Source organism: Lysinibacillus sp. RS11, assembly GCF_042019215.1.
GTDB classification, from domain to species: domain Bacteria; phylum Bacillota; class Bacilli; order Bacillales_A; family Planococcaceae; genus Lysinibacillus; species Lysinibacillus xylanilyticus_A.
Genome location: NZ_CP168124.1, coordinates 1,556,606 through 1,671,948 on the forward strand (window position 1 = coordinate 1,556,606; position 115,343 = coordinate 1,671,948).

A 115,343-nucleotide genomic window follows, 5' to 3' on the forward strand; every position below is an offset into this window, starting at 1 on the left:
TGGTCCACTAATACTTCTGCAAATGTTATTCCAGCGGCAACAATTTTCTCAAATATCGGCGGCCCCAAAGTACCGTTTTGGGTTGGGGTTGTTATTGCGGGGATAATTGGTATTCTTGCACAGCCATGGAGTTTATTTGGTGTATTAGTAAATGCACTATTAATTATCGGAGGTATTTTAACAGCGATTGTCGGTATTTTATTTGCTGATTATTATTTAATCCGTAAACGTCGTGTGCATGTAAGAGAATTGTATGAATTAGAAGGTCAATTTAAGTATTGGAATGGCTTTAACTTAGCTGGTTTAATCGCTTGGATTATTGGTGGGGCAGTTGCCAATGTTTTCTCCACTTATTCTTCCTTAGTAGGGTTCTTTGTAGGAGCATTTGTATATTATGTATTAGCGAAGTATTGGTGGTTTAAAAAGTACCCTCAAGCTGAGCTAGAAGATCCAAGTGATGCAAAGTATTTAGGTATTACAGCTGGTCATAATTTAGACGAATTATTTGGGCAGCAACAAGTGCCCGTGCCAACTGAGAATGATATCATTGAGCAACCAGATCCGCTATTAGAAGTAAAAGGTGCCGATTAATGTAGACACCCTAAATCGAAAGGTGAGGTGATGGCATGTCAGAATACCAACAAAGCGCAGAAGAAATAAAAAAGATAGATCATCATTTGGATAGCGGCTTTAAAATCCAATATGTTTATGAAAATTTAAGTGGAATGTTTGTAGAATTTGCGCGTCAAGAAGAGGTTATGCTGTTGCAAATTTTAACAGCAGATGCACGCAAATACTTCTCTGCAAAGCTCCAAGAACAGACGTTATTGCAGTAACATAGTAAACTCTATCCCATTCATCCTTAGATGATGAGATAGAGTTTTTTTAACGTAATGAAAATAGAGAGCCGTTAGACCATTCAAAGTGGTGGATAGAACCGTCAAAGTGAAGGATAGAACCGTCAAAGTGGTGGATAGAAGTGCCGAAGCGACGGAAAGAAAAGCTGAAGTGACGGATGGAAGTGCCGAAGCGACGGAAAGAAAAGCTGAAGTGACGGATAGAAGTGCCGAAGCGACGGAAAGAAAAACTGAAGTGACGGATGGAAACCAGAGTGACGGAAAGAAGAGCTGAAGTGACGGATAGAAATGCGAGAGCGACGGAAAGAAGCGTCAAAGCGATGGATAGCCTCGCCAAAGTAGTGGATAGAACCGTCAAAGTGGCGGATAGAAGTGCCGAAGCGACGGAAAGAAAAGCTGAAGTGACGGATAGAAGTGCCGAAGCGACGGAAAGAAGAGCTGAAGTGACGGATGGAAACCAGAGCGACGGAAAGAAGAGCTGAAGTGACGGATAGAAGTGCCGAAGCGACGGAAAGAAGAGCTGAAGTGACGGATGGAAACCAGAGCGACGGAAAGAAAAGCTGAAGTGACGGATAGAAGTGCCGAAGCGACGGAAAGAAGAGCTGAAGTGACGGATGGAAACCAGAGCGACGGAAAGAAAAGCTGAAGTGACGGTTAGAAGTGCCGAAGCGACGGAAAGAAAAGCTGAAGCGACGGATGGAAACCAGAGCGACGGAAAGAAAAGCTGAAGTGACGGATAGAAGTGCCGAAGCGACGGATGGAAACCAGAGCGACGGAAAGAAAAGCTGAAGTGACGGATAGAAATGCGAGAGCGACGGAAAGAAGCGTCAAAGCGATGGATAGCCCTGCCAAAATGGTGGATAGACCCTTCAAAGTGACGGATAGCCCCGCCAAAGTCGTGGATAGAACCGTCAAAATGGTGGATAGAACAGTCAAAGTGGCGGATAGAAGTGCCGAAGCGACGGAAAGAAAAGCTGAAGTGGCGGATAGAAGTGCGGGAGCGACGGAAAGAAGCGTCAAAGCGATGGATAGCCCCGCCAAAGTCGTGGATAGAACCGTCAAAGTGGCAGATAGAAGTGCCGAAGCGACGGAAAGAAGAGCTGAAGTGACGGATGGAAACCAGAGCGACGGAAAGAAGAGCTGAAGTGACGGATGGAAATGCGAGAGCGACGGAAAGAAGCGTCAAAGCGATGGATAGCCTCGCCAAAATGGTGGATAGCCCTGCTAAAGTGGTGGATAGAACCGTCAAAGTGGCGGATAGAAGTGCCGAAGCGACGGATGGAAACCAGAGCGACGGAAAGAAAAGCTGAAGTGACGGATAGAAATGCGAGAGCGACGGAAAGAAGCGAAAGCGATGGATAGCCTCGCCAAAATGGATAGAACATTGCCTTCAAATGTGTTTTTCCTAAAAATACAATTGTATTTTTCAAAATAATTTATTATTATTAAAAAATAATTCATCGTAGAAAGAACTTCAGAGAAAGAGGCGTTATTTGAATGGCAAATAAAGAATTAAAAAGAGGTTTAGAGGCACGTCATATCCAGATGATTGCTCTTGGAGGTACAATTGGCGTGGGTCTATTTATGGGTTCAGCAAGTGCCATTCAGTGGACAGGGCCTTCTGTGCTCCTTGCATATGCAATTGCAGGTATTTTTATTTTTTTCATTATGCGAGCTATGGGAGAGATGCTCTATATGGAGCCTAGTACAGGTTCCTTTGCAACATTTGGCTATAAATATATTCATCCATTAGCTGGTTATTTAACGGCGTGGAGTAATTGGTTCCAGTGGGTTATTGTTGGGATGTCAGAAATTATTGCAGTAGGAACATATATGCAATATTGGTATCCAGATTTACCGGCATGGATTCCGGGTTTAATTGCAATGGTAATTTTAGGTGTTGCCAACTTTATTTCTGTTAAATCTTTTGGAGAATTTGAATTTTGGTTTGCCATGATTAAGATTGTCACGATTATATTAATGATTGTTGCTGGTTTTGGTCTCATTTTCTTTGGGATTGGTAATGATGGCATTGCAATCGGATTATCGAATCTATGGAATCATGGAGGCTTCTTTACAGGCGGTTGGTCGGGCTTCTTCTTCGCTTTATCTTTAGTCGTTGCTGCTTATCAAGGTGTTGAACTTATTGGGATTACAGCAGGGGAAGCGAAAAATCCTCAAAAAACGATTACTAACGCGATTCAAAGTATTATTTGGCGTATTTTAATATTTTATATTGGTGCAATCTTTGTCATTGTGACAGTTTATCCGTGGGATGAATTAGGTACGATTGGTAGCCCATTTGTTGCAACGTTTGCAAAGGTTGGAATTACTGCTGCGGCAGGGATTATTAATTTTGTTGTCATTACAGCTGCAATGTCAGGTTGTAATAGTGGTATTTATAGTGCGGGACGTATGCTATATACGCTTGCGATGAATGGACAAGCACCTCAATTTTTTGCGAAGCTTTCTAGTAATGGGATTCCGATATTTGGTACTGTAGGTGTGCTAGTTGGTTTGGTCATTGGGGTTATTTTAAGCTATATTGCACCAGAAAATTTATTTGTCTATGTATACAGTGCTAGTGTGTTACCAGGGATGATTCCGTGGTTTATTATTTTAATAAGTCAAATACGATTTAGAAAAATAAAAGGTGAACAACTGTCGAAACATCCATTCAAAATGCCACTTTCGCCACTTACAAACTATATAACAATTGCTTTTTTAGTAATGGTGCTTATTGGTATGTGGTTTAATGAGGATACAAGAGTTTCTCTTATTGTAGGAATTATTTTCTTAGCGATCGTTACAATGAGCTACTTTGTTTTTGGTATTGGAAAAAATCGTTATGAAAATAATAAAAACTAATAGCGGTTTAATAAGAGGAGCAAATACGAGCGCGATGTAAGAGAATATCCGTGGAAAAGATACATCGAAAAGGGACAATCCATTGAGAACTGGATTGTCCCTTTCTTTTACTGTTCTTTTCGCATAATAAAGCTTAAATGTCTACCAGCCTGTTTATCTTGACGGTAGGAAAAACCATCTGGGCTAAGGAATGTGCACGTTGAATCAATCAAAATCTGCTTAGAAGGAATACCTGCAAGCTCACATTGTTTTTTGACAGTTTGCTGATTATCGATATGATATTTATTCGTTTGTGCATTGAAATACATAAAGTCCTCAGCGTAGCCTAGGTTGTTGAATTTTTCATAAACATCAGCATCCACTTCAAATTTCTGCTGACTGAGTGCCATACCGATTTGTACATGAAAATCTTGTGGGTTACAATGCTCATGCTCCATTAAATGTTGGAAAAGCTTTAAGGTTACTTCTTTGACAGTCCCTTGCCAGCCTGAATGAACCACGCCAATAAGACCCTTCACTTCGTTATAAAAAATAACAGGTACGCAATCTGCTGTAAAACTACATAAAAATAAATTCGGCTCTAATGTGTAAAGGGCATCGGTATTAGCAATGGCAGTGTCCATTTGCTCAGCGCCACGTCCTTTATCAGACATCGTGACTTTATGGAAATTAGCACTATGTGTTTGTTGAGTACAAATAAAACGATTCAAGTCACAATGCAAAATAGCTGCCAATTTTTTTCGATTTTCTAGTACATCCGTTTCATTCACACATGTATGCAGAGCCATATTGTTTTGTTCTAGCTCGATGTTATCCTTTAAGGTAGTACCCGCGATCAATCGGTCGTTATCAAAATAAATCTTTGTTTTCATATCATCACCTCTTTTTACTATATATGATTGATTAATGAAAGTATAGGCGCTTACTCTTTTTAGAGCCTTGAATATTTACATACCCTTCTTTAGATCTTTTAGACATAAAAAATAGAATTCTTCACATATAGTATCGAAGAATCATTAATAGAGGGAAGGAGTATGTATAGATGACTCAAGAGAAATTCCTACTGATCTGTCAATTAGGCATGGGGCTATTTTGGATTATTACTTACATACTAATTATCAAACGAGGATTTCAGGATAAGAAATATGGCATGCCAATGGCCGCAATTTGTGCCAATATTTCTTGGGAGTTTATCTTTGCCTTTATGTATCCACAAAATGACCTGCAAAGGATCTTTACTTTCCTATGGTTTATGTTAGACGTCGTTATTATGATGCAATTTTTGCTTTATGGTTATAAAGAATATAAAAAAATAATTCCAAGAAAGTTATTTTACTCATCCTTTTTCATTACGCTCGCGGTAAGTTTTTTCATTATTTTAGCGATGATCCATGAATTCAATGATATAACAGGCAAATATGCTGCATTTTCACAAAATCTGATGATGTCAGGGCTGTTTATCGCATTATTTATCCAAAGAGGGAATTTGAGTGGCCAATCAATGGGTATAGCAATATGTAAAATGATTGGTACTATGTTTGCAGCAGTAGGCTTCTATATGTACTTTAGAACACCATTGATCACTATTATTTCGCTTGCCACCCTTATATATGATTGGATTTATATCGTATTAATCTATAGGTTCTATGTGAAATATGCTAAATAAGATTTTTCTTTTTACTTTATGATTTTATTAGCATTAAAAAGGCTCATCACCAAAAGTTGTGGATGACATTTGTTAAAACATATACTATGTAAATAAGTTGATTGGAGTGGAGGCTGGGTGACTCCTTGGGGATCAGCGTCACAGATGAGACCCTGAGGCCAACACGATGTTGGTCACGAAGGCATTGTCACAGGACGTGACGAACTTAGCCTTCGTTCCTTTAGCGAGTGAAGCGGCTCATCGGACGCCCCCAGGAAGCTCTGCTCTGCGCGAAAGCGAAGCGTCAGCGGCAAATGTTTTATCTGTGCGAAAGCGAAGCGACAGCAACAAAGCGCCCAGTCGGAACGGAAATCAACCACACGTTTTGGTGATGAACCATTAAAAACATGTATTGGTAATAATAACTATCATTCTGCTAGTGAAAACTATAGTAATATATCCCAGTTACAATAGTGTTGCAACTATATTACAAGATTAGAACTTAAGAATAGCGCTATATTGGTAATTGTTTAGTCTACTATATCTCTTGTCATACAACTGTAAAAATCCTTCCAAATATTTAGTGATGAATATTGCTCTAAAACTATTTACGATGTTTATAGAGCGAATCAGGAAGGAATGAATTATATGTTTAATAAAGTAAAAAAAGTAGCATTAGCTTCAGTATTATCAGCATCATTATTAGTGCCAGTAGCGGCGATGGCAGCCGATTCATATACAGTAGAAACTGGGGATACTCTATGGAAAATAGCCTCAAAAACACAAACAGGTGTACAAGAGCTAATTGATGCGAATCCGCAACTTGCCAATCCAAATCAAATTAATCCAGGAGAAAAAATTAATATTCCTTCAAATGAACAAGTAAGCGTAGAGCAAGAGGTTGTGAAACTTGTCAATGCTGAACGAGCGAAGGCAGGTCTTCCGGCATTAAAAGAAGATTGGGAGCTTTCACGAGTAGCAAAATATAAATCTCAAGACATGCATGATAAAAAATACTTTGATCACACAAGCCCAACTTACGGTACACCATTTACGATGATGAAAAACTTCGGTATTTCTTATAAATCAGCCGGCGAAAATATTGCAATGGGTCAACCTTCAGCAGAAGAAGTAGTGAAAGCATGGATGAACAGTTCAGGTCACAGAGCGAATATTCTGAACGAAAGCTATACACATATCGGTGTAGGATATGTGAAGGATGGCAATTACTGGACACAAATGTTTATTCAAAAATAAGAGCAATGAACTGTTCCAAAATCAGTTGAAACTGATGGGGCAGTTCTTTTTTATGCTAAAAATTCTAGTGAGGAATCGAAATTTTATCGGCAAGTGAGCTACCGATAATTATTACATTTCCTTTATAGGTAAGATAGGACATGATAGCTGTTCAATACAAACTCCGTCACTCAATTTTGTAAAGTGTTTTCATTTAATAAACAAATAAAAATGATAAAAAGAAACACACTATCAACAATACACGAATAAGATGTCTCTGTAGTATTACGATAGAGGTAGGTGTTTGATGTTGAAGAAAAAGTGGATGGCCATATTGTGTATGATCGGCACAATTGCACTAGTTGGCTGTCAGGGGAAAACGGATGATGAGAAAAAACTCGAACAACAAATTCAAGAGTCAGAGCGAGAAGTTGGGGAATTAAAAAAGCCTGTTAACTTTGAACAACAAACAGAGCCAGTAGTTGTTGAAATTGTGGACCCTTCTACCAAAGCGATCATACACACAATATCACCGAAAGAACTGGACTATGAGCGTGATGTACAATCATATACAAAACAAATTGAGCAATTAGCAAAAGAGTTAGCGAGAGGAAATGAACAAACAGCCGGCTATGATAAGCGTATGATCCTCGATAAACTGGATGATCAAGGAAAAGTAATGGAAGGGAGTCCATTAATTGTTTTAAAAGAAAGTGAATTAGTAGAGAGAATATTAGAAGCATCAGCGACCGGTGGTAAAGTGGAGTTGCCTCTTTATATTACCGAAAGCGGTTATTCTTTTGAAGATATTCCTTATTTAGAAGAAGTAGTTGTCGCATCTTATACAACTTACTTCGGTACCACTGATATAGGAAGAAATAAAAATATTGAACTTTCTGCGGAGGCCATCAATAATGTTATCGTTGGGAGTGGAGATAATTTCTCCTTTAATACAGTCGTTGGACCGAGGGACGAAGCGAATGGTTATCAGCCCGCACCAGAAATCATCAACAAAAAGGTTGTGATGGGTATTGGGGGAGGCATTTGTCAAACGTCTTCAACCTTGTTTAACGCGGTTGATCAAATACTAGTAAAATTTGTAGAACGTCATCACCATTCCTTAGATGTTGGGTATGTTCCAAAAGGAAGAGATGCTACGGTTTCCTATGGTGGATTAGATTTTAGATTCCAAAATACAAGTGACGTTCCATTTTTAATAAAAGCTAACTATAGTAAAAATTCCCTTACTGTTGAGATAAGAACAGCAGAAAAATATGTAGAAATCTTGAAAAAGTCATAGTGTTTTTTTCAAAGAAACTTATCAAGGTTTGCGCGAAGAAAATGAAGTGACAGCGGTATTTTAGGACACCTTAATTTCATTGCCACTTTAATTCTTTCAACAACAAGATGATCATAGCGATTCTTTAGTCGCTATGATCCTTTTAGTTTATATGATGTTTAAAATTTCCTGTGGTGTCGCCACTTTGTACTCGGGTTCCTCTTGTTGAACAACTTCAATAGCGTCATATCCCCAACCAACCCAAATAATAGGCACTCCTACTTTTTTGCAAGCTACAATGTCTCTTTGTTCATCACCAATATAGATAACTTCAGATGGTGTAATGCTTGAATCCTTTAAAAATTTCTTTATCACTTTATCCTTTCCAAAAATACGGTTTGAACAAAGAACATTTGATACACAATGAATGCCGTTCATTTTTAGGAATTCTAAAATGTTCTCCTGTGAATTGGAGGAAATGATAAGGATTTTATAGCCCCTTTGATCAATTTCCATAAGAACGTCTTTAATACCATCATAAAGGTGGACATCATTTAATGATTGACGATACAATCGATAAAATTGTGGTAAAATCATGGGCAATTTATACATGGGGAAGTCAAATAATTTACTACGTTCCGCTATTGACAATTTTTTCAGTGCTTCGATTTCCTTTAACTCTATTCCTTTAAATTTATATTTTAGTGCAAGCGTATTCCATGCTGATGCAAACACTGCTGTAGAATCAGCCAATGTTCCATCAAAATCAAAGATAATATATTTCATGTAAACTTTCTCCTTTATAATCTAGTTGTATAGACGCTTTTTTCTTAAAAATGTTACTAGGAATAGGAAAGCCTATTCTTAATATAATGACATGATTATACAGGATATGAAACAACGTATTGTAAATAACCCTTGATAAGCATTTTTTTCACTAATACTTAAAAATTTTTTCAGGTAAAGGAGAACAAAGCATTTTCTTTGCATGCATCTTAAAGCTAAGGGGGTTTAATAGCATCTGATTACGGAATTTTCTGATAATTATATTATGTAAAACGCCACGAATTTTTTAATATAATTTATCAGGCGTGTTGATTAGGAAAAAATAGGTTTATTATTGAGTGATTAAAGGATCTTTTTGTAGCTATTTTGCTAATATATTCTCATTTAAACTAGATTGTACTCTGGGCTACTCGAGTGCTTTTGCAGCCTTTGCTTTCGTCGCAGAGCTTAGCTTCAGCCTGGAGCGGAAATCTGCCTCTTTGTATTAATTTGAATGGATAAAATGATTAATCAACACACCTGATAACGTATGCTAATAGGAAAATACCTGTCATCCGTTAGTATTGAGACAGGTACAAACAAATACCCATCCCTTTCTCGCCAAAGCATCAAGAGGTGCAGCCTGTATTTTTTAAAGAATTATCTGGATAATATAATAAAATAGTGTTATCGTAAGAAATAGCTAAATAAAAAATCCTTCGGGGTAGGGTGAAATTCCCAATCGGCGGTGATGAAGTAATTCAAAGTCCGTGAGCGCAAGCTGATTTGGTGCAAATCCAAAACCGACAGTTATAGTCTGGATGGGAGAAGGGTAAAAGTATGAGCTTTTTAAATTCATTTGAATTTACAAGGTTTATTTGAGTATGCTTTTGTTAACTACTTCCCATCATTTAAGTTGGGAAGTTTTTTTATCTTCATTCAGTAGGTGTTTAGAACACGAATGAAGATAAAACCTCCGGACGCAATTACGCCAAGGCAAATTGATTTATTATTTAGCTAACGAATTGAATAGTAGTATGTTCTTCGGGGTAGGGTGAAATTCCCAATCGGCGGTGATGAAGTAATTCAAAGTCCGTGAGCGCAAGCTGATTTGGTGCAAATCCAAAACCGACAGTGATAGTCTGGATGGGAGAAGAACAGATGAGATGATAGCCTATGGAAAAATTTTGTATCCATTAGGTTTGTTTGTTGACGTCTTATTAATATGAACTCCCAAACCCCTTTAATGAAAGGGGTTTTTTGTTTGAATGAAAATTCTTTATTGCTGAGAGAAGGGACAACCGCTAAAGATTGGAACGCTGAAAGCATAGGAAGTAGGTGGAAAATTGTTTACAGGGATTGTTGAAGATATTGGTACAGTAAAAACTTTGCAAAGTAATCGACAAAGTATGAAAATTACCGTTATTTCATCGAAAATGGTGGAGGATGTAAAGCTCGGGGACAGTATAGCGGTTAATGGTGTTTGTTTAACGGTGATACATTTTAATGAACAGGAGCTAACGATGGATGTGATGCCTGAATCGGTGAAAGCAACAAATTTACAGCAGCTCGCTGTAGGAGATCCGGTAAATTTAGAGCGCGCCATGTCTGCTAATGGACGTTTCGGTGGACATTTTGTATCAGGACATGTAGATGGAGTAGGGAAAATATTGCGTAAGCGAGCATTAGCAAATGCAGTCTATATTGATTTTGAGTTGTCAGAGGAGTTAACGGGCTATTGTATTCCAAAGGGTTCCATCACGATTGACGGTACGAGCTTAACACTTTTTCAAGTCGAGAAGAATAGTGTCACAGTAGCACTGATACCGCACACTTACAAGGAAACAATTTTAGGTATGAAGAAAATTGGGGATCTCGTCAATATAGAAACCGATTTAGTTGGGAAATATATTTTGCATCAACTGAAGCGTGGACAGGAAATGCCGACCATTACGAGAGACTTCTTAGCACAAAACGGGTTTTAACTAACACTGAACAGGAGGTGGCGATATTGCTACATTCAATTGAAGAAGCAATAGAGGATTTAAAACAAGGTAAGATGATTGTTGTTGTAGATGATGAGGATCGAGAAAATGAAGGAGACTTACTGGCGCTTGCAGAGTTTATGACACCTGAAACGATTAACTTTATGGCGACCTATGGAAGAGGCCTTATTTGTACACCGATTTCACCGCAACTTGCACTGAAATTAGGCTTGCACCCAATGGTCCGTCATAACACAGATAATCATCAAACAGCATTTACGGTTAGCATAGATCATGTGAATACAACGACAGGAATCAGCGCCTTTGAACGAGCGATGACGATAGAAAAAATGATAGAACCACAAGCAAAGGCTGAAGATTTCCGTAGACCTGGCCATATATTTCCATTAATTGCAAAGGAAAATGGTGTCTTAGAGCGTAGAGGTCATACTGAAGCAACAATTGATTTAGCCAAACTTTGTAATAGTATACCTGTGGGCATTATTTGTGAAATTATGGGCGACGATGGTAGAATGCTACGCTTTAATGACCTCATCAAGTATGCAGCTCAACATCATTTAAAAATGATTTCAGTAGAAGCATTGGCAACCTATCGACGTCAACAAATAATTGAAGAAAACAAACTGACAATATAAAAGAGGAGAGAAGAAAAATGGGTAGAACATTTGAAGCACAATTAATTGGTACGGATTTAAAAATAGCAGTAGTAGTAGGACGTTTCAATGAATTTATTACAAGTAAATTATTGGACGGGGCGTTAGATGGTTTAAAGCGTCATGGTGTGGACGAAAACTCGATCGATGTAGCATGGGTTCCTGGTGCATTTGAAGTTCCTTTCATCGCAAAACAGTTAGCTGAAACAAAGACGTATGACGCAATTATTGGATTAGGTACGGTGATTCGTGGTTCAACAACACACTATGACTATGTATGTAATGAATCGGCAAAAGGTATTGCTAGTGTGTCATTATCTACAAATGTACCTGTTATTTTTGGCATTGTTACAACTGAAAATATCGAGCAAGCAATTGAACGTGCGGGCACTAAATCAGGTAATAAAGGCTATGATGCGGCAATGTCAGCTATCGAAATGGCAAACTTAAAAAAGATGATTAGATAAAGCATTTTGTTCAACATCCTGTATTCTTGAATATTTTTAATTAGTAAGGGAAAAATATGCATAAGTGTATTGATTAATGTACTAATTTGGAGCTGGCTCAGTAGGAGATGAGGAATATTTCGTCAATGAAACAGGAGTTAAATTTGAAATCTTTGAAGGCACTATTTCAACGCTCTGCTGATGTGGTATTCCAAGAATATATCTTTCAGCAACAAAAGGTACATTTAATAAAATGTGAAGCGATCATTAATGAGCGGTTACTACACACCGTTATTGTGCAACGAGTCCAATCACTATTTACTGCATCATCGGATGAAATGTTAGAAGAACATATACAAAATAATTTACACATTCCTCATCTTCAGAAAATATCAAGTAAAGATGATGCCATTACAAAAGTCTATAGAGGACATGTATTACTGTATTTTGAAGATATGAATTTGTTGTATTCAAGTAAGATTGCTAAAAAACCTAATCGGGACATTAAAGAAACAACCCTAGAATTAGTTGTCAAAGGTCCGAGAGATGATTTTATTGAGGATGTTTTTATTAATATTGCTTTATTACGAAAACGAATACCTACTAATTCATTAAGTGTTGAAACTTATGAACTTGGTAAACGTTCCAAAACAACCGTAGCTGTGCTTTATTTAGAAGATGTTGTAAATCAAAAGATGCTCGAGCAAATAAAATTACAGCTACAGCAAGTGGATACGGATATTGTATTTAGTGGAGATTTATTGATGGAAAGAATTGAGCGGAGTGCGAAAATTCTACCTAGACATGATTACACTGGACGCCCTGATTTTGCCTTACAAGCATTAAGTAGTGGGCGTATTCTCATTATCGTTGATGGTGTATCCTATGTCATTATTACTCCTGCTAATTCAATGTTACTATTTAAATCAGCTGAGGATAATGAACAGCCGATTATTGTAAGTTCTATGGAGCGTTCATTACGAAGAATAGCTATCTTTTTAAGTGTACTTTTACCAGGTTTTTGGCTTGCGCTAACGACTCATCATCAAGAGCAATTGCCATTGATTCTTTTAGCGACGGTTGTTGAATCAAGAACGGGGCTCCCATTTCCAACGATTCTTGAAATATTAATGATGCTTTTTATGTTTGAATTATTTCGAGAAGCAAATATACATCTACCCAATGTGATCGGTGGTTCAATAAGTGTTGTTGGGGGATTAATTATTGGAGATGCGGCAATTAAAGCAGGTGTTACGAGTCCTTCCATGATTGTAGTTATTGCTACTTCAAGTATTGCAGCTTTTACACTCGTCAATCAATCTATTGTATCCGCAATGAGTATTTTCAGGATAATTAGTATTGTAGCATCTGCTTTTTTAGGGTTATTTGGATTCTTTATTTCGATGTTCTTCATACTTCTTTATATGGCAAACTTACGAGTATTAGGTGTTGCATACTTAAGTATGGGAGCAGATTTAGATTGGCAGGATATTAAAAAGTCTTTATTTCGTTTATCTATAGACGGATACGGTAAGCGACCAACATTTTTAAAAGTACAGGATAAGTCAAGAACATCTAGCAAAGAAAAATAAATACTTACTTAAACAGAGATCAGGTATTATATGCCTGGTCTTTTCATTTTCCCAATAAGTAAGTGGGTGGTGAATGTCAGATGGTGGTAGCCAAAATCTTCTTGTAATGATAAACTAGGAACAAATATTCTCTTTCGGGAACCGAAGAATCCTTGTTTGTAAAAAAAGTGTAAAATAGTAATTATCTAAGTAATTGGAACGATGCTAATAAGCCGAAGTACAAATCCGCTTGTTTCACTCAATTAGCACGATAAATGAAAGTGATTGAAGTAGGTAACAATGCGTCCAAATCTTTCTGAAACGTCTTGCGAAATTTTTCAATGGGTACGAACCACTAAGGAAGTGGCTAAAAAAAACGAATCGAAACAACTATAAAAAATAAAATTTACTATAGTATAATAGTATTGTTGGTTTGAATTGTTGCAATAGTAAAAAGTATGACAACATGTCACCTTCAGCTAACAATTTTTGTGTTTAATGCGAAAGTCAGCTCAAACTAAATGATTACATCATTATATTTCTATAGATGAGGAAGTACCAGTTTGTATGAAAAACCGAAAAATAAAATTAATTTTAATATTATCAACGATCTTATTATTATTGTTTACTAGTTTGAATATCTATACGTCTTATTTAAAAATGAAGAAGACAGTGGAAGAATCGATAGCAAATCAAAGTTTGGAAGCGGCGATTTCTATTGCCTCTTCAATGGATGTCGAGGTGTACAAACAATTTTTAAATAACCCGCAAAAAAACGATTATTATTGGGAAATACGAAACTACTTAAATGATGCAAGAGAAAAAATTGGTGCATTATTTGTTTATACAGTGGAAATTGATAATCCAAAGTTTTCTACAGCAATGATTATGGGGTTACCTCCCGATTTGACGAACAGTTTCGATATTGGAGGAGTCTGTACGGTTCCTGAGTCGGAAGTACAAAAAGCTTATAGGGGAGAAACCTATGTAACGGAAGTAATACATGATGCTGTTCATGGTGCCTATGTGTCTGTTGGTGCACCGATAAATGATGGAGGGAATATTATTGGATACCTAGGTATCGATATAAGTGCAGATAAACTGAATGGCATTAAAGGGAAAGTGATAGAGGATAATCTTTTTACCTTGTTTTTTAATGGTGTTTTTATTCTAATCGTTATTGGTTCTTTTTTATTTTTACAAAGATGGTATCAAAAAGAAGTGGCGAAGGAAGTTGGAGCAACAGAAGATACATACCAAGCAGAAATTAAAGCTTTAATTACTTCGGTGTCTTCTATAAGGCATGATTTCACAAATCATATACAAGTATTACATGGACTTCTTCAATTAGATAAACCTGAGCAAGCAAAACAATATGTATCTTCTCTTTCTAAAGAGGTTCAAGCTATTGAGTCACTTAAATTAAATATTGATCATCCAGGCTTATCAATATTGTTGCAAACGAAAAAACTAACAGCACAAAATCATACTATTGATATGGATTTTACAATTTCGGACGATGAATTTAATAAAATTAAAACAACAGATTTAATTAAAATTTTGTCGAATTTAATTGATAATGCCATTGACGCGGCAATAGAATTACCAGAGGGTCAACGAAAAATAACAATTTACTGTAATGCAGATGAAACACAGTATGAGTTCAAAATTACAAATACTGGTCCTAATATTGAAAATGTCTCACAAATATTTAAGCAAGGATTTTCTACAAAGAAACCAGAAAATGAAAAAATTAGAGGGCAAGGCTTATTTATTGTGAATGAAATTGTCAATAAATACAACGGACAAATTTCTATCGACTCATCAAAACATTTAGAGACAACAGTAATCGTAAAAATTCCGATAAAGTAAATTTCTAAGAGGCTGGGACAAAAAGAAAAAAATGTTAGACCGAATGCATTCGGTCTAACATTTTTTTTGATTTAGGAAGGAACACTCTACTCATTGAAGGGAAAAAGTTATTACCTGTTTTCGCTATTTTTCAAAATAATCGAGTTCTGTCCAAGCCACTTTTTATCTTTATCGATCGAAGTCCGCTACCGGCGAAGTAAGGATTTATTGGCTAATTTAGCTGTTCTACCTGTGGAGTACTGGTTCACAATACGAAAAGCTGTTGCGACTTTCACTTTTACATTTTTTGAGCAATTCATTTCATATAGTACTAATAATCAGAATGGGATTATTGGGGGGAGATGAAGGATTTGGATGAAACAATCCTTGATTTATTGAAAAAAGGTGGATACATTTTGTATGCAAGGCATGGAGAAGCAACGGTCGGTGTAGATCAGCCATATTTAAGTTTTCAAGATTGTTTTACTCAAAGAAATTTGTCTGAAGTCGGGCGAAGGGGGGCAATCTACTTTGGACAAATGCTACGCTATTTCCGAATTCCGGTTAATTCACCAATTGTCGTAAGTCCTTTTTGTCGCACACTTGAAACGGCACAGCTCGCATTTCCTTATGCGTATGTAAGAATGGATCCCTTTTGGTATGAGATCTATAAATTGGGTAGTAAAATCCCTATCAATGAACAAACGAATATATTATCAAATTTGCAATCCGTGTTAGAAAGAAAGCCGCCACAAGGAATGAATCAAGTAATTATTGCCCATAGCTTTCCTGAAGGTGTTGGATTAGGGAAAATTTCAAACATGGGAATGGTTATTGTTAAGCCAAAAGGTCCTGGAAAGGGCTATGAAATAGTAAAAAAATTAAGTTTAGAAGATTTAGCGCATTTAGATCGTGGCTCAAGTTAAAGCTGAATGAGGTGAAAAAATTAACACAGTCTTACAGTGTATAGATAGAGGAAACTTTGAAAGCTTGGAGGAAATTTGTTAATTATGAGATTGGCGACTATCGAAAAGCGAGATATTACATCGAGCTTTCACAAATGAAAAGCGGGGAAGATGTAACGAAGCTGGATGAGTGTTATCACTAGGAGGTTGAATCGCCCAACTGAACTGTGCGTACGGTGGTGGGAAAGTCTTCTACTCGATTTTGTTTTTTGGCTAAAAGTTTTCACAAAAAAAGCCACTAATGTGACTTCATTTTATTATTTATTTACTTACTTCAATAGTATGAATAACATCTTCACCTTGCTCATCAAAATTAGAATTTGTAGGAGCACTCACACGAATTTCGATATTTTTCAAATCCTCAACCTTGGAATTTTTTAAAACATATACATTATAGCATTCATGTTTTACTTTCCCAAGATAGTTACCCTCTATATGTTCAGATAAAACCATATCAGGCTCTAATTGTTCTTTTATATTTGTAATGATTACGGCTTGCCCAAGATAAAAAATTCATATCTTCAGTAGATGTATTTCACCACTCATAGAAATAGTTAAAGCATCTACTTCTTCTCCTACAGCTACATCAAATAAATTAGCTGCTTCTTCAGTTTTGGGTTTAATTAATAGCTTCGATATTGTACAGTATTGGCCCAGATTGCCCACGGATGCCTAATTCTTTGTTAGTATAAGTATTAATGGCTTTTAAATTTGCATTTTCTTGTACGTCATCTTTTTCCGATGAATCATTAGTTTTATCTGTTGACACAGATTTTTGTGTTTCCTCTTTTGACTTTTCTTCTTTGCCGGCATCATCTTCACAACCAGCCAATCCTAAACTTAATACGAATGCTGCACTAAAAATTATTTTTTTTATTTTATGATTCCCCCTATATATTTCTATTTTGGGTAATATAAAGGGAAAAGTACATACGGAAAACAGCTAACTGTGATTTGTTCTGTTAAATTAGTACCTATCCTAAATGTTCAATGGCAATGCTACTGGCAAAGTAATAAACAAGGAGAAGCTAAAATTTGTTAAAACGAGAAAAATGAAATGATTGGAGAATGGCAACGTAGAAGATCGTCCACACTTTATCGTAAGCATCACAGTTAACTTTTTAGTAAGCGATTCAGCCCCAAGCAATTTGATGGTCAATGAGGCTAACAGTGGCGATGGAGTAGCTGCAGATGAAGAAAAAAATAGATTCCTACATGCAAAAAGAAATTTAAGCTATATAATTATTTTTTTTATAGTAAAATTATTATGGATAGTTGCTAAGTATTTGATAAAAAAGGATGAGTGTTATATGACGTTTGAAGAGATATTACCACGCTTAAAAGCAGGAGAAAAAGTAATTCGTGAAGGTTGGGGCGGCGCAGAATTATATGTGAAGCTCGTTGGGCAAAGCGAGCATGATGGTGAAACTTTAAATCCGTATTTTTTAATTAATGTACGTGGTGAGGGCTACACAATGTTTACACCGACAGTCTGTGATTTGTTAGCGGAAGATTGGATCATTGTCAATTAATCCAAAGAGAAGCCATCTCAAATGAGGTGGCTTCTTGTTTATTTTTTGAGGAGAGATGTTATGAAGTTTGAAGAATATAAGGGTAAGACGGTATTTGTAACGGGGGCTGCTTCAGGTATTGGACAGGCTCAAGCTAGTGCATTTTTAGAGAATGGAGCAAACGTATTCGGTTTTGATTTGGATGAGCAAGGGTTAATAACACTACATCAGCAATATCCTCATCATTTTGCATATAGAGTAGGTAGTGTATGTAATATGAACGATGTTGAGCAAGCATTTGAAGCCGTAGTTTCAATATTTAAGCAAGTAGATATTTTATTAAATACTGCAGGCATTTTAGATGGCTTTGCAAAGACGCTTGATACAGATGAAGCGCTTTGGGATAAAATCATGAATACGAATGTAAAGGGCACTTTTTTTGTGACGAATACGGTATTACCTCATATGGTAAAACGAAAATCAGGCATAATCGTCAATATGGCATCTATTGCAGGGCTTGTGGCTGGTGGTGGTGGAGCTGCTTACACAGCGTCTAAACATGCGATTGTTGGTTATACGAAGCAGTTAGATTTAGATTACTGTCGTGAGGGAATTCGTGCCAATGCCATCGCACCTGGAGCCATTCAAACACCAATGAACAAGGCTGACTTTGAAGGGGACGGAGAAATGGCGAAATGGGTAGCGAATGAAACGCCTGCAGGTCGCTGGGCCCAACCAAGTGAAGTGGCGAATCTCACACTTTATTTAGCTAGTCAATCGGCTGATTATATACATGGTGCAATTATACCGATTGATGGTGGCTGGCTTACAAAATAAGATTGTTCATTATTAAATTCTTCTGCTATAATACGCAAGTAAGCAAAAATTAGCTTGCACTACGGCACTTCAGATAGGGCGAAATGCTCTCTTCCTTTGGTCGTAGTTATGACTAAAATAGCGGATGTGCTATTTTACAAAGGAGAATAAAATTGAATACATCTATTGTAAAAGATTCAAGCCGTACTTCTGTAAGTGAACTTACAAAGACGGCACTTGTTGCAGCTTTATATGTGGCTGTAACTGTTTTATTGTCAGTTATTAGTTTTGGTGCAGTACAGCTACGTTTGTCAGAGATGTTCAACTATTTGGCATTGTACAACAAGCGATATGTAGTAGCCGTGACCTTAGGAGTAGTACTTGCAAATTTCATGTCACCAACATGGATGTTAGATGTACCTATTGGTGGTATTGGGACATTTCTTGTATTAATTCTTTGCCGAAGAGTAACGAAAAATATAACAAATGATATTGTGAAAATGGTTATAACTGCATTGATTTTTGCTGTATCAATGTTCACCGTTGCAGGACAATTAACAATCCTCTATGATTTTCCGTTTTGGGCAACTTGGTTTACGGTTGGGGTTGGGGAATTGCTGTCAATGACTGTTGGTGGTGTGACTATTTATTTATTAAATAAAAAAATCGATTTATCGAAATAATTTAAATACAAAAAAAGCAAGTCACCTTGTAATAAAAGGGGACTTGCTTTTTTACATTATTCAACTGTTACAGATAGTTCCTTCACAAGGAGGGATGAGGAGCCATACCCATTTGGCAGGAAGTAAAGCTCTGAGCTAGTTTCTTCGATATTGTTTAAGAAATCAAAGAAGTTTCCGGCAATTGTCATTTGTTTCACAGGCGAAGCAATTTTACCATCTTGAATATGGAATCCTTGTGCCGCGACAGAAAAATCGCCAGAAATTGTATTCGTACCAGAGTGAAGTCCAGATAATTTAGTAATAAGTACTCCTTCAGATACCGAGGCAATTAACGCCTCTTGTGATCGCTTACCTGGTGAAATATATAAATTTTGGGGTGCGATTGATAAAGTGCCCTTGTAAGAATCTTTATGCGCATGCCCACTCGTTTCGCAGCCTTCCTTCTTTGCCGTTTTTCTATTATGCAATAGTGTTTGCAGTATTCCATCTAAAATGATCGCCTGCTCTTTTGTTGCAACACCTTCACCATCAAAGCTTGCTCCAGACAAAGCTTCAGGGTGGAATGGGGCATTAAGCAATGTAAAAGTATCTGACGCCACTTTTTGTCCGACTTTCCCTTTTAATAAAGATTGGTCCTTTTGTGCATTTTCAGCTGACAGAATAGGCATAAAAATACTTAGTAAAGAGGCTGTAGCATCAGAGCGTAGGATGATTGGATATTTTCCAGATGGAATCGACTTTTCGCCTAGATTCGCAAGTGCTTCCTCAGCGGCTGCTTTTGCAATTTCATCTGCATTGAGAGAATGAAAATCACGTGTCATTTTTAAATAACTACCCGTTTTCAGTTCCTCGCCTTCTCTGACAACTGTAGACAGGAAGATTACTAAGCCGTTCTCCTTATGCGATAAGGATAGGTTTTTACTATTCGCTAATGAACGTTCAGTGCTATATTCTTGAAGGAAACAATAATCTAGCGTTACAATACGAGAATCATACGCACGAATTTTTTGTTCAATTAAACGAAGGAGTTCTATTTTTTCAGGAATTCCAATAGTCTCTAATTCCTCATTGTAAAATTCATAGGACGTGTATTCATTACTGCCTTCAAAAATATCTATGCACTCATCTTCATCTAGAACATCTGCATTTGCTTTTGCACTATCGATTAAAAAGGACATCGAATCATCGTCTAATTTTTCCGTATAGGCGTAACCCAATTTTCCGTTATACAGCCCACGTAGACATAGACCCCCATCCTCAGACGTTTCATAGCTATCAATTTGTCCTTCATAAAGCATACACTGAAAAGAGTTTTTTCGTTCAAAATATACTTCAGCTTCTTTAAAACCGGCCTTTATCGCCTTATCTAGAAGTTTTTCTTGATATTCTACAATGTTCATAAATTATTCCCCCTTCGTTCCTCCAACTGTTATTTCACTTACGCGAATCATTGGCTGGCCAACATTGACAGGAAGACTACCACTAATAGATCCACACATACCTGCACCGTGCGCAAGATTATTACCAACACGATCAACTAGCTGTAAAGTTCTTGCCCCGTTGCCTATAAGTGTTGCACCGCGTACAGGACGATCGATTTTTCCATCCTTAACTATATAAGCTTCCATAACCGCAAAGTTATAGTCACCAGTCGAAGGATTTACTTGCCCGCCGCCCATATATTTTGCATAAATACCATATTCGGTTGATGCAATAATTTCTTCAGGTTTAGAACTGCCTGGAGCGATATATGTGTTTGTCATTCGGGATGTTGGATTGAAGCGATAGGATTGGCGACGAGAAGAGCCGGTTGGTTCAGCATTCATACGGCGCGCATTAAATTTATCAATCAAGTAGCCTTTTAAAATACCATTTTCAATTAAGATGTTTTTTCGTGTTTTTTCCCCTTCATCATCAATGTTAAGGGAACCCCATTCGTTTGGAAGTGTGCCATCATCAATATATGTAACAATTTCAGGGGCAACTTTTTCACCAATACGATTTGCAAAAACGGAATTGTTTTTCGCGACAGCTGTTGCTTCAAGACCATGACCACATGCCTCGTGAAATATAACACCACCAAATTCATTATCAATGATGACTGGGAATTTACCGCTAGGACATTCATCGGCATGAAGCATAGTGACTGCAATCCGTGCAGCTTCGCCAGCATAGTGCTCCAGATTTAGATTTTCGATAAATTCAAAGCCTGCATGTGCACCAGGACCATAGAAGCCCGTTTGCATTTCTTTGCCCTCGGAGGCGGTTGCCTGTATGGCAAGTCGACTATGAATGCGCGTATCTTCTACAAACTTCCCTTCTGAGTTGGCGATTAAAACATGCTGCTCTTCGTCAAGATATCTTACTTTAACTTGATTGATGCGTTCATCATAATTTCTAGCAATGTCATTAGCCTGTCGCATGATTGTTGCTTTTCTAGCATGCTCCACACTGTTTGGTAGAATGATAATGTTATGAATTGGCGTAATGATGTCTTTTTTCAGTGGTTGGATCGTTCCTGTAGTACCTCCTTTAATGGCAAGTGCTGCTCGTTTTGCTGCTGCTAGTAAGCCTTCCTCTGAAAAATCATTTGTGTACGTATAGATGCTTTGAAGTCCAGAAAAAATGCGTATACCAATGCCGAAATCACGTCCTGAAATGCTTTGTTCAATTTTTCCACTTTGTAATGTTAATTCATTGACAAATTTATCCTCGATAAAAACTTCGGAAAAATCACCACCTGTAGAAAGTGCTGCTTCAAGTACATTTTCAATTACTGATTGTTTAATCATATTTTCCCCTCCTTTTCTTGATTATACTAAATGATGGAAAAATTCGAAAATAAGAAACATTCAATTTTTTCATAGATTCATGTATATTCCAAAGGAAACATTTTATGATTTGATGAAAGTGGTGTATGGATTACTGAGGTATTGGGACATTGCGGGTGGATGAAAAGGGTTAATCAACACACCTGAAAAATTATCATAAAAAAATGGAATCATAATTACCTTTTTAAACCAGACTAATTGGAAAACAAAGTAGAGGATGATGACATGCAACAACAGCAATATAATGCAGGGGATATTGTTTACATTTTTTATCGTGATCCCCAGATTGAAGATGTAGCAAATATCCAGGAAGCGAAAGTGGTGAACAATCCGGATCATCCAAATGAACTAGGACTATTTCTATTAGAGACGTATTATCCGATAACAAACGATATTCTAATTTATACAAGCGAAATGGATGCCGAGCAAGCTTATCATCAGTATTTTCATTGAAGGTGGAAGGAAGAGGATATTATGGAGCTCTTACAGCTAAATGCAAAAAATTTCCCTAAAAACAAAACATGAATTTTTCCTTAAAGGCACATCTTTTAGAAAGGTGTGTTTTCCTTTTTTAGGTGCTGTATAATCCCATACTCGCTGGTAACGCTAACAAAGATAGTCATGAGAGGGGAGAATACATTATGGATTCATTCCAAGTAAATTGTTGGTCGGAGCATGATGAACTTAAGGTTGTTATGCTTTGTGCACCTTCAAAATTAGATGTACCAGATTTAACAATAGCTGAAAATGTAGGATGGGATGCTACTGTCAATCATGTGAAAGCAATGGAGAATTTCATGGAATTTAAGACAGCCCTAGAAAATGAGGGTGTCCATGTTATTGATTATTCGAAGGAGCTAACAAATGAAGAGAATATAGTAAGTGAGCAGCTTATTAATCGCTACTTTGTGCGCGATCTTGCCTGTGTTATAGGAAATAGTATTTTCCTTGGAGAGGCAGGTAGTTCGTTAAGGCGTCCAGAGTATCCACATGCGCACTCATTATTAGAAAAGTGGTTTCCAGAAAAAAAATTAAAAGTTCAACAACCTTCTACTGCTTTAGAATGTGGGGATGTTCTCATTTTAAATAAGGATGCCGTGCTTATTAATATTGGAATGAGGACAACGTTAGAGGCTGTGGAGAGTATCAAGGATCGTATTTTCCAAGAAGGATTTTCGGAAATTGCACTCATTGATTTGCCGAGACGCTCCGATACACTTCATTTAGATATGAATTGTAATGTAACGAACGCTAATCTGCTCATAGCTAAAAACTTTATGCGTTATTTTCCTGTACACGTCTTCACAGCTCAAACTAGTCGTTTTGAAATGACAGAGCAATTTTTAAAGCACCATGGCTTTGACGTTTACTTTCTTGAAAAATATAATACAATCCCTGATATCAATTTTATTAATCTTAATCCCGAGACACTGTTGATTAGTAAGCAAGCAACGAAGCAACACTGGACGAGGCATCCATTATTGCAAAACAAGAATTTGATAGAAGTTGATATCACAGAGCTTGAAAAAGGCGGTGGTGGCATTCGTTGTATGACATTGCCATTGTTAAGAAAGTAAAGGAGGGTTGATCAAAATGACATCTAAAACAAGTAAAGGGAAGTTGTCTTGGTGGCAGCTTTCGCTTCTTGGTATAGGTTGTACACTTGGAACAGGTTTTTTTCTTGGGACAAGTATGGCCATTCATAAAAGTGGTCCTGCTGTTGTGATTCCTTTTTTGTTGGCAGCGATTGCTACGTACATTGTCTATGACGCTCTTGTTAAGATGTCAGTTGAAAATCCGGATAAGGGTTCGTTCCGTACTTATGCAAAGCAAGCTTTTGGCAAATGGGCAGGATTTAGTAATGGTTGGATTTACTTAATTTCTGAGATGCTTATTATGGGGAGTCAATTGATGGCACTTGGTATTTTTACAAAGCTTTGGTTTCCAACGCTTCCATTATGGGTGGCTGCTTCTATTTATGCTGCACTTGGATTGGCCGTTATTCTTACTGGTATGAAGGGCTTTGAAAACTTTCAAAATATTTTTGGTGCGTTAAAGGCAGCTGCGATTGTGATGTTTATTGTAGTGGCTGTTCTATTAATCATAAAAGGGATTAACAATGATTCAAATACATTTGATTCTTTGCATGCAAACTACGTAGAATTTTTCTCACAAGGTATTAAAGGGATTTGGCTTGGTTTGTTATATGCTTTTTATGCATTTGGTGGAATTGAGGTAATGGGTTTAATGGTCATTGATTTAAAAAATCCTCAAGAAGCACCGAAAGCTGGAAAAGTGATGCTTATTGTCATAACGATCATTTTCTTAATGGCTATTATGCTTGCCTTAATGCTAGTTTCTTGGAAGGATTTTAATATTGAGGAAAGTCCATTTATTACTGCCCTTCGTGATTATCACATTCCTTTTGTTGCAGATATTTTTAATGGCATTTTAATTATTGCCGGTTTTTCAACAATGGTAGCATCCTTATATGCGGTCGTAACGATTCTCATTACACTTGCAGAAGATCATGATGCCCCAGCTTCACTGGCTAAAAAGGGAAAAATGAAGGTTCCATTTCCTGCTTTGCTCTTTCTAGCCAGTGGTTTAATCATTACAATTGTTATTGGTTTCCTCATGCCAGAAAAGATTTTTGAATATTTGATGACAGCTGCAGGTCTCATGTTAATTTATAACTGGCTCTTTATATTAGTAACATATGCGAAGCTAATGGAGCTATCGAAGTGGGATCATGTAAAAAATGCTATCGGGATGTTGCTCATTGGTGTGACAGTGTCTGGAACGTTAGGGGAAAAAACTAGTAGACTCGGGTTTTTCGTGAGCCTGCTTTTTATCGTCATAATAGGAATTGCCACTTGGATTGTGATGAAAAGGCAAAAACATGATAAACATGTTTAATGTTCTTCGTTGTGTGATGAGGGCAGAGAATTTTGCATACGTAAAAAAGGACATTTCGAAGGACTACGGTGATCATCACTTAAAAAATATTGCTTCCATTCATAACTATCTTCGTGCCCATACCATTTCAAATCAGGATGAGCTGGAATGGCATCATATTCAGAAATGCGTTGACGAATTAGATTTTTTAATTTCCGACCAAATACAGTAGAGTCATTGATTTCATCAAATATCCAGCGGGGTTGAAATGCCATTAATAAAGTAGAAAAATAACGGCTCTTTCGCAATTTATGGGCTGGCGTTGCACAAGAGATAAAATAAGGTTGACCGTTAAAACAAAATTCCCATTCATGATGCGATGGGTCAGTTGGAATTTCCTCTGGCCAATCGCAATCATCAAATTTAGTTAAATTGTTTAAAACCAACCAAAACAAATTTCTATAATCTTCAATATCGACGTTTTCCAGCATATCGTCAGGGGTTTTAAAGAAAATGGCGAGGGTTGTATATTTTCCAAATATTTGCGAGCATTTTCCGTATTCCTTTAAGCATTGTGCTAACGTCTTTATCGATTGCTCTTCCCGTGGATCTCCGATAAAACTATAACGAAGATGGTTTGATAAAAAACCTGTTCTAGCTGGGATACAGGGAAAAGTATTGGCTTCATCTCCAACCGTGGCAGCGAAGTCTGTATATGCTGACTGTTGCCATAATGGAAGTGTTTTAAAATGTTCTTCTATCCACTTCTTGTCTACTACTTCCATTTGAGTCTCCTCCTTCTATACATCTTTATATTATTAAAAAAAGTGCAGATGAGTGACGATGTATGGGTAATAATGTTTTCTAAATAGCGAAAATAAGGCTCATCACCAGAATGTGTGGTTGATTGGAGTGAAGGCTAGGCGTTTGTAAGGAGTCGCCCAGCCTTTTCTAATTTTTGGTGATAAGCAAATTAATAGTTTCAATTTTATTGATAATAGAAAACATGATTAATGATATGATAAAGTTCTAATATTTCCGTTATTTAACATAGAAATTAAATTGAAGGTTGAAGAAAAATCAATGAAAGGATGTTAGGCATTTGAATTCATCTACTATAAAATTAACAAATCGCATGTTAAGGATCAAAAAAAATGCAGAAAAAGAAGCTTCCTCTTCACAACATAAAATGTTACTACCAATTCATTTTCTACTTGCTTGTTTAAAAGAAAAAGAGGGGGTCCTTGGCGAAATAGTATTAAAATGTACTATAGATGAAACTTCTTTAAGAAACTTGGCTAATGAGTTTGATCTAAAATCAGACAAGCCAGTTACAAGCCATCATTTATTTAATGTTCCGATAACAAAGGATGTTTTAACAGTATTGGAACAAGCAACTAGCTATATGCATAACTATAACCAGGTTTATTTAAATGAAGGTCACTTGCTGAAAGCATTAATACGGACGAATATGCTTGAGGAATTCGTATCAGAAGAAGATATGAAATTGATTTTAAAGCTTGGTACCACATCAAGAGATCTGGTTACTCATCTTAAAAATTACAATTTCCCAAAAGTGAATTCTACTAATATTCGTAAAGTCAATCGTGATGATAAGAACAAGCTAATCCAATTTGTAGAAAGTCATTTTTCACAAGAGTGGTCAGAAACAATTAATAGTGCATTTTTAAGTACTACACCTTCCATATATGTAGCTTTTGATGATCAGGGAGATCTTGTTGGATTTGCTGCATTTGACGTGTATCAAAATAAAAAATGTTATTTTGGCCCTATGGGTGTAGCGAAATCGAATCGAGTGAAAGGGATAGGATACGCTCTACTTCATCATTGTTTAAAAGATATGCATGATATTGGGTATGAATATGCAATCATTGGGGGAGCAGGTCCAATCGAGTTTTATGAGAAAGCTTGTCATGCTGTCGTCATTCCTGCTACCAACATTTAAAGGAGATACGTTATGAATATCGTTCAAGCAAACACTATTTCTCCAATTATTAGAAAGCTACTTTCTTTTGCAACGTCGGATGAAAAAGTTCTACAAGTGTATGAAAAATATATCCTTTTATCGAATAGGACATTATATAGCTTCGAAGTTGAGGGTGAAACAGTCGGTTGTATTGGGATAGAACAAATCAGTTTATCAAAATGTGAGATTAAGCATATTGCCGTCTTAGTAAATCAAAGAGGAAAAGGCATTGGCAGTCAAATGATTAATTTTGTGGCAAATGAGTACACATCTATCGTTGCTGAAACAGATCATGAGGCAGTAGATTTTTATCGACGCTATGGTTTTTTCATAACTAGCCTAGGGGAGAAATACCCGGGTGTGGAACGCTTTCAATGTCAATATACTAAACAGTGAAAGAACCTGCAATGCTTTTCCTAATGAAAGCATGCAGGTTCTTTTTATAGTTTTGGCTGAAAGACCTTTTTGTTAAGAATGTTTAAAGCATCTTGAATGTCCTCTAAATCTTTCTTCGATGCATGTTGTATTAGTTGTTGAAAGCGCTCTTCTATACAGGCAAATGCTTCTTTCATCATTTTTTCTCCATCTGCTGTAAGGCAAACATAATGCTTTCTTCGATCTTCGGTATCAATCATTTTTTCTACTAGCTTTCTTTCCTGTAATTTTCGTAATTCACGGCTTGTATTAGGTAATGACATATGCTGACAGTCACTAATTTCGGTAGGTGTGACTGGTTGGCTTACTTTTATATGTTCAAGAATTTTATATTGTACTGGGGTAATATTGTCGATTTTAACGTCTTGTGTTAATTCGTGTGTTACTTGGTGTACAGCTGCTGTAAATGCTACAAACTGATCGAATAATTCTTTTTTGTCCACACTTGTTCACCTCTTACTGACAAGATAACAAAAAACTTATCTTAAAACAATTATCATTTGACAACTAAAAATAGAAAGTTTATTATTTCGTTATCAAATGATAAGTAATGGAGGCTATATAATGAACACATTAATTATTTATACATATCCGAATCATAAAAGTTTGAATTATGCTTTTTTACAGGAGGTTATGAAGGGCTGTAATGACAATCCTTTCATAAAGGAGATTCAAGTATTAGATTTATACGAGGAGCAATTTGATCCGCTTTTAGTATTCCATGAACATAAACGCCGTCGTGATATGTTTCGTGATCCAAAGCTTGAGAAATATCGAGAACAAATAAGATGGGCTGATAAAATCGTTTTTGTTTATCCGATATGGTGGGGAAGGCCACCAGCAATGCTTCTAGGGTATATTGATCAATTGTTTGCGGCCAATTTTGCGTATAAAGATAAAAAGGGGCTATTTCCAGAGGGGCTTCTAAAAGGAAAATCAGTGGTGTGTATTTCCACAATGAAGGGGCCAACAAAATATCCTCTATTATGGCTGAATAATGCTCATAAAATAATAATGAAAAGGGCGTTATTTAGTTTTGTTGGCATTAAACAAGTGAAGTTTTTTGAATTTGGTAATATGGAAAGTAAAAAGGGGAGACAAGGTAAAAAACTTGAAAAAGTTTATCAGTATTTTAGAAAAGTAGCTTACTAGATTCTTTGTTTAATAGACCCGTGCCAGACGAAGAAAGAAGCTATTATTCGTTTGCACGAGTCTGATCTGTCTGCAATGGCAATGTGACAAAAAATGTTGTAAATTCAGCAAGCTTGCTTTCGACAGTGATTGTTCCGTTATGCATATCGATAATTTTTTTGACAATGGATAGCCCTAAGCCACTTCCACCATTAGCAGCTGTCCTCGATGGGTCAGCCTTATAAAATCGCTCAAATATATGTTTTTGCTGTTCTTCTGTTAGACCAATACCATTATCATGAACAGCAATAGTAATCGTATTGACTTGCTTCGTCATAGATATTGTAATGGTGCCAGTAGCGGGTGTGAATTTAATGCTGTTGCTAAGTAAATTCATCCATACTTGATTCAATAAGTCTTCATCAGCCATAGCCGAAATGTTTTCTAATTGAAGATCCATCTCTATATTTTTAGCTAACCAATTCGGTTCAAGTGCTAGCACTACATGGCGTAATTGCTTATCGAGTCGGTAGAACGTTGGCTCGAAGGGGGGATGTTGTGCTTCTAATGACGTAAGCTTTAGTAAGTTGTCACTAATTTTCGATAAACGATTACTTTCCATTTCAATAATTTCTAAATAATGCTGTCGCTTATCCTCTGGGAGATCCATGTTTTTCAATGCTTTCGCAAAACCATTAATAGATGTAAGAGGAGATTGGATTTCATGAGATACATTCGAGATAAATTCTTGTCTCATTCTTTCTAATTCGCCTAATTCGACCGCCATATGGTTGATACCATGTATTAATTGACCGAATTGATCTTCATTTGTTTTAAGGTCTAATTTTACAGTAAAGTCACCTTTAGCAAGTCGGCTTAATGCATCTACAACCGTATCCCAATAGTTTCGCTGTTTATTTAGTCCAATTAAAAAGAGAATAATAATAGTGCAAGTAAAGAGAACAAATACACCAACTACGGTCCATAACTGAAGCCAAAAACCTTGTGGATGTTTACCTAACCAATCATAAATCCATGAAGTAATATGGAATGAAATAAAAGCGAATATGATGTTAACGATAAGAAGGACCGTTAAAGATAATAAAAGCTTTAAAAAGTATTTTAGTCTTCTCATGAAACAAGTTCCAATCGATAACCTAAGCCACGAATTGTGCGAATAACAAATCCACTTGCTTCTTGTGGGAAACGTTGACGAAGCCTCTTAATGTGAACATCGACTGTACGTTCATCACCTTCATAGTCATATCCCCAAATTTCTTCAATGAGTTGTTCGCGTGAAAATGTTTTCCCAGCATAGCTTGCTAAGGCAAATAATAATTCAAATTCCTTTAAACGCAGTGTTAAAGATTTCCCATTATATACGACTTCATGTGTATTGCGATTTAACTTTACATTGCCAGCTTCCACGAGTTGAGATATGGAAATACGGTATCTTTTAAGTATTGATTTTACACGGACGATTAGCTCTGCTGGCTCAAAAGGTTTCACAAGATAATCATCTGTTCCAAGATTAAAGCCCTTTACCTTTTGTGAGGTTTCTCCCTTTGCGCTGAGCATCAGGATGGGGAGATCATCGTTAAATGAACGTATTTCTTCACATAATTCCCAGCCATCCATTTTTGGCATCATAATATCCAATATGATCATATCCACTTTATCAGAAGCTAATTTGGACAGTGCATCCACACCGTCCGTAGCCTCAATTATCTCTAAACCTTCATTTTGTAAAAATATTTTTATTAATTCTCGAATATGCGCATCATCATCTACAACTAAAAGTGTTGTCATGCTAACAAATCCCTTCGTTATTCCTCTTTAATACGTAATTGTTGCTTGGCAAACTCTCGATACATGTCATGAGTCTCAAATAGAGTATCATGTGTGCCACTGCCCGTTATATGTCCTTTTTCCACAAAAAGTATTTGATCTGCATCCACTACTGTTGAAAGGCGGTGGGCAATGACAAGCGTTGTTCTACCTTGCATTAAATTATCTAAAGCTTTTTGAACGTAGATTTCCGATGTACTATCCAGACTAGATGTTGCTTCATCTAGCATTAATATTTGAGGGTTGCGTAATAGTGCTCTGGCGATAGAGATTCGTTGTCGCTGACCACCAGAAAGTTTAATGCCCCGTTCTCCGACTTCCGTGTCAAATTGCTCTGGCAGTTCGTTGATAAACTGATCGGCATAGGCCATTTTTGCAACTCTTTCAAGTTCTTCTTCCGGCACCTCTCTGTCGATGCCGTAGCAAATATTTTCACGAATCGTACCAGATAACAGTGCACTCTCCTGTGCAACGTAGCCGATTTTGCTTCTCCAAGAATGTAGGGAGTAGGTGTCAATCGGGGTATCTCCAAGTGTAATGCTACCGCTAGTTGGCTGATAATACCTTTCTAACAGAGAAAATGTTGTTGTTTTTCCTCCGCCACTTGGTCCAACGATGGCCGTAACTTTACCTGGTTCAATTGTAAAATTAATATTCGATAAAATCGGTTCTTCTCTATAAGCAAAGTCAACATTTTTTACATAAATCGGCTGATCCACTTTTTTTAAGGTCATTCCTTCGAAAATATTCTCCTCTTCATGCTCAAGTAATGCACTGATTCGCTCTGTAGCACCCATCGCTTTTTGGAGCTGCGTAAAGAACATCGTTAATTGAGTCATCGGCATGATGATTTGGATTAAATATAAAATAAATGCCACCATGTCGCCAGCTGTAAGCTCTCCTGAAGAAACGCGTACGCCACCATATCCAATAATCGCCACAAGGACTGACATTAATACAAACGAAATAAGCGGAGAGATAAAGGCGTGGATTTTCGCTTCTTTTAAACCAAACGTAAAGAGGTTGGTAATACCTTTCTTGCCACGCTCGTATTCCAAACGCTCGGCATTAGAAGCCTTTACTAATCGAGTTTCAGGTAAAACTTGATTTAACACTGACGTAAATTTTGCCGTCTCATCTTGCATACCTTTGGAAATGACAAACATCCGTCTTCCTAACAGCATCAAAATAACCATAGCAAGCGGAACAGCAATGAGCATCACTAAAGTCATTTTCCAATCTAAGATTAATAGAATGATAACTGATCCTATAATGGAAATAACACCTGATAAACAGTTCGCAAGGTGTTCTGTAATAAGCTCCTTGACGACAGCTGTGTCATTCGTAACACGACTTAATGTTTCGCCTGAATCATTTTCATCATAATAGGGTATTGGTAAATGAAGTAACTTTCTCCAAAGCTGATCTCTTAAATTCGCGACAACATGATGTCCGACACGATTTAAATAATAAATGGAAAGCCCACTCGCTATGGCCTGCACGATAAAAGCAATACCTAACAAAATAATTTGCCAATAATCAAGGGACTCTACTGAAAAGCCATCTACTAATTTTTTGGTAAATAACGGAACGATAAATCCAACCCCGGTAGTCGCTAAACTCATCATTAATGAGATGATTAAAAGCCATATTGGCGGCTCAGCTTGTTTGACTAAGCGAACAAAGCGTCGCCAATCGTTCTGTTTTGTCCTATCTTTTGATGTTTCCTGCAACGTCAAAATCCTCCTTCATTTTCATCAACAATAAAATATGAATCTTTTATGTTTCTTACTATAGCACGTCTTTGTGAACTGAATATGAAATGAGGAGGTAATGAGGATAGGTGGCAGGAACATAAAAAACTCCACATCAGAAAAGCGCGAGAAATCAATGTTTTTAAAATTGATTTCTCGCGCTTTTAAAAGTTTCGACTAGCTAAGCCCTAGTCTCTTTTTAATAATTATACTCTTCGATCGCACCAGCTACAAATCCTAGTATTAAAAATAAGACCATTAATACTGCAGATACACCGACTGAAATCAGCGCCCATATTAAAGCAGATTTAGCGGCTTTAGGCTTACCATCTTTCCATACAAAGTACATAATAATCCCTAAGAGCGGTATACAACAAAAGGAAAGGATATTAATAGCTATATTTGGTTGATCCTCTTGGTATGTATTATGTACACGAACACCACATTTTGGACAAATTTCCGCTTGTTCCGCAATTTCTTCACTACAGTGTGGACAAAACATATTAAATTATACCTCCTAAAATTAAAAGAATTCCCATTTTCCTACTGCTTTTCCTTCATAGCATTTTTTCCCGATTAAATAAGCATCAATTAAAATAGGTAAACCAACAATTATGAATCCAATTATTAAATTATCAAAAATAAAAACACCAATCATGATAAATATAAATAAGCAAAGAAATCCCTTACCCACTTGATTATTAATGATTTGGCCTACACCGGGTAGTAGAAATGTAAGTAATGCAGGAGCTAGTGGATGAGTACCCTTTGGAGGTTTTCTTAAAAAATACCGCATGAAGTACACATATCTTGAAAAGGATTTATTTCATTCCCGCAATTATGGCAGTAATTAAGTACTTTGAAATTTCTAACGCCGCATTTATGGCAAATTTCTGCATGCTCTGATAGATTGGATGCACAATATGTACAAAACATTTTCAGTCTCCTTAGTTAAAAATTAATGAACCAATGCATTCCCCTTTTATATAGAGATAAATAGTTAGATTCCAAAATAAGAGAGGCGTATAAAAACATAAAAACAAAGCCTACTCCACTTAGAATTCCTGTTACTAATCGCCGATAGTTTGTACTAAGCCATTTATTAAATAATTGTCCCGTTCCGTCTATGATCAAAGGAATTGTTAAAATAAGAGCATAAAAAAGGTAAAACTATAAATAACGCCAATATCATGCCAATTACATATCCAATACATATTCCTGTGCAACGAGCGCAAATCGGAAATTGAACACCTCTATAAAAAAAGATCGGCTTGGTAATCTATGGCGAAGGAACAAAAATTGAAAATATCAATTTACAAAATCACCTATTTAATCAAGTTTTTCAATAAAAGGAAACAACCAATATAATATACCATAAAAAGGTTCATCACCAAAACGTGTGGTTGATTTCCGTTCCGACTGGCCGCTTTGTTGTTGCTGACGCTACGCTTTCGCACAGATAAAACCTTGTTGCTGACGCTTCGCTTTCGCACAGATAAAACCTTGTTGCTGACGCTTCGCTTTCGCACAGATAAAACCTTGCCGCTGACGCTTCGCTTTCGCACAGATAAAACCTTGCCGCTGACGCTTCGCTTTCGCACAGATAAAACCTTGCCGCTGACGCTTCGCTTTCGCACAGATAAAACCTTGCCGCTGACGCTTCGCTTTCGCACAGATAAAACCTTGCCGCTGACGCTTCGCTTTCACGCAGATAAAACCTTGTTGCTGTCGCTACGTTTTCGCACAGAGCAAAGCGGGGCGTCCGATGAGCCGCTTGGGGCAAAAGGATGTTGGTCACGAAGGCGTTATCACAGGACGTGATGGTTTTAGCCTTCGTCCCTCTTTCGCTAATCCCCAAGGAGTCAACCAGCCTCCACTCCAATCAACTTATTTACATAGTATATGTTTTAACAAATGTCATCCACAACTTTTGGTGATGGGCCCATAAAAAGGAATATTGATAGGATCTTCAATGTTGAAAATTAATTTTTATATAATTTTATATAAAATGATTAAATGGATAGGGATTTATTTCTATAGGGAAATTTCTTACTTTTTTAAGAACAATGTTTAAAATAAGTTCCTTTTTTGGAGGAATAGCATATAGTATTGTAAACCGACAGTCGGTCTATTGAATGTGGTATGTCATTCTATATAAAAAAGTCACCATGTTGACTTTTTAAAAGTTGTTATGTATTATTTAGTAAACATGGTGACTAAATAGAGAGGTGCTACATATGGATTTAAATCTTTTATTGAAGGAATTGCATTTTATGCAGCAAAGTTATGCGACATTGTTTTCAGTTGTCAATAAAGTTCAGATAAGAGGAGATGAATATTTAGAGGTATTAACTTCTAGACAGCATATGGCTCTAATTGCCATAGCCCATTTACCAATAGAAAACACAACGCTCGTTAATATTGCTAAAAAGCTCGGTACAACAAAACAAACCGCAAACAAATTAATAACGAGTCTTGTGAAAAAAGGATATGTTCAAACGATACCAAGTAAATTAGATAAAAGATCAATTAATGTCGAGATTACTTCAGAGGGAAAAAAAGCTTTAATTGCTTGTTCGGAGAAGTCTACTTACTTTTTAGCAGATATCTTTAAAGACTTTAATACTGAGGAAATTGAAACATTGTGGAAGCTATTGCAAAAACTCTATCGTTTTGATGGTGAGGAATTAGACGGGTATGAAGAAACGGTAAATATGGAGATCGAGGAGCCAGAACAGATTTCGGACTTCCAAGAGAGAGTTTTGACTGAGTTATTAAAACGACGATATGGAGATGAAGAACGCCGTGACTAAAGGAGCTATAACATTTTTTTATCCTCAAAAAGCAAAAGATACTAAGCAGAAGTTAAAAGAAAAAGTTTATCTTATGAAACGTAAAATAAAGAAATCTGCGTATTACGTTAAGGAAAAACTTCGTCGGAAATCAAAAATTAGTCGCACTGGAAATTATGTATCTATAATCGTGGGACTCTTGCTGCTACTGATATCTTGGAGCGCGCAAAGTGAGTGGCTTATGTGGTTGAGTACTATAAGTATTTTTAGTAATGTCTTTCTTCTTACAATACAATCTCAAAAGGGTCATGAATGTTAAAGGAAGGGGTCTTATGCATGGAATCACAGATTAAACGAAAAGGTTTTTCAAAAGATTTTAACCTCATGGTAATTGGGCAAATTATTTCTATTTTAGGATCTGCTCTCTTACGATTTGCCCTATCACTTTATGTACTAGATATTACAGGACGTGCAGATCTTTTTGCAGTACTATTCGCGATATCAAGTATCCCAATTTTACTAGCACCACTTGGAGGAGCTATTGCTGACAGGTTTAATCGACGTAATTTAATGGTAATATTCGATTTTACTAGTAGCATCATTGTTTTTGGTTTCTTTATAGTACTAGCAATGGGTGATAGTTCTATTTTGCTTATTGGTGTTGTCATGGTGCTGCTTTCCTTCGTAAGTGCCATGTATGCACCTACAGTGATGGCCAGTATTCCAGTACTTGTAGAGGAGGAAAAACTGGAGCAAGCAAATGGAATTGTCAATGGTATTCAAGCATTGTCCAATGTAGCGGCTCCTGTGTTAGGGGGAATCCTATATGGCATGATTGGCTTAAAGGTGCTTGTCATAGTAAGTGGTCTGTTCTTTTTCCTCTCTGCCATATTAGAGATGTTTATTAAAATACCATTTATTCAACGAGAACAGAACGGACATATTATTTCAACGCTTGTAAATGATTTGAAAGAGGGCTTTAGCTATGTAGTGAAGCAATCTTTTATTTTCAAATGTATGATTTTAGCGGCATTATTAAACTTATTATTAACACCCTTATTTGTTGTAGGTGTACCAATTATTCTTCGTGTCACTTTGCACAGTAGTGATACATTGTATGGAGTAGGGATGGGGTTAATCGATTTTGCTACAATCTTAGGGGCTTTATCGATGGGGTACTTTGCGAAAAAAATGGGCATCAATAATTTGTATTTTTGGATTTTCATCACTGCTTTATTGATTGTTCCAATGGCATTATCGGTTACCCCGATCATGCTTAAAATTGGCTATTATCCATCCTATACTTTATTTGTTGGTAGTGCACTTTTAATAGCAATGATTATGACGATCATTTCCATTTACGTTATTACAGTTGTACAAAAAGAAACACCTAATGAAAACTTAGGGAAGGTGATGGCGATTATCATTGCCGTTTCACAATGTATGGCACCAATTGGCCAAATATTGTATGGGCTGTTATTCGAAGGTTTTAGTGTTAACATCTATGTTCCTATTTTAATCATTAGTGTTGTCATGGTTGTGCTGGCGATAGCAACAAAGAGGATTTTGCGATTTGAAGTGAGCGAGGCTGTAAAATGATGCTCAAGAAAATCTTTGTGAAATCGCCTCTGAAGGACCTTTCGCGCTTGCTTACGATATTTTTTCAAAATCCAATAGGAAGTGGGTTGTGATTAATGGCCGTAAATCTCCGAAATACACGGGCCATTAACAGAGAAATAGGGTAAAGAAGATGGAATGACTTGGTCAAACAAGAAAAAAGAGAAATCGATGCTGTTCGATTTCTCTTTTTCCTTAGGCAAAGGGGGCAATAATGGAGGGAATTGTGTAATATATAAAATATCGGCATTTTCGGAGACTGATTCGGCATGAACAAAATAATACTTACAAAAACTTGTCAAGAATATGCATGCCTACTTACTTACTTTAGCAATTGTTCAAAAAGATAAAAGCAGTCTCTTAAAAGTGAGAATGGGTGTTTGTCTCAATGACCAGAAAAATTAACAATACAAGAATTAATTTGAGCAAGCAGTTAGTACTTGTATCGCGCTAAAAATGGGGGTTGTGGAAACTATCTGATTTGAGAAATAGCACTCGTTTTTAATGGCGTAGTTGATTTCCTATTTGTACTAGTGAATAGGAATTTGTACTTTGAAAGGGTTAATGTATTTCTGATTATTCTGGCGATTCGAAAACGTTGTTTTATCAACGCATAATATATAAAATTAAGAAACACGACAGCACAAAATTGTTGTATAATGTTGTGGTATGAGGAAAGAAAGCAGGTTGACAAAAATGGAAAGCAAAATGAATGTATACACAGTTATAAACATGCAAAAGCATCAAGCATTCGTATTGAAGAATAAGCTAGATGTGAAACTTAAGGTGAATATATGAAAAACTGGTTGATTTTCATTTCTGTCTTTATGGTTTCATTGTCACTTGTCATTAGTATTATAGTACTCTGGAAAGCCGAGGCTCCATTCCGTTCAATTGAAGAGCAGGCTGAACAGTTGGCACTCGATGCCAAAGCCCTCGCAATTGTCTCGGAGTCATACACATATAATGGCAAACATTCGTACGTCACTGTGTTCGGGGTAGATGAATACGGTGAGAAAAAGGCTGTCTTTGTTCCGACGAATCTAAAAGCTGATTCAATTAAGGAAGTGTTTTTGAAAGATGGTATTACGGAAAAGCAAGCATTATCGGTTTTAAAAAAAGAAGGAAATGTACAAAAGGTCCTCAATGTAAAATTAGGCTATGAGGAGCCCGGTGCTGTTTGGGAAATTACATACCTAAACGATCAAGATAAGCTCAACTATGTCTATATTATGTTTAAGGACGGCGACTGGTGGACGCGCATTACGAATTTATAAGAGGAGTAGATCCCGTATGAAAAATTTATTAGCAAACCGTGTGAAAACTTTAACACCATCATCAACTCTAGCAATTACTGCGAAAGCAAAAGAGTTAAAAGAGCAAGGAATTGATGTTATTGGTCTAGGTGCTGGTGAGCCAGACTTCAACACGCCACAAAATATTTTAAATGCTGCCATTGATTCGATGGAAAAAGGTTTAACAAAGTATACACCTGCTGGCGGTCTTCCAGTACTTAAGAACGCTATTATTGATAAACTACAACGCGACAACAACCTTACATATAAGCCGAATGAAGTAATTGTAGGTGTTGGGGCAAAACATATTCTTTACACTTTATTCCAAGTTATTTTAAACGAGGGCGATGAAGTTATTATTCCGATTCCTTATTGGGTATCTTATCCAGAACAAGTGAAATTAGCGGGCGGTGTACCTGTTTATGTTGAAGGTACAAGTGAGCAAAACTATAAAATTACTGCAGATCAATTAAGAGCTGCTGTGACAGATAAAACAAAAGCAGTTATCATAAATTCTCCTAGCAACCCATCAGGTATGATTTATTCTCGTGAGGAGCTAGCTGAACTTGCGGCTGTTGCAGAAGAAAAAGATATTTTAATCGTGTCAGATGAAATTTATGAGAAGCTTGTATACAATGGTATTGAGCATTTTTCAATTGCACAGTTATCTGATGCAGTGAAAGCACGTACAATCGTAGTAAATGGTGTTGCAAAATCCCACTCTATGACAGGCTGGCGTATCGGGTATGCTGCAGGAGATGCGGACATTATTAAACCAATGACTGATCTTGCATCACACTCTACATCAAATGCAACAACAACTGCACAATATGCTACAGTGGAAGCGTATAATGGGCCACAAGACGCTGTAGAAGAAATGCGTCAAGCTTTCGAATCTCGTCTTGAAAAAATTTATCCACAGCTAAGTGCGATCCCTGGCTTCAACGTATTAAAGCCTCAGGGTGCATTCTACTTATTACCAGATGTAGCAGAAGCTATGGCTCATACTGGTTATGATTCAGTAGATGCGTTCGCTTCGGATATTTTAACAGAAGCAAACGTAGCAGTGATTCCAGGCTCAGGCTTTGGTGCACCAACTACAATGCGATTATCTTATGCTACATCTTTAGAATTATTAGAAGAGGCAGTCCGTCGAATTGATGCATTTGTAAAATCAAAATGGCAAGACTAATCCTTTTAACGAACTTTGGAGGATTTCTATGAAAAAAATTATGATTCAAGATATGCCAAAGCATATCGGTGAAACCGTCAAGCTAGGCGCTTGGTTAGCAAACAAACGATCAAGTGGGAAAATCGCTTTCTTACAATTACGTGATGGTTCTGGCTTTGTTCAGGGCGTTGTTGTAAAAGAAGAAGTAGGCGAAGAAATTTTTGCTATTGCAAAAGGTATGTCCCAAGAAACATCAATGTACATTACGGGAGAAGTTAAAGCAGATGAGCGTTCAAGCTTTGGCTGTGAGCTAGCTGTTACTGGTATTGAAGTACTACATGCTGCAACTGATTTCCCTATTACACCAAAAGAACATGGGCCAGAGTTTTTAATGGATAACCGTCACTTATGGCTGCGTTCTCGAAAGCAACATGCTATTATGAAAATCCGTAACGAAATTATTCGTGCAACTTACGAGTTTTTCAACAACAATGGCTTTACAAAAATGGACCCACCAATTTTAACAGGTTCAGCTCCTGAAGGTACTTCTGAGCTATTCCATACAAAATATTTTGATGAGGATGCATACCTTTCTCAATCAGGTCAGCTTTATATGGAAGCGGCTGCGATGGCATTAGGTAGAGTATTCTCATTCGGTCCAACGTTCCGTGCTGAAAAATCTAAAACACGCCGTCACTTAATCGAGTTTTGGATGATTGAGCCTGAAATGGCATTTGTAGAATTTGAAGAAAACCTAGAAGTGCAAGAACAATATGTAGCGCACATCGTACAATCAGTGCTGGCAAATTGCAAATTAGAATTAGAGCGACTTGGCCGTGATACATCGAAACTTGAAAATATCAAAGCGCCATTCCCTCGTATTTCTTACGACGATGCTATTAAATTATTACATGAACAAGGATTTGACGATATTGAATGGGGCGATGATTTCGGTGCACCACATGAAACAGCAATTGCCAATTCATACGATAAACCTGTATTCATCACTTGCTACCCAGTAGGCATTAAGCCATTCTACATGCAACCACATCCAGAGCGAGATGACGTTGTATTATGTGCAGATTTAATTGCACCAGAAGGCTATGGAGAAATCATTGGTGGTTCTGAGCGTATTCATGACTATGATTTATTAAAATCGCGTCTTGAAGAACATAACTTATCATTAGATGCTTATGCATGGTATTTAGAGCTTCGTAAACAAGGCTCTGTACCACATTCAGGCTTCGGTCTAGGATTGGAACGTACAGTGGCATGGATTTCTGGTACTGAGCATATCCGTGAAACGATTCCATTCCCACGTTTACTAAACCGCTTATATCCATAAGCATTACTACCCGTTTATGTTAAGGCGGGATCAATTAAAAGTCGCGTAGTGATATGTCTACGCGGCTTTTATACTTACGATGGAAAAAGGAGTCAAGTATAAGATGAACACAAACAATAATCGACTCCGTACATGGACTGAGCAGAGAATGGTTCAAATTCCTCAGCTTTTTTTTCAGTTTTATAAGGAGTTAAATATTGAGGATGAAGAGGCACTGATTGTCATACATTTACTTGCGTTCCATATGGAGGGCAATGATTTCCCAACACCTAATGATCTGATGAATCGTCTCACAATGCCTGACAATGACATTACTTCACGTCTACAACGATTAATGCAAAAAGGCTTCCTTGAAATTACAAGCGACGTCGATGCAAATGGCAAGCTATATGAAAAATATTCGGTATACCCACTGTGGGAGCGTATTATGCAGATTATTGAAATGAAGGAGCACCAAAAATCAGCAACAACACTTCGCCAAGAAGAAGGTGAGGTATTCCGATTATTTGAAGAGGAAATGGGGCGTCTTTTATCTCCTTTAGAGCTAGAAAAAATCGGTTCTTGGTTAGATGAGGATAAGCACAGTCCAGCGCTTATTAAGGAGGCGCTGAAGGAGGCTGTGTTTGCTGGCAAACTGAGTATTCGTTATATTGATCGAATATTGCTGGAGTGGAAAAAGAAAAATATTACGACACCACAGGCTGCACAAAAACAAAGTGAACAGTTCCGTGAAAAACAAACTTTTAATAGACCGCCAGCCCGTACAATGCAACAAGATATGCAGTCGGCAAATAAAGTACCATTTTATAATTGGTTAGAAGAAAGAGAATAGGGGGGGCTTACGGATGTTAACAAAAAAACAATGGGAGCATTGTCTAGCGGAAATGGATCGTATGTTTCCTGATGCACATTGTGAGTTAGTGCATGACAATCCGTTTGAGCTGACTATTGCTACGTTATTATCGGCACAGTGTACGGATGTTCTTGTAAACAAGGTAACGAAAACATTGTTTCAAAAATATAAAACGCCAGAAGATTATTTAGCTGTATCCTTAGAGGAATTACAACAAGATATTCGTTCTATCGGCTTGTATCGAAATAAAGCGAAGAACATTCAAGCATTATGTCAACGACTACTAGAAGAATACAACGGCGAAATACCAGCAAGTCGAGAAGCACTAGTTACATTGCCAGGGGTTGGTCGTAAAACAGCGAATGTTGTATTATCGGTAGCCTTCGATATTCCTGCACTCGCTGTAGATACACATGTTGAGCGCGTATCTAAACGATTAGGGCTTTGTCGCTGGAAAGATTCAGTGCTTGAGGTGGAAGAAACGATTATGAAAAAAACACCGATGGACAAGTGGTCGAAAACGCATCATCAGTTAATCTTCTTTGGTCGTTATCATTGTAAAGCACAAAATCCTGGCTGCCTTACATGTCCTTTACTTGCTGATTGTCGTGAGGGCCACAAACGTTTGAAAAAAGGACTGGTGAAGGAAGCGTGAATGTAGAGGCAATCACAAAGGAAAAAATTGATGCTTGGTTTGCAGAGTGGACAGTGCTTGAAGGGAAAATTCATGCAGCTCATGATGCTAGAAACGGTGAAGCAAAAGGCTTAATGGAAGAAGCTATTGTATTGTTTGACCGTTTAGTACAAGAAGCAGGTGACGAGGTATTGCCCATTAATGGTATTGACCGATTGGCTTTTATTCAAGCAAAACCAGGTCAATATGCTTGCTATCGTCAGCTTGATGAATTATTTAAAGAAACTAAAAAACGAACTGCACGATTACGGCTCCAGGTAAGCAAAGGCTAGAGTAGTCGAAACGTGATCAAAATGTTTGATAGAAAATACGAATCGACGGTTAGCATCACAATAGTGACGTGAATGAAACATTGATACAAATGAAAAAAGCAGAGAAGTGAAAACTTCTCTGCTTTTTCTTTATTCTGTGCTTTGGCCATTTTCATCCGGGGTCACTGGTTCGGTAGGTGGAGTTGGTGGTTGGCCACCATTATTGTCGCCACCATCGCTTCCGGTGCCGGTATCGGTATTACCTCCACCGCCGTTATTGTTACCATTACCATTTCCGTTTCCGTTGCCATTACCATTTCCATTGCCGTGCTGGCCATTGTTGCCATTTTCCTTGCCATTTTCCTTGTCGTTGTGTTTGCCGTTATTGTCACCTTGTTCAGGTTCCGTTGGTTCCTCGATTACAGGTTCATCTGGATTCTCTGTTTCCAACTCTTCATCAATCGTACCCGACACCTGGAAGGTTGTTGTACCTGGTTTACTGCGTGTACCATCTACAATCGCCACGACAGAAATCGTATAATTGCCATCTTCCAATGCATTGCTGACTGTTAAACCTTTGCTTTCCGTTGTGCCGAGAGAAATAGTCTCTCCACCTTCTCGTGTAGCGGATACTTCAAAGGTTGTTGGTAGAGGTTCATTTGTTTCCGGATTAAGCATTGCATCATGCTCCCAAGAAATATCAATTGATTGACCTTCTAAATCTAGGCTTGCACTTACATTGTAAGGTGTAGTAAGTTCCGGAACTTCGTATTTATTTGATACTTCGTTAGGCTGTGTACCACGAACAAATAGCTCTGTTTGACGTAATTCTTTTGGTGTGTAATCACTTGCTAATTTAAGTGGCTTTGACCCAACTTCAATTGTTGCTTCCACAACTGAGCTTGGCTTTTTGAAATTTGGTGTTTCAACATCAGCCGAAATCTCGGTCATAATTTGTTTAAATAATTGTTGTGGTAAACGACGTTCATCCCAAGTTGTAATTGGATCAAAGTGTTTTTCGTAACCACTCCAAATAGCGATTGAATAGTTTGATGTGTAACCAGCGAACCATGAATCCGGCACGCTCGTATCTGGTAAATTATGCTTGTCAAAATCAGCTTTTGAGTAGTTTGTTGTACCTGTTTTACCCGCGATATCTAATCCAGAAACATTGGCAGCAGTACCTGAAGCATCAGGCTTATTACTAACAACGTCACGTAGCATATCTGTCACCATATAAGCCGTATAATCACTCATCGCAACATTAGACTTTGGTGTATAGTCTTTTGTTGTTTTACCATCACGGTAAACGATTTTTGTAATTGCATGAGGGGCAGTGTAAACACCATTATTCCCAAATGCTGCATAGGAAGCTGCCATTTGGATAGGAGACATTGTAATATCCCCACCACCGATTGCATCAGATTCGTACACATTTTCAGCTTCAATACCTAAACGACCAATAAATTCTTTTGCTTTATCAGGTCCAACTTCTTTTAATGCTTTTACAGCTGGAACGTTACGTGAAGCGTATAAAGCTTTACGTGCTGTGATTGCTCCCATATATTTACCATCCCAGTTCGTGATGGTTTGTTCCGAATTTGTGTAATTCATCGGTTCATCCACAAGTGTTTGACCCGTTGACCATTTTAAATTTTCGATTGCAGGTCCATAATCGAGTAATGGCTTCATTGTAGAGCCTGGTTGTTGTTTTAAGTCATATGCATAGTTCCAACCACGTTCAGCTCCGTAATCGCGTCCGCCGCCAATCGCTTGAATTTGACCAGTTTTTGTATCAATGACAGCTACACCGGATTGAATCTTCTCTGTTGGGAAGTTGCTGTCATCATTCATAATGTTTTCAACAGTTTGTTGTGCTTTCGGGTCAAGTGTTGTATAGACTTTAATACCTTCCGACATGGCATTACCATCACCGTTTTCCTCTAACTCATTAATAACGACATCAAGGAAGGCATCATATTTAGAGCCAGCAAATTTTTGACGTGTCGCATCGTCAGCTAGACCAGCTTGAACGTCTACTTTCTTTGCTTCCTCCATCTCAGCTTTTGTAATTTTACCATGTTGATACATTAATCCTAGAACTGTATTACGACGTTTTTCTGCAAGTTCAGGATTTTTTAATGGATTATAAGCATTTGGACGTTGTACTAAACCTGCAAGTAATGCTTCTTCATCTAAAGTTAAATCTTTTAATTCTTTACCATAAAAATATTGAGCTGCTGTACCGAAGCCGTAAACACGACCTGACATCAGCATTTTGTTAAAGTACATTTCAAAAATTTCTTCTTTTGAATACTTGCGTTCTAATTGGAAGGCCAGCCAAGCCTCTTGCGCCTTACGTTTTAATTTTTTCTCATTTTGTAAAAATGAGTTTTTAACAACTTGCTGTGTTAATGTAGAGGCCCCTTGTGCCCCGAAACCATCACGGAAGTTAGCGATGATTGCGCCACCGAGGCGATAAAAATCCATACCACCGTGTTCGAAAAAGCGTACATCTTCCGTTGCAAGAATGGCGTTAACCATATCCTCAGGTATATCTTCATATTTTACATATTTGCGGTTTTCTGCACCAATTGTGGCAAATAATTCACCGTTTTTATCATAAAATTCAGAGGAAACGGGGTCCTTCAGTAAGTTTTCATCTAGTTCAGGTGCGGTACTTGCATAATAGGCGAATAACCCAGCACCTCCAATAAAGCATGCAGCTACAATTGCCACAAGTGTTAGCGTAATGCGCTTGAACCATTTTTTCTTCGATGATTTCGGAGGCGCGCTTTTTTTATTTTTTTGAGCGAGAGCCTTTTGATGCTCACCGCGTGTACGACGACGTTCAGTCATTCTACTATCTCCTCACTTTCAAAACCATGGCTTTGTGCTTCAATGAGCTTTTGGATAATCGGTAAATAATCGATACGTGGATGATAGCTTGTGGGAATTTCAAAAGCTTCCTCTTCAATCGTTGAAAAGGGTATCGATTTACGTTCACCGTTTTCCATCGCTAGCCAGGCCTTTTGTAAAACTTCGTATGGCACAATAAAATATCGTTCATAAGCTGAGAAACGAACGATGATAAAAGCCACACCATTTTGTTCCGTCACTTGCTGCATATGTGTCATTTGATGTAAATGAATATTCTTTAGGGGAAAACTGGTCTTTGAAGCAGTTTCCTTTGCATCAAAATCAATATAATGCCCGTTCCAAACGCCATTGTAATCCGTTGTTGATGGCGTTCGAAAATAAGCTTCACGAATAACTGCAGCGCTTCGTGATGGGTACTCTACTTTGACGATTTGTACGGGAACAGGTTTCTTATGAATGATAGCAAGTCGCCTTTTTACATAATAGTCGTTTGCTTCATTAATTTCATCCTCTAGTGTTTTTCCTCGATTACTAAAAGAAAAATCCTTATCGTTCTTCTTTTTTTCTGTTGTTTGAACAGCTGGATTAGGAGAATACAATTTCCCATTCGGATAACGAATTGTCACTTTAGTTCACCCTCTATAATACTGCTATTATACAATAGTTTACCATGATTCAGTAGAAGTTCTCCACTTCCATTGATACCATGGTTGATGCTAGATTAGCAATGGTCAAAAATACCAAACAAATAATCATCATTGGGCAATTTTCGCCTCTTAAAGTCGAAAAATATCATATAGCCACAACTAGTTCTATCACTTGAATCGTCAAAATAACAGATGGAATTTCCAAGAGCATTTTATAGAGAAACTGTACTCCACATTAGTCCTGCTACTTGATCGGCGATTTTGAAGACAATGTTCTTCTAAAATAGTTCAATTAATCTTTATCGAAATACTTCTTCTTTCAGCTAACTTACGCTTATTTTGTCACGCATGAAGGTAATTTTATACACGCGAGGAATACATAAGTAAAGCAAAAGGAGGCGTTAAATTGAACAAGTTAGGACAATTAGTTGCGCAGTTGGATCTGGTCAATCAATTACTTTTAACGAGAGTGTCTTTGGAAAACAATGCACAGAGCATGCATTTTTTTATGCAGCTCAAGTCTGTTAGCCAGAAAGTAAGCTTAGCAGAAAAGAACTGGCAAGTAAAGAATGCTTGTTCGCCTATAAGTAGTGAAAAATGATAGACTTTGGTACACTTATCTCATATGCAATTTAAATAACTCAATATGAGTATTTTTAATGCAATATTTACCACATTAAGAGATATGTCTTGGAGTAAGATAAGGCATTTTTGCTCATATAATGTGTGTAAATTAGCAGACGACTATGTTGGTTGGCAAGAGTTTTAAAAAAGTTGTTTCGGAAAATCATCCTAAAATGATACTATGCGTTTATGTTCATGTAGATGAATTTTCAATTTTAAGGATAAAGCAACTGTTAAAATTCGAACTTCTTTTTAGAGGTAAACGAAAATGTTGTAATTGATGAGATGAGGTGCAAAATTGTTATTAATACAGCAAACTTCCATATTAATAGATGAATGTGAAAAATGTGTTTCACGCTTCTGGCAAATGCGTGAGGAGGATCGTACTCCAGACTTTTTTACTGAGGTTAAGCCACACGCTGATGTTATTCACCAGCTTTTAAAGGAATGGCAGCAGGAGGCGAATAGTTGGATTCAAAAAAACCGTCCAAAATATATGCATACACAACAAATTGCTTCAGCGGTGGAATCGATGGAGCAATTTGTTGTGCAATCTTTTTATAAAGACACAAGTAAAAAACGTTTTTTAGATGCGATTCATTCAACCTCTTATACGTTGAAGATTTTTGATGGGTTAGTGAAGGAGGTATAAATGGATGTTATCTAAAAAAAGGACGATTAGCGAATTGTTAAATGAGTGGAGATACGATGAGGAATTCAAGGAACGTATTTTACATTGGCAAACGCTTGAGGGGCGTGAAGCTAAATATGCATCTTTCCCGGAAAATTTGCATCCTTCACTTGTAAAGGCACTTCAAGCAAGAGGGATAGAACAATTGTATACGCATCAACGTCAGGCATTTGATTATGCAATGGAGGGTGTTTCCTTTACTGCCGTCACACCAACGGCATCTGGGAAATCGTATTGCTATCATTTACCGGTACTTCAAAAAATAGTAGAAGATAAAAATGCACGGGCTATTTATTTGTTTCCAACGAAAGCTTTAGCGCAGGATCAAAAAAATGATTTAAATGAACTAATCGAACAAAGTGGTGAGGAAATTTTAAGCTATACCTATGATGGGGATACTGCGCCTGGTATTCGTCAGAAGGTTCGTAAGGCAGGACATATTGTCATGACAAACCCTGATATGCTTCATTCAGGGATTTTGCCTCATCATACGAAATGGGTATCACTATTCGAAAATTTGCAGTATATCGTCATTGATGAGTTGCATACATATAAAGGTGTGTTTGGTTCACATGTTGCGCATGTTATTCGAAGGTTAAAGCGTATTTGTGAATTTTATGGCAGCAAGCCGGTTTTTATTTGTACGTCAGCAACTATTAAAAATCCGAAAGAATTAGCTGAAGCTTTAACAAATGAAAGTCATGCTCTAATCGCTGATTCCGGAGCGCCAGTTGGGAAAAAGACATTTCTTTTTTATAACCCACCCATCGTGCATAAAACATTTGGCGTGCGTCGAAGTGCTGTTCTGGAGGTAAGTGATCTCGCTAAAAGATTATATACAGCAGGTATTCAAACCATTATTTTTGCTAAAAGTCGTGTACGTGTAGAAATGATTGTGACGTATTTAAAGGAACTTACACGCAATAAGCTTTTAGATGAATCGGTGCGCGGTTATCGAGGTGGTTATTTGCCTTCTGAGCGACGTGTCATTGAACGAGGGCTTCGTGACGGTACTATTCAAACGGTAGTTAGTACAAATGCGCTTGAATTGGGCGTGGATATTGGTCAATTACAAGCATGTATCATGACAGGTTACCCAGGAAATATTGCAAGTGCCTGGCAACAAGCAGGTCGCGCTGGGCGTCGTCAGGACGAGGCGTTAATTATTTATGTAGCGCAATCAGCAGCGCTTGATCAGTACGTAGTAAACCATCCGCTCTTTTTACTTGGCAGTGCACCTGAGGAAGCCCGTATTTATCCTGAAAATATGTTGATTTTAATGGATCATTTGAAATGTGCAGCGTTTGAGCTACCATTTTCCGCACATGATACGTATGGTGAATATGAGATTCAGGAACTACTCGAATATTTAGCGGAGGAAGGCGTAGTTTTTAAAACAAGTGAGAAGTGGCATTGGATGAGTGACCGTTTTCCAGCACATGATATTAGTCTTCGTTCGGCTTCACAAGAAAATGTTGTTATAATTGATATGACTGTCCCTGGACAAACAAAGGTTATTGGTGAAATGGATCGCCATAGTGCGATGACATTATTACATGAAGAGGCAATTTATTTACATCAGGGCACGCAATTTCAAGTAGAAAAGCTTGATTGGGAAGAGAAGAAAGCGTATGTACGAGAAGTAGATGTCGATTACTATACGGACGCAAATCTAGCAGTTGAGATGAAAGTATTAGAGGAAGACCGGAGTCGAGATTATAAGGGTGGTATGATTAGCTTCGGTGATGTGGGTTTAGTCGCACAAGCTACGTTATTTAAAAAAATACGCTTCGGGACGCATGATAATATCGGTTCGGGTCCTATTTATCTACCGCCTGACGAAATGCATACAAGTTCATCGTGGTTATCATTCTCTGCACCGGAAAAATGGTCGGAGGCAGAGCTTACGGACGCGATGACTGGAGCTGCATATGCGATGAATGCGTTCATTCCTTTATTTATTCAATGTGATAGTAGCGATGTAGCAGTTGTCCCGCAGGTAAAGGCAACTCATAATGAGCAACCGACGTTTTTTGTTTATGATAAGTATCCCGGCGGTATTGGGCTAAGTGAAAAAGTTTATGAATTATGGGATGAGCTATTATCGAGGACACAGCACCATGTAGCGAGCTGTGCTTGTGAGTCCGGCTGTCCATCTTGTATTGGGGCTCAAGATAGTTTACAGCAGGCGAAGAAAAAGGTACTACAAGTATTAGCAATTTTACAGGCAGAAAATGAGTGAAGTAAATGTCTTACGAAAATAAAATTTTACAAATGAAAAAAATGCTCGGTAAAAAAACGACAACTACTATAAAAAAAGAGGATAAACCAGCTTATCAAAAGCCTGCTGCTCCAAGTTATACGGAGCGGTGGGAAAAAGCCGGACTGACAGTTGTGGAAAATGAATTCGGTATTTTCTTTAAACGACAGGTGCATTATCCATTTAGTTATCAGCATGGTCATTATAAGTTGCAGTCATTTTTTGATGCATTAGAAAAATGGCAAGAGGCAAAGTTTGAACATCCATATGCGCTGGGAATGAATGAGAAGGTTTTATTTTTTGATACGGAAACAACTGGTTTAAAGGGTGTGGGCACGCAAATTTTTCTTCTAGGTTTTCTAGAAGTATCAGAGGAAGAAGAAAGTTTTATTTTAACGCAATATATTCTTGCTGATCCTGCTCATGAGGCAGCGTTACTTTTTGCATCTATGCTTTGGCAAAAAACAGCAACGATTATTACCTACAATGGAAAAAGCTTTGACTGGCCGCAACTTGAAACACGTTGGACACTCCACCAAAAAGAATTACCTAAATTACGAACACAGAGACATATCGATTTGTTGCATAGTTCAAAGCGTTTATGGAAAAATGATATGGAACGAATGAAATTAAAATCTGTGGAAGAAGAGAAGCTAGGCTTTTCCCGCATTGGAGATATTCCTGGCTATCTTGCGCCTATTATTTATTTAGATGCCATTAAAAGTGGTGTTCCAGATGCACTTATAAAAGTTCTTCTTCACAATGAATGGGATTTACTTTCATTGATAACGCTTTATATACATTCGACGAAGTTGCTGTTTGAAGAGACAAGTGAAGAATCTGCAAAAACGTTCACGAATATCGGTAAATGGTATGCTGATTTAAAGGAAAGTCCTCAGAGCGTAAAGGTATTAGAAAAGGTCACGAAGCAATTTGACGCACTTGAAGCAGGGAATGCTCAATATTATTTAGCCATACAACATAAAAAAAATAAAAAATTTAGTGAAGCAATCGATGCTTTTGTGGCTTCTCTACATTTTGTTGATCCGCGAAAAAAATTACACGTATTAGAACAGCTAGCCATGATATATGAGCATCAAATAAAAGATTATGAGCAGGCCCTTTATTATACGCAAGAAGGCATACAATTAATTAAAAAAAATGAGCAATGGAGAATGGAACAAAAGCAGAAATGGGAAATTTCGTGGGAAAAGAGGTTGCACAGATTAGGAAATAAGAAATAATTTCCCGGGTAAGTACAAGAAACGACAAGTTTAGCCTTACATTTGATAGTTTCAAACGATATAATGTGATGAAGTATGCTATAATAAAATCGTGTATGTAGTGTGAGGAAGGGCGATGTAAATGGACATTAAATTAACGTCAAAAATGATCCTTGAAAAGGAATTTAAGAAAAACTTTAAAGGCTACAATGTAGAGGACGTCGATTCATTTCTTGATGAAATTATTCAAGACTATGAAACGTTCGAAAAAGTAGTGGCCCAACTACGTGAAGAAAATAAACAGTTAAAAGAAGAAGTTGATAATACACCTAAGAGACAACCTGTTGCAGCTGCAACATCTGGTACGACAAACTTTGATATTTTAAAACGTCTTTCAAATTTAGAAAAACACGTATTTGGTAGTAAGTTATACGAATAATTTTCATCAATTATATTGTATTTATCATAAAACTCTAGTATAATACTTCGTATCATCATGAAATTCGAGTAATCGCTGCGGCGCTTGACGTCGTAGAGGAAAGTCCATGCTCGCACGGTTCTGAGATGACCGTAGTGTTCGTGCTTACTGAAAAAATAAGGTAAGGCAGCTGTAATGGCTGACGGCGGAAGGAAAACCTAAGTCTTAATGATATGGTTGAAACTTCCTGAAAGTGCCACAGTGACGTAGCTTGCTTGGAAACATGCAAGGTGGAACGAGGTAAACCCCACGAGTGAGAAACCCAAATTATGGTAGGGGCACTCTCTAGAAGGAATTGAACGGATAGAGGGACAGAGTTCGCTCTGTAGATAGATGATTACTACCCGGTCGTACGAGGCGCAAGCTGATTGAGTACTCGGGAACAAAACATGGCTTATGGAATTTTTTGATGCTTATCTACGAAATAACAAGCGCTCTCCAATTTGGTGGAGAGCTTTTCTTTTGAATTCAATAGGAAAAAGTTACTTGTTAATCATGTTTAGACATGCGCGATATACGTTTGAGAATAAGGCAGTATACTGTTGGTCATGCCTCTATCACTACAATTTTATACATAAACATCTAAAAAACAGATATCGCAACGATGTACATATTTGTCTACTTATGAGTAGACTGGCGCAAATGCGCTTTTCTAAAAAATAAGGGTAGTAAAGAGAGATAGGATGGAGCGGAAACATGAACGGATTGAACGATTGGAATGGTCTCGATAAGTTAGATTCTATTTCCAAGTATCCTATTGCCTTAATGACGAAAATTTTCGAAAATGTATCTGAAGGCATCATGATTACGGATAAAAATAAAAAAATAGAAATGGTCAATCCTGCATTTGAATTTGTAACTGGTTATAAGCGTGATGAAGTGATGGGCAAATCGCCAGCGGTTCTACAGTCAGGTGTACATGAATTACAATTTTATTTAGATATGTGGCAAAAGATACGACAAGAAGGCATTTGGCAGGGGGAAATATGGAATCGTCGTAAAACCGGAGACGTATATCCTGAATGGTTAACAATTGTCGGTGTAGCCAATGATGAGGGAGAGATTACAAATTACTGTGGAATTTTCACAGATTTGTCTGAAAGAAAAATAGTAGAAAATGAACTAGAAAAGAGTTTGTTAACTGACTCATTAACCGATGTATCAAATCGATTTGCTTATATTGAAAGAATGGATAATCTATTAGAATCGAGTTCTACTATTTCTCATTCAGTACAGCATGCCGTTTATTTTTTAGATTTAGATCGATTTAAACAAATTAATGATACGTTAGGACATGCAGTTGGAGATACTATTCTAGTAGAAGTGGCAAAGCGCTTAAAAACATTGTTGAAAAATAAAGATATTATTGCAAGGAATGGCGGAGATGAGTTTATTATTACGTTAACAAACGTGAAAAATGACAAAGAAGCCGCAAACTTTGCTGAACTAATTATTGGGACTATTGAACAGCCTTTAGATATTAATGGTCAGGATATTTTTATTTCTACGAGTGTTGGTGTCAGCATGTATCCAGCAGATGGAGAATCAACGGAGCAATTGATTCATTGTGCTGACAAGGCAATGACTTATTCCAAAAAGAACGACCTTAACGGCTATGCGTTTTATTTTGATGAATTGAAAACTGACTCTCAACGAGTTTTATTATTAGATTCAGAACTACGGAGAGCAATAGAAAATCGGGAATTTGAGCTGCATTTCCAACCTAAAATCTCTGCGGAAAATGAAGAGATTCAAGGCGTAGAGGCACTTGTTCGTTGGAATAGTGAAAGGCTAGGATTTGTTTCTCCAGTAGAATTTATCCCATATGCTGAGGAAACAGGATTAATTATTCCATTAAGCGAAGTGATTATAGAAAAAGCTTGTGAGGCAGTTATTGAGATGCGTCAATGTGGTTACAAAATTCCAGTTGCCATTAATATTTCAAGCATTCATTTTAAGCAACAAAACTTTTTAGAATCTATTCAATCGATATTAGAGCGCTATAACACACCTGCGAACAATTTTGAAATAGAAGTTACAGAACGTACTGTGATGAACAGTGCAAATGAAACGGTTAGCAAGCTCGTGCGACTGAAAAAGATGGGCTTCAAAATTTCTATTGACGATTTTGGGACAGGCTATTCGTCGCTTAGTTATTTAGTTCGCTTCCCACTGGATTGTTTAAAAATCGATCGAAGCTTTATTCAGCACATTGGCTCACTCGATGAAAAACAGGCAGTAGTGGATGCAATTATCCAAATGTCTCATCGTTTAAAAATGAAAGTTGTTGCTGAAGGTGTAGAACATGCACAACAAGTGGATATACTACGTAAAATGAATTGTGATATAATCCAAGGTTATTATTACAGCAAACCATTACCGCTTCACGAACTCATTGAGTTTATGGAGTATTGGAAAATTGAGCATCAAGGAAGGAATTAGAGTATGGCAAACTATAAATTAGTAGCAACTGCTGCAATGGGTTTAGAGTCGATTGTGGCACAAGAGGTAAAAGCACTCGGCTATGAAACAACAGTCGATAATGGCAAAGTGTATTTTGAAGGTGATGAAACGGCCATTGCACGAACAAACTTATGGTTGCGTGTAGCAGATCGTGTAAAAATTGTTGTAGGACAGTTTCCTGCCAAATCTTTTGAACAGTTGTTTGAAAGTGTAAAAGCTCTACCTTGGGAAAAATACTTACCAGTTGATGCAGCTTTTCCGGTATCAGGGAAGTCTGTCAAATCTAAATTATTTAGTGTACCAGATTGCCAGGCGATTACTAAAAAAGCAATTGTAGAGCGCATGAAACAGCATTATAAACGTTTAGGATTTTTGGATGAATCCGGTGCAACCTACAAGATTGAAGTTTCAATTTTAAAAGATGTGGCTACACTTACCATTGATACATCAGGTGCAGGCTTGCATAAACGTGGTTATCGTCAAGCACAAGGTGAAGCACCATTAAAAGAAACATTAGCTGCGGCACTTGTACAAATTTCAAAGTGGAATCCGAATCGACCGTTCGTTGACCCATTCTGTGGTTCGGGCACAATTGCTTTAGAAGCAGCGATGTTTGGACAAAATATTGCACCAGGCTATAACCGTGAATTTATTTCAGAAGATTGGCCATGGATGAAGGCAAAAATTTGGGATGCCGTACGAGATGAAGCAGATAGCTTAGCGAACTACGATCAACCTCTGGAAATTTTCGGGTCTGATATTGACCATCGAATGGTAAGTATTGCCCAAGAAAATGCAATAGAAGCTGGGTTTGGTGAGATAATTACGTTCAAGCAAATGCAAGCACGTGATTTCACGACACAGCTTACAGATGGTGTCATGGTCGGCAATCCACCATATGGTGAACGTATTGGCGATGTTGAAGTCGTAGAACAAGTGATTCGTGATTTAGGTACAGTCATGAAAAACTATCCGACTTGGTCTGTGTACATGCTGTCCTCGATGAAAAACTTTGAGGAATTGTATGGTCGTCAAACGACGAAGAAACGTAAATTATTTAATGGTTTTATTGAAACGAATTATTACCAATTCTGGGGACAAAAGTCTAAAAGAGATTAACGAAGGATAACGGAAGATAAGATTTTTTCTTATCTTCCGTTTCGTCGCGTATAATAGGACCAGATAGTTAGAGGGGGAACGTCAATTGCGTAAATCTTTACCATTTGTATTATCAAAGGATCGCTCATTTTTTGAGTCATTAGGTGACTGGATGGGGGACGTCCTTTACGATGAATTACCTGAAAAGGGCTTTGAATGTCGAGACGAGCAAATTTTTATGGCATATCAAATAGAGCAGGCCCTTAAAGAGAAAAACGTGCTTTTTGCAGAGGCAGGGGTAGGGACTGGGAAAACAATTGCTTACTTACTACCAGCTGTATCCTATGCACGCTATACTGGTAAACCGGCCCTTATTGCATGTGCTGATGAAACTTTAATCGATCAGCTAGTAAAAGAGGGCGGCGATATTTATAAATTACAGAAAACATTAGGTCTTGAAATTGATGTCCGCTTAGCAAAGTCAAGAGATCAGTATCTGTGCTTAAAGCGCTTTGAGGAAGCCGAGAAAGTAGAAACTGATGAATGGATCGATGATATTGCGTTTTCTATACCTGATGGCGTATATGCACAAGGTTCAATGATTGCGATACAACCTTATGGTGAACGCAGCAATTATCCAACTGTCAGTGATGAAGATTGGCAAAAAGTAAACTATAACTCGATTATGCAGTGTTCAGTATGTGATCTACGTAATCGATGTGGGCAAACGCTACACCGTGCGCATTATCGTAAATCGACAGACTTAATCATTTGTTCGCAAGACTTTTTAATGGAGCATTTAGCCACAAAGGAGTCTCGTGAGCGTGAAGGGCAATTAGCTCTATTGCCTGAAGTATCAATGATGGTGCTAGATGAAGGGCATTTATTAGAATATGCTGCACAAAAAGCAATGACGTATAAAGTACAGGCGACAACAATTGTTAGACTTTTAGAACGTTTAATGGTAGATGGGGTACGAGAACGTACACTATATGCGATGGAAAAATTACAAGATGATCATGAGCTATTTTTTGACCAGCTGCGAGATGATTTAGTCGTTTCTAAAGAAGAACGTAAACGTATTAATAAATCGCAGGCGCTGTTAAAATACGGTAAGCAGCTTGTTGATGATGTGGAAACATTACTTGAAGAGTTGGTTTTTGAATCTGAAATGTATATGATTCCAGAGTATGAATTGAATATGGCGGAAGAGTATTTAGAACAATACGAAGCATCTTTACGTATTTTCATAGCACAAGGCGATGCTGTGGATTGGTTAGAGGAAACGGATGGGGAAGAAACGCTTGTCATTATGCCTCGTCTCATCACAGAAGTTTTAGCAGAAAAATTATTCTCTAAAAAGCTTCCGATTGTATTTTCTTCAGCAACTTTATCCGTTAATAAAGATTTTTCATACATTGCCTATAGTTTAGGAATTCGTAATTATCAATCGTTTTCTGTTCCATCGCCATTCGATTATGAAGAAGTTATGCGAATTTATTTACATGAGCTATCTCAAAAGGACAAAACTTCGCGTGTTCAACAGCTATTACGTGATGGTGAAAAAACGTTAATTTTATTTAAATCAAAACAAGCAATGTTAGATTTCAAAGCGGAGTTACCTCTTATGGAGCGAATGTATGTAGCATTTGAGGGGGACCGTGAACTATCAGGAATCGTTCGTGATTTCCAAGAAGGCACAGTCAAAACGTTATGTTCCTATCATTTATGGGAAGGTCTTGATTTGCCTGAGGAGGCATTAACACGTGTTATTATATACGACTTACCTTTCCCACCACATGATCCATTATTTGATGCGAAACGTACGTTTGCAGAAAATCCATATGAAGAAGTAGAATTACCATTTATGCAGCTTCGTTTGCAGCAAGGGATGGGGCGATTAATTCGTACTTCAAACGACCATGGAGATATTCATATCTTGTTAAATGAAGAAGAAGCAAAACAACGTGAAACATTTGAAAATATATTAGCTGTCACACCGGAAATTAAGTAATAAAAAGCGAGTTTGCATTCATTGCAAACTCGCTTTTTGATTATATTAAAATAATAATTTTGTCGAATGATGTAGATGAGCTTGAAAAAAGTGTTGAATATTTCTCTTTTAAGCTATATAGTTCTTTGTAATGCAACGGAAATTATTAAAATAAATTATTTTTTATATTGAAAATGATTTTACAAAAGGTTTATAATGATGACAAGAAATTTTAAGAATAATTCGATTCTGATTATTCAGTGATAGGGGGGTTTGAACCTGTCGAACATTCAATCATTGTGTAGAAAATTTACGAACTTATCTACAACAGATATAGAAAAGTTAATAGAAATAGAAGCTACACTAACATATTATGCTGAGTTGACAGATTGTTATATGTTCATAGATTGTATGATGGAAAACTTACCGCATGCAATTGTTGTGGCAGAGGCATTCCCAAAAAAAGAAAAGAGCTTATACGAAAAATCCGTAATTGGCAAATTTGTATTTGAAAGCTTTGAACCAGCAGTATTTGCTTCTTTTAAACATAAAGAAAAATCGTCAATTACTAGAGCAATCACACAGGAAGGAATAACTGTTGAACAAAACGTTATCCCTCTCTTTAATGATCAACAACAGGTCATTGCAGTGTTAATACAGGAAAAAAAGGTAGAGATGCAAACAACACCTAAAGATGATTTTCGGAATATGCCATTTGCGTTAATTGAGCATAGCGTAGAGCACAATTATCAACCGATTCCAGTCGTTTCTGATTTGTTAGAAGAATCAATTATTCTCACAAATCATGAAAACAAAGTCATCTATAGCAATCCTGCAGGTTACCGATTTATTTCAGAGCTATCGGGGCTAGAACGTTTTGACAACGTTGCATTGAATAAGATTTTACCTTTTTTACAGGAAGTCTATGATAAAGGCGATGATGTCTTTTTCTTAGAAATTACGATTGATCGTAAATCCTTTATTGTAAAGAAAATTCCTATTCGCAGTCAAAATGATAAAGTGACACTTCTCATGATTCATGATCTTACAGAGCTTAAGCTAAAAGAAAATGAACTAATGATGAAAACTTTTGCAATAAGAGAAATTCACCATCGTGTGAAGAATAATTTACAGACAGTTACAAGCTTATTACGTTTGCAAATGCGAAATGATTTGTCAGCTTCGAATGCCAGTGCTTTTCAAGAAGCTTTAAATCGAATATATAGTATTTCATCTGTCTATGAACTTATTTTAGAAAATGAGGATAACGCTGAAGAGAAAGTAGACGTTATCGCGTTGTCTAAAAAGATTGGACATAAAATGGTTGGGACATCCAACACACCGTCTATTCAATTAACCTTTCATCACGATAATGTACAACTATTTTGTCATGCTAAAAAAGCTGTGTCGCTCGCGTTAATCATTTGTGAGCTACTGCAAAATGCATTGAAATATGCTTTTACTGGTCGTGAGGAGGGAACAATCGATATACAATTTCAGCAGGATGCTTCCACTATTTCACTTCATATTTCTGACAACGGCGTTGGAATGCAAGAGGTAAAGGCATCATTTGGAATGGAGATTATTACAAGGCTTGTTGAATATGATTTAGCTGGCACATTTACAATTATCCCTAGTGAAAAAGGTACACATACTCAAATTCAGTTTCCTGTAAGTGAGGAGGTATTTATCCTAAATGACTAGGAAAGTTATGATTGTCGAAGATGAGTCACTAATTGCGATGGATTTGAAGTTAATGCTAGAAGATAACGGCTACGAAGTGGTAGCACAAGCGAATAATGGAGAATCAGCAATTGAATTGGCTTTTACACATAAGCCTCAGTTAATCTTAATGGATATTAAAATGCCAAAGCTGGATGGTTTAAAGGCAAGTAAAATTATCGAACAACAGGTCGGTATACCGGTACTATTTATTTCAGCTTATAGTGAAAAAGAATTGTTACTATACATGAAGCAGGACAATATTTTAGGCTATGTTATGAAACCGTTTTCTGAGAAAAATGTCCTTCCAGCGTTGGAAGTAGCTTTTCATCAAATTGATAAGTTCAACCGTCTTAACGGGGATTTGCTGCATAAACAAACAGAATTAGAAAAGCGAAAAATAATCGAACGCGCAAAAGGTTTGCTGATGCAGTCAGAAAATCTTAGTGAGGACGAGGCTTATAAAAAAATTCGAAGTGAGAGTATGCAGACTCAACAGGAAATGGTGCTTATTGCAAGGCGCATTATCAATACTTTACAAGTAAATAGTTGAAGCAAAGACGCTTTAAAGAGATTTTCTCTTTAATGCGTCTTTTTTCATATAGAAAGATAAAAAATAAAGGGGTGGTGAGTAGGATGGCAATGATAGGAACGGTAATCGTTTATATTATTATGATATGTGCAGTTTTAGGGGCAATCGGAGCAATTCGGGATGCTGAGTATGGTATCGGTAAAGAGTTTATGAATGGTATTCATACGGTTGGACATATTTTTGTACCTGCTGCAGGGATCATGGCAGCTATACCTTACTTAACGTGGTTTATAAGTCATTTTATTAGTCCAATTTTTGAGTTGATTGGTGCTGATCCTGCCATTGCGGCAACGACAATTTTAGCTTCGGACATGGGAGGATATCAATTAGCAAATGCATTAAAAGAGTCCTATGAAGGATGGGTCATGGCTCTAGTTGTCGGATTTATGTCCGGTGCAACAATCGTCTTCTCTATTCCAATGGGTCTTGCCATGTTAGATAAGCGTGATCATAAATATATGGCTTTAGGTATTATGGCGGGTGTTTTAACAATTCCGATTGGCGCATTTATTTCTTCCATCATGATTGTGACGTTTAATACAGAGGTTCGTGAAGTGATTAGTACAACAGCGGAACCAACATATGTTTTTGCCATTTCAGTTTTACAAATACTAATTAATTTATTGCCTTTATTTATTTTCGTCGTGTTAATTGCGTTAGGTCTCAAGCTAATTCCAAATGGCATGATCAAAGGCTTCATGATTTTTGGACGTGTGATGGATGCTGCTATCAAGCTTGTGCTAGTGTTCTCGATTGTAGAAATTTTCACAGGTATTTTTACAAAGGTCTTTGGTGCATGGGGCTTTGATCCAATCATGGCAGATAAAGTCGATCAATTCCGTGCATTAGAAACGGCTGGATATATCGGTATTATGCTAGCGGGTGCATTCCCAATGGTGTATTTGATCAGAAAATATGCATCGAAACCTCTAGAAGCACTAGGTAAAAAATTAGGCTTATCGTCAGTAGGAAGCGCAGGTCTTTTAGCGACAATTGCTAATATTTTGGCCATGTTTACACTCGTTCGACATATGCCACCGAAAGATAAAGTTATTAACATTGCCTTTGGTGTTTGTTCAGCATTCCTTCTAGGAGATCATTTATCCTTTACAGCGAATTTCCAGCCGACCATTATTTTACCTGTTATTGCTGGTAAGTTTTTAGCGGGTGTGATCGCTATTATTTTAGCCTATAAGTTATCTGTTCCAACAGCTTTAAGGCTAGAACAAGAGGATCGCGAGGCAGGCATTATTAAAGAAGGTGAATATCTAACAGATCAAAAGTCTTAAGTAAATAAACCTAAAAGAGGTGATGACGTGTGAGTGAAGAGAAGAAACGGTTTATTCAGGAGTTTGTGCCCGGTAAGCAACTAACATTGAGCCATCTAATAGCTAATCCTGACCCTGATATGTTTCAAAAGCTAGGCATTCAAGAAGCGGGTGCACTTGGCATCATGACATGTACACCGAGTGAAACAGTTATTATCGCAGGTGATTTAGCAACAAAGGCAGCCAATGTAAGACTAGGATTTTTAGATCGCTTTACTGGCAGTCTCGTTATTGTTGGCAGTGTGTCAGAGGTTGAAATGGCGATGTTAGAAATTAATCGTTTTTTATCAGAGATGCTAGGCTATACGCCATCAAAAATAACTAAGTCATAGGATGTGCCGTATGAAAAATCGAGTAATGATCATAGGTGGTGTGCAAGCAGGGAAGTCGACACTGATGAATGCGTTATTGGGGAAAGATGGACAAGCCAATAAAACACAGGCACTCGTTTATGATGACTGGATTGTCGATACACCTGGAGAATATATAGAAAATCCGATGTATTACAGAAACATTATGGCAACATCGCTTGAAGTGACACATGTGATTTACTTGCAGGATGCCACGTCACCAAAGAGTGTTTTTCCACCGCAATTTAGCTTAGGAATTCCGAAAATTCAAATTGGTGTCATTACAAAAATTGATGCACCTCTTGCAGATGTAGAAAGAGCAACAGCGTTATTACAAAATGTCATGACACATGGTCCTATTGTGAAAACCTCTTCGTGGCAAAAGCTAGGTATTGAGTTTATTGCACCACTTATTCAGCTCAAGTCTGACGAAGAAATTCGTCAATTTGTGAAGGATCGTGATAGTCCTTATCTCATGTATAGCCATTAGTGGCGAGAGGGAGGAGTAAATTGAAGACAGAAAAAATTTATAGTGCAGGCATTGATATTGGTACAAGTACAACAAAAATGGTTGTCAGTAGTTTTCTGTTGAAAAATGTTGCTGGTGTAACACATGTGCCGCGGATAGAAATTATTGAAAAAACGGTACTACATCAAAGTCCTATTATTAAAACACCGTTTATCAATAAAGAAATAATCGATATGGAAAAAATTGAACAATTTATTTTTCAGCAATACCAATTGGCCCAAATTGCACCAGCAGACATATCAACGGGTGCCATTATTATTACAGGCGAATCTGCAACAAAGGAAAATGCCAGCGAGGTTGTTCATGCGATTGCAGATACAGCCGGACACTTTTTAGTGGCCACTGCTGGTCCCGATTTGGAAGGCATCATTGCCGCAAAGGGTGCAGGTACCGTACAACAGTCTAAAAATACTGCCAAAGTAATTGCCAATATCGATATCGGCGGTGGAACAGCAAATATTGCGGTCATGCAGTTCGGAGAAGTAATTGGTACGTGTACATTGCATGTCGGTGGAAGACTAATAGAATTTCAGAACGGAATTGTCCATTCGATTTCACCACCGGTTATGAAACTTATGGAAAAATGGTCAAATCCATTAAAAGTTGGTGATTCAGCAGAGGATGCTCGTGTCACACAACTTATCCAAGAAATGGTGGCGACATTAGCGATGACGCTAAGTGGACAATTAACAGATGAAGAGCATCCGTTATTGTTAGGGCATTTGCCAACTTGGGATAAACCAGTTGAAGCAGTCGTCTTTTCTGGTGGAGTAGCAGCCTGTATTTATGAAAATGATTGCACAAAACGCCAGTATGATGATATCGGCGAAAGATTAGCAAAAAGTCTTTTACAGCACGAGCAATTGCAATCCTTTTTATGGCTAAAGCCAGAGGAAACAGCACGGGCAACAGTGACGGGTGCAGGTACCCAAATAACTGAAATTAGTGGTGCAACAATCCAGGTTGATGCGGATGTATTGCCTTTAAAAAATGTGCCTGTTTTCAATTGCTATATGGACACGGACAAAAATAAGTTCGACTATACGATAAAGACAGCTGTAGAACGAGCCGATGCTTTATTTTCTACACAAGAGAATCGCTCTCCATTTGCACTCTATTTTAGTCAGTTACCTTATTTAAGTTTTCAAGATGTCCACGCAATAAGTAAAGCCATTTTGCAGCACTTAGCAACGAGAAGCTCCAAGGAAATACCAATTATCATAGTCATTCAATCAGATTATGCAAAGATTATTGGGCAAACGATTCAAGCACTGAATCCAACAGTTCACATTATTTGCATTGATCAAATCAAAGTTGAAACGGGTGATTATATTGACATTGGGGAAGTACTACCATCTGGTGTAGTCCCGGTCGTTGTAAAAACACTTGCTTTCCACTCAAAGTAAGGAGGATGAATGTGAAATTATCGGTGATATTTGGTGGAGAAAAATATAATTTTAATTCATTAAAAGATGTAATGGCCAAAGCCAATGAAGAAAAATCAGGTGATCAGCTAGCTGGCATTGCAGCTGAATCTGTACAGCAGCGAATTGCAGCAAAGGCTGTTTTAAGCGAGCTGTTAGTAAAAGATATAAGAGAAAATCCATTAGTTCCTCAAGAGAATGATGAAGTGTCACGCATTATTGAAGGTGATATTAATGAGCAAATTTATGGAGAAATTAAAAACTGGAGTATCGAGCAGCTAAGAGAATATATTTTATCCAATGAAACAGGCGACCGGGAATTAAAACGATTAAGCAAGGGCATGAATTCAGAAATTATTGCGGCCGTTACAAAGCTTATGTCCAACTTAGATCTTGTCCATGCTGCCAATAAAGTAGAAATACTGTCGACTTGCAATATTACGATTGGACAAAAAGGCACACTTTCCTCGAGATTGCAGCCAAATCATCCAACAGACAATATTGACGGTATTATTGCTTCGTTAAAAGAAGGATTGTCTTATGGTATTGGTGATGCGGTTATTGGTATTAATCCAGTAGATGATTCTGTTGAAAGTGTGAAAAAAGTATTGCATGCGACAAAGGACTTTATCAATGATTGGTCGATTCCTACACAAAACTGTGTATTAGCACACATTACAACACAAATGAAAGCCATTAAACAAGGTGCACCAGCCGATATGATTTTCCAAAGTATTGCTGGAACGGAAATTGCTAATCGCTCGTTCGGTATTTCTGCTGACCTAATAAAAGAAGCAGAGGAGCTTGTGAAAAAGCATGGAACAGGAACTGGCCCGAACTTATTCTACTTTGAAACAGGACAAGGTTCGGAGCTATCTGCTGAGGCACATATGGGCATTGACCAAGTAACGCTCGAATCGCGCAATTACGGATTTGCTAGACATTTTAATCCGTATATTGTGAATACCGTTGTTGGCTTTATTGGACCTGAGTATTTATACAATAACAAGCAGGTTATACGTGCGGGCCTTGAAGATCACTTTATGGGTAAAATGCACGGTCTCCCAATGGGCGTGGATATTTGTTACACGAACCATATTAAGGCAGACCAAAATGATATTGAAGATTTAAGTGTTTTACTAACAGCAGCAGGTGTAAACTTTATTATCGCTGCAGCTATGGGCGACGATGTTATGTTGAACTATCAGTCAATGAGCTTCCATGATGTCGCAACATTACTTCAAACGTTTGGTAAAAAACCAGCTCCTGAATATCTAGCATGGTTAGAAAAAATGGGCATTTATGAAAATGGTCGTCTATCTGCAAGAGCTGGCGATTTATCTATATTTGAAAGGTAGGTGAATCCATTGAATGAACAACTAGTTTCGATGATTACACAGTTAGTTATGGAAAAGATGGGCAATAATGCGTCAGACAAATCTTATCATGATACAGCTGTGCCAACAGAAAACCAAAAGGAAACACTTATTAAGTTTCACAATACGGTAGCTAATGCTAATTATGCTGATGAAGTAGTAAGCCCGAGCACAATTGAACAATCAAATGAACCATTAATTAAACTTTATCATAGTGAATCAAGTAATCATGAACAATCATATTACAGCGCAAGTAATGATGAATCGACTTATACTTCAGTACCTATCACAGAATTTAAATTTGAAGAGGATGAAGTGTCTGAAAGTGTCCAAGCTGCTAAAAAACATACACCAGCAAGAATAGGTGTTGGGAGAGCTGGGACAAGACCAAAAACAAAAACTTGGCTGAAATTCCGACTCGATCACGCAGCGGCAGTTGATGCAGTATATGGAGAAGTGACAGAAGAGCTATTACAAAAGCTTAACGTCTTTCAAGTAACAACTAAAGTGACAGATAAGGAAGAATACATTACTAGACCGGATTTAGGTCGCCGTTTATCAGATGAATCGAAGGCACTTCTTCAATCAAAATGCCAAAAAAATCCTAAAGTACAAATCATTATTTCTAATGGATTAAGCGCTAGTGCGATTGAAGAGAATGTGCAAGATGTTTATTTAGCGTTACAGCAAAGTCTGAGTAATTTAAAGATTGAAATCGGAACTACCTTCTATATTGATAAAGGGCGTGTAGCACTAATGGATGAAATAGGCGAGCTTTTACAAGCAGAGGTCATCGTGTATTTAATCGGTGAGCGTCCTGGACTTGTATCAGCTGAGTCAATGAGTGCCTATATATGCTATCAACCTAGAATTGGCACAGTAGAAGCTGATCGAATGGTCGTTTCGAACATCCATAAAGGTGGTATCCCGCCATTAGAGGCAGGTGCTTATTTAGGAACAGTCGTTCAAAAAATATTGCATTACAAGGCAAGTGGAGTAGGTCTTGTGGCAAAAGAAGGTTAGGGGGCCAAACAATGAATCCTCAAAAAATTATGGCTGAAATTTTGGCAATGCAAATCATTCCAAGAGTAAATAGTGAATTAGCAGAGCAATTAGATTTAAAGCCATATCACAATAGCATTGGACTCGTAACTCTCACAATAGATGATGTTGGATATGTAGCATTAGATGAAGCGACGAAAAAAGCAGATGTTGATGTTGTTTACGCAAAAAGCTTTTATGCTGGAGCGGCACATGCATCTGGGCCATTATCTGGTGAGGTCATTGGCATCATTGCTGGTAGCTCGCCTGATGAAATACGTAGTGGTTTAGATGCGATTCAGCAGAAAATTCAGTTTGATGCGTATTTTGAAGCTATTCTTCAAAATGAAAACCACGCTCTCTTTGCACATACTGTAGCAAGCTGTGGTACGTATCTGGCAGAGTTGGCGAATGTTAAGGCTGGAACTGCTCTTGCCTATTTAATAGCACCACCACTTGAGGCTGTTGTTGGATTAGATGCTGCATTAAAGTCGGCAGATGTAGAGCTAAAGGTTTTCTTTGGTCCACCATCTGAAACCAATTACGGTGGCGGTTTATTAAGTGGTAGCCAATCTTCCTGCCAAGCTGCAGCAGATGCTTTTAGAGAAGCTATTGAGAATTTAGCGAGAAACCCAGTTGTATAGAAAGGAGGGGCTTTATGGCCACATTAGATAAAGATTTATTAGCAATTCAAGAAATGAGAGACGCCGTGAGACGTGCCAATCTTGCACAGGCTGCTTACATGCAGTATTCACAGCAGCAAGTAGATAGTATCGTCAAAGCTGTTGCTGATGCCGCATTTAAAGAAGCAGAACGTTTGGCAAATATGGCCGTTCAGGAAACAGGGATGGGTATACCTAATCATAAAAAAATGAAAAATGAGGTTGCCTCTCGAGATGTCTACGAAGATATAAAAGATTTAAAGACAGTTGGTGTTGTAGGTTTCGATCGCATGAAAAAAGTTACAGAGATCGCTAGTCCGTTTGGCGTGGTCGCGGGCATTGTCCCAACGACAAATCCAACATCAACAGCAATCTTTAAAACACTTATTTCATTGAAAACTAGAAATGCTCTAGTATTAAGCCCACATCCTTATGCGGTCGACTGTACAAAGGAAGCTTTAGAGATTTGTAGAGTTGCTGCAGAAAAAGCAGGAGCACCAGAAGGATTGCTACACTGTTTAACGATGTCTTCTATGGAGGCTACACAGCAACTAATGAAGCACCCAGATATTCATTTGATTTTAGCGACTGGTGGCGGTGCGCTAGTGAAAGCAGCCTATAGTTCAGGTAAACCTGCTTACGGCGTAGGACCAGGAAATGTTCCGGCTTACATTGAAAAATCAGCTAATATTTCTAAGGCTGTTCGTCAGCTTGTACAAAGTAAATCTTTTGATAATGGCACAATTTGTGCAACGGAACAATCCATTATTGTAGATAAAGTCATTGCAGAGCAAGTGTTAACAGAGATAAAGAAAAACGGTGCTTATCTTTTGAGTGATGAAGAGAAGGTGAAGATGGAGAAGCTAATTTCTCCTATCCCAGGAAAAGTAAATCCTCAAATTGTAGGGAAATCAGCTGCATGCTTAGCGGATTCTGTAGGTATTACCGTGCCAGAAGATACGAAAGTACTCGTTGGGATGGAAACAATGATTGGCAAAAACATTCCATTTTCACTTGAAAAATTGTCACCGATATTTGCATTATACACAGTCGAGGACAGCACAGAGGCAAAACAAGTGATGATTGATTTACTAAACATTGGTGGGCGCGGTCATACATGCTCGATTCATACAGAAAATGCGGCTTTAGCTGAGCAGTTTTCAGTTGAATTGCCAGTGTCCAGAATTGTGATCAACACATTATCTTCTATTGGAGCTGTTGGTGGAACTACTGGATTAGCACCTTCCTTCACATTAGGATGCGGCACGTTTGGTGGTAATATTACGTCCGATAACATTACAGCGAGACATTTATTAAATATTAAACGTATGGCTTATGGCATTAAAGATGTAGAGGTGCCAAAACCAGAATTCTTAACAAATCCAGTTGTAGAAAGTATCAAGGAACAAGATGCATCTATTGATACAGCGATGGTGCAGCAAATTGTAGATCAAGTATTAAAACAAATAACATTAAATAAATAATTTGGAGGAATGACAAATGAGTACAGCATTAGGAATGGTAGAAACAAAAGGACTTGTAGGAGCAATTGAAGCAGCAGATGCAATGGTGAAAGCTGCTAGCGTTAATTTAGTAGGAAAAGTACATGTTGGTGGCGGTATTGTTACTGTATTAGTTCGTGGTGATGTAGGCGCAGTAAAAGCAGCTACTGATGCAGGAGCTGCAGCGGCACAACGTGTAGGAGAACTTTTATCAGTACATGTAATCCCACGTCCACACCATGAATTAGAAATGATTTTACCAAAAGCAGAAGCTTAAATTTTAAAGACAGAAGAGCTAAAGCGACGGATAGAAACCCTGGAGCGACGGATAGAGAAGTCGAAGTGACGGAATGAAGCCAGAGCGACGGAAAGAAGGTCCGGAACGACGGAAAGAAAAGTCGAAGCGACGGAAAGAAAAGCCGAAGCGACGGAATGAAGCTCCGAACCGACGGAAAGAAAAGTCGAACCAACGGATAGAATCATCAAAGCAACGGAAAGAACATCATAAACGGAAGGGCAGGATGCATCACATTGTGCCTCATCCTGCCCATTCATTTTCAACAGTAATGAAGATATAGAGGTGGCTAACGTGAAAACAGCGACAAAATCATTTCCTGTGGCCATTTCAGCTCGGCATATACATGTAAGTGAAGAGGATTTACAAGCACTTTTTGGTCCAAATGCAGCGCTAACAAAGGACTTTGAACTTTCGCAGCCAGGCCAGTTTGCAGCAAAAGAGCGTGTCTCCATTGAGGGACCAAAAGGTGTCCTTCACAATGTACGTGTATTAGGTCCTGTAAGAGCGGCAACACAGGTGGAAATCAGTCGAACAGATGCAATGAAATTAGGATTAACCCCTCCTTTAAGGCAATCGGGTGATATCGAAAGTTCAGCTGGCATCAAATTAATCAATCAAGAAAAAGAAATAATGATCGAGCAGGGTGTCATTATTGCACAGGCACATATTCATATGACGGAAGAAGATGCGTTGGCATTGGACGTACAAAATAATGAACTAGTATGTGTTGAAGTGGATAGTGAGCGACCGGTGACATTTCGTGGGGTCGTAGTTCGTGTGTCGAACGATTTTAGTTTAGAGATGCATATCGATACAGATGAAGCGAACGCGGGCTTTATTGAACAGCAAGCGCAAGGAAGAATTGTTAGATCATTAACGTAAGGAGGAGGTTAGATGCAAGAAAATTTAGTCCAAAAAATTGTTGAAGAAGTATTGCAGCAAGTCTTGAAAAATCAGCCTTCCCATCAACATGACGGAAAAATTCCTATTGGTGTATCAGCACGACATGTACATCTTGCACAAGCGGAAGTGGAGCAGCTTTTTGGTGAGAATTATCAATTAACACCTAAGTTTGAGCTTTCACAGCCAGGCCAGTTTGCTGCTGAGGAAACAGTTGTTATTGCTGGTCCAAAGGGGTCCATTGAGCGAGTACGCATTTTAGGTCCAGCTCGTTCATTATCTCAAGTAGAAATTAGCTGGACAGACGCAATGAAATTAGGGGTTAAGCCACCTTTAAGAGTATCAGGAGATATAAAAGGCTCTAGCCCGGTTACACTTATTGGTCCAAAGGGCAGTGTCGTGTTAAATGAAGGACTCATTATTGCGCAAGCTCATATTCATATGTCACCGGCTGACAGTGCTCGGTTCCAAGTAGCAGATGGACAATCAGTGCAAATCAAAGTTGAGGGTATAAGACCCATTATTTTATCAAATGTAATAATTCGTGTTTCTGAGCGTTATCGATTGGAGATGCATATCGATACAGATGAAGCAAATGCAGGTTTAATCCAACAAGGTGCCTTTGCAGAAATGGTCAATGCTCAAGCGAATGAACAAATGAATATCAAAGAACTCCCACCAGTCGTAAGTCAAGCTGACAAACCATCAATCTATCATTTTGATAAGAAGCTACTTTCGCAGGTAGAAGTACTTGAAATAGAAGCAAAGGAAATTGTTGTTCCTAAAAAAACAATTGTGACAGCATTGGCTTATGACAAAATAAGAGAGTTGAATAAAACGTTAACAATTCGCTCTAGTAATTAGAAAAGTTCATGCAAAATAAAGAGGGTGATGTTCATGCTGATGGGAAGAGTGATAGGAAGTGTATGGGCAACACGTAAAGAGGAAGGGTTGAATGGCTTAAAATTATTAATCATTCAACCAATCGATTCCAATCAACAGCCGATTCGCACAGAAATTGTAGCAGCTGACCGGATCGGAGCGGGAATTGGAGATGATGTGCTCATTACGAGTGGTGGATCATCACGATATATTATGACAGACAATCCATTACCTATCGATGCAGTTGTTATAGGTATTATTGATTCTACGGAAGTTATGCGAGGTGAAGAGAATGAGTAGCGCTATTGGAATGATTGAGACAAAAGGATTAGTAGGCTCTTATGAAGCTGCTGATGCGATGATTAAGTCATCAGATGTAACCATCGTCAAGCAAGAGTTTGTTGATGGTGGGATTGTGACAATCGTCGTGAAAGGTGATGTTGGTTCTGTCCAAGCAGCAGTAGAAGCTGGAAAAGCCGCAGCAATGCGTGTCGGTGAATTGTTAGGCGCTCATGTTATTCCGAGACCTGATGAAGATGTGTTCCAAATGATTAAAGGACCAGAAGCACCAAAGAAAAAGCCAGCACCGACTACAACATCAACGCGTGCTAAAAAAACGACGGAAACAGCTGCTACTGAAAATCGAGGTGAGGCTTAATGACATTTCGAAAAAGTAAAATCGCTGTGATCGGAGCTGGTCATACAGGCGCGACATTAAGCTTATTTTTAGCCCAAAAAGAGCTAGGAGATGTTGTTCTGTTGGATATTCCAGAAGCGGAAAATCCGACAAAAGGAAAGGCGCTTGATTTATTACAAACAGGACCAATCGAAAAGTTTAATGTTTCCATTAAAGGAACGAGTAATTATGAGGATATAGCTGGAGCAAATATTGTCATTATTACAGCTGGTATCCCTCGTAAACCTGGTATGAGTCGTGATGACTTAGTGACGACGAATGCGAAAATCATTCAACAAGTTTCTAAACAAATCAAACACTATGCACCTAACAGCATCGTTCTTATATTAAGCAATCCTGTAGATGCTATGACTTATGTTTGCTATAAGGAAACAGGCTTTCCAAAAAATCGTATCATTGGCCAATCAGGTGTGTTAGATACAGCACGTTTTAATACATTTGTAGCACAAGAGCTTCAAATTGCTCCAGAAGATGTTTCAGGATTCGTCTTAGGTGGACATGGCGACGAAATGGTCCCTTTAATTCGATATTCCTATGCTGGGGGTATCCCATTAGAAAAATTAATTCCGCAAGACAGACTGCAGCAAATCGTAGAACGTACACGTAAAGGTGGCGGAGAAATTGTTGGGTTGTTAGGGAATGGCAGTGCTTATTATGCACCAGCTGCAGCATGTGCTCAAATGGTAGAAATCATTATGAAAGATCAGCGAAAAATAATTCCTTCTATCGCCCTTTTAGAAGGTGAGTATGGTTACCATGATTTATTTTTAGGGGTACCGACAATATTGGGTGGCAATGGCATTGAATCAGTCATTGAATTGCACCTGACAAATGAAGAAAAAACGGCGCTCCATCAATCAGCAGAAGCCGTCAATCAAGTAATACAAATTTGCCAAAACATCTAAATAAGGTAATCAGACCTTATTCGTCAATATGATATATTGGATCCCCAACTATATATCTATTGTCATAAATTTTAGCTCTTAAAAATGTTTGATTGGAAACCGAACAGTACACTTAAAAGCTAGTTAAAACTCCCCGTATATATAGAATCAAAAGCTCTCTTTAGTTCGTGAAAACGATGAGGAGAGCTTCTTTAGTATATACAACTCAAATTGAGCAATTTAAGATAGGGTGAATGTTTAGGCACGCCTGCTGAAAAACGGCTTGGTAGTCACCGAAACACATGTGATGCAGTCCCCATTAAATTTCCTTTCTTTTATGTAAATATGGGAATAACGAAAGTAACCCTAGGGTAGCTAAACAAACGCCAATCCACAGTGGTGATATATAGCCATATCCTTTACTAATACCTAAGCCTCCTAGTGAAGAACCAATAACAATACCAAGCGTAATAAAAGAACTATGAATGGTATTGATCATCGTGCCATTATTAGCTGCTTTCATCACTCGCGCCACCATAGCTGGATTCATTGCTACACCAGTAAAGCCAATAAAAATAGTAGTAATAACTGCAATATATTTATTTTCAGCTCCTAAAGCAAATAAAGACAATGCTACGATTAAAATAATCAATCCACTCAAAAGTGTTTCCATTGTATATTTATCAGCAAACTTACCAATCACTATATTCCCAATGACTGTTGCACTACCATAGAGAGCAAGTAAATAGGGAATGTTTGCACCTGAAAAGCCTGTGATATTTGTAAAGATCGGCGTAAAATAACTAAATGCCGCAAACGTACCACCTATAATAAACATACTTGTTATGTACGCTGCCCAAAGATGAATATTTTTAAAGTGCATAAGCTCGTCTTTCCAGTTTAATCGTGCTTTGTTTGGCGATGATGGTAGTAACAATTGAATCAGAATCCCGGAAACTAGTACTAGAATAGAAACAAACCAAAAACTCGCACGCCAACCAAAATTTTGTGAGATAACTGTCGTTATAGGTAAGCCTATGACTGTTGCGATCATTAAACCAGCAAGAACAATAGAAGCAGCTTTTCCCCTTGAATTAGGGGGAACCAATGTTGCAGAAAAGGAAATGGCAACACCAAAAGCTGAAGACGAAGCGATACCAGTAATAATACGTGAAATCATCATACTATCGTAGTTCCAAGCGAGAGCTCCGAGCGACTGGCCGATTAAAAATACAAACATTAAAAATAATAATGCTTGTTTACTGCGTATTCGTAGAAGAGTTGCAGTTAAAATAGGTCCTCCTACTACCATTGCTCCTGCATAAGCTGTAATTAAATACCCGATTGAGGATACAGAAACCTGAAATGCAAGAGCAAGTTCGTTCATCATACCTGCAACCATAAATTCAGATGTAGTCATACAAAAAATTGCTAGAGCTAGTAAATAAATAATCGATGGCATAAAAACACTCCTTAATTTATTATTGTAATGTTCGGTACAAAAATGATGCTAAAAAAGAGCGCACTAAGCGCCAAAAATAGAGTCCAAAGTTCCTTTCATAATCTGCTCAGACAACATCCTATTTTGCATCGAAACATTCAAAACACGGAACCCGTAATAACTACTTAAAAATAGACTAGCTAATTCCTCAGCTGTTTGCTTTTTTGAAATTTCGCCAGTTTGCAATCCTTCCTCCATTACCTTTTCAATTGCTTGTTTAAGAAGCTCGACATGCCGTGAGAAAATACCTTGAACCATTTCATCGTTTTTAGCTCTTTCCACACCGGCATTAATTAACAAACAACCCTTTTGATCAATATTCTCAAAGTCTTCTTTCAGTGCCCATTCGAAAAGATTACTTAACCGTTCTTTCAATGCAATTGGAGCTGCTAATAATTCCTGCTGTTCCTTTATTCCAAACTCATGATAACGTTCTAATACTTGTTTATACAGTTCATGTTTACTACCAAAAGTATTGTATAAGCTACCTTTCCCAAGTCCAGTATCATTGCATAAATCCTGTGTAGAACAGCCCTCATATCCTCTTATCCAAAAAGTTTTCATGGCGACATCTACAATTGAGGAATAATCAAACTCTCGGGGTCTGCCTCGTTTATTCAAATTTATCCACCTCCCATATACATTAATAGAATATCCTTTTTTGTACTAAACGGTCAATAAAAGTTTTTAGTCAAGGACAGTTAAAGCATAAATCTTGATTGACTTTGCCCTAAGGGGAAGGTGTATAAATGAATTGTAGCAATAACAAATCTTTGAGTGAGGTGGTTTTGTGCTATCAATAGGAGAATTCTCGAAAATATGTGGTGTATCTACAAAAACACTTCGCTATTACGATGAAATTGGATTAATTAACCCAGATGAGATAAATGCTGAAAGCGGTTATAGGTATTATTCCATCGAACAACTTAAAAGGATGCTCTATATCAATCGGTTAAAATCGTATCATTTTTCTCTTGAAGAAATTAAAACTATGCTGGAATTAGAAGAGGATCAATCCGAAGAAATGCTTTGTTCGGCGCTTAACCATAAGAGAAATGCGATTCAAGAAAAACTAAAGGCTTTTGAATATCTTGTAAAACAACTAAGTCATGATATTGCAAACTTAGAAAAGGGGATACCGATCATGTCGTACCTTGACGCTATCGAAGTACAGTTGGTTGAAACAAAGCCAATGAATATCCTTCATAAGCGACTCATAATGAGCAGTGATGACTATGCATCGGGATATGGTACCCATTTTAGCAAGCTATATGAAAAGATTGCGACGGAGCAGCTCACTTTACTTGGTAAGCCGATGACGATTTACCACAGCCCTGAATTTAATCCTACTGGTAATGATACTGAGTTCGCTATTCCAATAGCTGAGTCTGTCAAAGGAACGAGAGATTTGCCTGGAAGCCTCTGTGCTAAATCTGTTTTAAAGGGGGCATATTCAGAATTAACATCTGTCTATGCTAATTTAATGAAGTGGATCGAAAACGAAGGTTATGAATTGATATTGCCGCCATATGAAATATACATAACAGATCCAAACCAAGCAAAAGTTCCTGAAAATTATGTAACAGAGGTATATTTTCCTGTAAAGAAGAAATGACAAAACCAACATTGGGAGGTTCCTATGCAAACAACAATCAATTGGCAAATGGTAGAATCGGAGAACGTAAAGATGGACAGTAATAAGCTTTCCGAGCTAGAGCAGACGATAACATGTGAGTATAGCAATATAAATGGCATTGTTATTGTCAGAAATGGTAGTTTAGCTTATGAAAAATATTTTAATGGTAAAGGTCGTGAGGATACTCATCATGTAGCATCTGTAACAAAAAGTGTCCTATCTGCACTTATTGGTATCGCAATTGCTAAAGGATATATTAAAAGCGTTGAACAGAAAGTGTTGGATTTTTTTCCTGACTATAGTCTAGATGCTAAAAAACATGACATTACTTTACGTCATCTTCTTACGATGACGGTACCATATCCATTTGTGGATTGGCAGGAACCATTAGATATACTTTGTCAGCAACAGGACTGGGTACAGTATACGCTAGATATTATGGGGGAAAAGGGGGATGTGGGCATGTTTAAGTATTCCACAGCAGGGGCTCATTTACTGTCAGCCATTCTTACTCGAAGTACAGGCAAGAATGCTCGTGCGTTCGCGAATGAACATTTATTTACACCGCTTGGCATGAAAGAAATTCCTGATTATCGAATGGATGCATATGGGTTTGATGATTTATTCGGGAAAAACGTGAAAGGGTGGGTTCATGATCCAAACGGTAACTCGACAGGTGGATGGGGGCTAACTTTAACTACTCGTGATATGGCACGATTTGGCTACCTCTATTTAAACAATGGTATTTGGGGTAATAATGAGGTTCTTCCAGAGAGATGGATTCGTGAATCAACAGAGTTGAACGATAATCATTACGGGTATTTATGGTGGCTACGACAAGAAGATGGAATATTTACATATGCAGCAATAGGGGATGGAGGCAATATGATTTGTTGTATACCGAAAATGAATATGGTTGTGGCAATTACCTCAGAATTTATGATGAATCCACGCGATAGATGGTTATTAATTAATGAGCATATTATTCCTGCGGTAATAGATTAAATTTTCTTACCATTTATACAAGGGAAGTTCGTCCATAATATACAAAATATTCGAAAATATGATAAACTAGTAGCGTGAAAAAGGAGGATGATAGTATGACTGTACAACAATTTACAGACTATGTGAAAAAAATGCAGCACTATGAAGAAGCACTCAATGTGATTTATTGGGATATGCGCACTGGTGCACCTAAGAAGGGATTAGCACAACGCGCAGAGGTAGTTGGAACATTATCCGCCTCCTTGTTTGATATGCAAACTAGTGAAGAATTAGGGGAGTTATTAACTGTTCTAGAGGCACAAAAGGCAGAACTCGATTATGTTACGCAGCGTTTAGTGGAAGAAGTACGCAAAAATTACGATCAAAATAAAAAAATTCCTGCTGATGAATATAAGGAATACGTTATTTTACAATCAAAAGCAGAAACAGCTTGGGAAGAGGCAAAAGCAACTAATAATTATGCTTCATTCCTACCTTATTTAGAGGACATCATAAGCTGCCAGAAGAAATTTATTCAATATTGGGGTATTAAAAACGGTTCTCCATACAATACATTATTAGATTTATATGAACCTGAAATGACGACAGAAGTTTTAGACCAAGTATTCGGTGAATTACGTGAAACAATTGTTTCTCTTGTGCAAAAAATCACAGCTTCACCAAATAAACCAGATACAAGTATGTTATTTAAGCATTTCCCGCGAGAGTCACAGCGTGCATTATCATTAGAAATGTTAACGCAACTGGGCTATGATTTTGAGGCAGGTCGCTTGGATGAAAGTGTGCATCCATTTATGATTGGGTTGAATCATGGAGATAATCGTATTACAACGAAATATGATGAAAATGATTTCCGTTCAGCAATTTTTGGCACAATTCATGAGTGTGGACATGCCATGTATGAACAAAACATCGATGCTAAGCTTGGTGGTTTACCATTAGCAACAGGTACATCTATGGGTATCCATGAATCGCAATCTTTATTTTATGAAAATTTTGTTGGTAGGAACGAAAAGTTCTGGGAGCATAACTATGAGCGCCTTCAAAAGTATTCACCTGCACAGTTTGGAGATATAGCTTTAGCTGATTTCCTTCGAGCAATTAATATGGTAGAGCCTTCTTTTATTCGTATTGAAGCGGATGAGTTAACATATCCACTACATATTATGATTCGTTATGAAATTGAACGTGACCTATTCAATGGCGATCTTCAAGCAAAGGATCTTCCGCAAGTATGGAATGATAAGTACGAAGAATATTTAGGTATTCGTCCTGAAACAGATGCAATAGGCGTATTACAAGATATGCATTGGTCAGGAGGCATGTTTGGTTATTTCCCATCCTATGCTTTAGGCATGATTTATGCTGCGCAATGGAAGCATGCCATGGATAAAGATATTCCAAACTTTGATGAGCTGTTAGAAAAGGGTGAGCTTCTGCCAATTCGGGAATGGTTAACAGATAAAGTACATCAATATGGTGCACTGAAAAAGCCTTTCGAATTACTACAGGAGGCGACAGGGGAAGGCTTAAATGCTAAATATTTAGCAAACTATTTACAAGAAAAGTATACGAAGCTGTATCAACTCTAAAGCAAAGAGGCTGAGACAAAACCTCAAAAATAATTAAATTATAGAAGAAGCCCGGGGTATTTTACGAACAGTAAAGTTTTCCGGGCTTTGTATTTGAACATAAAAATAAGTTAATCAGGTATTCCACGTAAACAAGTTCAGAGACTCCAATTAAAACGTAAGCCCGAAATATAAAAAAATAAGCGCACCTTCTCAGTACGCACGACTAATGGCCATCTACCCTGAATTTTTTCGGATAGATGGCTATTTTGCACATGTGGCTTGGATTTTTTTCGACCAAGGCATGTAATTCTTTAAAATCTCTGGCTGCTGATGAATCGGTAAATTTGGCAATTCTGTCATTAACGTCACTAGGTATTGATAGAAATCGATGCCGTTTGCTTTTGCCGTTTCAGCCAAACTTAAACAGATGGCATTCGCTTTAGCGCCTGCTTCACTAACAGAGAAAAGCCAGTTCTTACGACCAATCACATTTGGACGAATCGCATTTTCAGCCGGATTATTATCGATTTCAATCCTACCATCGAACAGAAAAGCTTTTAATCCATGTACACGATTTAATGTGTATTCGGCAGCTTTAGCTAAGGCATTTTTTCCGAAGAAAGGCGATTCATCCACCCATTTTAAGAATTTCTCTACAATCGGCTTTGAATGTTTTTGCCGTGATTTTCGGCGTTTACCTGGTGAAAGATGCTTGAATTGACGTTCTAGGTGATACAGTTGATCACAGTAATCCACGCCAATGCCAATTTGCCCGTTTTTGCTATCAGCTTTCAGCCAATAGCGTCGCACATGCGCCCAACAGTTGGCGAACGTGACATCAGGTAGATTCCCGTATGCAGAATAACCATCACAAATCACAGTTCCTTGAAAACCAGCTATAAATTCTTCTAATACAGAACGGTTTCTCGATAATGCACTTTGAAAAAGAACGATGATCGGTCCTTGACTTGGCACACTTCGGGACACCCAATTATAGGCGTTCGATTGACCGGATTTTCCGTCTGAACGATTGATTATTTGCGCATAGGTTTCATCTACATGTAGAACGGATTTTGCTGTTAATGTCTGCTTCATCTGTTCATAAATCGGTAGAAGCCAATCTTCAGCTGCACGGATCACCCAGTTTGATAAGTTCTTATCATTCGTAAGCAGGCCATATCGTTCCCACTCCTTTACCTTACGGTATAGAGGCAAGTATTGGATGAACTTATCATAGATCAGTTTTGCTAGAACGGTAGGTCCCGCAATACTTCGCTGAATGGCAGCTTGTGGGGCTTTCCCACGTTTCATTTGTGCTTTTTGTGGCATCCATTTTACAGTGCTTGCACTCGTAGGGATGTTCAATATGCTGGATGCGCATCATTTTTGCCGGAATGAATTTTGCTTCTTCACGCGCAATAGTTGTACCGGCTTCGGTCATTTGGCCAAGGCAACAGTCGCATTGTGTATTGGTGGGATGATGGTGAATTTCTTCTATTTCAATCCCATCACGAAAAGAATCATTCCGTTTTTTCTTATGTAGTTTACGGACAACGGTATACGTAACAGTTGGCGTGCTTTGTTCTTCTGTCTGCTCAGAATCGTTAAAAAACGGATCGTCCTCAAATAAAGAGCCTTGTCCGTCTGGTGCTTGATACTTTGATTTTTCCGTTTTGGAACCGTATAAAGCTTTTGTTAATTGGCGAACTTGTTCTGTTAACACTTCAATTTGTTTCGATAAATCTTTGTTTTGGTTTTTCATATACGCAAGTTGTTCTTCAAGAAGTTGAATCACTTTTTCGTTAGAAGTGCTCATCAAATCATTCACCACATTTCGTTCAATCTAAGTTATGGTTGATTATACCATCTTAGAAAGTAAATTTAAAAGACACCTTTTGCAGATTTCGCAATTGCCTTTGGTTGCTGAAGCGATAAACCTTCTAAAAGCCAGCGAAGTTCCTTTTGTGAAAGGTTACGTACTTCCTTTTCATCTTTTGGCCATTGCAGTTTGCCATTATCTAATCGTTTATAAAGTATGGCGAAGCCATCTCCATCAAAATACAAACATTTATAACGGTCTTTACTCGTTCCAGAAAATAAGAAGATGGAATCACTATATGGATCGAGTTTAAAAGAATCCTGAATGAGTGCTGCGAGACCGTCGATACCTTTACGCATATCGGTCTTACCGCAAATAATGTAGATGTTCTGCACGCTCGTAAAATCTTGCTTCATTGATTATTCAACTCCTTCAGGATCGTTTGGATGATGCGCTCATCTACGCCATTAAAGAAGGAAATTTCAGCACTAGTTGTTTTAATGATGCAGCTCGGCTCAGGAGAGTTTTGTGGTGAAGTTGTTGATGAAGAGTTGTCAGTGATCGGATCTAGTGTCACAGGGACAATTGTTAGTTTGGTAGTTGACATAAAGAAGCACCTCCTCTAATTTTGATACATTTATCATCGTACCGGAGGTGCCTGGTTATTTATATGCGTTATTTGATTACGGGCTTACATTAAAACCATTATATCTTTCCATAATCCGCCCTTTTATGGAATAGCTAAAATCTGGATTAAAAAAAGGACATAAAATGCCAATAAGACAAATCTAATTATTTTTAGTATACAATTCCAATGACTCTTCAACTTCACCCCATTTTACATTCATTTAACTTCATCTTCACTTACTTTTGCCCCGCCTTTTGAAACTCCTACCGAGGTAAATGTTAAATTTTTAGGTGGTTCAGTGAAATCCTCTGTTTTATTCCGACTGATTGCAGGTCATCTTTCCCACAGAATTTATTCAGGCAGCTCTTCAACTAATTGTGTTTATGCACGTAAGTGAAAGGAAGTGATAGAGGAGCAATCTTTACAAACATTTCCTAAGCTTTAACCTCGTTAAATTTTTCGGGTCAATATTCTGTATGGTTTGAAGATATTTATAATATCTTTGAATCTTAATTTTTCTGACTTTTATCAATTTTTGTTCAATTACCGTCGAAAATTGATTTTGAAATTTTTATAGCTAATGATAAGCTCAATATACTCCGGAGAAAGTAAAAAAAAGAGAAAATACCAATATTATATTTCGAAAATTTAGATAACTAGAGATCGAGCATCTTGAAAAAGTAAATTGGAGGTTTTGGTATGAATGTTAAATTAAGGAATAAAGTGTATAAACCTTTTAGTTGGCTCATGTCAATTGCCTTAATGCTATCTATTTTTCCACCTGGCATAGCTAGTGCTCAAGAAAATTATGATGATCCCACACCAAAAGAACTTAAACAACCGATCGAAACATTAAAAGCTATAGAAGAGATCCCCGATGAATTGTTAGAATCAGGAGACTCTAAAGCTATTAATCAATACTTCAACGATAGAGGTATTACATCTAGTGTTTACAATCCCGAAATCGGGGAAAAAGCACCTATGATTAAACAGCCACGTGGGTGGTGGGATTGTAGTTTAGCTATTGGAGAATTAGTTTTAATGAACGCTATTCCCATTGCTAAATTAACTAAAATTAAAAAGTATATTAAAGAATTAGGTGGCGCAATAGAAACAGCTAAATTATTAGTTGGAGCAACAACTGCTAAAGAAAAAATAGCTGCTTTATCCGCATTAATTGCAGAACTAACTGGATTTACAAATGTAAAAAATGCATGTAATCTATAAAAATAAGTAATAGAGGGAGGGTTCAAGAGAGATATGACTACACAATTATCTTTATTTATAATAACCCTATGTGCTGTTTGTATTATAGGTGTTCTTTTAAGTAAAAATAAAAAATTAAATCAAACAAAACTTGTCACTATCAATTCTGAAAACCCTGAACTTATTTCAGAAGTCCGAAACATGATTAAATCTAACATAGACAATACTAAAATAGTAAACCATGTTAGAGAAAAAACTGGTTTAGGACTAGTCGAAGCAAAAAAGTATATTGACAATATTAAAACTAAAAAAGAGTAGCTTAATGTTATGTCATCCTATAATGTATAAATAAGATTTTATGCCATAACTCGTAAGCCAGGGAATCTATCACGATCGCTGGTAGTACGAACAGCATGAGTCTTTGAAGGACTATTCGCACTCGCTTTCGCTATTTTTCCGAATCCAACAGATATGCGTACAGGACCTACTGACTTCCTTTTCTTGATCGAATGGAAGAGGAGTATTTTGAATTACCCACCATATTGTCGCAGATACCTGTTAGCAGAGAAGTAGGGTAGAGAATAAGAATAACTCAATGAATCCAAGAAAAAAGAGAACTCAAATGACTTTGATTTCTCTTTTTCTTGGATATCGGCTAGTTATGTCCCATCCGCTTTTTCATGAAGATACAAAACATTGTTACCAAAGTTGATAGCCTTTAGAGCCAGGAGGGGAATTAGCAATGATATCGAAAATTGGGATTGTATAGGCAAATAAAATTAATGCTACTAAAATCACAAGCCATACTTTAAAGTTTTCTAAGATGGCCGGTGTCGTTCCGCCATTTTCATGTACTTCACCAACTGGGAATTCCTCTTCGCCTTTTGGCGCAAACCAAGCTAATTTCACCACAATATAAATAATGACTAAGATGGCGATGAATAGGATTGTACCACCAACTGCTTGCGCAATTTGATAAGGAATCCAATCATAAGCTTGTTGAGCACCACCATACTCAGAGTAATCAGAACGGCGAGGTGCACCGAATAGACCAGCGATATGCATAGCGGAGGACATAATTGTCATACCAGTTGCCCATAAAATACCAGCAAAATTACCGAGATTGTTTAAAGATTTAGTTAGTGTACGACCTGTTAAATGTGGAATTAACCAAAATGCCGCACTGAAATAAGTTAATACGACGGCTGTTGCAATTGTTAAATGGAAATGACCTGTCACCCAAATGGTATTATGGATTAATTGATTCATTTGGTAAGAGGCATTGACAATACCGCCTGCACCACCAGGAATAAATGCGACCATACCGATAAATGGCACAAAGAAACGAGAATCTTCCCATGGTAATTTTTTAAACCAACCGAAAAGCCCTTTACCACCTAATTCACGACCTCGTAATTCAAACATTGAAAACATCGAGAAGGCGGTCATTAAGGATGGCACGATTACAGCAAATGTTAAAACAACTTGAATGAATTTCCATGTGCTAGAAATACCAGGCTCTGTTAATTGGTGATGGATCCCAACTGGTACAGAGAAAATTAAGAATAGCATAAACGAAAGTCTTGCTAAAGAATCAGAGAAAATTTTTCCGCCAATAACCTTTGGAATAACAACATACCAAATCATATAAGCTGGTAATAACCAGAAGTATACAAGAGCATGACCGAAATACCAGAATAATGTACGTGATAATGCTACGTCAACGCGTTCAATGAAGCCTAAAGACCATGGGAGTAGCTGGAATAGAACAGAAACAGCTACGCCTAGAGTTGCTACGAACCACATGAGATTGTTGACAACAACCATAAATGATAGTAATGGGCTTCGTTGTCCGCTTCCTTTGTTTTCTTTCCGCCACTGTGCATATCGTAAAATTTGACCTGCGCCGCCAACCCAAGAACCGACAACGACTAATGTAAGGCCTAAATAGAAAATCCAGTGAGCTTTCAGTGGAGCATAGAACGTATATAAAACAGTTGCTTTGTTAAGTAAAACCATTGTTGCGGCAGCTGCTGTACCAATTGTCATTAACCAGAAGCCGATCCAGCCAAGACGACGTTGACTAGCTGTAAATGTCCCTGACGTACGGCTAACACTAGCAATTTGGAAACCATAAATAAAGAACGTTGTTAAAATAAGTCCGAGTAAAACACCGTGTACGGTTAAAATTTGATAGTAACCAATGCCTGCTGGTAATGTGAATTGACCAGAGCGTACGAAAACTTGTAATAAACCTGCAAGACCTCCTAATAATAATGCGATGAATGCCACGTAAATATGTGCCATCGCAAGCTTCGCATCACGATGATCCACCTTTGTCAAATTATTATTTAGACTCATTTGGATCCACCACCTTTAGCATAGAGTGCATCATCGTATGTCCTGTACCACAGTACTCATTACATACAATTAAAAATTCGCCTACTTTATTTACTTCTGTTACATATTCAGAAATATAACCAGGTTCAAGCATCATATTAATATTTGTACCTGCAACCTCAAAACCGTGCATCACATCTTCACTAGTTGCAATGAATTTCACTTTCGCGCCAAGCGGAACTTCAATTTCAGGTGGGTTATAATAAAATGCGGATGCTAAAACAACAACTTCATAATCCCAATCCTTACCTTCGACTTTATGAACACCGGGATTATCGAAAGGTGGAAATTCTTTTACTTTCTCATAATCTAGTGTTTTTTTACCAACGTTCGGATGTGAACCTTGATGAAATGCACCGATGCCGAGAATAATCAGGAATGCTACTAAAGTTGTAACTCCAAACACAAGCCAATATTTCTCATACTTATGTAAGTGCATAAGTCTCTGTCCCTTCTTAGTAGATTAAAAACGTTCGATGAACAAATTGAAGCAGTACACCCAAAGCAAGATGATCATGATGCCTACTCCAAATACCGCATAGAGTGAACCTTTTAAATTTTCATCAGGTTTTTTTTTATTTGCCATTTTTGCTCCTCCTACGCTTTTATTGTGGTCTTTCTAATTGACATGATATATAAATAAATTTTCTTTAGATGTGAAAAAAATCACACATATTAGCGAATTATGTGAAGGAAATGTGAAATATTGAGGAGAGGATTTAAAAAAGCCACCTCAATAGTCATTGAGATGGCGTGAATTAAAGTTGAAATTGGAGTAATTTTATTAAAATCTCTTATTTTTCTAGAAATTTTACTATTAGTAAATTTGGTTCAAGGCTTATGGTGTAGCCTCTACTAATTAATGCGAATGACAATGCGTATTCATAGATGCAAATTGCAGTACATAGGATATATTATTTGGAAGAGTTCGATATCCTATCGTTCTATTATCCTTCTTCAATCGTCAATAGAACTGTTAGTGCACCAATGTTTGGAATTGTAACAGGAAGTACGAATGCCTTATCAAAGCCATATAGTTTTGTATTGCCAACCATGACTGTTGGCGGTGTGATATCAATTTCTAAGTTTTCTTGTCCTACGGTTGTACATAAATTACCTGCAATCATATTTCCAAACTCTCCGGTGAAAGATTCTAGCATTTCTCCTTCAAGAGGCATACCAAACATAGTATTGCCGATGCCACTAAATACTTCAGGCGAAGAATCGATGATTACACGGCCTTTTAAATCTCCTATTAAGCCAATTAAAACACCCATTTGCTGTTGTTGAAAGGGTTCAGAAATTATATTTGGCGTTTTCACTTCAATATCCATAGGTAGGATCGATTTTAAAGCGTGAATTGTCCCGTTTAAAATAGTTTGAAAGTACTTCGAATTACTCATCATTACCGCATCCTTTTTCCGACTTTTCTACATCTTACCATGATAAATGGGTAAGATGAAAGTATGTCTTGACGAATTAATGGGAAATTTATATTATATTAATGAGAATGATTTTCAAATTCAATAAGTGGATGCGTACGTCTATATAAAAATAATTCTTTAGTCCAAATTTTTTATAAAAAAGGAGCGGTCGGCAATGACATTCGTATTTATTGGAGCAACAGTGGCTATCTATATAGGAGTAGGGAAATACGTCATGAAACAGGCTACTGCACATTTAAAATAAGAAAACCAGGCATGTTGATTAGGGAACAATAGGTTTATTGTTGGCTTATTAAAGTTTTTTATTTTGCTAATGTATATGCTGATTGTAGCGGAAGCTAGCGGTTCTAATATTTAGATAAAAGTGGCGTAAATAACGACCATTTTCATACAGGTAGAGCATGACCCGAGTAATTTTGGGTTATGCTTTTTTATTAATTTTAAACCTATCGTTGCAATAAAATGCAAAAAAAGTTGTTTGTTTTTTCTGAAATCTGTTTTAAAATTAAATAAATCCATACGGTTATGAAACAATGAAAAAATGTTCAATAGAAATTTAGGTGAAAAAAATGACAAAAATATTATTAACAGGGTTTGTACCATTTCTTGAATATAAAATTAATCCAACAATGCAAATTGTAGAAAAGTTAAATGGAGAAAAGATGGGTGGCTATGAAATTGTAGGCCGGGTTTTGTCTGTAGATTTTCAGCAATCTGCTCAGCAGCTGAAACAATATATTGCTGAGATAAAGCCACAAATCATTATTTCATTAGGACTAGCTGGAGGACGTTTTAAAATTACGCCAGAGCGAATTGCGATTAATGTTAAAGATGGTGAAGCAGATAATAATGGTTATACACCAGTAGATGAGCGTATTTATGATGGCGGTGTAGACGCCTATATAACGAATTTACCGATCAGAAATATGGTGAATCGATTATGTAAAGAAGGGTATCCAGCGGAAATTTCAAATACGGCAGGAACCTATTTATGTAATAATATTATGTATGAAGGGTTAGTTTACGCAAAGCAATATAAAGATGTACGTGCTGGATTTATACATATTCCTGCGTCATTTGATTTGGCGATTCAGCATGGAAAAATACCGGGATGGAATATTCAAGATTTAATAACTTGTATTAGGCTCTGCATCGAGGAGACAATTCGCGCAACAAATGATTGATTTTTCTCATACGATGTGGATTTGCCGACGCACAATTCGTGTTGCATTTAATGAAGAAAATTCAAATGCTTATACATATCAAAGGAATTTTGACATCGAATGAAGTTAGGTCTACAGCAAAAGAAAATCAAAATTTCCGTGCAAACAATATGTATACACGGGGAAGACTCATATGCACTGGATTATGCAAAAAAATTATGAATTAAAGCGTCAAACGATATAAGTAGTATGGATGGATGGATGGATGGATGCCCTAAAATGTAGGGCATCCACTTTTAATTATAGGAAGGTATATTATTGGAAAGTAGTGTTCCTATACTATTGTAGTATTCGATTACATATACATCCCAACCCAATTTATTCAAGAACACTAAATTGTAGTCACTAACTCTACAGCTTCAATAACGATTGGTGTTCCAGCAGAGATAGCGCCTGTAACAGTATGAAACGTTAATTCTGTAGCAGAAACTGTATAGGATGCACCTTCTTGAAGCACACCATTTATATATAAATTATAGTAACCGTTTGTAACGATTGGAAAAGTAGTTGCAGCATTACCGCTATCATTTAAGAAGGTAGTAGCAGCAACCGTTGTACCATCTGTGATTGTTAAGGGTGTAGCTAAAACATGAAAAAATCTTCTCGAAGTACCTGAAACATTTACATGGATATTGATAATGGAAAGTGCCACTTATTTTCACCCCCTTTCAAAGCGATGATTCTTATTTTATTTTGTAGAAAATCCTAATGATTCTATAATAATTGGTGTTCCTCTATAAATTGTTGAATTATAAGGATTCACGGTTAGGGAGGTTGTAGTTATGGTATATATCCCCCCCTCCTGCATAACACCATTGATATAAAGATTGACGTAGCCATTCGGATTGAAAATTGAAAATTCAGTTATTAGATTCCCGTTGTCATGGAAAAATAGGTTAGCTGGTAGAGTTGCCCCATTAGTCAAATCAATATCTGATGTAACAATATAGAAATATCTATTGACTGTTGGAATAATTTCTCCATTAGGCTCAATGACTGGGAGAGGGGCTACTGTAGGAATGGTGCTGACTTTTATACGAGGCCATATAAAACGCTCTTCACAATCACATGCCCATTGTCGCTCGAATTTTTGGTGTTCCCTATAATTCACCATATTTTATCACTCCATTTATTTATTGTTACCCCCATAGCTTTCATTGTTATTAGTGATGCAATCGCTCATCAAACAATTTATTAACTTTATTGATCCTCACCTTAAAATATGAAGAAAATTATTTGCTTATTAGATATGCATCCTTTATGAAATAGAAATTAGTAGTTTTTTTAGAAGTATCATGCTTTATTCCAACACCGTGTGTACAAATATTACGTCTGAAACCCTGATATATATGCTTTTGAAAGTAAATTAGTGTTATACTTTGCTTGTCGAATAAGGTAGAATACTAATTATGATTATCTTCATTCAGAGAAACTACCACCTCTGAAATGGTAAAATGAATGCGGTTATAGTTCCTTTCTAAACATTACTGAATGAAGGTCAAATTGATTAATATGAATAAAGGGGTTACTGGTTTTATGAATGATTTTGAACAACAGTTGGAGGGGCTTTTAAAGCAAGCCGCGTTACAATACATAATTTATCAGCATAATGATGATACAGAGCGTATGGATAAGACATCACTTTTTGCACGTAAAATACAGCAAAAAGAATATGTTATTGGCTTTGCAGGTCATTTCTCTGCTGGTAAGTCGAGTATGATTAACGCATTATCAGGTGAAGACTTACTTGCGTCAAGTCCAATTCCAACGAGTGCCAATATCGTAAAAGTCCATAAATCAGACGAAGACTTTGCGATTGTCTATATGCACAATGAAAAACCTGTGAAATTTGAAGCAGGCTATGATTTTAAAACGGTAAAAGAGCTAAGTAAAAATGGGGATCTCGTGTCACAAATTGAAATTGGACATAGCACATCGACATTACCACTAGGCGTCACTGTAATGGATACGCCAGGTGTCGATTCAACAGATGATGCACACCGTATGTCAACTGAGTCAGCTCTTCATATTGCTGATATCGTATTTTATACTATGGACTACAATCACGTGCAATCGGAATTGAATTTCCAATTTACTAAGCAATTAATGAAGTACAATCCAAACGTTTATTTAATCGTTAACATGATTGATAAGCATAAAGAAAACGAATTAAGTTTTGAGGAATTTAAAGCAACGGTTCACAATTCTTTTGCGGCTTGGGGAGTAGTACCAAAAGGCGTATTTTTCACTTCCTTAAGAGAGCCCGAACACCCTTATAACGATTTTGAGGTCGTAAAGAAAATCGTTATGGATAGTATGAATGATTGGCAGGATCAGCTTGTACAGACTGCATCAAATACATTGCGTTTATTACAAAGTGAGCATGACAATTATTTAGCGGAAGAAAGACAGGATCGTTTAGATATCGATGAAGATGTTTTAAGTGCCGATGATTGGGCACACCATAAAGATATATTAGAACAGTACAATAAATTAAATCGTCAGGTTGAATTGTTCTCAGTAGAGGCATGGAATGAAACGTTTGAAGAGCAACGTAAAGAACTACTTGCGAATGCAGCGATTATGCCTGCAGATTTACGCGATAAATTACGTCTGTATTTAGAAAGTCAGCAAGAAGGCTTCAAGGTGGGAGGCTTATTTACCGCCAAGAAAAAAACAGAGGAAGAGCGTAACCGCCGCAAAGAAGACGTCTATAGCACTTATCAAAACGTTGTACATGCACAAATTACTGGACATTTAAAAGGGTTGATGAAAAAGGTGATAAAGGATGTTGGTGCGTTAAATGAAGAACGTGCTACAGCTATTGATGCCTACGCCTTTGAATTACCATTTTCACTTATTGAGCAGCATGTACAAGTAGGTGCAATTTTAACGGGAGATGCTGTGTTAAATTTTGCTAATCGTGTGGCAGAGGCGACTAAGCGCTACTATATCCAGGAAACAGATAATTGGAAGGATGCGCAAGCCTCAACATTACAGGCGGTAGCAACAGAAACGGCTGCTCCATCTAAATTAAAAATGGCAGGGATGCAAGCGAAAGTTGATGCCATTCATGCAGTGCTTGAAATTGAGGGTTACCAGCAATATAGTGCAAGCATTATGCATCAGGCGAGTAATGAAATTCGTAAACTGGCAAATCAACAGCTTACAAACTGGGACAATGCCTTTAAGAAAGATTTAGCAGAGATTCGATTATTTGATGAATCAATGTTAAAACCAAAAGAGGAAGCGTTACAGCAAGAAGAGGCACAGCAAGCAGCTAGTGCAACAAGTCTTCCTATTGAAGGTGTGGTTAAGCGTGCACTTCATACGGCAAATGCTGTAAAAGAGGTACAAGGCTTTGCGGAAGTAGCAACTTACTTAGAAAATAAGGTAGAACGATTACAGAAAAAGGATTTCACAATCGCGCTGTTCGGTGCATTTAGTGCTGGGAAATCTTCATTCTCTAATGCCTTAATGGGTGCCAAGGTTTTACCTGTATCACCAAACCCTACAACGGCGGCTATTAATAAAATTCGTCCTGTGACACCAGAGCATCCGCATGAAACAGCCGATGTACTGTTAAAAACAGCTGACCAAATGCTTGAGGACATCCAAGGTTCGTATGCAGCAGTTGGTTTATCAGTTTCTACTCTAGAAGAAGCGTTTAATCGTGCAGATGAAGGACTTGCGGTGCAGCTAACGGACGAACGCTTAAATGTGCATAAATCATTTATTCGTGCATATAAAGAAGGATTCCCAACATTTAAGTCTGAGCTTGGGAAAGTATTACGTGTTAATCGTGAAGAGTTCGAAAAATTTGTTGCACAAGAAAATAAATCATGCTTTGTTGATAATATTGATTTCTATTATGATAGTCCGTTAACACGCATGGGTGTGACACTTGTTGACACACCAGGAGCAGATTCTATTAATGCGCGTCATACAGGTGTTGCGTTTGAATATATTCGTAATGCTGATGCAATTTTGTTTATTACTTATTATAATCATGCATTTGCAAAAGCTGACCGTGAGTTTTTAATTCAGCTAGGACGTGTGAAGGACGCCTTCGAACTTGATAAGATGTTCTTTATCGTCAATGCGATTGATTTAGCGACAACAGAAGAAGAGCAGGAAGATGTAAAAGGATATGTACGTTCAGAGTTACAACGCTTTGGCATTCGCTTCCCTCGACTTTACGGTGTGTCGAGCTTAATGGCTTTAAAAGAAAAAGTAGAGGGTGCTGATTTAACATCAGGTATGCCACCTTTCGAAGATGCCTTCCACACGTTCTTAAATGATGAATTAAGTGCATTGGCTGTGCAGGCACTTGCAGAGGAAGTCGATAAAACGGAACAACGTTTAGGTGATTTGATTGCACAGACAGAAGAGAACTTAAAGCGTAAAGACGAGCGTTTAGAGGAATTAACAACACTTGAACAGCATATTAAATCGAAGTTCAATACGCTCAATACAAGTATGCTAGAAAGTGAAACGAAGCAAGAGCTTGATGAATTACTGTATTATGTCCTTCAGCGCGTGTATTATCGTTACCCAGAGTTCTTTAAGGAAGGCTACAATCCGTCAACATTCGCAGCAATGCCAGCTCAGCAAGCTTTAGAGCGTGCATTAAAGGAAGTAATGCAAAGCTTACGATTTGATTTTACGCAAGAAATGCGAGTAACAAACTTCCGTTTATCACAGTTTATAAGTAAGAAGATGCAACTGCGCTTTAAAGATGAAGTACGTGAGCTTAAAGAATTAAACCGCAGCTTCTCATTTTTAGCGTTTGAACCTTCTGAGCCAGATTTGCTTGATTTTGAAGGACCATTTACAGATATCGTGAAATATGCAGGGGTGAAATCACATTTCCGCAATCCGAAGGCATTCTTTGAAAAGAATGAAAAAGTGAAGCTAAGTGAGGCGCTTGAGGTATTAACGAAACCAGATGCGCAAAACTACTTAGATGCACAGAAAATATCTCTCATGACATGGGCCATTACTTTTATTGCTGAGGAAGCAGAGAAATTACGTCTGTATATTTACCATCAGGCTCTTGAACAAATTGCCACAGAAAGACTGGCACTTCAAGAAGAAAGTCGTTTAGCTTCTTGGAAAGATATTTACGCTCAATTACAATACGTGTGAGGTGATTCACTTGGGAAAAGTATTCAAATTAGTTGAGGAAATTCAATTAGACGGAGCCCGTTTCGTAGATGCTCGCTTTGATTTACAAGACAAAGAAGCAGGTTAAAAAGCATTTGAAGAAGGGCATGCACCAGGAGCAATTTATATTGATTTAGAGCAAGAGCTGTCAGATATGGAGTCCAACAATGGTCGTCATCCAATGCCAAACAAGGAAAAGCTAGCGGCCGTATTTCAAGGATTAGGGTTACGCTATGAAGACCAAATTGTTGTTTACGATCAAGGAGCTGCACCATTTGCACCGCGTGCTTGGTGGATGCTGACGTATGCAGGCTTTCCGAATGTAGTGATTGTGAATGGCGGTGCACCCGCTCTTGAGGAAAAGATATCGTTCACAAAAGATATTATTAAATACCCACCAACTACGATTGAATTTACTTGGCAAGATGAATTGTATGCTCCACGTCAAGCGGTAAAAGCCATTGTAGATGGAGAGGTAAATGCGACGTTGTTAGATGCGCGTGCAGCAGTTCGCTACCGTGGTGAAATAGAGCCTCTTGATAAAGTAGCTGGGCATATTCCAACGGCGAAAAACTTTGACTGGGAGCAATTAAAATCCGATGGTCAATTGCAAGCCAATGATGCGTTACGTAGCAAAGTTGCACGCGACGAGCACGTAGTTGTTTATTGTGGCAGCGGTGTTACAGCATCACCATTGTATGCAGTGCTAGCAGATGAAGGTTATGAAAATATTCAACTGTATGTAGGCAGCTTTAGTGACTGGATTACAGAATATGATGTAGAAAAAGGTACAAATGAATAATTGATTAAAGACGAAACGCTCACTTCGGTGGGCGTTTTTTTTTTTATTGGAGTGGAAAGGGGGAGTGAGAGCTAAGGTGACGGATAGAAATCAGAGCGACGGAAAGAAAAGCCGAAGCGACGGAAAGAAAGGCAAGAGCGACGGAAAGAAAGACAAGAGCGATGGAAAGAAGAGCGAAGGTGACGGATAGAATCAGAGCGACGGAAAGAAAAGCCGAAGCGACGGAAAGAAAGACAAGAGTGACGGAAAGAAAGGTAAGAGCGACGGAAAGAGGAGCCAAGGTGACGGATAGAATCAGAGCGACGGAAAGAAAAGCCGAAGCGACGGAAAGAAAAGCCGAAGCGACGGAAAGAAAGGCAAGAGCGACGGAAAGAAGAGCCGAAGCGACGGATAGAAAACAGAGCGACGGAAAGAAAAGCCGAAGTGACGGAAAGAAAGAGAAGAGCGACGGAAAGAAAGGCAGGAGCGATGGAAAGAAGGGCCAAAGTGACGGATAGAAATCAGAGCGACGGAAAGAAAAGCCGAAGCGACGGAAAGAAAGGCAAGAGCGATGGAAAGAAGAGCCAAAGTGACGGATAGAAATCAGAGCGACGGAAAGAAGAGCCAAGGTGACGGATAGAATCGTCAAAGCGACGGATAAAAATCCAAAGTCGTGGATAGCACCGCCAAAGTCGTGGATAGAACCGTCAAAATGATGGATAGACTCACCAAAATCGTGGATAGCACGCCAGAACGAGCAATTATGAAACAATATATGTGGATTTTACCCTCTGCTTCAGCAAGATGGACTTTTTTAATGATTGTAATGGTCTCTCTAGTAATACTGAGAGTTTTAATAGTAATCATCTATCGATGCGAATTGTTATGTACTCTTAAAATGACTGACTATTCATTTTGTGTTACACTCTTTTTACAAAGGGGGGGAGGAGGAAAAATGATGTTTAAACGAGAGAAAAGTATAGAAATTCAACGAAATCGAGATGTGCAATGTTCACACGGTAAAGTAGCAGTTGATGGTTTTGGATTGAGTGTTTATTGCTTTTTTGTCGATGGGTTATTAATTGATACAGGTTCTTACTCACTGACACAGGAGTTCCAATCCTTTTTTAACGAGATACCGATTGAACAAGTGGCACTGACACATTCCCATGAGGATCATGCAGGAAATGCAGCATGGATTCAACAGCATAAGGGTGTACCAATCTTTGTTCATCGTGATTCGGTTAGTATTTGTGCAGAGGATGGAGACTATCCAATTTATCGACAGGCATTATGGGGAGAACGACCGGCTTTTGTAGCGCAACCATTTGGCGATACATTGCAAACGAATACAGCAACATGGGACGTTATTGCAACACCGGGACACACAACAGATCATGTATCATTTTACAATCGTAAAACAGGTGCTATGTTTACAGGCGATTTGTATATACAGACGAAAACAAAGGTTGTCCTTGATGAAGAAAATATCGTACATACCTTGGCGTCTTTAAAGAAAATATTAAACTATGATTTTGAGGAAGTGTATTGCTGTCATGCAGGCTATATAGCGGATGGTCGAGCAAAAATACAAGAAAAAATAGCTTATTTAGAAGACATGGAGGGTAATGTCAAGCAATTGTTTAATAAAGGTTATTCAGTAGAAGAAATCACTAAAGCAATCTTTGTTCGTGATTATCCGATTACTAAAGTATCAGGGGAACAGTGGTCTTCCAAACATATTATCACCGCTTTTATCAACCAATTTAGGCAAGAGTCCTTTATATAAGGGCTCTTTTTTGTTAGTTAGAATGAAATAATAAAAAGCTTTGTGAAAAAATGTGAAGAAAATGTGACGAAACTAGATGTAATAATGGATGCGCTTACATTAGTTTGTGAAAAATTTCTCTTTTACATAAGAAAAATACTATGTGAAAAGTTGAACAGCCTGAATGGCGATATGTGTACATTTTTTCAGATGGAAACCAATCAATTAATTATATTAAAATAATTGATTGTGAAAGTAATAACAAGATAAAAAAGTGGTATTATCGATAGTAAATGCCTTTATTTCTAACGAAAAATAAAATTGACAGAAAATTCGTTGACTTTACTTTCACAAAGTATTATGATTCTAAAATATATAATAATTCATAAGAAAAGGATGGGATTGAATGGATGTTATGAAAAAGGCTTTAGAAATGCACGAGCATTATTGTGGAAAATTAGAGGTGATTTCAAAGGTACCTGTGCAAGATTCCTATGATCTAAGTCTTGCATATTCTCCAGGGGTAGCTGCACCTTGTATAGAGATTGAAAGAAATCCATCACTTGTTTACGACTATACTATGAAAGGAAATATGGTGGCAGTTGTTTCAGATGGTACTGCGGTACTAGGATTAGGAGATATCGGTCCGAAGGCAGCATTACCAGTAATGGAGGGGAAGGCGATTTTATTAAAGCGTTTTGCCAATGTTGATGCTTTTCCTATTTGTTTAGATACGAAGAATACGGATGAAATCGTCAGCATTGTGAAGGCGCTTGCTCCAACTTTTGGTGCTGTAAATTTAGAAGATATTTCAGCACCAAGATGCTTTGAAATTGAAGATCGTCTCCGCCAAGAATGTGATATTCCGGTGTTCCATGATGATCAGCATGGGACGGCGATTGTCGTAGGTGCAGGGATGATTAATGCTAATCGTATTGTAAAAAAAGATGTGGCAACAATGAAGGTTGTCATTAACGGCGCAGGCGCAGCGGGGATTGCTATTTTACGTATTCTTGTGCAAATGGGTTATAAAAATATTTATATGTGTGATACAAAAGGTCTTATTTATGAAGGGCGCGCTGAAGGGATGAATCCAATTAAAGAAACGGTTGCCCATTTAACAAATCCAGAAAAATTGCATGGAACATTGGAGGATGCCCTACTGGGTGCTGATGTCTTTATCGGTGTATCAGTTGCAAATTTATTAACAGAAGCGCATATTGCTTCTATGAATGAAGATCCAGTCGTGTTTGCACTAGCAAATCCAAATCCAGAAATTACGTATGAAAATGCTAAAGCGTGGGGTGTACGTGTAATGGGAACGGGACGCTCAGATTATCCAAACCAAATTAACAATGTGCTTGCTTTCCCTGGTATTTTCCGTGGGACATTGGATGTGCGAGCAACGGATATTAATGAAGCGATGAAGTTAGCCGCAGTTGAAGCGATTGCATCCCTTGTAAGTGACGAGGAATTAACAGAGGAATATATCGTGCCTAAATCATTAGATGAGCGGGTAGTTGCAATTGTTTCACGTGCTGTAAGTGGTGCTGCTGTTGAGTCAGGTGTATCAGAACTATTCCAACAAAATACAGTACTTTCAGTTTAATAATTGCTCAATTTAAAAAGTAAATCTCCCACTCTCGTTATTGAGAGGGGAGATTTTTTTACATCATACTAATACCGATTATGCCAAATATAATAATGAAAACCAAAACTACGAAAACAATGGACAGAATAATAGAAGGGATAATAACAGTCAATATCGCTTTCCAAATTTCAAATTGATGAGCTTCTGCCACAACACCTACTGTGATAACTAATGACCAGATTGCTAGAACAAAGCTAATAAAACCAGTTATTAATAATAACCAAGGTATTGTTTCGGTAGAGCTAGTGTTCATTAACGTTTCAGGGGATGTAATTAGCCAAATTAAGTAAAGTGGTAGAAGAACGATGAATGGGATAGCAGGTAAACTTAAAGCTTTAAATAAATCTGTGAATGTACTAGTCCCGTTGAAAATCTTACCAAACAGCCAAAATATTAGCGTTGAGAAACCTGTACCGATAATCCCTGCAATTGGTGCAAATATCACACAAAGTAGTGCCATAAACCAAGGAGAAAAATCTGATATAGCTTCTTTATCTATAAGCCCTGATAACGAAGAACCGATATAGCCAATTGACATAATAAGAATCGCAAATCCAATTGATTTTTCATCAATCATATAACGTGCAGTTTGTTTAGGGTGTATCCAAGCTGATAGAAATGGATTTAGTTTTGTCCTCGCCTGTGGTGTGTCATTATAGTTTTCCATTAAACTACCTCCAAAAGAATAGAAAATTGCATTATGCGTATAGTTAGTATACGGCTATGCTAATGAAAAGTTTCAAAAAAAATTATTTTTTTTATTAAAAAAGGGTACTCAAACATTAAAAGTCAATCATTCTGTCAGGTGTGTTGATTACACATTTTTATCCATTCAAGAACCCTTATTTCCGCCACAGGCTACAAGTGAACCGGTCTTTTGTTGAAGCATTAAAATAGCCTTGTTAATAGTAGATTAACAAGGCTAATTTTGAATTTCATGAATGTATTATTTTTATTCAGCAAGCATAATTTTTTCTAGTTCTAAAGGCTCGATATATTGTTCGCCTTTGTAAGCACGCATATTTCCGCCAGAAATTTCATCTATTAATAAAATTTCATTTGTTTTCGCATCGCGGCCAAATTCTAATTTGATGTCGTACAGTGTTAATCCTTTTTTTGCAAGCTCTGCAGCAACAAATTTAGCAATTTCAATTGTACGTTGCTTTAAAATTGCATACTCTTCGTGTGATAACAGATTTAACATTGCTAATGCATCTTCAGAAATAGGAGGATCAAGGCGATCGTCATCTTTGATGGTAACTTCTACGAAAGAATCTAAATCTTGTCCTTCTTTTACGTAAGCACCATAGCGACGAAGGAAAGAGCCAACTGCTTTGAAGCGGCAAATAACCTCTAAGCCTTTTCCGAAAACTGTAGCAGGTTTTACTGTCATTGTTGCATCCTCGAAGTTTGCATCAACATAGTGAGTAGGCACACCTTGTTCGTTTAATTTTGAGTAGAAATAAGAAGTTAAGCGAAGTCCAGCAAGTCCTGCACCATCGATTGTTAAGCCTACAGTGTTAGCACCAGGGTCGAATACGCCGTTTTCACCAGTTACATCATCTTTGAATTTTAATAAGTAGTGACCATCTTCTAATTTGAACACATTTTTCGTTTTACCTGTATACAATAATTCCACAAAAAACCCTCCAATATTTCATAGTACTCCATTATTATAACACGAATATTTTAAATATTTAATAATAAAAATGTTCGTTTTTGTAGTTGTTTTTATGTTTATTACCTTTCTTTATACTAAAAAAACAAGATGATAACGAATGTTCGCTACCATCTTAGGTGGAGTTGAATGAAAAAAGAATGTTATTAATATACGCCTTCAGCTAGCATACCATCTGCTACTTTTACGAAGCCGGCAATGTTCGCGCCTACTACTAGGTTCCCAGGGTAACCGTATTTTTCAGCAGCTGCTTTACTGTCCGCGTAAATATCTTTCATAATTTGATGTAATTTAGCATCTACTTTTTCAAATGACCAGAATACACGGCTAGAATCTTGCGCCATTTCAAGAGCAGATACAGCAACACCGCCCGCGTTAGCAGCTTTAGCAGGTCCGAATAAAACGCCAGCGTCTAAGAATTCGTTAATTGCTTCAAGATCAGATGGCATGTTAGCTCCTTCACCAATCGCTTTTACACCATTAGAAATTAATGTGCGAGCTGATTCACCGTTAATTTCGTTTTGAGTAGCACATGGAAGCGCGATATCACAAGGAATAGTCCAAATACCTGTGCAACCTTCTGTATATGTTGCATCTGGACGATAGTTTACGTAAGTTGAAATACGATCGCCTTTTACTTCTTTAATTTCTTTAATTGCTTCAAGATCTAAACCATCTGGATCGTAAACGTAGCCTGAAGAGTCGGAGCAAGCAACAACTTTTGCACCGTAAGCTTGTGCTTTTTCAATTGCATATGTTGAAACGTTACCAGAGCCAGAAACTACAACTGTTTTACCTTCGAATGAATCATTGGCATCTTTTAGCATTTCGTTTACAAAATATACTGTGCCATAACCTGTTGCCTCTTTACGAGCCAAAGAACCACCGTATCCAGGAGTTTTACCAGTTAATACACCAGATTCGCTTGCATGTGTTAAACGCTTGTATTGACCCCATAAATAACCTACTTCTCGAGCTCCAACTCCGATATCACCAGCAGGAACATCGACATCTGGACCAATATGGCGGTATAATTCAGTCATGAATGCTTGACAGAAGCGCATGATTTCAGAGTTTGATTTACCTTTAGGATCGAAGTTTGAACCACCTTTACCACCACCGATTGGTTGGCCTGTTAAAGCATTTTTAAAGATTTGTTCAAAGCCTAAGAATTTGATAATTGATTCGTTAACGGAAGGGTGGAAGCGAAGACCACCTTTATATGGTCCCATTACGTTGCTGTATTGTACACGATAACCACGGTTTACTTGAACTTGGTTGTTATCATCTTGCCAAGCAACACGGAAGGAAATGATGCGGTCTGGCTCAATGATACGAGATAAGATATTAGCTTTAATATATTCAGGGTGTTGTACAAATACAGGCACTAATGAAATGAAAATTTCTTCAGCAGCTTGTAAGAACTCCGCTTGATGACTGTTCTGTTGTTTTAATTGCTCGAATACGCCATCTACGTATTCTTTGGCTAATTGTTCGTTGCTAACAGTTGTAATTGTCATAGTAAAAAACCTCCAGTTAGTTGATAGTTGTATCGTATATCTATTTTTCAAACTATTCAATAAAATACTTTATACAAAGACCTTGAGTTTGTGAAAAAATGAGCAAGGGAAATTGAAAAATTATTATATTTAAATAACAACCAACTGCTTGATTGATCTAATTATGAGAAAGGAATGATGCTTTATTGTGAAGGTTTTAATTGACGCTGATGCCTGTCCAGTAGTGGATTTAGCGCTATCTATATCATCTGAGTTTGAGATGGAAACAATCTTGTTTTGCGATACATCTCACCGTATTGAACGTGATAATGTAATAACAATTATGGTTCCCAAAGGACCAGATTCGGTTGATTTCACGCTAGTGAATGCGCTTTCAAAGCATGATATTGTCATTACACAGGATTACGGTTTAGCAGCAATGGTTTTGGCAAGAGGGGGGTATCCAATTGATCAAAATGGACGAGAAATGTCCGATGAAAATATCGAACGTTTGCTCGATATGCGCCATGTTGGACAAAAGATTAGACGTGCTGGTGGACGTACGAGGGGACCTAAAAAACGAACGCAAGAAAACAATATTTCGTTCGAATTGAAATTTCGACAAATTTGTGAACGAGCAATTTTAGCCCAAAAAATGGAGGCATCTGAAGATGAAAAATAAACTAAAACACGAACTATTAAATCAATTTCCGAGACTAAATGAGTTAGCAAATAAGGATACTGTACTTTGGGAGAATACGAATTGGCAAAAAAAGGCGAGCACAAATCTTTTTTCAATGGAGGAAGTTGGGGAGGCAGAAGAGACACTTAAACGTTTTTCTTCCTATTTAACTGTAGCATTCCCGGAGCTTTTGGAAAGTATAGGACTCATTGAATCATCTATTCAAGAAATACCATTGATCAAGAAAGCACTTGAGAAGGAATTTGATCTTCTAATCCCAGGTCAATTTATCTTAAAATGTGATCATGCTTTGCCAATCTCAGGCTCCATTAAAGCTCGTGGTGGTATTTTTGAAGTATTAAGACATGCAGAACGGCTTGCGATTGCTAGTGGAAGGCTAACAAAAGACGATGATTATGCGGTGTTGGCCACAGAAGATTTTCAAACGTTCTTCCAGCAGTACACAATTGCCGTAGGTTCTACTGGTAATTTAGGACTGAGTATCGGCATTATGGGCAAAAAACTCGGCTTTAATGTCGTTGTACATATGTCGAGTGACGCAAAAGAGTGGAAGAAAGCCTTACTACGAGAAAAAGGTGCGACAGTTATTGAATATGAGGCCGATTATAGCGTGGCTGTTGAACAAGGTCGCCGAGAGGCTGAACAAGATCCTATGTGCCATTTCATTGATGATGAAAATTCAAAAGACTTATTTGCAGGCTATGCGGTCGCAGCAAAGCGTTTAAAAACACAATTTGAAAAGACGAACATTAGAGTGGATAATGCGCATCCATTGTTCGTTTATTTACCGTGTGGTGTAGGAGGTGGACCAGGTGGGGTTGCGTACGGAATCCGTGAAATTTTTGGAGAACACGCCCATATTTTCTTTGCTGAACCAGTAGCATCCCCTTGTATGACAATGGGCTTGATGACAGGCTTACATGATGAAATCAGCGTAGAAGATATCGGTCTTGATAATAAAACCGAAGCGGATGGTCTTGCTGTCGGACGTGCTTCAAAATTCGTAGGAAAAGTAATGAAAACATATATTAGTGGATGTTATACAGTGAAGGATGAAGAATTGTTTACGTCACTTGGGTTGGCTATGAATTCGGAAGGTCTATTTTTAGAGCCATCTGCACATGCAGGGATGTTCGGACCCATTCAGTTAATGAAAAATGGACAAAATTATTTAGAAAAGCATGATTTAGTAGATAAGATGGAGCAAGCTACCCATCTTGTATGGGCAACAGGTGGCAGTATGGTGCCGAAGGAGATGCGTGAGGAATACATGGCAAAGGCAGTGCAAGTAGGAAGAATTATTGATTAAGGTAGTTAGTTAATGAGAAAACGCAAGAATGCTATCGGAATCAACATTCTTGCGTTTATTACTTTTAAAAATTTGATCGCAAATTTATTCAAAACATCACATCGTTGGAAAGTAAAACGGCAATTGCCACTTAATAAACCCTTTGTTGATTTGTTAATCTATTCATTAGACAGATATGCTCCTTTGGTATGGTTGAGTGAGAGCTTTCATTTTAATCAAAAGAGTGGATTCTGTCTTTTTATTTTGTTTAATAGGAATTGTTCGAAGTGTTTTTGCTGTTATTTATATAAATAATCCAACGCTTGATAATCTTGCTGATAGCGTCCACCGTCCGCTACTTCAGCGTGATAAAGAGCTTTTAAAGCATAATTTTTTTGCAAATCCATTTCGGACATTAACTCTTTTAGGCGATCATGTAATTCACGGTTTTCTTTCACAAGTTGCTGCATTTGTGGTTTAAAATATTTCATACTGTCTAACTCCTCAATTTATAACGTGCTTATTAGTATAACACTTTTAGCTTTTGAAAATGTACTCATTTGCATAATTCACGCTGTAAAAGATTATTCAGTTGATCTTGCTGTGTAGTATTGGCTGAAATTGCAATTTTACTTAGGTGTATCGTTTTCTTACAATGAAACGGAAATCAATCCTTCATTATGATAACTGACAAATGCGAGAGAATTTCTCAACCTGTAAAAATAATAATCAAACCTCCAAATCCATACAAAGATTTGGAGGTTTTCATTTCGTCAAAGCTTTATCGTTGCAATTGTTTTCGCTGAGCGGTTAAAAATACTTCTTGTGCTGCCTGTACACCTGCACCTGGCTCAAAGTCGTATTCAAAGTCTTGAAGTGCAGCTTCCATTAAAGAAATGACCTGTAGAATATCGCTTGGGAAACAATAGCCCATGTGACCGAATCTGAAAATTTTACCTTGTAAATGACCGAGGCCTCCAGCGAAATCCAAATGATATTGTCGCTTTAAATGTGACAAGAAATCGCCAAGTGCAATGCCTTTAGGTGCCATAATTGCTGTAATGGTTGGAGAGGCATGCTCTTCATTAGTGAGAAGTTCAATATTGAGGGCATTCATTGCATTGCGCACCATGTTTTTCATTAGTTCATGGCGGGCAATTGTTTTTTCAAAGCCTCCTTCTTCCTCTATAAGTTTACATACCTCGTGAAGACCATATATTAGTGTAATCGTAGGCGTATTTGGGGTCATCCCTTGTGCTGCCCAGCTACGATAGCTCAATAAATTCAAATAATAGGACGGTGCTTTATTTTCTTCAATGACTTTCCAAGCTCTTTCACTTACACTGACTAAAGAGAGACCTGGAGGTAGCATCATCGCTTTTTGAGACCCAGTAACAAGAATATCGATTCCCCAAGCATCCATTTCAGCAGGAGCACCACCAATGCAACTTACACCATCGACAATACATAATGCACTCGTTTCCTCACGAACAACTTGTGCTAATTCAGCAATTGGGTTTAAGATACCAGTCGAAGTTTCATTGTAAGTTATAAAAACAGCTTTAATATCTTTTAACGGCTGCAAGAATTCTCGTAGCTCGTTAGCTGTGCAAGCTTGCCCCCAATCTTTTTCAAGCTTATGTACATGAAAACCGTATTTCTCACAAATCGAAACGAAATAGTCTCCAAACGCCCCAACAGTGATTACAACAACATCTTCACCAGCAGAAACAGTATTAACAGCTGCAGCCTCTAAAGCAGCTGTACCGCCTGAGGGAAGTAGTAAAATGTCCTGTTTTGTCCCGAAAATAGGTTTCACTAATTCGATTGTTTCACGGTAAAGATCCACAAATTCATTGCTGCGATGACTAATAATATCTTGATTCATCGCAAGCTGGACCTTTTTCGGAATAGGCGTAGGTCCTGGGTGTCTTAAAATATTTTCATACACAATCATCCAACCCCTTTGTCATTTAAAATCAGAAATTCTAAATTTTCTAACTATAATATAGCATATTTTTTCTGTTATTTAGTTCTTTTTCAAAAAAGTGGTGGTATTTGATAGGTTGTTTGATAGTTACGTAGAAATAACCCTTTTAACCTTTTGTCTAAAAAAAAGTAAAATTAATTACCTTTTGTAAAAATAAAAGACAATCTATTTTTAGTAAAATAAATGAATAGTGCAACACAATTAATATTTTCTGAATATTCAATTTATACAACAAGGAGGATCTATATGAAAGCTAATATTGCTTTTTTAAATGGTGAAGTAATTACTGTAGATGGACAAGATTCTATCCGAGAGGCTTTAGCGATTTCTGATAACAAAATAGTAGCAGTTGGTTCGAATGAGGAGATTAAAGAATTAATTGGTGATTCTACACAAGTAATTGACTTGGAAGGAAAGTCCATTCTACCTGGAATTATTGATGCTCACTTACATTTGGTCACGTATGGTACTTTTCATCTCAGTATCAGCTGTAAAGAGCCTGGGTTGGATTCCATAGATGCGATTTTGACTGCTTTAAAAGACAAAGCTGCTACTACACCAAAGGGGCAGTGGATTCGCGCTAGCGGTTTCAATGAACGAACGGTGAAGGAAAAACGATATCCTACTCTTGAAGAATTGGACAACATTACGATCGACCACCCGATTGTCATTACCCGTACTTGCTGTCACATCGGAATTGTCAATTCAGTTGCTTTACGTCTAGCAGGTATTGACGAAACAACTCCTGATCCTCAAGGAGGTTTAATTGAAAGAAATGCAAAAGGTCAACGCACTGGACGATTGATCGAAACTGCATATATGCAGTTTAATGAGTGTGCATCTTATTCAAATGAAGAAGTTTATCAAGCCATTCAAAACGCGCAGCAACATTTCTTAAAAGGTGGCATTACAAGTATTCATGAAGCAGGAACGTTTACAAAAGAAAGTTACCGAATATTACAATTAGCCTCCCAAAAAGGAGACTTGAAAATTCGTGTCTATGCGATGATTGCTACTTTAAATGACTGTAGGCAGTTCACATTAAATATGATGGAATCTGGGGTATTAACTGGAACTGGAAATGAATTCTTTAAAGTGGGTCCTGCTAAATTGTTTACAGATGGGAGTAGTACTGGCCCGACTATTGCTACCCGTGAAGGTTATACAAGTAATCCTGACGATCATGGAATCTTATATTACACCGAGGATGAAATTTATGAAGTACTTGGTAAAGCACATGAATTAGGCTATCAAATTACTGTACATGCACAAGGTGATCAAGCAATTGAATCGTATTTGAATGTTGTAGAACGCGCTTTAAAAGAAAATCCTCGTGAAAACCATAGACATCGCATTGAACATGCTGGAATTTCAAGTCCTGATTTACAGCAACGAATGAAAGAGTTAAAGATGATTCCAATACCTAATCCACCATTCCCATATGAATTTGGTGAAAGTTATTTAACGAATTACGGTGAACGTACGGACTTTATGTACCCTGCACGAGACTTTATTGATCAAGGAATTATTGCAGCTGCTGGGTCAGACTCACCAGTTACAACCTACAATCCTTTTATTGGCATTCACGCAGCGGTCAATCGGCTCACTGCCAATGGAACTTCATTTGGTGAAAGACAAAAAATAGATGTTCTCGAAGCCATTCGTCTATATACCTATAACGGTGCATACGCAAGTTTTGAAGAGGATATAAAGGGTAGTTTAGAACCCGGTAAATTAGCAGATATGATTGTACTTGATCGCAGTATTTTGAAAACCCTTCCACAAGATTTAAAAGAAATTCAAGTCGAATTAACAATACTAGATGGTGATATTCTTTTCGAACGCTCTAAAACGAAAATATAGGAATGAGGCTGGGGGCTCTTATGACAATAAAAATTTCAAGCTGTCAATTTGAATTGCAAAAAGTTGATCATTTCTCTACCTTTAAAGATCGAGTTTTACATGCATTCAATGATGTGCCACTTACAAGTGATTATGTACTCTTACCAGAGTTATTCACCATGTCTTTACTAACAACTTATAACAATTACAATCAATTCACAGAAAAAGATCATGAGAAATTAGGTTTCTTTTTAGATGACTACCTTGAATTTTTTAATAATCTTTCACAACAAAGAAAACAGATTATTATTGCAGGTTCTACAATTGAACCGACCAATAAAGGAAATTACAATACGACTTATATCTTTGATGGTAATGGCAATGTATTAAAACATCGGAAGACACATATTTTTCCTGCTGAATCTGCTTGCAACACTATAGAGGGAGATGAATTAGAAGTTTTCAAAATTGGACCAGTAACATTTGGTATTGCCATATGCTATGAAATAGAGATTCCAGAAATTGCACATATATATAGTCAAAAAGGTGCAGATATTATCTTTTGCCCTTCCTATACGTTCTCTGAATATGGTTTCTGGAGAGTTCGTCATTGTGCTCATGCACGAAGTATTGAAAACCAACTTTATGTCGTTCATTGCCCTACGATTGGCGAAATCCAAGGACCCATTCAAAACGGATTTGGGACCACCGCCATTATAGGACCTGCTGACTTACCTTGGACAAAAAATGGCGTAATTGCAGAAACTACAAGTAAATCAAGTACAGTTGTTACAGCTGAACTATCTCTTGAAGATCTTTACGAAAATCGAAAAAATGGGGCTGCTACAACTTATAAAGATCGTATCCGTAGAAAAGATATTTATACATTATGAATCGGTATTTGAACTCCGAATTTCCAGGATTATGTTCGTTAAACTGAGGGTAACACTACTTTTTTGGACGATAAAAAGAAATTCCAAGGAGGCTTATATGAAAAACATTAAACTGTTATTGTTGATACCGTTTGTTGGAATGTGCTTATGTTTGCCCTTTGCAAATAAAATAGAGCCGTATATTTTTGGTTTACCGTTTCTCCTGTTCTGGATTACTTTATGGATGATATTATCGTCATTAGTGTTAGCGATTGTGTATAAATTGGATCCTGAAAACCAAGGAGGCGATGAATAATGAATATAGCTTTACTGATAATCTTTGCATTTGCATTGATTGCTCTTTTCCTTGGTATACTAGCAACACGTGGAAAAAAAATGAATGTCGATGAATTTGCTGTTGGTAATAAGGGTTTTGGGACATTATTCATTTTCCTACTAATTGCAGGAGAAGTTTATACTACTTTTACATTCCTTGGTGGTAGTGGTTGGGCTTATTCGAATGGAGCCGCTGCTTTTTATGTACCCGCATATATTTGTTTAGCATATGTTTTATCTTATTGGATTGCACCAAAGATTTGGAACTATGCTAAAGATCATCATATAATTTCTCAACCAGAATATTTTGCTTCCCAATATAAAAGTCCGATATTAGGATTAGTTGTATCGTTTTTGGGTGCTATCGCATTGATTCCATATTTAGTTATACAATTAAAAGGGTTAGGTATTATTGTTTCGGAGGCTTCCTATGGAGGGATTAGCCCAATTATGGCTAGTACTATTGGTGCTATAATTATTACAATTTATGTTACTATTTCGGGTATCCATGGCTCTGCTTGGACAGCAGTATTAAAGGATATCATGATATTAGGCGTCATTGTATTTTTAGGAATTTATATTCCATACCATTATTTTGGAGGCATACAACCTCTATTTGAAGCTGTAGAAAAAATAAAACCGGAAAGCTTAACTCTCGCTAGTTCTGGTTTAAGTATTTCTTGGTTTGTCTCAACTATTTTATTAAATGCTTTTGGATTCTATTTATTACCAACCAGTTTTTCAGTATTATTTTCATCTAAGAGTGCAAAAGCATTGAAGAAAAATGCCATTACCTTACCTTTGTATACTCTATTACTCTTATTCGCATTTTTCATTGGTTTTGCAGCCATTGTAGAGATTCCAGGATTACAAGGGGCTGAAGGAGATTTATCATTACTCCGATTAACGATTCAAACATTTGATCCATGGATAGTAGGCGTTGTCGGTGCTGCTGGGTTATTAACTGCTTTAGTACCCGCATCAGTGATGTTAATGTCTGCTTCAATCGGATTAATGACTGGATTTTACAAGCTTGTGAAACCTAAGGCAACAGATCGCCAACAGTTATTTGCTTCAAAAATATTTGTGTTCGCTATAATATTGGTTGCATTCATTTTCACGATTACTGGAGGGGATGCATTAGCAATCTTAAACATTATGTCATACAGCTTAATCACACAACTTTTCCCAGCACTCCTGTTTAGTTTCTATAAAAATCGCATACTTAACAAAATCGGTGCAATGGCAGGAATTTTTACCGGTGTAGGAATCGTACTATATAGTGCTATAACATCACATAAACTAATTGACTTTTTCCCGAACATCCCACACGTAATTAATGACATCAGCACAGGAATGATTGCTGTTATTTTTAACTTTGCAGTAGCTATTGTAGTAAGCCTTGCAACCAATCATTTAGTTGCGAGAGAGAAGGGCGATATTGATACACTTGTTGAGGTAGACGCGTAGAGAGAAGCTGAGCTTTTTTTGAATAGGTGTAGGTAGTACTAGGGTATCGATGGATTAAGCGCGGAGTTTAAAGAGAAGTCTTTTCTAACGTTCAGGTGACACGATCGTATAAATAAGTTCAAAACCTTTAAAAGAGTTTTTTGTCATACATTAACAGGCAGTAATTGATCTGTAACGAATGCGAAGCGCCACGTATAAAACGCCCACCTCAAAATGCAGCGAAAGCAAAGGAGGGTGAAAACTAATAATCGGTGGGGATGAAGAATCCCCACCGATTAAAATCTCACTTTAAAGGTGCATCAGTAATTATGCAACGAATGGTTTATTCATTCTCATTAAGCCATAGATACAATAGAATAACCCGAAAGTAATAACCGTTAAAATAATATAAAGTACTGCTCTTCCGGTTTCACCTGACCAACGATAAAAGAGTCGATACATGAAATACAAGGCATAGCCAATAAGACCAAAAGAAGCAATTATACCAATAAACGGAATAAATGAAACAAGTAGTAATCCAGCATAAATTAAAACATTCTTTTTGGCGTTTGCACGAACTGTTGCATCATCATCACCCGTAGCAGTTAATAAAAATAGGCTATAAACGTTAATAATAGGAATCCAAGCAATATAAGCTACATCACTAAAGCCATTTGTTTTAGATGCATTATAATAAATAAGAGAACTAATAATATAGCCTACAAGACCCACCACGATGCAAATTAACATAAAAATAAGAAACAAACCACCTATGGCCGCATCGATATCATTGCTATTATAAGAATCGTACATAAGTAAACCTCCTTTCTAAAAAATACTTCATAATAATAACAATACTAAAGTGTTAAATCTACAGTGAAAAATATCGGGTGTTTATTGGTAACGATACATTTGTACTATTTTGATTGAGGATATATGCTATTTTGATAATAATTTTTTGATAAAAAAATGATTGAATTGCAAAAAAAAAATGGAATTAATGGAAAACTAGTGGTGAAGAATCATTTTAAATAATTTTTGTTTTTTACTTTGGATTCAAGCAATATTGAAATGAACATATGGAAGAGTACATCATATGCTCGAAATTGGTTAAAAATGTGTGGTTCAACTTAATCTTTGGGAATAGATGGACATCACAGGAGCTAGGGACCAAATCACCTCCCAATATTTGAAATGGTGATACTGCAAAATCCAAAAAAATATACATCCAACATGTATGAAGTGAAAACCTCTTCACAGTCCTTGATAGACGTGAAGAGGTTTTGCGATGTATTTTTTCTTCATTCAGCAAGTAGCGTAAGCAAAGTGTTAACGAAGCGGCAGCAGTAACTACGCAAAGGTGAAATTGATACTTTAGGCTACGCTTTGAAAGGTTGATTCATATGCATTAAGCCATAAATAGCATGGAATAATCCGCCTGTGATCAACGATAAAACGGTGTAAAGTACGGCTTTACCTGTATCACCAGACCAGCGATACAGTAAGCGATAAGAATAATAAATCCATAAACAAAACATGATAGGGAGTGAAATCAGGCCTATTAAAGGGATGAGAAATAAAAGTAATATTAATCCCGTAAAAATCAGGGTAGGTTTTAACGCTGCTGCACGTATTGCTTTATCATCATCGCCATTGGCAGTCAAAAGAAAAAGACTATATATATTTACAATTGGAATCCAAGCAATATAAGCTACATCACTAAAGCCATTTTTTTCAGATGCCTTATAATAAATTAGCGCGTTAAAAATATAGCCTGCTAGTGCTAAGACAAGAAAAGTTAAGAGAAAAATGGCTATAAACATATCCAGGGTTGCATCATTATACTCAGTAGCCTCATAGCTCATTAGAAAACCTCCTTTCAAAAAATTTCCTCCTTATCATAACAAGTCAAAAGTGTTAAATCTAGAATGGTTTAAATGTTAAATTTAGTAGAAATATAACATTAGTCCTAGAATATCTTTTAAAAATAATTGTTAAATAATGAATGTTCAAATAATAATAAAAAAATGAAAAAAATATCCTTGGAAATATTGGTATAATAGTTTTGAAGAATCATTTTGGATTTTGTCCGTTTACTTGAGATGAAAGATTAGGGGGAGGTTGTTTATATTTATAGTGATTAGTTTTGACTGTAGACAAATATCCAGAGCAAAAAAGAAACAACTTATTCAAACGATTCGGCAGAAATACGGGAAATAATCTTATATTAAGAGGAGGCAGTAAAAATGCCTGTATACAATAAATTAGTACGTGATTTGATCCCACAAGTAATTGAAGCAGGGGGAAAAACATGTAGTATAAGGATGTTAGATTCCAGCGAACACTTAAAAGAAATAAAAGTGAAAATGCAAGAGGAGGCATTAGAATTTAACGAGGCAGCTTGTCAAAAAGAGGCCGTTGAGGAACTTGCGGATATTTTGGAATTAGTCCATGCAGCTATACATATGTACGGTGTATCTTATGAACAATTGGAACAGATACGAACACAGAAGAAAAAACAACGCGGAGGATTTGCTCAAGGTATTTATTTAATTGAAGTGAGGGAGTAAGAAGAGTATGTCTCATGATTTAAAGGTTGGTGAAATACGTGAACAATATGTAACGGAACATCAGATTTGGCAACATCTGAATAATTTTTACTATCGTTCATCAGTGTCAACTTCTTATAAGTATGTGTTTTTCAAAGCATTACTCGAAAATTTATACAATGTAGACGATAAGCTAGGACTTAGCTACAATCAAATATTTTATTCGTTCACAAATATTTATTGGAATTTAGTAATCCATCATAATCTAGTGCAATCTTCTAATAAAAATAAACCGGCTCGTGCCCAAACCATTTTGCAAAAATATGCAAATGACAACGCTATTCCTTCTGAATGGCAATTCGATCAACTTATAGATTCTTTGCAACTAAAAATCGTCAATGAAGTGAAACGTGACTGCAAGCAAAACGTAATCGGCGCATTTTACGGAGATACAGCGGGGATATTCTATGAATTTGACATCAAACAAGCACATTTTCGTTTCAACAATCCTGTCTATCAATTCATGAAAAAGTATCAACGAATTTTAATAAATCTAACAAATTATCATTTAGTCAAATATCTTGAAAAAGTGAATGAAGCCACAAGTACAATGGCTTTACTCTCAAAAATAGAGGTAATATCAAAGCGTAGTTCTTTAGAGACATTTTACAAAGTCCTTACCCAATTTGAACAAAATCGATGTTTCTATTGTAACTGTGATTTATCAACTAATCGCAGAAAAACGCACGTCGACCACTTCATTCCGTGGAGTTTTGTTCAAAATGATAATTTATGGAATTTAGTGTTGGCATGTAATGATTGTAATTTACAAAAAAGCGACAAAATCACGGCTCGTTTTTATTTAGAGTCGATGCTCGAAAGAAATCACAATTTAGTGTCAATTGTGAGAGAACCAACTTATTTTAATACATATGAAAATAAAAAGCTTGTGGATTTATATGATTATTCAATAATGAACGGATATACGACGTTATGGGAGCCAAGGAAGGTACACGGATTGAAGAATTAATTTGATAATAGAACAATCGTGTTGATTAGGAAAAAATAGGTTTATTATTGAGCAAAAAGATTTTTTGTGGCTCATCACCAAAAGTTGTGGATGACATTTGTTAAGACGTATGCTTTGTATATTAGTTGATTGGAGTGGAGACTGGGCGACTCCTTGGGGATTAGCGGTAGAGGAACGAAGGCTAAGAGCATCACGTCCTGTGATAACGCCTTCGTAACCAACATCATGCTGCTGTCGCTTCGCTTTCGCGCAAAAAACATCATGTTGGCCCGAGACCCTGGAGCGAGCACATAGAGGAACGAAGGCTAAGAGCATCACATCCTGTGATAACGCCTTCGTGACCAACATCGTGTTGGCCCAAGCGGCTCATCGGACGCCCCCAGGAAGCTCTGCGCGAAAGCGAAGCCTCAGCGGCAAATGTTTTATCTGTGCGAAAGCGAAGCGACAGCAACAATGTTTTATCTGTGCGAAAGCGAAGCGACAGCAACAATGTTTTATCTGCGCGAAAGCGAAGCGTCAGCGGCAAATGTTTTATCTGTAGCGAAAGCAAAGCGACAGCTACAAAGCGCCCAGTCGGAACGGAAATCAACCACGCGTTATGGTGATGATCCTATTTTTGCTATTGTGGAATATATTTTTATTTTCAACTGATTGTAGCGTAGGGCTACTCGAGTGCTCCTGCCGCTTCGCTTTCGTCGCAGAGCAAAGCTTCCCGCGGGAAAGCGAGTAGCCCGTAGCGTAAATCTGCGCATTCTAATTTAATTAGGATGGATAAAAAATGGTTAATCATCACACCTAATCATATAACGGAAGAACATTGAATACAGATTTCACGTTTTTTAGGAAGTGCAATTATTTAAAGTGTTGTCACGTTTGATCATCCTATTATTTCAAGATATAGTTCTTATTACAGATACCATAAGGAGGAATGTAAATGGCAGAAATTAAATACGAAATTATTAAAACAATTGCGGTATTATCGGAAGGCAATAAAGGCTGGAAAAAAGAATTGAATTTAATTAGCTGGAATGGTCGTGAACCGAAATACGATATTAGAGATTGGTCGGAGGATCATACAAAGATGGGAAAGGGCGTTACCTTGTCACTGTCTGAAATACAGCTTTTGAAAGAGTCATTAGCTAAATTGCAGGCTTAAATTAATGTACAGGGATACTTGTGCGTGTTGTTTTAGATTAATTACGTAAAGCGGGATTCATGCTCATGAAACCCAAGGTGAAATTGATTTTTTTGAGGATTTTCAATAGAATATATTTCATAAAATTGTTAGACTAACAATAGCAACAATTCATAATGCAGGTGGCGGCTGAACTCCCTTTTGAAAGGGGGTGAGGCGGATGACAGTATTTGAAGCATTCAGTTTGATTGTACAGTGTAGCCTTTTGCTAATTGCAGTACTTACTCTGATGCTTAGTATTATTGTCTCACAAAATAAAAAGAAATAGCCACCCTGCCGGCTAAGTAAGGTGACTATTGCTATAACTTTAACTTGGTCAGCCGCTATGGTGCGGCATGATTGTTGCTGTTTTGACTGGATGTTGACGCATCCAGTCTTTTTTATTCTATATTTAGTGTATCATATTTATTCTAAAAGAAAACAATTTGTACAATTTCTATCTTTCGATTAAATGAATTTTGCAATGTCATTTAGTGCTAGACGAGATGAGCCGTGAGCTGGTGCTGCAGCTTTTCCGATGGCAATTAAGACGATTGGCACTAGATTTTCTGTTAAATCAAAGCGTTGCGCAAAAGCCTCTTTATTGAAGCCACCCATTGTTACTGTATCATAGCCCATATCCTTTGCTAAAAGCATGATTTGCATAGAAATTAAGCCTGCATCAAATGTAGCTATATTTTTTAAAACTTCTTTAGGAAGGTTTGAATAAAGCTTTAATGAATTTTCAATCATCATATTTTTTGTTGCTTCATCCATATAGCCAAGTTCGAAATTTTTTGTGTAGACTTCCTCTACATTTTTGTACATTGCAGTATCGCCTAAAACCGCAATGATGGCAGAGGCAGTTTCCACTTGCTCCTGGTTATTAGCAATTGAACGTAATTCTTTTTTTACTGCCTCATCTTGGATCACTAGAAAGCGCCAAGGCTGTAAATTGCTTGATGATGGAGCTGTTGTTGCCTCTACAAGTAATTCTTCTAATTCTGCTTGTGGGATTTTATAGTTTTCCTCATATTTACGAATCGATTTACGTTCGTGCATAACTTTATTTAAATAACTTTTTGTTATAGTCATCGTGAAAAATCTCCTTTAGATGTGATGAGATTTTACTATACGATAAACTTTTCAAAAATCCAAGTAAATTGCTTGAATTAAAGATTCTTGAATTCAGGGGTTCTCTTACATCTTTAAAATTAAATTCTTCATCTAATTTTAAAGGCTTCATATTCAATGTCTGCACCTGTATTGAAGGACTTCAATTGCTTGGCAAAACGTTTCACCATTTTTTCTGGGCCACACATAAAAATACTTGTCTTTGCTGGCACCGAAAAATTTTCAAATGAAAGCCTGTCCATTTGAGCGGTATCAATAAAGTTTACGCTAAAATATTGGTTAGTTTTTGCATACTCCTGTAAAAATTCTTGATAGATCGCATTGTCTTGACCATGATAAGTGTAAAATAATTCAATGTTACGATCGGCGGGATGAGATTGCAAATAGGATAAAAAAGGGGTGATGCCTATGCCACCTGCTATCCAAACTTGTTGTTGTGTCCCTTTTTCAAAGTTTAAATGACCATATGGACCATCAAGTGTGACTGGCGTATTCAGTTGAACTGAATGAAATACTTTCTTTGTGAAATCACCAAGCCCTTTAATGGTAACAAATACTTTTTTTCCATCAGTACCTGAAATAGAAAAGGGATGAGGTGCCTTTTCTAAGCCATCTTGAAAAATCTTAATAAAAATAAATTGTCCATGTTGATAGGGGATTTTTTTATCAAGTGTTAGCTCCAGTTCAATAACATTGGAGCCTAATTTTTTGATCCCTGTAATTTTACCTTTATATTTAAAAAACATATCCTGATACATCGTCAACATATACAACGCCGACATAAATCCGATAGTCGCTGTGAGTGCGGTAAAAATTCCTAAAGGTGTCGGCTGGAATAAATCGTATCTGCTTGAAAAATAGGCATGATAAATACCGAATGTATAAGGGATTAGCATGAATCGATGAACGATCCGCCAGTGTTCATATTTTAGAAATTTAGCAAAAAGCGCTATTAAGATAAGGGCAATAAAGCCATATTGTCCTAGCTCCCCTAACTCCTTGGCGAATTCGCTGAGCGGAGTTTCTTGTGCTTCATCCCAATCAGGTACCATATCTTGTAATTGTCCGTGTAAAATCACTAATCCTAATGAAAAAATGGCTAACCATTTATGATGAAAATATAGACGCTCTAGACCATGGAACCAGCGCTCAAGGATTTTCATTCTTGTTGCTAATAAAAAGACAAGAAAGAAGCCTGTAATGGCCAAGCCTCCGATGATGTGACTAAGCCTGTTAACGGCATGTATAGGCTCTATAGGTGTAGCAAAATACCATAGTAAAGTACTACTACATATCGTGAGTATGATAAACAAAATTCCTTTGATAGATTTCATAAATAACCTCCAGTACTCATTTTTATCGCTAATCATCCTACATATACAATAAGAACCTGAAATGTTTCTGATATTTTGTTGATCTAAACAATTGATTGTAAAAAAAGAGAGTGTATGTTCGGAATATATGTTCCCTTTTAAGGTCGGATGTGTTAAATTAAGAAAGGTAAAAATAGAGATATAAGAAGTGGAGGTAATTATGCAAGGGAATACACATATTATTGGAGGCATCACTGCAAGCCTTGCCTTTGCACAAGTTTCTAATGATAATCCGCTTGTTTTAGTAGGAGCAGGCGTTATCGGTGCATTACTTCCAGATATTTGCCATGGTGGTAGCAAAATCGGGAGGAAGTTTCCCATCATTTCAAAAATTGTCAATACGCTGTTTGGACATCGTTCTTTTACACATAGTGTGCTTTTTTTATTTCTAGTTGTGATGCTACTACATACATTTATACCTTACAAATCCATTTCAATAGGTATATTATTAGGAATGGCAAGTCATATTTTCCTTGATATGGGGACGAAGAAGGGTGTTAAGCTGTTTTTCCCAGTTTCCATTTCGGTACGATTACCATTTACGACAAAAACGGGTAGTAAAGCTGAAAAGGTAGTGTCTATGTTGTTAACGATGCTTTCCATTTATTTTAGTTATGAAATTATCGTTAAACTTATTGATACCGTATAAGCAATGAAACTCAGTCAGTGAGTGAGATACTCCTCCTAAGGTAGATAGATTAAAAATCTGTTTATCTAAGGGGAGTATTTTTTTCTTCATTCAAAAAAGTGAATGTTAGTCACTGTCTATTTAAAAGGGAGCATTTCATTATGAAGGATTTTTTGGTGACGTTTTACTATCGACAGTAGTGCTCATGAAAAACTTCCTCGGGTATGTTATATCAATTTATCTCGCTAGAGCCCTAACTTACAGCCCTCCAAATTGATGCATTTTCGGTAATCATAAGGAGTTTTCCCACTAAAGAAAATCTTAATCTAGCTATTGACCTTTGTGTAACAAAAACCTTTATATTCATTATTAATAAAAAGAATCTTCAGAAGATTCGAATTACATAAGAGGGCGGGGGAGCTATTATGAAACGACAAACATTAATGCGAACACTGACTTTGTCTCAAGTTGTATTTTTAGGGATTGCATGGAATAACCCAATGGTATTCTTCAATACGTATGGAATTGCAACCGTCACTTCCCAAGGTGTCATCATGGGGGCTTATATCATCGCCTTTCTTGCAATCATGTTCACCGCATTTAGTTATGGAAAGATGGCAAAAGCATTTCCAATCGCCGGCTCGGCTTATACATTTACACAAAAATCAATTAATCCACAACTTGGGTTTCTTATCGGTTGGACAATCATGTTGGATTATATGTTAACACCAATGGTCACTTGTTTAATGTCTACTGTTTTTTTACATGCCATGTTCCCTGGAGTCCCTCACGCCCTGTGGATTATCCTCTTAACTGCAACTATTGTAATACCTAGTATCTTGGGTGTTAAGTTCACTGCATCCACTGGTAAGATTTTTGTGATTGCACAAGTCATATTTGTTTTCATCTTCTGGATTTTGACCATCAAAAGTTTATTGGCAGGTGAAGGGGCAGGTACACTTTTCTCTATCCAACCTTTGTTCAATGCAGACATCGATTTGCCTGTAATTTTGGCAGGAGCGTCCATTCTTTGTTTCAGTTTTCTTGGCTTCGACTCCCTTACTACGTTGTCTGAAGAAACAATTAATCCTGAAAAAACAATCCCAAGAGCGATTATCGTCATGTTGCTGATCATGGGTGTCATCTATATCGGATCAGCTTATTTGGCACAATTGGTTCACCCGGGCTTTTCTTTTGAAAGCACTGATTCTGCAGCTATGGAAGTTGTCTATATGGTCGGCGGGAATATGTTCCAATCTTTATTTGTGACAGCAGTAATTTTAGGGAATTTCTCTTCCGGTGTTGCTGCGACTACAAGCGCATCCCGTGTACTGTATGCAATGGGGCGAGATTCTGTACTGCCTAAAAAAGTGTTTGGGCATATCCATTCACGTTAT

The 115,343-nt window shown here is 37.4% G+C and carries 116 protein-coding genes, 1 other RNA gene, 3 pseudogenes and 2 riboswitches (2 of these 122 running past the window's edge); of the genes and pseudogenes, 79 read left to right on the forward strand and 41 right to left on the reverse strand.

From position 1 onward, the window contains the following. Both AB9L17_RS07655 and AB9L17_RS07660 read left to right on the forward strand, forming a co-directional pair. Nucleotides 1-591, forward strand: the end of a protein-coding gene (locus AB9L17_RS07655; protein WP_375200332.1) for an NCS1 family transporter. It extends 918 nt beyond the left edge of the window; only the last 591 of its 1,509 coding nucleotides appear in the window; its start codon lies off the left edge, out of view; it ends in the stop codon at nt 589-591. 35 nt (nt 592-626) lie between these two features. Further along, the gene (locus AB9L17_RS07660; RefSeq protein WP_068982800.1) at nt 627-836 is read left to right on the forward strand and encodes a hypothetical protein; all 210 of its coding nucleotides are present in this window, start codon (nt 627-629) and stop codon (nt 834-836) included. Between the two features lie 49 nt (nt 837-885). Here the strand turns inward: AB9L17_RS07660 and AB9L17_RS07665 are convergent, their stop codons facing one another. After that, entirely contained in the window at nt 886-2,043 is a 1,158-nt protein-coding gene (locus tag AB9L17_RS07665; protein ID WP_375200333.1) for a hypothetical protein, read from the reverse strand. 311 nt (nt 2,044-2,354) lie between these two features. On the opposite strand from AB9L17_RS07665, the gene AB9L17_RS07670 reads away from it, so the two are divergent. Beyond that, nucleotides 2,355-3,725 (forward strand): amino acid permease, encoded by a 1,371-nt coding sequence (locus tag AB9L17_RS07670; protein ID WP_068982797.1) that lies wholly within the window; start codon nt 2,355-2,357, stop codon nt 3,723-3,725. 107 nt (nt 3,726-3,832) lie between these two features. On the opposite strand, the gene pgeF is transcribed toward AB9L17_RS07670, so the two are convergent. Continuing rightward, nucleotides 3,833-4,597: a peptidoglycan editing factor PgeF gene (gene pgeF, locus AB9L17_RS07675; protein WP_375200334.1), complete on the reverse strand. Its 765-nt coding sequence runs from the start codon at nt 4,595-4,597 to the stop codon at nt 3,833-3,835. Between the two features lie 170 nt (nt 4,598-4,767). Here pgeF and AB9L17_RS07680 point away from each other — a divergent pair, with 170 nt between their 5' ends. The 4 genes from AB9L17_RS07680 to AB9L17_RS07695 all read left to right on the forward strand — a co-directional run bounded on the left by AB9L17_RS07680 (nt 4,768) and on the right by AB9L17_RS07695 (nt 7,906). After that, nucleotides 4,768-5,391 (forward strand): hypothetical protein, encoded by a 624-nt coding sequence (locus AB9L17_RS07680; protein WP_068982795.1) that lies wholly within the window; start codon nt 4,768-4,770, stop codon nt 5,389-5,391. A 166-nt stretch (nt 5,392-5,557) separates the two neighbouring features. Then, entirely contained in the window at nt 5,558-5,773 is a 216-nt protein-coding gene (locus tag AB9L17_RS07685; RefSeq protein WP_139114358.1) for a hypothetical protein, read from the forward strand. A 245-nt stretch (nt 5,774-6,018) separates the two neighbouring features. Further along, nucleotides 6,019-6,627: a SafA/ExsA family spore coat assembly protein gene (safA, locus tag AB9L17_RS07690; protein ID WP_068982794.1), complete on the forward strand. Its 609-nt coding sequence runs from the start codon at nt 6,019-6,021 to the stop codon at nt 6,625-6,627. A 289-nt stretch (nt 6,628-6,916) separates the two neighbouring features. Further along, entirely contained in the window at nt 6,917-7,906 is a 990-nt protein-coding gene (locus tag AB9L17_RS07695) for a VanW family protein (RefSeq protein ID WP_375200770.1), read from the forward strand. A 147-nt stretch (nt 7,907-8,053) separates the two neighbouring features. Here AB9L17_RS07695 and AB9L17_RS07700 read toward each other — a convergent pair whose 3' ends face one another. Beyond that, nucleotides 8,054-8,671: an HAD hydrolase-like protein gene (locus AB9L17_RS07700; protein WP_068982793.1), complete on the reverse strand. Its 618-nt coding sequence runs from the start codon at nt 8,669-8,671 to the stop codon at nt 8,054-8,056. 690 nt (nt 8,672-9,361) lie between these two features. Beyond that, nucleotides 9,362-9,487: riboswitch (FMN riboswitch) on the forward strand. A 199-nt stretch (nt 9,488-9,686) separates the two neighbouring features. Next, nucleotides 9,687-9,812, forward strand: a riboswitch (FMN riboswitch). A gap of 184 nt (nt 9,813-9,996) precedes the next feature. On the opposite strand from AB9L17_RS07700, the gene ribE (AB9L17_RS07705) reads away from it, so the two are divergent. The 6 genes and pseudogenes from ribE (AB9L17_RS07705) to AB9L17_RS07730 all read left to right on the forward strand — a co-directional run bounded on the left by ribE (AB9L17_RS07705) (nt 9,997) and on the right by AB9L17_RS07730 (nt 16,103). Then, on the forward strand, nt 9,997-10,635 hold the full coding sequence (ribE, locus tag AB9L17_RS07705) for a riboflavin synthase (RefSeq protein ID WP_368637911.1): 639 nt from the start codon (nt 9,997-9,999) through the stop codon (nt 10,633-10,635). A gap of 26 nt (nt 10,636-10,661) precedes the next feature. After that, a pseudogene (gene ribB / locus AB9L17_RS07710) lies at nt 10,662-11,255 on the forward strand (3,4-dihydroxy-2-butanone-4-phosphate synthase); the annotation flags it as partial. Between the two features lie 53 nt (nt 11,256-11,308). Continuing rightward, complete coding sequence (gene ribE, locus AB9L17_RS07715; protein ID WP_068982791.1) at nt 11,309-11,776, forward strand: 6,7-dimethyl-8-ribityllumazine synthase; 468 nt, start codon at nt 11,309-11,311, stop codon at nt 11,774-11,776. 125 nt (nt 11,777-11,901) lie between these two features. Beyond that, nucleotides 11,902-13,347 (forward strand): spore germination protein, encoded by a 1,446-nt coding sequence (locus AB9L17_RS07720; protein WP_068982790.1) that lies wholly within the window; start codon nt 11,902-11,904, stop codon nt 13,345-13,347. Between the two features lie 546 nt (nt 13,348-13,893). Next, complete coding sequence (locus AB9L17_RS07725; RefSeq protein ID WP_068982789.1) at nt 13,894-15,198, forward strand: sensor histidine kinase; 1,305 nt, start codon at nt 13,894-13,896, stop codon at nt 15,196-15,198. A 341-nt stretch (nt 15,199-15,539) separates the two neighbouring features. After that, a complete protein-coding gene (locus AB9L17_RS07730; RefSeq protein WP_375200335.1) occupies nt 15,540-16,103 on the forward strand; it encodes a histidine phosphatase family protein in 564 nt (187 codons plus the stop codon). A gap of 300 nt (nt 16,104-16,403) precedes the next feature. Here AB9L17_RS07730 and AB9L17_RS07735 read toward each other — a convergent pair whose 3' ends face one another. Further along, a complete protein-coding gene (locus AB9L17_RS07735) occupies nt 16,404-16,595 on the reverse strand; it encodes a hypothetical protein (protein ID WP_375200336.1) in 192 nt (63 codons plus the stop codon). Between the two features lie 166 nt (nt 16,596-16,761). After that, nucleotides 16,762-16,974, reverse strand: coding sequence for a hypothetical protein (locus tag AB9L17_RS07740; RefSeq protein WP_375200337.1), 213 nt, complete (start codon nt 16,972-16,974; stop codon nt 16,762-16,764). Between the two features lie 478 nt (nt 16,975-17,452). Between AB9L17_RS07740 and AB9L17_RS07745 the strand changes: the two genes are divergently transcribed. The 3 genes from AB9L17_RS07745 (at nt 17,453) to AB9L17_RS07755 (ending at nt 19,152) form a co-directional block, all read left to right on the forward strand. Further along, the gene (locus AB9L17_RS07745) at nt 17,453-17,674 is read left to right on the forward strand and encodes a DUF2829 domain-containing protein (protein ID WP_068983471.1); all 222 of its coding nucleotides are present in this window, start codon (nt 17,453-17,455) and stop codon (nt 17,672-17,674) included. 60 nt (nt 17,675-17,734) lie between these two features. Next, a complete protein-coding gene (locus tag AB9L17_RS07750) occupies nt 17,735-18,490 on the forward strand; it encodes a 3-oxoacyl-ACP reductase (protein ID WP_068982785.1) in 756 nt (251 codons plus the stop codon). Nucleotides 18,491-18,642: 152 nt separating this feature from the next. Then, nucleotides 18,643-19,152 carry a QueT transporter family protein gene (locus tag AB9L17_RS07755; protein WP_375200338.1) on the forward strand — a complete coding sequence of 170 codons (510 nt, stop codon included), beginning with the start codon at nt 18,643-18,645 and terminating at the stop codon, nt 19,150-19,152. 56 nt (nt 19,153-19,208) lie between these two features. Here AB9L17_RS07755 and AB9L17_RS07760 read toward each other — a convergent pair whose 3' ends face one another. Next, entirely contained in the window at nt 19,209-20,552 is a 1,344-nt protein-coding gene (locus tag AB9L17_RS07760) for a TldD/PmbA family protein (RefSeq protein ID WP_068982783.1), read from the reverse strand. A gap of 3 nt (nt 20,553-20,555) precedes the next feature. Then, the gene (locus AB9L17_RS07765) at nt 20,556-21,944 is read right to left on the reverse strand and encodes a TldD/PmbA family protein (RefSeq protein WP_375200339.1); all 1,389 of its coding nucleotides are present in this window, start codon (nt 21,942-21,944) and stop codon (nt 20,556-20,558) included. 264 nt (nt 21,945-22,208) lie between these two features. On the opposite strand from AB9L17_RS07765, the gene AB9L17_RS07770 reads away from it, so the two are divergent. The 3 genes from AB9L17_RS07770 (at nt 22,209) to AB9L17_RS07780 (ending at nt 24,902) form a co-directional block, all read left to right on the forward strand. Further along, complete coding sequence (locus tag AB9L17_RS07770; RefSeq protein WP_068982782.1) at nt 22,209-22,436, forward strand: transcriptional regulator SplA domain-containing protein; 228 nt, start codon at nt 22,209-22,211, stop codon at nt 22,434-22,436. A 188-nt stretch (nt 22,437-22,624) separates the two neighbouring features. After that, nucleotides 22,625-23,560 carry an arginine deiminase family protein gene (locus tag AB9L17_RS07775; RefSeq protein WP_375200340.1) on the forward strand — a complete coding sequence of 312 codons (936 nt, stop codon included), beginning with the start codon at nt 22,625-22,627 and terminating at the stop codon, nt 23,558-23,560. A 16-nt stretch (nt 23,561-23,576) separates the two neighbouring features. Further along, complete coding sequence (locus AB9L17_RS07780) at nt 23,577-24,902, forward strand: amino acid permease (RefSeq protein WP_375200341.1); 1,326 nt, start codon at nt 23,577-23,579, stop codon at nt 24,900-24,902. Here the strand turns inward: AB9L17_RS07780 and AB9L17_RS07785 are convergent. Continuing rightward, nucleotides 24,899-25,666 carry a YqcI/YcgG family protein gene (locus tag AB9L17_RS07785; protein ID WP_375200342.1) on the reverse strand — a complete coding sequence of 256 codons (768 nt, stop codon included), beginning with the start codon at nt 25,664-25,666 and terminating at the stop codon, nt 24,899-24,901. The genes AB9L17_RS07780 and AB9L17_RS07785 overlap by 4 nt on opposite strands. 317 nt (nt 25,667-25,983) lie before the next feature. On the opposite strand from AB9L17_RS07785, the gene AB9L17_RS07790 reads away from it, so the two are divergent. Continuing rightward, a complete protein-coding gene (locus tag AB9L17_RS07790) occupies nt 25,984-26,847 on the forward strand; it encodes a GNAT family N-acetyltransferase (protein ID WP_375200343.1) in 864 nt (287 codons plus the stop codon). A 12-nt stretch (nt 26,848-26,859) separates the two neighbouring features. Further along, nucleotides 26,860-27,264 (forward strand): GNAT family N-acetyltransferase, encoded by a 405-nt coding sequence (locus AB9L17_RS07795; protein WP_375200344.1) that lies wholly within the window; start codon nt 26,860-26,862, stop codon nt 27,262-27,264. A 44-nt stretch (nt 27,265-27,308) separates the two neighbouring features. Here the strand turns inward: AB9L17_RS07795 and AB9L17_RS07800 are convergent, their stop codons facing one another. Next, nucleotides 27,309-27,746, reverse strand: coding sequence for a MarR family winged helix-turn-helix transcriptional regulator (locus tag AB9L17_RS07800; RefSeq protein WP_068982777.1), 438 nt, complete (start codon nt 27,744-27,746; stop codon nt 27,309-27,311). A 121-nt stretch (nt 27,747-27,867) separates the two neighbouring features. On the opposite strand from AB9L17_RS07800, the gene AB9L17_RS07805 reads away from it, so the two are divergent. After that, a complete protein-coding gene (locus tag AB9L17_RS07805; protein WP_068982776.1) occupies nt 27,868-28,455 on the forward strand; it encodes an NAD(P)H-dependent oxidoreductase in 588 nt (195 codons plus the stop codon). Between the two features lie 43 nt (nt 28,456-28,498). Here AB9L17_RS07805 and AB9L17_RS07810 read toward each other — a convergent pair whose 3' ends face one another. The 8 genes from AB9L17_RS07810 to AB9L17_RS07845 form a co-directional block, all read right to left on the reverse strand. Then, nucleotides 28,499-29,569, reverse strand: a complete 1,071-nt coding sequence (locus tag AB9L17_RS07810) for a HAMP domain-containing sensor histidine kinase (protein WP_375200345.1) — start codon at nt 29,567-29,569, stop codon at nt 28,499-28,501. After that, nucleotides 29,566-30,243, reverse strand: coding sequence for a response regulator transcription factor (locus tag AB9L17_RS07815; protein WP_375200346.1), 678 nt, complete (start codon nt 30,241-30,243; stop codon nt 29,566-29,568). The genes AB9L17_RS07810 and AB9L17_RS07815 overlap by 4 nt, the downstream gene beginning before the upstream one ends. Before the next feature lie 17 nt (nt 30,244-30,260). Beyond that, a complete protein-coding gene (locus tag AB9L17_RS07820) occupies nt 30,261-32,015 on the reverse strand; it encodes an ABC transporter ATP-binding protein (protein ID WP_068982773.1) in 1,755 nt (584 codons plus the stop codon). A 220-nt stretch (nt 32,016-32,235) separates the two neighbouring features. Continuing rightward, nucleotides 32,236-32,538, reverse strand: a complete 303-nt coding sequence (locus AB9L17_RS07825; RefSeq protein WP_375200347.1) for a zinc ribbon domain-containing protein — start codon at nt 32,536-32,538, stop codon at nt 32,236-32,238. A 21-nt stretch (nt 32,539-32,559) separates the two neighbouring features. Continuing rightward, nucleotides 32,560-32,832 (reverse strand): hypothetical protein, encoded by a 273-nt coding sequence (locus tag AB9L17_RS07830; protein WP_375200348.1) that lies wholly within the window; start codon nt 32,830-32,832, stop codon nt 32,560-32,562. A 155-nt stretch (nt 32,833-32,987) separates the two neighbouring features. Next, a complete protein-coding gene (locus AB9L17_RS07835) occupies nt 32,988-33,185 on the reverse strand; it encodes a DUF2085 domain-containing protein (RefSeq protein WP_375200771.1) in 198 nt (65 codons plus the stop codon). Further along, entirely contained in the window at nt 33,139-33,315 is a 177-nt protein-coding gene (locus tag AB9L17_RS07840) for a DUF2085 domain-containing protein (RefSeq protein WP_375200772.1), read from the reverse strand. Before AB9L17_RS07840 ends, AB9L17_RS07835 begins: the two co-directional genes overlap by 47 nt. 108 nt (nt 33,316-33,423) lie before the next feature. Beyond that, nucleotides 33,424-33,894, reverse strand: coding sequence for a hypothetical protein (locus AB9L17_RS07845; RefSeq protein WP_375200349.1), 471 nt, complete (start codon nt 33,892-33,894; stop codon nt 33,424-33,426). A gap of 379 nt (nt 33,895-34,273) precedes the next feature. On the opposite strand from AB9L17_RS07845, the gene AB9L17_RS07850 reads away from it, so the two are divergent. The 9 genes from AB9L17_RS07850 to AB9L17_RS07890 all read left to right on the forward strand — a co-directional run bounded on the left by AB9L17_RS07850 (nt 34,274) and on the right by AB9L17_RS07890 (nt 42,075). After that, nucleotides 34,274-34,849, forward strand: coding sequence for a MarR family winged helix-turn-helix transcriptional regulator (locus tag AB9L17_RS07850; protein WP_068982769.1), 576 nt, complete (start codon nt 34,274-34,276; stop codon nt 34,847-34,849). Further along, the gene (locus AB9L17_RS07855) at nt 34,842-35,147 is read left to right on the forward strand and encodes a hypothetical protein (protein ID WP_083226866.1); all 306 of its coding nucleotides are present in this window, start codon (nt 34,842-34,844) and stop codon (nt 35,145-35,147) included. Before AB9L17_RS07850 ends, AB9L17_RS07855 begins: the two co-directional genes overlap by 8 nt. A 17-nt stretch (nt 35,148-35,164) precedes the next feature. Continuing rightward, entirely contained in the window at nt 35,165-36,427 is a 1,263-nt protein-coding gene (locus AB9L17_RS07860; RefSeq protein WP_375200350.1) for an MFS transporter, read from the forward strand. Nucleotides 36,428-37,239: 812 nt separating this feature from the next. Further along, on the forward strand, nt 37,240-37,722 hold the full coding sequence (locus AB9L17_RS07865; protein ID WP_068982768.1) for a DUF5590 domain-containing protein: 483 nt from the start codon (nt 37,240-37,242) through the stop codon (nt 37,720-37,722). A 16-nt stretch (nt 37,723-37,738) separates the two neighbouring features. After that, nucleotides 37,739-38,932, forward strand: coding sequence for a pyridoxal phosphate-dependent aminotransferase (locus AB9L17_RS07870; RefSeq protein WP_068982767.1), 1,194 nt, complete (start codon nt 37,739-37,741; stop codon nt 38,930-38,932). A gap of 28 nt (nt 38,933-38,960) precedes the next feature. Then, nucleotides 38,961-40,256: an asparagine--tRNA ligase gene (asnS, locus tag AB9L17_RS07875; RefSeq protein ID WP_068982766.1), complete on the forward strand. Its 1,296-nt coding sequence runs from the start codon at nt 38,961-38,963 to the stop codon at nt 40,254-40,256. 103 nt (nt 40,257-40,359) lie between these two features. Continuing rightward, nucleotides 40,360-41,088 carry a DnaD domain-containing protein gene (locus tag AB9L17_RS07880; RefSeq protein ID WP_068982765.1) on the forward strand — a complete coding sequence of 243 codons (729 nt, stop codon included), beginning with the start codon at nt 40,360-40,362 and terminating at the stop codon, nt 41,086-41,088. A gap of 13 nt (nt 41,089-41,101) precedes the next feature. Then, nucleotides 41,102-41,764, forward strand: a complete 663-nt coding sequence (gene nth, locus AB9L17_RS07885) for an endonuclease III (protein ID WP_068982764.1) — start codon at nt 41,102-41,104, stop codon at nt 41,762-41,764. Next, nucleotides 41,761-42,075 (forward strand): YpoC family protein, encoded by a 315-nt coding sequence (locus AB9L17_RS07890; protein ID WP_068982763.1) that lies wholly within the window; start codon nt 41,761-41,763, stop codon nt 42,073-42,075. The genes nth and AB9L17_RS07890 overlap by 4 nt, the downstream gene beginning before the upstream one ends. A gap of 129 nt (nt 42,076-42,204) precedes the next feature. Here the strand turns inward: AB9L17_RS07890 and AB9L17_RS07895 are convergent, their stop codons facing one another. Then, nucleotides 42,205-44,913, reverse strand: a complete 2,709-nt coding sequence (locus AB9L17_RS07895; protein WP_375200351.1) for a transglycosylase domain-containing protein — start codon at nt 44,911-44,913, stop codon at nt 42,205-42,207. After that, on the reverse strand, nt 44,910-45,560 hold the full coding sequence (gene recU, locus AB9L17_RS07900) for a Holliday junction resolvase RecU (protein ID WP_068982761.1): 651 nt from the start codon (nt 45,558-45,560) through the stop codon (nt 44,910-44,912). The genes AB9L17_RS07895 and recU overlap by 4 nt, the downstream gene beginning before the upstream one ends. Nucleotides 45,561-45,987: 427 nt before the next feature. Here recU and AB9L17_RS07905 point away from each other — a divergent pair, with 427 nt between their 5' ends. The 20 genes from AB9L17_RS07905 to AB9L17_RS08000 all read left to right on the forward strand — a co-directional run bounded on the left by AB9L17_RS07905 (nt 45,988) and on the right by AB9L17_RS08000 (nt 67,214). After that, nucleotides 45,988-46,182: an endonuclease gene (locus AB9L17_RS07905; protein WP_068982760.1), complete on the forward strand. Its 195-nt coding sequence runs from the start codon at nt 45,988-45,990 to the stop codon at nt 46,180-46,182. A 321-nt stretch (nt 46,183-46,503) separates the two neighbouring features. Next, nucleotides 46,504-46,857 (forward strand): YppE family protein, encoded by a 354-nt coding sequence (locus AB9L17_RS07910; RefSeq protein ID WP_068982759.1) that lies wholly within the window; start codon nt 46,504-46,506, stop codon nt 46,855-46,857. A gap of 4 nt (nt 46,858-46,861) precedes the next feature. Further along, nucleotides 46,862-49,138, forward strand: a complete 2,277-nt coding sequence (locus tag AB9L17_RS07915) for a DEAD/DEAH box helicase (RefSeq protein ID WP_375200352.1) — start codon at nt 46,862-46,864, stop codon at nt 49,136-49,138. Nucleotides 49,139-49,143: 5 nt separating this feature from the next. Then, nucleotides 49,144-50,400 carry a ribonuclease H-like domain-containing protein gene (locus AB9L17_RS07920; protein ID WP_068982757.1) on the forward strand — a complete coding sequence of 419 codons (1,257 nt, stop codon included), beginning with the start codon at nt 49,144-49,146 and terminating at the stop codon, nt 50,398-50,400. Nucleotides 50,401-50,521: 121 nt separating this feature from the next. Next, the gene (gene gpsB, locus AB9L17_RS07925) at nt 50,522-50,818 is read left to right on the forward strand and encodes a cell division regulator GpsB (RefSeq protein ID WP_068982756.1); all 297 of its coding nucleotides are present in this window, start codon (nt 50,522-50,524) and stop codon (nt 50,816-50,818) included. A 60-nt stretch (nt 50,819-50,878) separates the two neighbouring features. Then, nucleotides 50,879-51,259: RNase P RNA component class B (gene rnpB / locus AB9L17_RS07930), an RNA gene on the forward strand. 294 nt (nt 51,260-51,553) lie between these two features. Next, on the forward strand, nt 51,554-53,299 hold the full coding sequence (locus AB9L17_RS07935; RefSeq protein WP_375200353.1) for a sensor domain-containing protein: 1,746 nt from the start codon (nt 51,554-51,556) through the stop codon (nt 53,297-53,299). Nucleotides 53,300-53,302: 3 nt separating this feature from the next. Then, entirely contained in the window at nt 53,303-54,439 is a 1,137-nt protein-coding gene (locus tag AB9L17_RS07940; RefSeq protein ID WP_068982754.1) for a THUMP domain-containing class I SAM-dependent RNA methyltransferase, read from the forward strand. An 85-nt stretch (nt 54,440-54,524) separates the two neighbouring features. Further along, the gene (locus AB9L17_RS07945) at nt 54,525-56,432 is read left to right on the forward strand and encodes an ATP-dependent DNA helicase (protein WP_068982753.1); all 1,908 of its coding nucleotides are present in this window, start codon (nt 54,525-54,527) and stop codon (nt 56,430-56,432) included. Nucleotides 56,433-56,684: 252 nt separating this feature from the next. After that, the gene (locus AB9L17_RS07950; RefSeq protein WP_223554560.1) at nt 56,685-58,115 is read left to right on the forward strand and encodes a histidine kinase N-terminal domain-containing protein; all 1,431 of its coding nucleotides are present in this window, start codon (nt 56,685-56,687) and stop codon (nt 58,113-58,115) included. Beyond that, nucleotides 58,108-58,686, forward strand: coding sequence for an ANTAR domain-containing response regulator (locus AB9L17_RS07955; RefSeq protein WP_068982751.1), 579 nt, complete (start codon nt 58,108-58,110; stop codon nt 58,684-58,686). The genes AB9L17_RS07950 and AB9L17_RS07955 overlap by 8 nt, the downstream gene beginning before the upstream one ends. Nucleotides 58,687-58,769: 83 nt before the next feature. Continuing rightward, nucleotides 58,770-60,014 (forward strand): ethanolamine utilization protein EutH, encoded by a 1,245-nt coding sequence (eutH, locus tag AB9L17_RS07960; RefSeq protein ID WP_068982750.1) that lies wholly within the window; start codon nt 58,770-58,772, stop codon nt 60,012-60,014. Between the two features lie 29 nt (nt 60,015-60,043). Beyond that, the gene (gene eutS, locus AB9L17_RS07965; protein ID WP_053593758.1) at nt 60,044-60,385 is read left to right on the forward strand and encodes an ethanolamine utilization microcompartment protein EutS; all 342 of its coding nucleotides are present in this window, start codon (nt 60,044-60,046) and stop codon (nt 60,383-60,385) included. 10 nt (nt 60,386-60,395) lie between these two features. Continuing rightward, nucleotides 60,396-60,893, forward strand: a complete 498-nt coding sequence (locus AB9L17_RS07970) for a EutP/PduV family microcompartment system protein (RefSeq protein WP_083226864.1) — start codon at nt 60,396-60,398, stop codon at nt 60,891-60,893. 20 nt (nt 60,894-60,913) lie between these two features. Continuing rightward, nucleotides 60,914-62,338, forward strand: a complete 1,425-nt coding sequence (locus tag AB9L17_RS07975; protein ID WP_375200354.1) for an ethanolamine ammonia-lyase reactivating factor EutA — start codon at nt 60,914-60,916, stop codon at nt 62,336-62,338. A 5-nt stretch (nt 62,339-62,343) separates the two neighbouring features. After that, nucleotides 62,344-63,714, forward strand: a complete 1,371-nt coding sequence (locus AB9L17_RS07980) for an ethanolamine ammonia-lyase subunit EutB (protein WP_068982747.1) — start codon at nt 62,344-62,346, stop codon at nt 63,712-63,714. A 9-nt stretch (nt 63,715-63,723) separates the two neighbouring features. After that, nucleotides 63,724-64,755 (forward strand): ethanolamine ammonia-lyase subunit EutC, encoded by a 1,032-nt coding sequence (gene eutC / locus AB9L17_RS07985; protein ID WP_068982746.1) that lies wholly within the window; start codon nt 63,724-63,726, stop codon nt 64,753-64,755. An 11-nt stretch (nt 64,756-64,766) separates the two neighbouring features. After that, complete coding sequence (gene eutL, locus AB9L17_RS07990; protein ID WP_068982745.1) at nt 64,767-65,417, forward strand: ethanolamine utilization microcompartment protein EutL; 651 nt, start codon at nt 64,767-64,769, stop codon at nt 65,415-65,417. A 14-nt stretch (nt 65,418-65,431) separates the two neighbouring features. Further along, entirely contained in the window at nt 65,432-66,919 is a 1,488-nt protein-coding gene (locus AB9L17_RS07995) for an aldehyde dehydrogenase family protein (RefSeq protein WP_375200355.1), read from the forward strand. A 16-nt stretch (nt 66,920-66,935) separates the two neighbouring features. Next, nucleotides 66,936-67,214: a BMC domain-containing protein gene (locus AB9L17_RS08000; RefSeq protein ID WP_004269321.1), complete on the forward strand. Its 279-nt coding sequence runs from the start codon at nt 66,936-66,938 to the stop codon at nt 67,212-67,214. On the opposite strand, the gene AB9L17_RS08005 is transcribed toward AB9L17_RS08000, so the two are convergent. Then, a complete protein-coding gene (locus tag AB9L17_RS08005) occupies nt 67,211-67,492 on the reverse strand; it encodes a hypothetical protein (RefSeq protein WP_375200356.1) in 282 nt (93 codons plus the stop codon). The two genes, AB9L17_RS08000 and AB9L17_RS08005, sit on opposite strands and share 4 nt — an antisense overlap. 34 nt (nt 67,493-67,526) lie before the next feature. Here AB9L17_RS08005 and pduL point away from each other — a divergent pair, with 34 nt between their 5' ends. Genes pduL through mdh form a run of 5 tightly spaced genes read left to right on the forward strand, consistent with a single transcriptional unit; the run spans nt 67,527 to nt 70,619 of the window. Further along, on the forward strand, nt 67,527-68,117 hold the full coding sequence (gene pduL, locus AB9L17_RS08010; RefSeq protein ID WP_068982743.1) for a phosphate propanoyltransferase: 591 nt from the start codon (nt 67,527-67,529) through the stop codon (nt 68,115-68,117). Nucleotides 68,118-68,129: 12 nt separating this feature from the next. Beyond that, nucleotides 68,130-68,999, forward strand: a complete 870-nt coding sequence (locus AB9L17_RS08015; protein WP_068982742.1) for a phosphate propanoyltransferase — start codon at nt 68,130-68,132, stop codon at nt 68,997-68,999. 33 nt (nt 69,000-69,032) lie between these two features. Continuing rightward, nucleotides 69,033-69,317 carry a EutN/CcmL family microcompartment protein gene (locus AB9L17_RS08020; protein ID WP_068982741.1) on the forward strand — a complete coding sequence of 95 codons (285 nt, stop codon included), beginning with the start codon at nt 69,033-69,035 and terminating at the stop codon, nt 69,315-69,317. After that, nucleotides 69,310-69,675 (forward strand): BMC domain-containing protein, encoded by a 366-nt coding sequence (locus AB9L17_RS08025; protein ID WP_068982740.1) that lies wholly within the window; start codon nt 69,310-69,312, stop codon nt 69,673-69,675. Before AB9L17_RS08020 ends, AB9L17_RS08025 begins: the two co-directional genes overlap by 8 nt. Further along, complete coding sequence (gene mdh, locus AB9L17_RS08030) at nt 69,675-70,619, forward strand: malate dehydrogenase (protein WP_375200357.1); 945 nt, start codon at nt 69,675-69,677, stop codon at nt 70,617-70,619. Before AB9L17_RS08025 ends, mdh begins: the two co-directional genes overlap by 1 nt. Before the next feature lie 298 nt (nt 70,620-70,917). On the opposite strand, the gene AB9L17_RS08035 is transcribed toward mdh, so the two are convergent. Together AB9L17_RS08035 and AB9L17_RS08040 are read right to left on the reverse strand one after the other, a co-directional pair. After that, on the reverse strand, nt 70,918-72,060 hold the full coding sequence (locus AB9L17_RS08035) for an MFS transporter (RefSeq protein WP_375200358.1): 1,143 nt from the start codon (nt 72,058-72,060) through the stop codon (nt 70,918-70,920). A gap of 63 nt (nt 72,061-72,123) precedes the next feature. Then, on the reverse strand, nt 72,124-72,720 hold the full coding sequence (locus AB9L17_RS08040) for a TetR/AcrR family transcriptional regulator (protein ID WP_068982737.1): 597 nt from the start codon (nt 72,718-72,720) through the stop codon (nt 72,124-72,126). Nucleotides 72,721-72,889: 169 nt separating this feature from the next. Here AB9L17_RS08040 and AB9L17_RS08045 point away from each other — a divergent pair, with 169 nt between their 5' ends. The 3 genes from AB9L17_RS08045 (at nt 72,890) to AB9L17_RS08055 (ending at nt 76,332) form a co-directional block, all read left to right on the forward strand. Further along, complete coding sequence (locus AB9L17_RS08045) at nt 72,890-73,714, forward strand: MerR family transcriptional regulator (RefSeq protein WP_375200359.1); 825 nt, start codon at nt 72,890-72,892, stop codon at nt 73,712-73,714. A 24-nt stretch (nt 73,715-73,738) separates the two neighbouring features. Continuing rightward, complete coding sequence (locus AB9L17_RS08050; RefSeq protein WP_375200360.1) at nt 73,739-74,740, forward strand: serine hydrolase domain-containing protein; 1,002 nt, start codon at nt 73,739-73,741, stop codon at nt 74,738-74,740. Between the two features lie 95 nt (nt 74,741-74,835). After that, complete coding sequence (locus AB9L17_RS08055; RefSeq protein ID WP_068982734.1) at nt 74,836-76,332, forward strand: carboxypeptidase M32; 1,497 nt, start codon at nt 74,836-74,838, stop codon at nt 76,330-76,332. A 243-nt stretch (nt 76,333-76,575) separates the two neighbouring features. Here AB9L17_RS08055 and tnpC read toward each other — a convergent pair. The 3 genes and pseudogenes from tnpC to AB9L17_RS08075 form a co-directional block, all read right to left on the reverse strand. Continuing rightward, nucleotides 76,576-78,130 (reverse strand): annotated as a pseudogene (gene tnpC / locus AB9L17_RS08060) (IS66 family transposase). A 65-nt stretch (nt 78,131-78,195) separates the two neighbouring features. Beyond that, nucleotides 78,196-78,549 (reverse strand): IS66 family insertion sequence element accessory protein TnpB, encoded by a 354-nt coding sequence (gene tnpB, locus AB9L17_RS08070; protein WP_068982733.1) that lies wholly within the window; start codon nt 78,547-78,549, stop codon nt 78,196-78,198. Continuing rightward, nucleotides 78,546-78,740, reverse strand: a complete 195-nt coding sequence (locus AB9L17_RS08075) for a hypothetical protein (protein ID WP_068982732.1) — start codon at nt 78,738-78,740, stop codon at nt 78,546-78,548. Before AB9L17_RS08075 ends, tnpB begins: the two co-directional genes overlap by 4 nt. A 720-nt stretch (nt 78,741-79,460) precedes the next feature. On the opposite strand from AB9L17_RS08075, the gene AB9L17_RS08080 reads away from it, so the two are divergent. Then, on the forward strand, nt 79,461-79,988 hold the full coding sequence (locus tag AB9L17_RS08080) for a hypothetical protein (RefSeq protein WP_068982731.1): 528 nt from the start codon (nt 79,461-79,463) through the stop codon (nt 79,986-79,988). Nucleotides 79,989-80,021: 33 nt separating this feature from the next. Next, nucleotides 80,022-80,285 carry a hypothetical protein gene (locus tag AB9L17_RS08085; RefSeq protein ID WP_068982730.1) on the forward strand — a complete coding sequence of 88 codons (264 nt, stop codon included), beginning with the start codon at nt 80,022-80,024 and terminating at the stop codon, nt 80,283-80,285. 381 nt (nt 80,286-80,666) lie between these two features. Here the strand turns inward: AB9L17_RS08085 and AB9L17_RS08090 are convergent, their stop codons facing one another. From AB9L17_RS08090 to AB9L17_RS08105, 4 genes are all read right to left on the reverse strand, one after another. Continuing rightward, nucleotides 80,667-82,328, reverse strand: a complete 1,662-nt coding sequence (locus tag AB9L17_RS08090) for a b(o/a)3-type cytochrome-c oxidase subunit 1 (protein WP_375200363.1) — start codon at nt 82,326-82,328, stop codon at nt 80,667-80,669. Continuing rightward, complete coding sequence (locus AB9L17_RS08095) at nt 82,315-82,806, reverse strand: cytochrome B5 (RefSeq protein WP_068982728.1); 492 nt, start codon at nt 82,804-82,806, stop codon at nt 82,315-82,317. The genes AB9L17_RS08090 and AB9L17_RS08095 overlap by 14 nt, the downstream gene beginning before the upstream one ends. Nucleotides 82,807-82,830: 24 nt before the next feature. Then, the gene (locus tag AB9L17_RS08100; protein ID WP_263297538.1) at nt 82,831-82,953 is read right to left on the reverse strand and encodes a hypothetical protein; all 123 of its coding nucleotides are present in this window, start codon (nt 82,951-82,953) and stop codon (nt 82,831-82,833) included. Between the two features lie 361 nt (nt 82,954-83,314). Beyond that, nucleotides 83,315-83,770, reverse strand: coding sequence for a chemotaxis protein CheX (locus AB9L17_RS08105; RefSeq protein WP_068982727.1), 456 nt, complete (start codon nt 83,768-83,770; stop codon nt 83,315-83,317). Between the two features lie 611 nt (nt 83,771-84,381). Between AB9L17_RS08105 and AB9L17_RS08110 the strand changes: the two genes are divergently transcribed. Continuing rightward, complete coding sequence (locus AB9L17_RS08110) at nt 84,382-84,996, forward strand: pyroglutamyl-peptidase I (protein WP_068982726.1); 615 nt, start codon at nt 84,382-84,384, stop codon at nt 84,994-84,996. Between the two features lie 370 nt (nt 84,997-85,366). Here AB9L17_RS08110 and AB9L17_RS08115 read toward each other — a convergent pair whose 3' ends face one another. Next, nucleotides 85,367-85,687: a DUF4183 domain-containing protein gene (locus AB9L17_RS08115; protein WP_223554991.1), complete on the reverse strand. Its 321-nt coding sequence runs from the start codon at nt 85,685-85,687 to the stop codon at nt 85,367-85,369. Between the two features lie 36 nt (nt 85,688-85,723). Continuing rightward, nucleotides 85,724-86,149 carry a DUF4183 domain-containing protein gene (locus AB9L17_RS08120; protein WP_223554992.1) on the reverse strand — a complete coding sequence of 142 codons (426 nt, stop codon included), beginning with the start codon at nt 86,147-86,149 and terminating at the stop codon, nt 85,724-85,726. A gap of 422 nt (nt 86,150-86,571) precedes the next feature. Here AB9L17_RS08120 and AB9L17_RS08125 point away from each other — a divergent pair, with 422 nt between their 5' ends. Next, the gene (locus AB9L17_RS08125; RefSeq protein WP_375200364.1) at nt 86,572-90,183 is read left to right on the forward strand and encodes a dynamin family protein; all 3,612 of its coding nucleotides are present in this window, start codon (nt 86,572-86,574) and stop codon (nt 90,181-90,183) included. A 10-nt stretch (nt 90,184-90,193) separates the two neighbouring features. Beyond that, a pseudogene (locus AB9L17_RS08130) lies at nt 90,194-91,003 on the forward strand (sulfurtransferase). A 43-nt stretch (nt 91,004-91,046) separates the two neighbouring features. Here AB9L17_RS08130 and AB9L17_RS08135 read toward each other — a convergent pair. Next, a complete protein-coding gene (locus AB9L17_RS08135) occupies nt 91,047-91,754 on the reverse strand; it encodes a hypothetical protein (RefSeq protein ID WP_375200365.1) in 708 nt (235 codons plus the stop codon). Nucleotides 91,755-91,937: 183 nt separating this feature from the next. On the opposite strand from AB9L17_RS08135, the gene AB9L17_RS08140 reads away from it, so the two are divergent. After that, nucleotides 91,938-92,771: an MBL fold metallo-hydrolase gene (locus AB9L17_RS08140; RefSeq protein WP_068982719.1), complete on the forward strand. Its 834-nt coding sequence runs from the start codon at nt 91,938-91,940 to the stop codon at nt 92,769-92,771. 385 nt (nt 92,772-93,156) lie between these two features. Then, nucleotides 93,157-94,359, forward strand: coding sequence for an NAD(P)-dependent malic enzyme (locus tag AB9L17_RS08145; protein ID WP_375200366.1), 1,203 nt, complete (start codon nt 93,157-93,159; stop codon nt 94,357-94,359). Nucleotides 94,360-94,417: 58 nt separating this feature from the next. Here the strand turns inward: AB9L17_RS08145 and AB9L17_RS08150 are convergent, their stop codons facing one another. The 3 genes from AB9L17_RS08150 to gdhA form a co-directional block, all read right to left on the reverse strand. Continuing rightward, complete coding sequence (locus tag AB9L17_RS08150; protein WP_068982717.1) at nt 94,418-95,068, reverse strand: Yip1 family protein; 651 nt, start codon at nt 95,066-95,068, stop codon at nt 94,418-94,420. A 285-nt stretch (nt 95,069-95,353) separates the two neighbouring features. After that, nucleotides 95,354-96,040 carry a phosphoribosylaminoimidazolesuccinocarboxamide synthase gene (locus AB9L17_RS08155; RefSeq protein WP_375200367.1) on the reverse strand — a complete coding sequence of 229 codons (687 nt, stop codon included), beginning with the start codon at nt 96,038-96,040 and terminating at the stop codon, nt 95,354-95,356. A gap of 185 nt (nt 96,041-96,225) precedes the next feature. Beyond that, on the reverse strand, nt 96,226-97,599 hold the full coding sequence (gdhA, locus tag AB9L17_RS08160; protein ID WP_068982715.1) for an NADP-specific glutamate dehydrogenase: 1,374 nt from the start codon (nt 97,597-97,599) through the stop codon (nt 96,226-96,228). 187 nt (nt 97,600-97,786) lie between these two features. Between gdhA and AB9L17_RS08165 the strand changes: the two genes are divergently transcribed. Continuing rightward, nucleotides 97,787-98,260 (forward strand): YaiI/YqxD family protein, encoded by a 474-nt coding sequence (locus AB9L17_RS08165; protein ID WP_368637383.1) that lies wholly within the window; start codon nt 97,787-97,789, stop codon nt 98,258-98,260. After that, the gene (locus tag AB9L17_RS08170; protein WP_375200368.1) at nt 98,250-99,590 is read left to right on the forward strand and encodes a D-serine ammonia-lyase; all 1,341 of its coding nucleotides are present in this window, start codon (nt 98,250-98,252) and stop codon (nt 99,588-99,590) included. Before AB9L17_RS08165 ends, AB9L17_RS08170 begins: the two co-directional genes overlap by 11 nt. 278 nt (nt 99,591-99,868) lie before the next feature. Here AB9L17_RS08170 and AB9L17_RS08175 read toward each other — a convergent pair whose 3' ends face one another. Both AB9L17_RS08175 and AB9L17_RS08180 read right to left on the reverse strand, forming a co-directional pair. Continuing rightward, nucleotides 99,869-100,060 carry a hypothetical protein gene (locus tag AB9L17_RS08175; protein ID WP_049666523.1) on the reverse strand — a complete coding sequence of 64 codons (192 nt, stop codon included), beginning with the start codon at nt 100,058-100,060 and terminating at the stop codon, nt 99,869-99,871. Nucleotides 100,061-100,350: 290 nt separating this feature from the next. Then, the gene (locus tag AB9L17_RS08180; RefSeq protein ID WP_375200369.1) at nt 100,351-101,520 is read right to left on the reverse strand and encodes a pyridoxal-phosphate-dependent aminotransferase family protein; all 1,170 of its coding nucleotides are present in this window, start codon (nt 101,518-101,520) and stop codon (nt 100,351-100,353) included. 285 nt (nt 101,521-101,805) lie between these two features. Here AB9L17_RS08180 and AB9L17_RS08185 point away from each other — a divergent pair, with 285 nt between their 5' ends. The 4 genes from AB9L17_RS08185 to AB9L17_RS08200 all read left to right on the forward strand — a co-directional run bounded on the left by AB9L17_RS08185 (nt 101,806) and on the right by AB9L17_RS08200 (nt 106,079). Further along, nucleotides 101,806-103,422, forward strand: coding sequence for an amidohydrolase (locus AB9L17_RS08185; RefSeq protein ID WP_375200370.1), 1,617 nt, complete (start codon nt 101,806-101,808; stop codon nt 103,420-103,422). A 20-nt stretch (nt 103,423-103,442) separates the two neighbouring features. Further along, entirely contained in the window at nt 103,443-104,294 is an 852-nt protein-coding gene (locus AB9L17_RS08190; RefSeq protein ID WP_068982710.1) for a nitrilase-related carbon-nitrogen hydrolase, read from the forward strand. Between the two features lie 97 nt (nt 104,295-104,391). Continuing rightward, on the forward strand, nt 104,392-104,589 hold the full coding sequence (locus AB9L17_RS08195) for a DUF3311 domain-containing protein (RefSeq protein ID WP_068982709.1): 198 nt from the start codon (nt 104,392-104,394) through the stop codon (nt 104,587-104,589). Then, nucleotides 104,589-106,079 carry a sodium:solute symporter family protein gene (locus tag AB9L17_RS08200; RefSeq protein WP_375200371.1) on the forward strand — a complete coding sequence of 497 codons (1,491 nt, stop codon included), beginning with the start codon at nt 104,589-104,591 and terminating at the stop codon, nt 106,077-106,079. Before AB9L17_RS08195 ends, AB9L17_RS08200 begins: the two co-directional genes overlap by 1 nt. Before the next feature lie 306 nt (nt 106,080-106,385). On the opposite strand, the gene AB9L17_RS08205 is transcribed toward AB9L17_RS08200, so the two are convergent. Both AB9L17_RS08205 and AB9L17_RS08210 read right to left on the reverse strand, forming a co-directional pair. Further along, nucleotides 106,386-106,871, reverse strand: a complete 486-nt coding sequence (locus AB9L17_RS08205; protein WP_068982707.1) for a hypothetical protein — start codon at nt 106,869-106,871, stop codon at nt 106,386-106,388. Nucleotides 106,872-107,437: 566 nt separating this feature from the next. Beyond that, nucleotides 107,438-107,923: a hypothetical protein gene (locus tag AB9L17_RS08210; protein ID WP_068982706.1), complete on the reverse strand. Its 486-nt coding sequence runs from the start codon at nt 107,921-107,923 to the stop codon at nt 107,438-107,440. Between the two features lie 381 nt (nt 107,924-108,304). Here AB9L17_RS08210 and AB9L17_RS08215 point away from each other — a divergent pair, with 381 nt between their 5' ends. The 5 genes from AB9L17_RS08215 to AB9L17_RS08235 all read left to right on the forward strand — a co-directional run bounded on the left by AB9L17_RS08215 (nt 108,305) and on the right by AB9L17_RS08235 (nt 111,100). Beyond that, complete coding sequence (locus AB9L17_RS08215) at nt 108,305-108,628, forward strand: nucleoside triphosphate pyrophosphohydrolase (RefSeq protein ID WP_068982705.1); 324 nt, start codon at nt 108,305-108,307, stop codon at nt 108,626-108,628. Nucleotides 108,629-108,635: 7 nt separating this feature from the next. Further along, nucleotides 108,636-109,637: an HNH endonuclease signature motif containing protein gene (locus AB9L17_RS08220; RefSeq protein ID WP_068982704.1), complete on the forward strand. Its 1,002-nt coding sequence runs from the start codon at nt 108,636-108,638 to the stop codon at nt 109,635-109,637. A gap of 417 nt (nt 109,638-110,054) precedes the next feature. After that, nucleotides 110,055-110,288: a hypothetical protein gene (locus AB9L17_RS08225; protein ID WP_068982703.1), complete on the forward strand. Its 234-nt coding sequence runs from the start codon at nt 110,055-110,057 to the stop codon at nt 110,286-110,288. A gap of 283 nt (nt 110,289-110,571) precedes the next feature. Beyond that, on the forward strand, nt 110,572-110,793 hold the full coding sequence (locus AB9L17_RS08230; RefSeq protein WP_068982702.1) for a YdbC family protein: 222 nt from the start codon (nt 110,572-110,574) through the stop codon (nt 110,791-110,793). 199 nt (nt 110,794-110,992) lie between these two features. Continuing rightward, nucleotides 110,993-111,100 (forward strand): putative holin-like toxin, encoded by a 108-nt coding sequence (locus tag AB9L17_RS08235; protein ID WP_220443510.1) that lies wholly within the window; start codon nt 110,993-110,995, stop codon nt 111,098-111,100. 179 nt (nt 111,101-111,279) lie between these two features. Here AB9L17_RS08235 and AB9L17_RS08240 read toward each other — a convergent pair whose 3' ends face one another. After that, nucleotides 111,280-111,906, reverse strand: a complete 627-nt coding sequence (locus tag AB9L17_RS08240; RefSeq protein WP_223555011.1) for a nitroreductase family protein — start codon at nt 111,904-111,906, stop codon at nt 111,280-111,282. A gap of 128 nt (nt 111,907-112,034) precedes the next feature. Then, nucleotides 112,035-113,279, reverse strand: a complete 1,245-nt coding sequence (locus AB9L17_RS08245) for a ferredoxin reductase family protein (protein ID WP_223555013.1) — start codon at nt 113,277-113,279, stop codon at nt 112,035-112,037. Between the two features lie 199 nt (nt 113,280-113,478). On the opposite strand from AB9L17_RS08245, the gene AB9L17_RS08250 reads away from it, so the two are divergent. Together AB9L17_RS08250 and AB9L17_RS08255 are read left to right on the forward strand one after the other, a co-directional pair. Next, nucleotides 113,479-113,967, forward strand: coding sequence for a metal-dependent hydrolase (locus tag AB9L17_RS08250; RefSeq protein WP_223555014.1), 489 nt, complete (start codon nt 113,479-113,481; stop codon nt 113,965-113,967). 404 nt (nt 113,968-114,371) lie between these two features. Further along, nucleotides 114,372-115,343: the 5' portion of an APC family permease gene (locus AB9L17_RS08255; RefSeq protein ID WP_375200372.1), read on the forward strand. 402 nt of this gene lie beyond the right edge of the window; only the first 972 of its 1,374 coding nucleotides appear in the window; its start codon is at nt 114,372-114,374; the stop codon falls past the right edge of the window.

Bases quoted from the DNA above. Each gene is read 5' to 3' on its own strand.
- AB9L17_RS07660 (WP_068982800.1), top strand. From the start codon at position 627: ATGTCAGAATACCAACAAAGCGCAGAAGAAATAAAAAAGATAGATCAT.
- AB9L17_RS07670 (WP_068982797.1), top strand. From the start codon at position 2,355: ATGGCAAATAAAGAATTAAAAAGAGGTTTAGAGGCACGTCATATCCAG.
- pgeF (WP_375200334.1), bottom strand. From the start codon at position 4,597: ATGAAAACAAAGATTTATTTTGATAACGACCGATTGATCGCGGGTACT.
- AB9L17_RS07680 (WP_068982795.1), top strand. From the start codon at position 4,768: ATGACTCAAGAGAAATTCCTACTGATCTGTCAATTAGGCATGGGGCTA.
- AB9L17_RS07685 (WP_139114358.1), top strand. From the start codon at position 5,558: ATGTTGGTCACGAAGGCATTGTCACAGGACGTGACGAACTTAGCCTTC.
- safA (WP_068982794.1), top strand. From the start codon at position 6,019: ATGTTTAATAAAGTAAAAAAAGTAGCATTAGCTTCAGTATTATCAGCA.
- AB9L17_RS07700 (WP_068982793.1), bottom strand. From the start codon at position 8,671: ATGAAATATATTATCTTTGATTTTGATGGAACATTGGCTGATTCTACA.
- ribE (WP_068982791.1), top strand. From the start codon at position 11,309: ATGGGTAGAACATTTGAAGCACAATTAATTGGTACGGATTTAAAAATA.
- AB9L17_RS07720 (WP_068982790.1), top strand. From the start codon at position 11,902: ATGAAACAGGAGTTAAATTTGAAATCTTTGAAGGCACTATTTCAACGC.
- AB9L17_RS07725 (WP_068982789.1), top strand. From the start codon at position 13,894: ATGAAAAACCGAAAAATAAAATTAATTTTAATATTATCAACGATCTTA.
- AB9L17_RS07730 (WP_375200335.1), top strand. From the start codon at position 15,540: ATGAAGGATTTGGATGAAACAATCCTTGATTTATTGAAAAAAGGTGGA.
- AB9L17_RS07735 (WP_375200336.1), bottom strand. From the start codon at position 16,595: ATGGTTTTATCTGAACATATAGAGGGTAACTATCTTGGGAAAGTAAAA.
- AB9L17_RS07745 (WP_068983471.1), top strand. From the start codon at position 17,453: ATGACGTTTGAAGAGATATTACCACGCTTAAAAGCAGGAGAAAAAGTA.
- AB9L17_RS07750 (WP_068982785.1), top strand. From the start codon at position 17,735: ATGAAGTTTGAAGAATATAAGGGTAAGACGGTATTTGTAACGGGGGCT.
- AB9L17_RS07760 (WP_068982783.1), bottom strand. From the start codon at position 20,552: ATGAACATTGTAGAATATCAAGAAAAACTTCTAGATAAGGCGATAAAG.
- AB9L17_RS07765 (WP_375200339.1), bottom strand. From the start codon at position 21,944: ATGATTAAACAATCAGTAATTGAAAATGTACTTGAAGCAGCACTTTCT.
- AB9L17_RS07770 (WP_068982782.1), top strand. From the start codon at position 22,209: ATGCAACAACAGCAATATAATGCAGGGGATATTGTTTACATTTTTTAT.
- AB9L17_RS07775 (WP_375200340.1), top strand. From the start codon at position 22,625: ATGGATTCATTCCAAGTAAATTGTTGGTCGGAGCATGATGAACTTAAG.
- AB9L17_RS07780 (WP_375200341.1), top strand. From the start codon at position 23,577: ATGACATCTAAAACAAGTAAAGGGAAGTTGTCTTGGTGGCAGCTTTCG.
- AB9L17_RS07785 (WP_375200342.1), bottom strand. From the start codon at position 25,666: ATGGAAGTAGTAGACAAGAAGTGGATAGAAGAACATTTTAAAACACTT.
- AB9L17_RS07795 (WP_375200344.1), top strand. From the start codon at position 26,860: ATGAATATCGTTCAAGCAAACACTATTTCTCCAATTATTAGAAAGCTA.
- AB9L17_RS07805 (WP_068982776.1), top strand. From the start codon at position 27,868: ATGAACACATTAATTATTTATACATATCCGAATCATAAAAGTTTGAAT.
- AB9L17_RS07810 (WP_375200345.1), bottom strand. From the start codon at position 29,569: ATGAGAAGACTAAAATACTTTTTAAAGCTTTTATTATCTTTAACGGTC.
- AB9L17_RS07815 (WP_375200346.1), bottom strand. From the start codon at position 30,243: ATGACAACACTTTTAGTTGTAGATGATGATGCGCATATTCGAGAATTA.
- AB9L17_RS07825 (WP_375200347.1), bottom strand. From the start codon at position 32,538: ATGTTTTGTCCACACTGTAGTGAAGAAATTGCGGAACAAGCGGAAATT.
- AB9L17_RS07830 (WP_375200348.1), bottom strand. From the start codon at position 32,832: ATGCGGTATTTTTTAAGAAAACCTCCAAAGGGTACTCATCCACTAGCT.
- AB9L17_RS07850 (WP_068982769.1), top strand. From the start codon at position 34,274: ATGGATTTAAATCTTTTATTGAAGGAATTGCATTTTATGCAGCAAAGT.
- AB9L17_RS07860 (WP_375200350.1), top strand. From the start codon at position 35,165: ATGGAATCACAGATTAAACGAAAAGGTTTTTCAAAAGATTTTAACCTC.
- AB9L17_RS07865 (WP_068982768.1), top strand. From the start codon at position 37,240: ATGAAAAACTGGTTGATTTTCATTTCTGTCTTTATGGTTTCATTGTCA.
- AB9L17_RS07870 (WP_068982767.1), top strand. From the start codon at position 37,739: ATGAAAAATTTATTAGCAAACCGTGTGAAAACTTTAACACCATCATCA.
- asnS (WP_068982766.1), top strand. From the start codon at position 38,961: ATGAAAAAAATTATGATTCAAGATATGCCAAAGCATATCGGTGAAACC.
- AB9L17_RS07880 (WP_068982765.1), top strand. From the start codon at position 40,360: ATGAACACAAACAATAATCGACTCCGTACATGGACTGAGCAGAGAATG.
- nth (WP_068982764.1), top strand. From the start codon at position 41,102: ATGTTAACAAAAAAACAATGGGAGCATTGTCTAGCGGAAATGGATCGT.
- AB9L17_RS07895 (WP_375200351.1), bottom strand. From the start codon at position 44,913: ATGACTGAACGTCGTCGTACACGCGGTGAGCATCAAAAGGCTCTCGCT.
- AB9L17_RS07915 (WP_375200352.1), top strand. From the start codon at position 46,862: ATGTTATCTAAAAAAAGGACGATTAGCGAATTGTTAAATGAGTGGAGA.
- AB9L17_RS07920 (WP_068982757.1), top strand. From the start codon at position 49,144: ATGTCTTACGAAAATAAAATTTTACAAATGAAAAAAATGCTCGGTAAA.
- gpsB (WP_068982756.1), top strand. From the start codon at position 50,522: ATGGACATTAAATTAACGTCAAAAATGATCCTTGAAAAGGAATTTAAG.
- AB9L17_RS07935 (WP_375200353.1), top strand. From the start codon at position 51,554: ATGAACGGATTGAACGATTGGAATGGTCTCGATAAGTTAGATTCTATT.
- AB9L17_RS07940 (WP_068982754.1), top strand. From the start codon at position 53,303: ATGGCAAACTATAAATTAGTAGCAACTGCTGCAATGGGTTTAGAGTCG.
- AB9L17_RS07955 (WP_068982751.1), top strand. From the start codon at position 58,108: ATGACTAGGAAAGTTATGATTGTCGAAGATGAGTCACTAATTGCGATG.
- eutH (WP_068982750.1), top strand. From the start codon at position 58,770: ATGGCAATGATAGGAACGGTAATCGTTTATATTATTATGATATGTGCA.
- AB9L17_RS07970 (WP_083226864.1), top strand. From the start codon at position 60,396: ATGAAAAATCGAGTAATGATCATAGGTGGTGTGCAAGCAGGGAAGTCG.
- AB9L17_RS07980 (WP_068982747.1), top strand. From the start codon at position 62,344: ATGAATGTGAAATTATCGGTGATATTTGGTGGAGAAAAATATAATTTT.
- eutL (WP_068982745.1), top strand. From the start codon at position 64,767: ATGAATCCTCAAAAAATTATGGCTGAAATTTTGGCAATGCAAATCATT.
- AB9L17_RS07995 (WP_375200355.1), top strand. From the start codon at position 65,432: ATGGCCACATTAGATAAAGATTTATTAGCAATTCAAGAAATGAGAGAC.
- AB9L17_RS08000 (WP_004269321.1), top strand. From the start codon at position 66,936: ATGAGTACAGCATTAGGAATGGTAGAAACAAAAGGACTTGTAGGAGCA.
- AB9L17_RS08005 (WP_375200356.1), bottom strand. From the start codon at position 67,492: ATGAATGGGCAGGATGAGGCACAATGTGATGCATCCTGCCCTTCCGTT.
- AB9L17_RS08015 (WP_068982742.1), top strand. From the start codon at position 68,130: ATGCAAGAAAATTTAGTCCAAAAAATTGTTGAAGAAGTATTGCAGCAA.
- AB9L17_RS08020 (WP_068982741.1), top strand. From the start codon at position 69,033: ATGCTGATGGGAAGAGTGATAGGAAGTGTATGGGCAACACGTAAAGAG.
- AB9L17_RS08025 (WP_068982740.1), top strand. From the start codon at position 69,310: ATGAGTAGCGCTATTGGAATGATTGAGACAAAAGGATTAGTAGGCTCT.
- mdh (WP_375200357.1), top strand. From the start codon at position 69,675: ATGACATTTCGAAAAAGTAAAATCGCTGTGATCGGAGCTGGTCATACA.
- AB9L17_RS08035 (WP_375200358.1), bottom strand. From the start codon at position 72,060: ATGCCATCGATTATTTATTTACTAGCTCTAGCAATTTTTTGTATGACT.
- AB9L17_RS08050 (WP_375200360.1), top strand. From the start codon at position 73,739: ATGCAAACAACAATCAATTGGCAAATGGTAGAATCGGAGAACGTAAAG.
- AB9L17_RS08055 (WP_068982734.1), top strand. From the start codon at position 74,836: ATGACTGTACAACAATTTACAGACTATGTGAAAAAAATGCAGCACTAT.
- tnpB (WP_068982733.1), bottom strand. From the start codon at position 78,549: ATGAAGCAAGATTTTACGAGCGTGCAGAACATCTACATTATTTGCGGT.
- AB9L17_RS08075 (WP_068982732.1), bottom strand. From the start codon at position 78,740: ATGTCAACTACCAAACTAACAATTGTCCCTGTGACACTAGATCCGATC.
- AB9L17_RS08080 (WP_068982731.1), top strand. From the start codon at position 79,461: ATGAATGTTAAATTAAGGAATAAAGTGTATAAACCTTTTAGTTGGCTC.
- AB9L17_RS08085 (WP_068982730.1), top strand. From the start codon at position 80,022: ATGACTACACAATTATCTTTATTTATAATAACCCTATGTGCTGTTTGT.
- AB9L17_RS08090 (WP_375200363.1), bottom strand. From the start codon at position 82,328: ATGAGTCTAAATAATAATTTGACAAAGGTGGATCATCGTGATGCGAAG.
- AB9L17_RS08095 (WP_068982728.1), bottom strand. From the start codon at position 82,806: ATGCACTTACATAAGTATGAGAAATATTGGCTTGTGTTTGGAGTTACA.
- AB9L17_RS08100 (WP_263297538.1), bottom strand. From the start codon at position 82,953: ATGGCAAATAAAAAAAAACCTGATGAAAATTTAAAAGGTTCACTCTAT.
- AB9L17_RS08105 (WP_068982727.1), bottom strand. From the start codon at position 83,770: ATGAGTAATTCGAAGTACTTTCAAACTATTTTAAACGGGACAATTCAC.
- AB9L17_RS08110 (WP_068982726.1), top strand. From the start codon at position 84,382: ATGACAAAAATATTATTAACAGGGTTTGTACCATTTCTTGAATATAAA.
- AB9L17_RS08120 (WP_223554992.1), bottom strand. From the start codon at position 86,149: ATGGTGAATTATAGGGAACACCAAAAATTCGAGCGACAATGGGCATGT.
- AB9L17_RS08125 (WP_375200364.1), top strand. From the start codon at position 86,572: ATGAATGATTTTGAACAACAGTTGGAGGGGCTTTTAAAGCAAGCCGCG.
- AB9L17_RS08140 (WP_068982719.1), top strand. From the start codon at position 91,938: ATGATGTTTAAACGAGAGAAAAGTATAGAAATTCAACGAAATCGAGAT.
- AB9L17_RS08145 (WP_375200366.1), top strand. From the start codon at position 93,157: ATGGATGTTATGAAAAAGGCTTTAGAAATGCACGAGCATTATTGTGGA.
- AB9L17_RS08150 (WP_068982717.1), bottom strand. From the start codon at position 95,068: ATGGAAAACTATAATGACACACCACAGGCGAGGACAAAACTAAATCCA.
- gdhA (WP_068982715.1), bottom strand. From the start codon at position 97,599: ATGACAATTACAACTGTTAGCAACGAACAATTAGCCAAAGAATACGTA.
- AB9L17_RS08170 (WP_375200368.1), top strand. From the start codon at position 98,250: ATGAAAAATAAACTAAAACACGAACTATTAAATCAATTTCCGAGACTA.
- AB9L17_RS08175 (WP_049666523.1), bottom strand. From the start codon at position 100,060: ATGAAATATTTTAAACCACAAATGCAGCAACTTGTGAAAGAAAACCGT.
- AB9L17_RS08185 (WP_375200370.1), top strand. From the start codon at position 101,806: ATGAAAGCTAATATTGCTTTTTTAAATGGTGAAGTAATTACTGTAGAT.
- AB9L17_RS08190 (WP_068982710.1), top strand. From the start codon at position 103,443: ATGACAATAAAAATTTCAAGCTGTCAATTTGAATTGCAAAAAGTTGAT.
- AB9L17_RS08195 (WP_068982709.1), top strand. From the start codon at position 104,392: ATGAAAAACATTAAACTGTTATTGTTGATACCGTTTGTTGGAATGTGC.
- AB9L17_RS08200 (WP_375200371.1), top strand. From the start codon at position 104,589: ATGAATATAGCTTTACTGATAATCTTTGCATTTGCATTGATTGCTCTT.
- AB9L17_RS08205 (WP_068982707.1), bottom strand. From the start codon at position 106,871: ATGTACGATTCTTATAATAGCAATGATATCGATGCGGCCATAGGTGGT.
- AB9L17_RS08210 (WP_068982706.1), bottom strand. From the start codon at position 107,923: ATGAGCTATGAGGCTACTGAGTATAATGATGCAACCCTGGATATGTTT.
- AB9L17_RS08215 (WP_068982705.1), top strand. From the start codon at position 108,305: ATGCCTGTATACAATAAATTAGTACGTGATTTGATCCCACAAGTAATT.
- AB9L17_RS08220 (WP_068982704.1), top strand. From the start codon at position 108,636: ATGTCTCATGATTTAAAGGTTGGTGAAATACGTGAACAATATGTAACG.
- AB9L17_RS08225 (WP_068982703.1), top strand. From the start codon at position 110,055: ATGTTTTATCTGTGCGAAAGCGAAGCGACAGCAACAATGTTTTATCTG.
- AB9L17_RS08230 (WP_068982702.1), top strand. From the start codon at position 110,572: ATGGCAGAAATTAAATACGAAATTATTAAAACAATTGCGGTATTATCG.
- AB9L17_RS08235 (WP_220443510.1), top strand. From the start codon at position 110,993: ATGACAGTATTTGAAGCATTCAGTTTGATTGTACAGTGTAGCCTTTTG.
- AB9L17_RS08240 (WP_223555011.1), bottom strand. From the start codon at position 111,906: ATGACTATAACAAAAAGTTATTTAAATAAAGTTATGCACGAACGTAAA.
- AB9L17_RS08245 (WP_223555013.1), bottom strand. From the start codon at position 113,279: ATGAAATCTATCAAAGGAATTTTGTTTATCATACTCACGATATGTAGT.
- AB9L17_RS08250 (WP_223555014.1), top strand. From the start codon at position 113,479: ATGCAAGGGAATACACATATTATTGGAGGCATCACTGCAAGCCTTGCC.